This window comes from Aggregatilinea sp. (assembly GCF_036822615.1).
Classification (GTDB): domain Bacteria; phylum Chloroflexota; class Anaerolineae; order Aggregatilineales; family Aggregatilineaceae; genus Aggregatilinea.
Map to the genome: position 1 here is coordinate 1 of NZ_DAISHJ010000008.1, position 108,322 is coordinate 108,322.

General features: G+C 59.8%; 80 protein-coding genes and 1 riboswitch. Of the genes, 55 read left to right on the plus strand and 25 right to left on the minus strand.

The window, feature by feature from the left end; genetic code table 11:
- Window positions 1-425 precede the first annotated feature (425 nt).
- Window positions 426-2,186 carry an SUMF1/EgtB/PvdO family nonheme iron enzyme gene (locus tag V7116_RS04400; protein WP_324390670.1) on the plus strand — a complete coding sequence of 587 codons (1,761 nt, stop codon included), beginning with the start codon at window positions 426-428 and terminating at the stop codon, window positions 2,184-2,186.
- Between the two features lie 60 nt (window positions 2,187-2,246).
- On the opposite strand, the gene V7116_RS04405 is transcribed toward V7116_RS04400, so the two are convergent.
- From V7116_RS04405 to V7116_RS04425, 5 genes are all read right to left on the minus strand, one after another.
- Window positions 2,247-3,740, minus strand: coding sequence for an SH3 domain-containing protein (locus V7116_RS04405; RefSeq protein WP_324390671.1), 1,494 nt, complete (start codon window positions 3,738-3,740; stop codon window positions 2,247-2,249).
- A 324-nt stretch (window positions 3,741-4,064) separates the two neighbouring features.
- On the minus strand, window positions 4,065-4,478 hold the full coding sequence (locus V7116_RS04410) for a DUF302 domain-containing protein (RefSeq protein ID WP_324390672.1): 414 nt from the start codon (window positions 4,476-4,478) through the stop codon (window positions 4,065-4,067).
- The gene (locus V7116_RS04415) at window positions 4,478-5,896 is read right to left on the minus strand and encodes an MBL fold metallo-hydrolase (RefSeq protein WP_324390673.1); all 1,419 of its coding nucleotides are present in this window, start codon (window positions 5,894-5,896) and stop codon (window positions 4,478-4,480) included. Before V7116_RS04415 ends, V7116_RS04410 begins: the two co-directional genes overlap by 1 nt.
- Before the next feature lie 12 nt (window positions 5,897-5,908).
- On the minus strand, window positions 5,909-6,646 hold the full coding sequence (locus V7116_RS04420; RefSeq protein ID WP_324390674.1) for a sulfite exporter TauE/SafE family protein: 738 nt from the start codon (window positions 6,644-6,646) through the stop codon (window positions 5,909-5,911).
- On the minus strand, window positions 6,646-6,999 hold the full coding sequence (locus V7116_RS04425) for a rhodanese-like domain-containing protein (RefSeq protein ID WP_324390675.1): 354 nt from the start codon (window positions 6,997-6,999) through the stop codon (window positions 6,646-6,648). The genes V7116_RS04420 and V7116_RS04425 overlap by 1 nt, the downstream gene beginning before the upstream one ends.
- Before the next feature lie 114 nt (window positions 7,000-7,113).
- Between V7116_RS04425 and V7116_RS04430 the strand changes: the two genes are divergently transcribed.
- Complete coding sequence (locus V7116_RS04430) at window positions 7,114-8,073, plus strand: LysR family transcriptional regulator (RefSeq protein ID WP_324390676.1); 960 nt, start codon at window positions 7,114-7,116, stop codon at window positions 8,071-8,073.
- A 188-nt stretch (window positions 8,074-8,261) separates the two neighbouring features.
- On the opposite strand, the gene V7116_RS04435 is transcribed toward V7116_RS04430, so the two are convergent.
- Together V7116_RS04435 and V7116_RS04440 are read right to left on the minus strand one after the other, a co-directional pair.
- Entirely contained in the window at window positions 8,262-9,068 is an 807-nt protein-coding gene (locus V7116_RS04435; RefSeq protein WP_324390677.1) for a carbohydrate ABC transporter permease, read from the minus strand.
- Window positions 9,068-9,940 carry a carbohydrate ABC transporter permease gene (locus V7116_RS04440; RefSeq protein WP_324390678.1) on the minus strand — a complete coding sequence of 291 codons (873 nt, stop codon included), beginning with the start codon at window positions 9,938-9,940 and terminating at the stop codon, window positions 9,068-9,070. Before V7116_RS04440 ends, V7116_RS04435 begins: the two co-directional genes overlap by 1 nt.
- Window positions 9,941-10,399: 459 nt before the next feature.
- Here V7116_RS04440 and V7116_RS04445 point away from each other — a divergent pair, with 459 nt between their 5' ends.
- From V7116_RS04445 to V7116_RS04500, 12 genes are all read left to right on the plus strand, one after another.
- Window positions 10,400-11,059 carry a response regulator transcription factor gene (locus tag V7116_RS04445; protein WP_324390679.1) on the plus strand — a complete coding sequence of 220 codons (660 nt, stop codon included), beginning with the start codon at window positions 10,400-10,402 and terminating at the stop codon, window positions 11,057-11,059.
- 336 nt (window positions 11,060-11,395) lie between these two features.
- Window positions 11,396-12,433, plus strand: a complete 1,038-nt coding sequence (locus tag V7116_RS04450; RefSeq protein WP_324390680.1) for a molybdopterin-dependent oxidoreductase — start codon at window positions 11,396-11,398, stop codon at window positions 12,431-12,433.
- 51 nt (window positions 12,434-12,484) lie between these two features.
- Window positions 12,485-14,032, plus strand: a complete 1,548-nt coding sequence (locus V7116_RS04455; RefSeq protein ID WP_324390681.1) for a molybdopterin-dependent oxidoreductase — start codon at window positions 12,485-12,487, stop codon at window positions 14,030-14,032.
- Window positions 14,033-14,034: 2 nt separating this feature from the next.
- Window positions 14,035-14,658, plus strand: coding sequence for a DMSO/selenate family reductase complex B subunit (locus V7116_RS04460; protein WP_324390682.1), 624 nt, complete (start codon window positions 14,035-14,037; stop codon window positions 14,656-14,658).
- 2 nt (window positions 14,659-14,660) lie between these two features.
- The gene (locus tag V7116_RS04465) at window positions 14,661-15,578 is read left to right on the plus strand and encodes a dimethyl sulfoxide reductase anchor subunit family protein (protein ID WP_324390683.1); all 918 of its coding nucleotides are present in this window, start codon (window positions 14,661-14,663) and stop codon (window positions 15,576-15,578) included.
- Window positions 15,579-15,817: 239 nt separating this feature from the next.
- Window positions 15,818-16,417, plus strand: coding sequence for a cytochrome c3 family protein (locus tag V7116_RS04470; RefSeq protein ID WP_324390684.1), 600 nt, complete (start codon window positions 15,818-15,820; stop codon window positions 16,415-16,417).
- A 36-nt stretch (window positions 16,418-16,453) separates the two neighbouring features.
- On the plus strand, window positions 16,454-17,143 hold the full coding sequence (locus tag V7116_RS04475; protein ID WP_324390685.1) for a TorD/DmsD family molecular chaperone: 690 nt from the start codon (window positions 16,454-16,456) through the stop codon (window positions 17,141-17,143).
- 333 nt (window positions 17,144-17,476) lie between these two features.
- On the plus strand, window positions 17,477-18,841 hold the full coding sequence (locus V7116_RS04480) for an SWIM zinc finger family protein (RefSeq protein WP_324390686.1): 1,365 nt from the start codon (window positions 17,477-17,479) through the stop codon (window positions 18,839-18,841).
- A 2-nt stretch (window positions 18,842-18,843) separates the two neighbouring features.
- Window positions 18,844-20,367 (plus strand): DUF5691 domain-containing protein, encoded by a 1,524-nt coding sequence (locus V7116_RS04485; RefSeq protein WP_324390687.1) that lies wholly within the window; start codon window positions 18,844-18,846, stop codon window positions 20,365-20,367.
- Window positions 20,368-20,386: 19 nt separating this feature from the next.
- Window positions 20,387-21,469, plus strand: coding sequence for an ATP-binding protein (locus tag V7116_RS04490; RefSeq protein WP_324390688.1), 1,083 nt, complete (start codon window positions 20,387-20,389; stop codon window positions 21,467-21,469).
- Window positions 21,470-23,680, plus strand: coding sequence for a DUF5682 family protein (locus tag V7116_RS04495; protein WP_324390689.1), 2,211 nt, complete (start codon window positions 21,470-21,472; stop codon window positions 23,678-23,680).
- The gene (locus V7116_RS04500) at window positions 23,677-24,852 is read left to right on the plus strand and encodes a VWA domain-containing protein (RefSeq protein ID WP_324390690.1); all 1,176 of its coding nucleotides are present in this window, start codon (window positions 23,677-23,679) and stop codon (window positions 24,850-24,852) included. The genes V7116_RS04495 and V7116_RS04500 overlap by 4 nt, the downstream gene beginning before the upstream one ends.
- A 143-nt stretch (window positions 24,853-24,995) precedes the next feature.
- On the opposite strand, the gene V7116_RS04505 is transcribed toward V7116_RS04500, so the two are convergent.
- The 5 genes from V7116_RS04505 to V7116_RS04525 all read right to left on the minus strand — a co-directional run bounded on the left by V7116_RS04505 (window position 24,996) and on the right by V7116_RS04525 (window position 32,101).
- Window positions 24,996-25,928: a dimethyl sulfoxide reductase anchor subunit family protein gene (locus V7116_RS04505; protein ID WP_324390691.1), complete on the minus strand. Its 933-nt coding sequence runs from the start codon at window positions 25,926-25,928 to the stop codon at window positions 24,996-24,998.
- 2 nt (window positions 25,929-25,930) lie between these two features.
- Window positions 25,931-26,548, minus strand: coding sequence for a DMSO/selenate family reductase complex B subunit (locus V7116_RS04510; protein WP_324390692.1), 618 nt, complete (start codon window positions 26,546-26,548; stop codon window positions 25,931-25,933).
- Window positions 26,549-26,559: 11 nt separating this feature from the next.
- Window positions 26,560-28,950: a DMSO/selenate family reductase complex A subunit gene (locus V7116_RS04515; RefSeq protein WP_324390693.1), complete on the minus strand. Its 2,391-nt coding sequence runs from the start codon at window positions 28,948-28,950 to the stop codon at window positions 26,560-26,562.
- 730 nt (window positions 28,951-29,680) lie between these two features.
- Window positions 29,681-30,721 (minus strand): aldo/keto reductase, encoded by a 1,041-nt coding sequence (locus V7116_RS04520; protein WP_324390694.1) that lies wholly within the window; start codon window positions 30,719-30,721, stop codon window positions 29,681-29,683.
- 123 nt (window positions 30,722-30,844) lie between these two features.
- Entirely contained in the window at window positions 30,845-32,101 is a 1,257-nt protein-coding gene (locus tag V7116_RS04525) for an MGH1-like glycoside hydrolase domain-containing protein (protein WP_324390695.1), read from the minus strand.
- A 272-nt stretch (window positions 32,102-32,373) separates the two neighbouring features.
- Here V7116_RS04525 and V7116_RS04530 point away from each other — a divergent pair, with 272 nt between their 5' ends.
- The 11 genes from V7116_RS04530 to V7116_RS04580 all read left to right on the plus strand — a co-directional run bounded on the left by V7116_RS04530 (window position 32,374) and on the right by V7116_RS04580 (window position 49,685).
- Window positions 32,374-33,363: a LacI family DNA-binding transcriptional regulator gene (locus V7116_RS04530; RefSeq protein ID WP_324390696.1), complete on the plus strand. Its 990-nt coding sequence runs from the start codon at window positions 32,374-32,376 to the stop codon at window positions 33,361-33,363.
- Between the two features lie 48 nt (window positions 33,364-33,411).
- Complete coding sequence (locus V7116_RS04535; RefSeq protein WP_324390697.1) at window positions 33,412-35,391, plus strand: aceric acid hydrolase; 1,980 nt, start codon at window positions 33,412-33,414, stop codon at window positions 35,389-35,391.
- Window positions 35,388-36,047 carry an aspartate/glutamate racemase family protein gene (locus V7116_RS04540; RefSeq protein ID WP_324390698.1) on the plus strand — a complete coding sequence of 220 codons (660 nt, stop codon included), beginning with the start codon at window positions 35,388-35,390 and terminating at the stop codon, window positions 36,045-36,047. Before V7116_RS04535 ends, V7116_RS04540 begins: the two co-directional genes overlap by 4 nt.
- A 202-nt stretch (window positions 36,048-36,249) precedes the next feature.
- A complete protein-coding gene (locus V7116_RS04545) occupies window positions 36,250-37,686 on the plus strand; it encodes an ABC transporter substrate-binding protein (protein ID WP_324390699.1) in 1,437 nt (478 codons plus the stop codon).
- 189 nt (window positions 37,687-37,875) lie between these two features.
- Complete coding sequence (locus V7116_RS04550; protein ID WP_324390700.1) at window positions 37,876-38,796, plus strand: carbohydrate ABC transporter permease; 921 nt, start codon at window positions 37,876-37,878, stop codon at window positions 38,794-38,796.
- A gap of 19 nt (window positions 38,797-38,815) precedes the next feature.
- The gene (locus tag V7116_RS04555) at window positions 38,816-39,859 is read left to right on the plus strand and encodes a carbohydrate ABC transporter permease (RefSeq protein ID WP_324390701.1); all 1,044 of its coding nucleotides are present in this window, start codon (window positions 38,816-38,818) and stop codon (window positions 39,857-39,859) included.
- Between the two features lie 205 nt (window positions 39,860-40,064).
- Window positions 40,065-42,812, plus strand: a complete 2,748-nt coding sequence (locus V7116_RS04560; protein WP_324390702.1) for a glycoside hydrolase family 78 protein — start codon at window positions 40,065-40,067, stop codon at window positions 42,810-42,812.
- Window positions 42,813-42,826: 14 nt separating this feature from the next.
- On the plus strand, window positions 42,827-44,758 hold the full coding sequence (locus V7116_RS04565) for a beta-galactosidase (RefSeq protein WP_324390703.1): 1,932 nt from the start codon (window positions 42,827-42,829) through the stop codon (window positions 44,756-44,758).
- Window positions 44,759-44,775: 17 nt separating this feature from the next.
- Window positions 44,776-47,046: a DUF5703 domain-containing protein gene (locus V7116_RS04570; protein WP_324390704.1), complete on the plus strand. Its 2,271-nt coding sequence runs from the start codon at window positions 44,776-44,778 to the stop codon at window positions 47,044-47,046.
- A complete protein-coding gene (locus V7116_RS04575) occupies window positions 47,047-48,297 on the plus strand; it encodes a ribulose-bisphosphate carboxylase large subunit family protein (RefSeq protein ID WP_324390705.1) in 1,251 nt (416 codons plus the stop codon).
- Window positions 48,297-49,685: a four-carbon acid sugar kinase family protein gene (locus V7116_RS04580; protein ID WP_324390706.1), complete on the plus strand. Its 1,389-nt coding sequence runs from the start codon at window positions 48,297-48,299 to the stop codon at window positions 49,683-49,685. The genes V7116_RS04575 and V7116_RS04580 overlap by 1 nt, the downstream gene beginning before the upstream one ends.
- Window positions 49,686-49,762: 77 nt before the next feature.
- On the opposite strand, the gene V7116_RS04585 is transcribed toward V7116_RS04580, so the two are convergent.
- The gene (locus V7116_RS04585; RefSeq protein WP_324390707.1) at window positions 49,763-51,271 is read right to left on the minus strand and encodes a hypothetical protein; all 1,509 of its coding nucleotides are present in this window, start codon (window positions 51,269-51,271) and stop codon (window positions 49,763-49,765) included.
- Window positions 51,272-52,504: 1,233 nt separating this feature from the next.
- Between V7116_RS04585 and V7116_RS04590 the strand changes: the two genes are divergently transcribed.
- Both V7116_RS04590 and V7116_RS04595 read left to right on the plus strand, forming a co-directional pair.
- Complete coding sequence (locus tag V7116_RS04590; RefSeq protein WP_324390708.1) at window positions 52,505-53,278, plus strand: ABC transporter ATP-binding protein; 774 nt, start codon at window positions 52,505-52,507, stop codon at window positions 53,276-53,278.
- Complete coding sequence (locus tag V7116_RS04595; RefSeq protein ID WP_324390709.1) at window positions 53,275-56,259, plus strand: ABC transporter permease; 2,985 nt, start codon at window positions 53,275-53,277, stop codon at window positions 56,257-56,259. The genes V7116_RS04590 and V7116_RS04595 overlap by 4 nt, the downstream gene beginning before the upstream one ends.
- Window positions 56,260-56,374: 115 nt before the next feature.
- Here the strand turns inward: V7116_RS04595 and V7116_RS04600 are convergent, their stop codons facing one another.
- Entirely contained in the window at window positions 56,375-57,382 is a 1,008-nt protein-coding gene (locus V7116_RS04600; RefSeq protein WP_324390710.1) for a LacI family DNA-binding transcriptional regulator, read from the minus strand.
- Between the two features lie 340 nt (window positions 57,383-57,722).
- On the opposite strand from V7116_RS04600, the gene V7116_RS04605 reads away from it, so the two are divergent.
- The 4 genes from V7116_RS04605 (at window position 57,723) to V7116_RS04620 (ending at window position 62,509) form a co-directional block, all read left to right on the plus strand.
- Entirely contained in the window at window positions 57,723-58,979 is a 1,257-nt protein-coding gene (locus tag V7116_RS04605) for an ABC transporter substrate-binding protein (protein WP_324390711.1), read from the plus strand.
- Window positions 58,980-59,111: 132 nt separating this feature from the next.
- The gene (locus V7116_RS04610) at window positions 59,112-60,035 is read left to right on the plus strand and encodes a carbohydrate ABC transporter permease (RefSeq protein WP_442891765.1); all 924 of its coding nucleotides are present in this window, start codon (window positions 59,112-59,114) and stop codon (window positions 60,033-60,035) included.
- Entirely contained in the window at window positions 60,035-60,895 is an 861-nt protein-coding gene (locus tag V7116_RS04615) for a carbohydrate ABC transporter permease (protein WP_324390713.1), read from the plus strand. Before V7116_RS04610 ends, V7116_RS04615 begins: the two co-directional genes overlap by 1 nt.
- A 108-nt stretch (window positions 60,896-61,003) precedes the next feature.
- Window positions 61,004-62,509, plus strand: a complete 1,506-nt coding sequence (locus V7116_RS04620) for a DUF5060 domain-containing protein (protein ID WP_324390714.1) — start codon at window positions 61,004-61,006, stop codon at window positions 62,507-62,509.
- A 417-nt stretch (window positions 62,510-62,926) separates the two neighbouring features.
- On the opposite strand, the gene V7116_RS04625 is transcribed toward V7116_RS04620, so the two are convergent.
- From V7116_RS04625 to V7116_RS04650, 6 genes are all read right to left on the minus strand, one after another.
- The gene (locus V7116_RS04625; protein ID WP_324390715.1) at window positions 62,927-63,943 is read right to left on the minus strand and encodes an FAD:protein FMN transferase; all 1,017 of its coding nucleotides are present in this window, start codon (window positions 63,941-63,943) and stop codon (window positions 62,927-62,929) included.
- An 11-nt stretch (window positions 63,944-63,954) separates the two neighbouring features.
- Window positions 63,955-64,182, minus strand: a complete 228-nt coding sequence (locus V7116_RS04630) for a hypothetical protein (RefSeq protein WP_324390716.1) — start codon at window positions 64,180-64,182, stop codon at window positions 63,955-63,957.
- Complete coding sequence (locus tag V7116_RS04635; protein WP_324390717.1) at window positions 64,146-65,354, minus strand: FMN-binding protein; 1,209 nt, start codon at window positions 65,352-65,354, stop codon at window positions 64,146-64,148. The genes V7116_RS04630 and V7116_RS04635 overlap by 37 nt, the downstream gene beginning before the upstream one ends.
- A 6-nt stretch (window positions 65,355-65,360) precedes the next feature.
- The gene (locus tag V7116_RS04640; RefSeq protein ID WP_324390718.1) at window positions 65,361-66,701 is read right to left on the minus strand and encodes a tetratricopeptide repeat protein; all 1,341 of its coding nucleotides are present in this window, start codon (window positions 66,699-66,701) and stop codon (window positions 65,361-65,363) included.
- Window positions 66,702-66,792: 91 nt separating this feature from the next.
- Window positions 66,793-67,101, minus strand: coding sequence for a hypothetical protein (locus tag V7116_RS04645; protein ID WP_324390719.1), 309 nt, complete (start codon window positions 67,099-67,101; stop codon window positions 66,793-66,795).
- A gap of 4 nt (window positions 67,102-67,105) precedes the next feature.
- Window positions 67,106-68,644, minus strand: a complete 1,539-nt coding sequence (locus tag V7116_RS04650) for a reductive dehalogenase (RefSeq protein ID WP_324390720.1) — start codon at window positions 68,642-68,644, stop codon at window positions 67,106-67,108.
- A gap of 161 nt (window positions 68,645-68,805) precedes the next feature.
- A riboswitch (cobalamin riboswitch) is annotated at window positions 68,806-68,874 on the minus strand.
- 195 nt (window positions 68,875-69,069) lie between these two features.
- On the opposite strand from V7116_RS04650, the gene V7116_RS04655 reads away from it, so the two are divergent.
- The 6 genes from V7116_RS04655 (at window position 69,070) to V7116_RS04680 (ending at window position 76,751) form a co-directional block, all read left to right on the plus strand.
- A complete protein-coding gene (locus tag V7116_RS04655; protein WP_324390721.1) occupies window positions 69,070-70,713 on the plus strand; it encodes a histidine kinase in 1,644 nt (547 codons plus the stop codon).
- Window positions 70,706-71,365 (plus strand): response regulator transcription factor, encoded by a 660-nt coding sequence (locus tag V7116_RS04660; protein ID WP_324390722.1) that lies wholly within the window; start codon window positions 70,706-70,708, stop codon window positions 71,363-71,365. The genes V7116_RS04655 and V7116_RS04660 overlap by 8 nt, the downstream gene beginning before the upstream one ends.
- 316 nt (window positions 71,366-71,681) lie before the next feature.
- Complete coding sequence (locus V7116_RS04665; RefSeq protein WP_324390723.1) at window positions 71,682-74,312, plus strand: LuxR C-terminal-related transcriptional regulator; 2,631 nt, start codon at window positions 71,682-71,684, stop codon at window positions 74,310-74,312.
- Window positions 74,313-74,440: 128 nt separating this feature from the next.
- Entirely contained in the window at window positions 74,441-75,676 is a 1,236-nt protein-coding gene (locus V7116_RS04670; protein ID WP_324390724.1) for an alpha/beta hydrolase family protein, read from the plus strand.
- Between the two features lie 21 nt (window positions 75,677-75,697).
- Complete coding sequence (locus tag V7116_RS04675) at window positions 75,698-75,928, plus strand: hypothetical protein (RefSeq protein WP_324390725.1); 231 nt, start codon at window positions 75,698-75,700, stop codon at window positions 75,926-75,928.
- A 64-nt stretch (window positions 75,929-75,992) separates the two neighbouring features.
- Window positions 75,993-76,751 (plus strand): DUF4386 domain-containing protein, encoded by a 759-nt coding sequence (locus V7116_RS04680; protein WP_324390726.1) that lies wholly within the window; start codon window positions 75,993-75,995, stop codon window positions 76,749-76,751.
- 596 nt (window positions 76,752-77,347) lie between these two features.
- On the opposite strand, the gene V7116_RS04685 is transcribed toward V7116_RS04680, so the two are convergent.
- Window positions 77,348-78,373, minus strand: a complete 1,026-nt coding sequence (locus V7116_RS04685; protein WP_324390727.1) for a LacI family DNA-binding transcriptional regulator — start codon at window positions 78,371-78,373, stop codon at window positions 77,348-77,350.
- A 293-nt stretch (window positions 78,374-78,666) separates the two neighbouring features.
- Between V7116_RS04685 and V7116_RS04690 the strand changes: the two genes are divergently transcribed.
- From V7116_RS04690 to V7116_RS04720, 7 genes are all read left to right on the plus strand, one after another.
- Entirely contained in the window at window positions 78,667-80,613 is a 1,947-nt protein-coding gene (locus V7116_RS04690) for an ABC transporter substrate-binding protein (RefSeq protein ID WP_324390728.1), read from the plus strand.
- 154 nt (window positions 80,614-80,767) lie between these two features.
- The gene (locus V7116_RS04695) at window positions 80,768-81,781 is read left to right on the plus strand and encodes an ABC transporter permease (protein WP_324390729.1); all 1,014 of its coding nucleotides are present in this window, start codon (window positions 80,768-80,770) and stop codon (window positions 81,779-81,781) included.
- A gap of 10 nt (window positions 81,782-81,791) precedes the next feature.
- On the plus strand, window positions 81,792-82,649 hold the full coding sequence (locus V7116_RS04700; protein ID WP_324390730.1) for an ABC transporter permease: 858 nt from the start codon (window positions 81,792-81,794) through the stop codon (window positions 82,647-82,649).
- Window positions 82,650-82,653: 4 nt separating this feature from the next.
- Complete coding sequence (locus V7116_RS04705; protein ID WP_324390731.1) at window positions 82,654-83,646, plus strand: ABC transporter ATP-binding protein; 993 nt, start codon at window positions 82,654-82,656, stop codon at window positions 83,644-83,646.
- A complete protein-coding gene (locus tag V7116_RS04710; RefSeq protein ID WP_324390732.1) occupies window positions 83,643-84,680 on the plus strand; it encodes an ABC transporter ATP-binding protein in 1,038 nt (345 codons plus the stop codon). Before V7116_RS04705 ends, V7116_RS04710 begins: the two co-directional genes overlap by 4 nt.
- Before the next feature lie 114 nt (window positions 84,681-84,794).
- The gene (gene arfA / locus V7116_RS04715; protein WP_324390733.1) at window positions 84,795-86,285 is read left to right on the plus strand and encodes an arabinosylfuranosidase ArfA; all 1,491 of its coding nucleotides are present in this window, start codon (window positions 84,795-84,797) and stop codon (window positions 86,283-86,285) included.
- Between the two features lie 369 nt (window positions 86,286-86,654).
- On the plus strand, window positions 86,655-88,127 hold the full coding sequence (locus tag V7116_RS04720; protein WP_349258430.1) for an alpha-N-arabinofuranosidase: 1,473 nt from the start codon (window positions 86,655-86,657) through the stop codon (window positions 88,125-88,127).
- 22 nt (window positions 88,128-88,149) lie between these two features.
- On the opposite strand, the gene V7116_RS04725 is transcribed toward V7116_RS04720, so the two are convergent.
- Complete coding sequence (locus tag V7116_RS04725) at window positions 88,150-90,117, minus strand: YjhG/YagF family D-xylonate dehydratase (RefSeq protein WP_324390748.1); 1,968 nt, start codon at window positions 90,115-90,117, stop codon at window positions 88,150-88,152.
- A complete protein-coding gene (locus V7116_RS04730) occupies window positions 90,117-91,007 on the minus strand; it encodes a fumarylacetoacetate hydrolase family protein (RefSeq protein ID WP_324390735.1) in 891 nt (296 codons plus the stop codon). The genes V7116_RS04725 and V7116_RS04730 overlap by 1 nt, the downstream gene beginning before the upstream one ends.
- 141 nt (window positions 91,008-91,148) lie before the next feature.
- Here V7116_RS04730 and V7116_RS04735 point away from each other — a divergent pair, with 141 nt between their 5' ends.
- The 6 genes from V7116_RS04735 (at window position 91,149) to gtfA (ending at window position 99,400) form a co-directional block, all read left to right on the plus strand.
- Window positions 91,149-92,741, plus strand: a complete 1,593-nt coding sequence (locus V7116_RS04735) for an aldehyde dehydrogenase (NADP(+)) (RefSeq protein WP_324390736.1) — start codon at window positions 91,149-91,151, stop codon at window positions 92,739-92,741.
- Window positions 92,742-93,211: 470 nt separating this feature from the next.
- Window positions 93,212-94,219 (plus strand): LacI family DNA-binding transcriptional regulator, encoded by a 1,008-nt coding sequence (locus V7116_RS04740; protein WP_324390737.1) that lies wholly within the window; start codon window positions 93,212-93,214, stop codon window positions 94,217-94,219.
- 451 nt (window positions 94,220-94,670) lie between these two features.
- The gene (locus V7116_RS04745; protein ID WP_324390738.1) at window positions 94,671-96,014 is read left to right on the plus strand and encodes an ABC transporter substrate-binding protein; all 1,344 of its coding nucleotides are present in this window, start codon (window positions 94,671-94,673) and stop codon (window positions 96,012-96,014) included.
- Between the two features lie 55 nt (window positions 96,015-96,069).
- The gene (locus tag V7116_RS04750; RefSeq protein ID WP_324390739.1) at window positions 96,070-97,002 is read left to right on the plus strand and encodes a carbohydrate ABC transporter permease; all 933 of its coding nucleotides are present in this window, start codon (window positions 96,070-96,072) and stop codon (window positions 97,000-97,002) included.
- On the plus strand, window positions 97,002-97,826 hold the full coding sequence (locus tag V7116_RS04755; RefSeq protein WP_324390740.1) for a carbohydrate ABC transporter permease: 825 nt from the start codon (window positions 97,002-97,004) through the stop codon (window positions 97,824-97,826). The genes V7116_RS04750 and V7116_RS04755 overlap by 1 nt, the downstream gene beginning before the upstream one ends.
- Window positions 97,827-97,912: 86 nt before the next feature.
- Window positions 97,913-99,400: a sucrose phosphorylase gene (gene gtfA / locus V7116_RS04760; protein ID WP_324390741.1), complete on the plus strand. Its 1,488-nt coding sequence runs from the start codon at window positions 97,913-97,915 to the stop codon at window positions 99,398-99,400.
- Window positions 99,401-99,831: 431 nt separating this feature from the next.
- On the opposite strand, the gene V7116_RS04765 is transcribed toward gtfA, so the two are convergent.
- The gene (locus V7116_RS04765) at window positions 99,832-101,940 is read right to left on the minus strand and encodes an alpha-galactosidase (protein WP_324390742.1); all 2,109 of its coding nucleotides are present in this window, start codon (window positions 101,938-101,940) and stop codon (window positions 99,832-99,834) included.
- Window positions 101,941-102,030: 90 nt separating this feature from the next.
- Between V7116_RS04765 and V7116_RS04770 the strand changes: the two genes are divergently transcribed.
- From V7116_RS04770 to V7116_RS04785, 4 genes are all read left to right on the plus strand, one after another.
- A complete protein-coding gene (locus V7116_RS04770; RefSeq protein ID WP_324390749.1) occupies window positions 102,031-103,086 on the plus strand; it encodes a LacI family DNA-binding transcriptional regulator in 1,056 nt (351 codons plus the stop codon).
- A gap of 60 nt (window positions 103,087-103,146) precedes the next feature.
- The gene (locus V7116_RS04775; RefSeq protein WP_324390743.1) at window positions 103,147-104,097 is read left to right on the plus strand and encodes a carbohydrate ABC transporter permease; all 951 of its coding nucleotides are present in this window, start codon (window positions 103,147-103,149) and stop codon (window positions 104,095-104,097) included.
- 17 nt (window positions 104,098-104,114) lie between these two features.
- Window positions 104,115-105,050: a carbohydrate ABC transporter permease gene (locus V7116_RS04780; protein ID WP_324390744.1), complete on the plus strand. Its 936-nt coding sequence runs from the start codon at window positions 104,115-104,117 to the stop codon at window positions 105,048-105,050.
- Window positions 105,051-105,162: 112 nt separating this feature from the next.
- Window positions 105,163-106,449, plus strand: coding sequence for an ABC transporter substrate-binding protein (locus V7116_RS04785; protein WP_324390745.1), 1,287 nt, complete (start codon window positions 105,163-105,165; stop codon window positions 106,447-106,449).
- A 193-nt stretch (window positions 106,450-106,642) separates the two neighbouring features.
- On the opposite strand, the gene V7116_RS04790 is transcribed toward V7116_RS04785, so the two are convergent.
- Entirely contained in the window at window positions 106,643-107,014 is a 372-nt protein-coding gene (locus V7116_RS04790; RefSeq protein ID WP_324390746.1) for a hypothetical protein, read from the minus strand.
- Window positions 107,015-107,341: 327 nt separating this feature from the next.
- Between V7116_RS04790 and V7116_RS04795 the strand changes: the two genes are divergently transcribed.
- Entirely contained in the window at window positions 107,342-108,139 is a 798-nt protein-coding gene (locus V7116_RS04795; RefSeq protein ID WP_324390747.1) for an alpha/beta hydrolase family protein, read from the plus strand.
- Window positions 108,140-108,322 lie beyond the last annotated feature (183 nt).

A 108,322-nucleotide genomic window follows, 5' to 3' on the forward strand; every position in this document is an offset into this window, starting at 1 on the left:
GCGCGTTTCGTTGGCTATCTCTTCCCTCAGCAGAATCTAGTGTCGCCCCCTCAGCACGAAAGCGGAGGGAAGGGGAAGCCACCCACGCAACAGAGTTGCGCGGCGACCTCCAGAGAAAAACGAGCGGTTGCAACCCCGCCCCTACGGATCTCGGGGTAATGGGTGCGAAAGGAACCAATCTTCTCGCTCGAAAAGTGCATAACACGCTCCAGGCGTTGTTTGGGGCGTGTGGGGCGGGTTCTTGCGCGGAGTTGACATAAGACCGCATAAAATTATAGAGTAATAAAAAACAAAACAATAGAATAAATGCGGTGCGAATTGCCTTGCACCGCATTTCACCCGGCGCGATTTCGCGGATCTCCCGACCGCCCACAAACAACCGTCCTACGGATGCTGAGTGCCATGTCTGTGCAGGGGGTGATGGCATGACTGATGTGTTTATCAGCTATTCCCGAGCGGATAGTGAATTCGTTCTGTGGCTGAATAACACCTTGAAGCGGCGGGGACATGATACCTGGGTGGACTGGCAGGATATTCCCCGTGGAGACGAGTGGCTGAACGAAATTTACGACGGGATCGACAATGCCGACACCTTCATTTCCGTCATCAGCCACCACTCGCTGACTTCGCAAATCTGTAACGACGAGATCGCGTACGCGCTGTCCCGAAACAAACGGGTCATGCCGCTTATCTTGGAGCGCATCGAAGGTACCGTCTTCAACGAAGTCGCCGGGCGGTGGATTACCGTGCCGTGGGAACAGCGCGCTCGCTCAAACTGGGAGGAAATCCGCAGCCTGAACTGGCTGTTTTTCACCGAGTCCGAGAAATATGACCAGGAGATCGGTGCGCTCATCGAGGCGCTGGAGACCGATCAGGCGCACGTCAAAGCGCACACGCGTTACCTGACGCGGGCACTGGAATGGGACCGCGCGGGGCGCAAGCCGAGTATGCTGCTGAACGGCGACGAACTCACGGCTGCCGAGCAATGGCTGAAGGATACGGTCGCGGAGAAGCGCGTACCGCCAGCCGATTCGCTGCACCGCATCTACATCGAGGAAAGCCGCGCCGAAGAAACCCGCCAGCAGGAACGTGCAGCGGCTCAGGAACGCCGCACACACCGGCTGCGGGTCGCGGCTGGGACCCTGGCGGTGGTCGTGGTGATCGCGTTCGGGGCGACCGTGCTGGCGCTGGCAAGCGCCGCAGAATCGCGCAGCGCGAGCAATGCGGCCCAAACGCAGATCGGCATCGCGCATGACGAGCGCGCCCAGTCCGAGGCGCTGCGCGTGACTGCCGAAGCCCAGGCGACGCGGTTCGCGTTCGAGCAGGAACACGCCCAGTTGATGTTACAGCGGTTTGGGATCGTGCCGACGCTGGCGACGACGCTGGAACCTGCGGCGCTCGTTGCTCGCGCGACCGCCGAGGCGAATCCAACCCCGCAGCCGAGCGTCGTGCAGCGCATCAAAGGCGCGGACATGGTGCAGGTGCCGCCCGGTTGTTTCAACATGGGGAGCGTCATCGACAGCGCAGCGCCCGTTCACCAGATCTGTTTTGACGAGCCGTATTGGATCGACCGTCTGGAAGTCACGCGCCGCCAGTACGAGGTCTGCGTGCTAGCCGGGGCGTGCAGCGACGTCGAGGCCAACGTCTATTCGACCGGGAACAACGATCCGGTTAACAACGTGGTGTGGACGCAGGCGCTTGCGTACTGCCAGTGGCGCGGCGCGCGGCTGCCGACCGAACCGGAGTGGGAATACGCCGCGCGCGGCCCGGACAGCCGGGTTTATCCGTGGGGCGACACGTTCAATCCGGATTACCTCGTGTATATCGGCAACTCGAATTTCAAAACCGCGCCGGTGGGAACCCGCCCGCCGGAGAGTGCGTCGTGGGTCGGCGCGATGGATATGGCGGGCAACGTGTGGGAGTGGGTCAGCACGGCTTACTCATCCGAGGATTTCACGACCATCTACCGCTATCCCTATACACCCGACGACGGGCGCGAAGACCTGACCCGTACCGATGTGCGCCGGGTTACACGCGGCGGATCGTTCAATGACGACGAGAACAACCCGCGCAGCGCGCAGCGGGCGTGGCTGCATCCCACCGATATGACGTCCGGGCACCTGCTGGTCGGCTTTCGCTGCGCCGCATCGGAATCCGAGCTGGCGACGCCCGCCGCAGCGGGATGAAAAAGCCGGGTCCATCAGTGGCCCCGGCTGCGGATTTTGCTGTGTCGTGATGGTTGGGTTCTACTGCACCCAGAAATACTGGCTGCCCTGATTTTCCATGATCCACTCGCCTCCGGCGGACCACCACACGCCGTTATCGGCACATTCGACGCCCCCGAAGAAGACGAGGTAGTCACCCGGCTCGCGCGAGCTGTCTACCCGTGCGTTGAGGGACGGCCCGGTGTAGATGAACTGCGTGCCAACCCCGTTGGTGACGTAGGCGCGCCCGCCGCCGGTGTCCGGATTCAGCCGAATGGGTGACGCGCCGGGGCAGGTCCACTGACGAAGATAGGCCTGGGCACTGGCTTCGTCGTAGCTGCCGCCCCAGATGATTTCATGCATGAGCGGCGCGCCATAGCGCATGGGGATGCGATACCAGTAGTAGCCCGTATCGGGATGGGTGACCGTGATGCCGTCGTAGGATAAGAAACTGCCCATTTGCCCGATGATGTCGATCGTGCCCACCGCACGGCGCAGGTTGTTCGTGTCCAGCTCATCGATCTCGTTCAGCCAGGTCAACTGCGACAGCGGGAGCGTAAAGAGGCCCTGCTGGTCCGCGCGCGCTTCGAACCATTCCGGATAGTCGCCAAAGGCCGATCCGCTCAGGATGAAGCGCTCGTTCGACTGCAACCCCGCGACGAGCATCTGGCCGCCGTTGGCGAGCGTGAACATCACGTACGGGTGATCGGGCAGGCGGACGTTGACGTCGATGGCGAAGCCCGGCACTTCCAGCCGCCACGTGCCGGACGCGATGAATGCCTGAAGGGGAAGCTGGATCTGGGTGAGGTAGACGCTGCCCTCGTCGTACAACTGGGATACGACCGGATCCAGGCGCTGCCCGTTGGGGGCGACGGCGACGCCGTTATTTCCGTACTGCGCGTTTCCCGCAAAACATATTGCAGGGGTGTCGACTTCGAGCACGTGGGTGAATGGACGGTAGTCCGCCGTGCCGCCGTTGTTGATGTCGTTTTCGGAGAAGGCGAGTCGCCCGCTGACGCCGTTGTCGTTGTAGCCGCCTTCACAGGCGTAAAAGTAGTTGCCACCGCCGGGCTGCCCGTCGAGCGTTTCCAGCGGCGGGTTGGGGTTGGCATCGCCGGATGTGTCGAAATTCCCCTGGCTGCCCTGATTATCCTGGCTGTCCTGGGGCTGCGAAACCTCATCGGGATCGACGGGGCCGGATAAAAAGTATTCATCCGGGTTCCCTTCGGCCACCCACCCGGTGATGCTTTCGGCGGTCACCTGCCACCACGTATACTCGTCAACGCAGCGCGGCCCTTCCAGAATGGCGGCGACGGTTCCCGGTTCGAGCGGATCGCGCAGACGGTCGGCAGAGGTGCTGGGTGCTTCGCGGATGTTGAGGGCCGGGCTGACCACCAGCGCGGTGTCGCCAACCGCCAGCCGGGAGTCGAAATCGCCGCAGACTTGCGCGGGAGGGTGTGCGTGAGCAACTACGGAACCGCTGAGAACGAAGATGGCGGGAAGGAGTAGGGCGTGGAGTATGGTGTCCCGGTTCATCGCAGTGTTCCTCGAATTCTCTCGGGATGTTAGGTTCAGTCTAATAGAAAACGTAATGCGAGTCAACCCGAACATGGCCGTGATGCAGCCGCGAGCAGCGTTGTGTTCGGGCAAAATTGGCCGGGAAAATCGTGGGTGGAACCGGGAATCCGGCAGCGTGATTGGAGCCGGATTTTGCGCGGCGGCGGACTGTATATTGGGCGTGAGGATCTTGCGGTGTTGGAGGGCGGCGCAAAACAAAAGTGGGCAGTCTTAAAACTGCCCACGCGTAAGGGTATTTTTCGAGCAATGCCGCCAGCCAGCCAGAGCGGGCATCGCTGTGACTTACGATACGCTCTCGTTTTCCTGCAACCGCATGGCAACGCGTTCCAGACGTTCGCGCGCTTCCTCCGCGATCGGCTCCAGCGCCGGGCTGTGGAGGACGCCCAACATCGCCATCGGATCGATCAGGGACACCTCGACGATGCCATCTTCGCCTTCGGCCACCGTGACGTTACAGGGCAGGAGCAGCCCGGATTCGGGCGCAATGGTGAGCGCCCGGTGCGCGAGGTTCGGATTACAGGCCCCAAGGATGGCATAGCGCCGGAAATCGACGCCCAGCTTCTTCTTGAGCGTATCCTGAACGTCGATGCGCGTCAGCACCCCGAAGCCTTCCGGCTTCAGCGCCGCTTCGACCGCTTCCAACGCCTGATCGTAGCCGGTATTGAGCCGGATCGTTCTGCCGATTGTTTCGACCATTACTGCACTCCTCGGGATGCGGCCACCGGCTGTTCCAGCGGGAGACCGTTTTGCATCCAGTACATCGTTCCACCAATGACATTGTAAATCGTCTTGAAGCCTTTTTGCCCCAGGAGCGCGGCAGCGGATTGGCTGCGGCTCCCGGTGGCGCAAACGACGGCAACGGGCTGGTCCGGATCAAGCTCGCCAATGCGCCGGGGCAAGTCACCGAGCGGAATCAGCCGGGCGGTGGGGATGTGCCCCTGGGCGTGCTCCCAGGCTTCACGCACGTCGATCACCACGGGCCGCTCATCGTCGGGGAGCTGGATCAGATCGTAAAGTTCCTGCGGCTCGACGTCGCGCACGTCGCCGCTGGTGACCGGAAGGCCCAGCGCTTCCCACGTGTCCAGGCTGTCGGACAGGTACCCGATCACGTTTTCGTAGCCAACGCGCGCCAGACTGTACACGACGGATTGGTAGCTGGCCGGATCGGACAGCAGCAGGATCAGGGGCGCGTCGGGAGGCAGCACAAAGCCGACCCGGTTGCTGAGCTGCTGGTCGGCTTCCAGGTGGGCCGACCCGGGGATGTGCTTGGCGACGTAGTCCGCCTTCGAGCGCGTATCGAGCAGCGCCGCACCTTTTCGGAAGTAGGGGATGGACTCCTGGACCGTCAGCGGCGCCGGTTTTACGTCGCCCAGGGCGCGTGGCCCCTGGCGGTTGATGGTTTTGATCCGCTTGTGGTTGCCCGGCTGTTCCGGCAGATCTTCCGTCGCAAAGGTGATGAAGGCGGCTTTGCTGCGCGGCTGCAAGGCCGGATTGCTGTGACGCTCGAAGCCGAGCGAGGTGACACGAACCGAGCCGATGGAGCGACCGCAGAGCGAGCCTGCTCCGTGGCCGGGATAGATAATCAGGCTGTCGTCGTGCGTCAGGATTTCGTTGTTCAGGCTGTCGTGCATGTGCCCGGCCAGGTCGCGGGCCGCTTCGACGCCGACGAGATCGGGCCGCCCGACGTCGCCTACGAAAAGCGTGTCGCCCGTCAGCGCGAACCACGGCTGTTCGACGCGAGTGGTATCGGACACCAGCAAGGTGATGCTTTCGGGCGTGTGGCCGGGGGTATGGCGGACCTGAAGCTGCACGTTGCCCAGGCGGATCACGTCTTCGTGGCGCACCGGTTCGTGGGGGAACTGGGCCGCACCGGCCTCGTGCAAATAGATGGCCGCGCCGGTTCTGCGAGCCAGCTCCGTGTTGCCGGAGACGTGATCGGCATGGAGGTGCGTCTCGATGATGTGGGTGATCTTCAGCCCGTGCGCTGCCGCTTCATCGACGTACTTTTGCACGTCGCGATCCGGATCGATGACGGCGGCTACACCGGCTGCTTCACAGCCCACCAGATAGGACGCACAGCCCAATCCTTCGACGAAAAATTGCTGGAGATACATCTCTTTGCTCCCTTACAGTACCTGTGGCAGATTGTCGTAGAGCAGCACGACGGCCAACATGAGGATGAACACCACGAATGCCTGTCGAAGCTGGCTGGCGGGCAGCCGTTTGCCCACTTGCGCGCCGCTGAATGCCCCGGCAAAACCGGACAGCGTGAACAACAGAATCAGTTGAACGTCCAGCGCCTCTCGGGTTAGATGCCCCAGAAAGCCGGATAGACTGTTCACGGCAATAATGACCAGAGACGTGGCGACCGCCTGCGGCATCGGCAGACCAACCAGGATCACCAGGGCGGGGACGATCAAAAAGCCACCGCCGACGCCCAAAAAGCCGGTGAGCAGCCCGACGCCCGCACCGCTGAGCACGATCACCCACCACTGGCGTGTCACCTGTTCCGTGTTTTCGGCCCAGGGGCGGAAGGCCATCAGCGCGGCGACGCCGAGCATGAGCAGCGCAAACAGAACCATCAGCATGGCGGGGGAGACCCGTTCGGAAAGCCCCGCCGCCAGATAGGACACCACGATGCCCGCGCCGCCGAACACCAGCGCGACGCGCCAGTTCAGTTGTGAGCGGTGGAAAAAAGCGCCGAGCGTGCTGTTGGCTCCCACCACGGCCAGCGACGTGGCGACGGCTGTTTGCGGCGTCTGGCCGATGATGTAGACGAGCACCGGCACCGTTACGATTGAGCCTCCACCACCCAGCAGACTGAGCAAAAACCCGATGGTGAAACCCAAACCTAAAATGAGCATCAGGGCGTGTTTCCCTTTTTGGTGGAGAGTCCGGCGCGCGTCCAGGAGATCATGCCGCCCTTCAGGTTGAGGCTGTTGTAACCCGCCTGGGCCAACATACGGTTTGCCATGCGGCTGCGCGAGCCGGAACGGCAGACACAGATGATCTCCCGATCTTTCGGCAGTTCGTGCAGGCGCTGCCCAAGCTGGTTGAGCGGAATCAACACTGCGCCCGGGATATGCCCGGAACGGTATTCGTCCTGCTGGCGTACATCGAGCAGCACCGGGGGATTTTTGCCGTCCAGCTTGCTCTTGGCTTCAGCGGCATCGAGATTGGTGTCTGTCGAGGCGAACAACTGCTTGATGAGATTCATGACCGCGCTCCCTGTGCGTTGGAGGTCCGTCCAGATCATGACAGGGATATGGTTTCCGTGGGAGAGTGGTTTGCTTATAATGAGATATAAGCCGGAGCTTATATCGGGAAAACCATGATCAGCCTCTACAAGCTAGAAGTCTTCAATATGGTGGTCCAGGCGGGCAGCTTCAGCGCCGCGGCGGAGCGGCTGTTCCTGAGCCAGCCCGCCGTCAGCCAACACGTTCAGGCGCTGGAATCGAGCCTGGGCGTGCAGCTCTTCGAGCGGGGACCGCGCGGGGTGCGGCTCACCGCGTCGGGCGAGATTCTGTACGATTACACGCGCTGCATTCTTTCGCTGTTGAGCGAAGCCGAGAGCGCGGTGACCAACGTCAGCCAGTTGAACAGCGGCCAGATCCGCATCGGGGCCACGCCGGGGGTCGGCAGCTATGTGCTGCCGGGGTGGATTCAAGCGTTCCGAATGCGCTATCCGAAGCTGACGGTATCGCTGCTGACGGATGTGACGGCGCGGGTGGTCGCGGCGCTGCTCAATCACACGCTGGATGCCGGATTCATCGAAGGCGAACTCACCGATGTGCCGGAACTGGAGCAGGTCGTGCTGCAAACCGTCAGCCAATGGGTCGTGGTCAGCCCCGATCATGCCTGGGCGGCAAGAGATGCCGTTTCGCTGGACGCGCTGCGTGGAGAGCCGTTTGTCATGCGGACACCCGAGAGCCAAACCAGCCTCTGGCTCCTGCAAACGTTGAAGAATTTCGACGTCGTGCCGCACATCGTGGCCGAGTTTGATAATCCGGAAGCGATCAAACAAGCGGTCATCGCGGGGATGGGAATCTCGATTCTGCCGGAGTATGTCTTCCAGCACGAGCGAGAGGCCGGGCGGCTGCATGCGCTGGCGCTTCAGGACGTCCCCTTGCAGCGGGACCTGAAACTGGTGTGGAATGCGCGGTATCCGCTGACGCCCGTTGCTCGCGCATTTTTGACGGGACAGTTTCCGCACCTGCTCCCGAAGCTGCAGGGGCTGAACGACGACGGCGGGCCAACCACGCTAAACAAATGCCAGAACGATCCCTTCTAGAGCGGGGCGTGCACTTTGTAGCCCTCCATCCCCTGGCCTCTTCCCCCACACAAGCGGAAGGAAGGGAAATCACCCCACGCAACCCTGTTGCGCGGGATCCCCGAGGGAAAAACGGGCGGAGCAAGCCCCACCCCTACGGATCGCGGGGTAATGAGCGCGTGAGAGACCGGCGCTCTCTGTAACGCGCACTAGTCCTGCGGATCGTCGATGTTGAGGCTGAACCACTCCAGCGAGCGATGGGCCGCCGTGACAAACAGGCCCACCGGGATCAGCGAGATGACCAGCACGGCGGCGACTTTGGGCCAGTCGAATTCGCGGTCCAGCGTAAAAAAATCGCGCATCATGACGGGGATCGTTTTGATCTCGGTGCTGGTGAGCATCAGCGGCAGAAAAAACTGATTCCAGCTCAACACGAACACAATCACCCCGGTTGCGATCACGCCGGGAGCGACCAGCGGCAGCACGACCCTCAGCAGCAGCCCGGCAAAGTTCGCTCCGTCCAAGAGCGCAGCCTCCTCATAGTCAACGGGTAGGTGCGCGATGTAGCCGTAGAGGATGAAAGCCGCCAGCGGCGCAAACAGCGCCGACTCCGCCAGCAGGACGCCCCGCAGCGTATCGTGCAGGTGCAGGTGCAGCAGCGTGATATCGAGAGGAATGGCGTAGGAGATCACGGGGATGCTGGACAAGATCAGGAAGCTGTTCACGACGAGCTGCTTGCGCCGAAACGCCGAGCGCGCGAGGCTGTAGGCGGCCATTAACGCCGTGGCGACGGTCGTCCCCGTCACCGCCAACGACAGCCATACGCTCGTGAATAGTTCGCGCCAGAAGAAGGTCTGCTCGGATTTGATCTGCGCGTAGTTTTCCAGGCTGAGGTCGAGCCGCCATGCAGGCGGCGACTCGGTGTTGGTGTGCTGGATGCCGACCGACGTGAGGGCAGTCCAGATCACGGGCAGGACAAACCCGATCACCACGAGTGCAATAAATATCCGGCGCATCACATGCCCACTTCTTTGTGCCTCAGCAGCAAAAGGTAGATCAGCCCGACCAGCAGCACCCCCGCCGTGATGAACCATCCCGCCGTGGACGCGAGAGGCCAGTTTCTGGCATGGATGGCTTTGTAGTAGCTGTATAAGCCGGGGGTCATCGTTTTGGTGCCCGGACCACCCCGCGACAGCAGCAGGAGCCCTTCGGACATGCCGAGCGTGCTGCCGGTGAGCAGCAGCAGAACGGTGAGCAGCAGCACCCGCAAGCGCGGAATCACCACATAACGAAGCTGGGCCAACAGGGAAAGCCCGTCCAGCCGGGCGTTGTCCCACTGGCTCTGGGGAATGGCTAACAGGCCGGGCAGGATCAGAAAGGCCGCAAACGACGACTGCCGCCACACCTCCGCAATGCAGACTGCCCAGAATGCCAGCCGGAGCGATGCGAGCGGCGAGGGAAAGGTTGGCAGGCCCACCAGCGCGGGAAAGAGATTAAACAGGCCAAACCGCGTGTTGAACATGTAGTGCCACATGACGCCGCTGGCAATCGGGCTGATCAACCAGGGCGTCAGGAGCAGCGAGCGCACCACGGTACGCCCGCGAAAATCCCGGCGCAGGCTGAAGGCAGTCGCCAGCCCGAAGACCATTTGAGCGGGCACGATGGTCACCGTGAACAGCACGATGTTGACGAGCGACTGCCGGAAGGTCGAATCGGACAGCAGGCGGGTGTAGCTGCGGAGCGCGATAAAACGCGTGTTGGGGCGAAATGGACTGTAGTTGGTGAAGCTGGCAAAGAAGCCGAACAGCGTGGGCCAGATCAGAAACGGCACGACAAGGAGCAAAAATGGGGCCAACAACAAAAGCTGTTGGCGGCGCGTCAATCGCATTGGAATTTACCTCACCGTCTACCTCGCCTCTGTGTTTACACGATCGTGAGCCGGACGAAAGCACTTCGCTGTTTTTTCAGGCAGTCCTATCACGAGTATAGCGTCAGGGCCGGGCGGATGGATAGCGCCGGGCTGCGTCTCACGTTTGCCGGAATGGGCGTCACGGTAGAGAATATCGACCATGCCGGGGTTCAACCCGGGTCCGGCGGGCAGCGATGCGGCGCGGCAAACACACTTTTCGTCGCAAATTTACGGATCGTGGTGATGGCAGCAGCACGGGAAGCTAACCGCTGGGCGGCGCGCCATTCAACCGGCGGCGCTATGAAACCGTCTACGCGCACTTGCTTTATGGAGTAGTATCAACGACGATTGGCGGTACATTTACAGGCCTGACGTCGCCCAAAGCAGGGTGATACTTACTTTCTATTGCGCAGGACCAAAAGATTAACGGAGTTTGCTATGGGGTCGCCGATTCGGATCGTCCTCGTCGATGATCACATCCTCGTTCGCAGCGCGCTGCGACTCTTGCTGGAGAAAGAAGCGGATATTGAAGTGATCGGTGAAGCCGGGGACGCGGACGGCGCGGTGCGACTGGCGGTCGGACTGTGCCCCGACGTCGCGCTCATGGATATCTCGCTGGGCGAGTCGAACGGGGTGGATGCCACGCGCCGGATCGTACAGCAGTGCCCCGACATTCGGATTATTGCGCTCACGATGCACCCGGAAGACATGTACCTGATGCGGTTTCTGGAAGCGGGAGGGGTGGGGTATGTCCGTAAATCGGCGCTCGACCGCGACCTGATTTCCGCCATTCACGCGGCCCTGCGCGGCGATATTTTCCTCAAGCAAGAGGGCATTCAGGTGATGGCGCGCAGCCACTGCGCGTCCCGGCTCCAGCTTGACGAGCAGAGTCCCGGCCCGGATGTGCTTTCCCTGCGCGAGCGACAGGTGATCGAACTGGTTGCGAAAGGCTACACCTGCCGGGAAATCGGCGTGCAGTTGTCTCTATCCCCCCGGACAGTCGAAACTTATCGTGAACGGATCATGGAAAAGCTCAACCTCGAACACCGCTCCGAACTCGTCGAATACGCCCTGCGTCACCAGCTATTGCGTCCGTAGCTGTCCGTAATTTTCCCCACGGCTTGTGGTATTTTTCACGAGATAAGTCACGGGCTGAGCATGACAGACAGCCCGATGCTTGTTTCATACAATGAAATCAACGGTGTTGTATCCGGTCTGATTGCGCGCTCCACGAGCCTGGAGGGGGGATGCAAGCAGGCTCGTATGCGGAACAACAAGCGACTGTCCGGTTCTGTGCCGACACCGTGCCTGTGAAGGAGAACGCCGCAAAAGATTATTTCCCGCTTTCGTTCCAGTACGACATGCTCGTCAGTGCTGAACGTCGTCGAAATTCCGTTTTATGCACCCAAAGGTTTCAACGGGGGACGTACGCGTATGAGTCACGAAGACATTTTTTGTGAGGTATTGCAGGATAATCCTTTATCCCGGCGGAGCTTCTTGAAGTTAAGCGCCGTGATGGGTGGCGCGGTGTCCATTGACCACGGATTCGCCTATGGGCTGAAGCCTGTCGCTGAAAGCAGCGGGAAGGCGCTGGCCGAGGCGGGTGGCGAGTGGATTACGGCGCCATGCTGGCATAACTGCTCGTGTGGAAATTCGCGCTGCCTGATCCAGGCCTATGTGGTGGATGGCGTGCCGATCCGCATCCGGTCGGACGAAGTGGAAGAAGACAGCTACGACGTGCCGCAGCGCCGCGCCTGCCCGCGTGGCCGCGCGCAGATCGGCAACATTCTGGCGTCGAACCGGCTGAAGTACCCGATGGTGCGCAAGCACTGGGAGCCGGGTGGCGGCAATAAGGAACTGCGCGGCCAGGATGAATGGGTCCGGCTGTCGTGGGACGAGGCCCTGGACATCGCCGCGACTGAAATCAAGCGCATCTACGACACCTATGGCCCCAAGTCGGTTTTCGGCGCGACGTGGGGCTACGAAAACGGCGAAATTTTGTGGGATCCGGTGCCGCGCGTGTTCAACGCGCTGGGCGGCCACGTCAGCCACTACGGCACGGTCTCCTTCGGATCGTGGCCGTTCCCTGAGGCGTTCATGACCGGCGGCATGCTGGACTGCAACGACCGCTTCGCGCTGCGCCACGCCAAGCAGATCGTCCTGATCGGCTGCAACTGGGCGGCCAACAAGGGCGGCAACACCTCCTACTTCATCAAGCAGGCAAAAGACAGCGGCGCGCACGTGATCGTGGTCGATCCGTGGCTGAACCGCACCGCACAGGGTCTGGCCGACGAGTGGATTCCGATCCGCCCCGCGACCGACACGGCGTTTTTGCTGGGCGCTGCCTATCACATGATCGTGAACGATCTGCAGGACCAGGATTTCCTCGATACATACTGCTCCGGTTTCGATGCCGAGCACATGCCGGAAGGCGCACCCGCCAAGGATAACTTCCGCGACTACGTGCTGTGAACCTATGACGACCAGCCCAAGACGCCAGAATGGGCCTCGTCGATCTGCGGCGTGCATCCTGACGTCATTCGGAACTTCGCCAACCAGCTTGCGTCGATCAAGCCCACCAGCATCTATGCCGGGCAGAGCACCACGAAATTCCCGGCTGGCGAACAGTTTGCCCAGGTGTTTTTCACCGTGGGCTGGATGACCGGCAACGTCGGCAAGCCCGGCGCGAACGTGTCATGGATCGGGCCGGAGCCGAACTTCACGGCTCCGCTGGTGACGGCGGGGAAGTACGGTGACACGGTTCCGGTCAACCCCGTTTACCCGGACATGATCGTTTTCTGCGCGGACATCAACACTCAGCGCGACTGGGATTGCCTGGAATACAGCGAAGCCTGGCAGTCGATCGTGGACGGCGAGTATGGCCGTGACGTATGGCCCGGCGGCAAGCGCCCGATCGATATCAGGATGATCTACCACGGCCACGGCCACTTCCTGAATTCCATGCCGAACGCCAAGGCGGGCATCGAAGCGCACCGCAAGGTCGATTTTGTGATGGCTTCGTGCCTCAACTACAACACCAACGCGCACTATGCCGACCTCGTGTTCCCGATCAGCACGCTGTGGGAACGCCACGGGCAGGTGTTCACCGACAACCGCGAGCACGTGCTGTGGTGGCAGCAGGTGATGGAACCGCTCTTTGAATCGCGCGCCGACATTGACGTCGCGTACGGTCTGGCCGAACGGCTGGGCCTGGACCCGGACGAAATTTACGGCAACTCGTGGGAGCAAAAAGCTTACAATACCCTGGCCGGGACGCAGGTCATAAAGCGAGACGGCTCCGGTTATGAGCCGCTGGTGACCATCACGGCCCAGGATATCAAAGACATGGGCGTCGAGGGTGAGCCGCAGAAGGGCCGCATCACGATCGAAGAATTCCGCGAGAAGGGCATCTATAAAGTTCCGCGCGAGGCAGACGACGCCCTGATGCACATCGCACATGCCGCGTTCATCGCGGACCCCGAGGCGAATCCGGTGGCGACTTCGACCGGTAAGTTCGAGATCTACTGCCCGACGCTGGCGGCGATGGTCAACCAGTACGGATTCTCCACGATCTACCCCATCGGCAAGTACCAGGAAGCGGAGCCGGATCAGGGGTATCACGCCCGCACGGAAGAATATCCGCTGATTCTGTTCACGCCGCACTCGCTGCGCCGCGCGCATACCAACCTGGACAACGTTCCGGCGCTGCGGGAAGCCTTCCCGCAGGAATGCTTCATGAGTGTCGTGGACGCGGAAGCGCGCGGCCTCAAGACGGACGACGTGGTGCTGATGTCCAGCCCGCACGGCAAGGTGATCCGGCGCGTCAAGGTGCTGCCGGGCATGGTCCCTGGCGCGGTTGCGCTGGAGGACGGCGCCTGGATCGATATCGATAACGAGACGGGCATCGACCGGAGCGGCAACCCCAACATCCTTCAGGCCCCGCGAGCTTCCGGCCAGGGCGTGCAATGCTGGACCGGCACGCTCCTTCAGGTCGAAAAATACGATGGCGATCTCGTCGCCGACTACAAGCGGCCTGCTCGTGAGATTCGGTTTGCAAAGGATAGTGACTAGACATGAGCAGACAACTGGGTTTCTATTTCAACGCCGATATCTGCATCGGCTGCAAGGCCTGCCAGATCGCCTGCAAAGACAAGAATCACCTGCCGATGGGCGTGCTGTGGCGCCGCGTCGTGAACTATGGCGGCGGCTCGTGGGTGCAGTCGGGCGACATCATGATTCCGCAGAATGTCTTCGGCTATTTCCTGTCGATTTCCTGCAACCACTGTGAAGACGCTCCGTGCCTTCACAACTGCCCGACCGGCGCGATCAGCAAAAACGAGGACGGCATCGTCCTGATCGACGACGACGTGTGCATCGGCTGCCGCTACTGCTCCTGGGTGTGCCCGTACGGCGCACCGCAGTTCAATGAAGACGACGGCGTGATGACGAAGTGCAATTTCTGCTATGACCTGCAGGCGGAAGGCAAGAATCCGGCGTGCGTCGATGCGTGCCCGCTGCGCGCCATCGAGTTCGGTGAGATCGAGGAGCTGCGCGCCAAGCATGGCGATGTCGTCGAGATCGAACCGCTGCCCAAACGGGAGATCACGTCGCCCGCGCTGGTGATCCATCCTCACCGTCATGCCCAGGCCACGGGGCAGGGGACCGGCCATATCCTAGACATGGAAGGCGAGATCTAACGATGCATACCGAAACGTGGGCTTTGGTCACCTTCACAATTTTGGCTCAAACATCGGTCGGTTCGTTCATCGCCCTCGGTGTGGCGCACTACTTCGCCGTCCGTAAGTCCGGCATCGAACAGGCTGACAAGCTCAGCGACCGGGCGCTACTTCCCATTGGCGGGCTGCTCGTGCTGGGCATGATCGCGTCGCTGCTGCACCTCGGCCAGCCGATGTACGCGTACCGCGCGATCCTCAACTTCGGCAATTCGTGGTTGAGCCGGGAGATCGGTTTTGGCGTGATGTTCGCTGCGACCGGGGCGGCGTTTGCGTTTTTGCAATGGCGTAAGCTGAGTACAGCTAACGTGCGGAACGCCGTCGCGGTGCTGGCTGCGTTCGTGGGCTGCGCGCTGGTGTTCAGCATGTCGCAGGTGTACATGACCGCCGAGGCGCAGGAAGGCTGGACCACGGTGGCGACCCCGATCTCGTTCTTTGCGACGACGGTGCTGCTGGGGACGCTGGCGTTGGCCGTCGCGTTCATGATCAACTACTGGATCATCCAGCGGCGCGAAGGGCCCGAGTGCCAGGCACAGCAGTGCGATCTGCTGCGCGGCGCGATCAAGTGGCTCGCCGTCACGGCGATCGTGGTGCTGGGCGTCGAGCTGGTGGTGTCGTCGCTGCAATCGGCGTACGTGGTGTCCATCGAGGATCACGCCAACCTGGACTTCCTCGGTGAGTACGGCGTGCTGTTCGGCGTCCGGCTCGCGCTGGCTTTCGTCGGCGCGGGGATCTTCGGGCTGTTCATGTACCAGGCGTCACAGCGCCCCGGACGTGAAAAGCTCATGGCCGCGTTTGCCTTCAGCGCCTTCGCGTTCATCCTGGTGGCAGAGGTTTTGGGGCGCGTGCTGTTTTATGCGACCGAGATCCATATTGGGTTGTAGGATCTGCCAAACTTAGTACCCCGGACAAAGAGGGAGTGGTATTCTATTCCCTCTTTGTCCTGTAATGGCTCCTTTACGACGCATAAGTGGATCGCATGAACTCTCTTTTCGTACGGTTGAAGTGGATCGTCCTGTCCGGTTGTTTTTGTAGTCTTGGAATGCTGGCCGCCTGTTCGGGCCAGGATTCTGCCACAGTCGCGCCAACGCCAACGGCCACGCCGTCCGTTCTGGTGGACACAATGAGCACGAAGTTTTCGAACGGCGTTCACGCGGGCGATTTGCTGTGTGAAGACTGCCACCAGACGAGCAGTGACACGGCGGATGCCCTGTCCTGGGCGGTGACGGGGAACGATGAAGGTGGCGAGGCACAGACGGCGTCGGATCTGTGTCTGGAATGCCACGAAGACATCGACGACACACGGCTGGTGTCTGATTCCGACCATCTCGCGCATCCTGAATTTGAATGCGCTGCCTGCCACGATACGCATTCCGGGCGGGCAAGCTGCACCCAGTCGGGCTGCCACACATCGATTCAAAGCACGGTTTACACGACCGTTGCGACCCCTGTCGGCCATACCGGGCAGGGTGATCCGAACGCATTCATGTGCGGCGGAGCGGAATGCCACGCCTCCGCGACGCAGGTGGGGGGCGCCCCCATCTATCACCAATCCGTGCACCATCAGGTTGCCTGCTATACCTGTCACGATGCGTCGGGGATGGATATCGTGGTGGACGACGCGGGGCAGTTGGTCACGTCGCTGCCCGGCCAGGAAGATGCGCTGGTCGTACCGCATCGCCTGCAGCGAGAGGTACAATGTACGAATTGTCACAGCCGTTAGGGCTGCCGGTCAGGCTGGTGGGATTATGAGGATGCTATGGAAGCGCAAAAATTGCTTGAGCAGTTATCGACCGAGGTGTTTTTCTTTAACTTGATGGGCAAGCTGCTCCAGACGCCGCCGGGCAAGGCGACTCTGGCATGGTTCCAAATGCTGGCGGACGAAGATATTTTTGACGACGTGCTGTTTGGCGGCACGCAGCCGGATATTGTCGAAGGCGCGGCGAAGATCGATGCGTGGCTCAAATCCACCCTCGCAGCCGATCCCCCGGCGGCCATCGAGCGCCTGAATATCGACTATGGCCGCTTGTTTGTCGGCCCCGGCGAGCCGGTCTCGCCCCCGTGGGAATCGTTCTACTTCAACGTCCAGGGACTGTTGTTCCAGGCCCAGACGATGCAGGTCCGTGAGTGGTTCCGCCGCTTCAACCTGGAATCTGAGAAGATCCATAACGAGCCGGACGATCACATCGGTTTGGAGTTTTCGTTCATGGGTTATCTGGCGGCACTGGCCGTGGCCGCGCTGGAGCGGAACGATCTCGGCGACGCGCAGGCGCTTATCCAGGCTCAGCGGGATTTCTTCGTAGAGCACCCCTCGCAATGGATGGATATCTGGTGCGATCAGGTGCTTCAGCGCGCGCAAACAGAGTTTTACATGGGCGTGGCGCTGCTGGTGCGGGGCGCTGTAAAAGAACTGGCGGCGATCCATCAAATTACCGAGTCCACGATGTGAACCGTCCCGCATGTGGGCGGCTCGTGTTGAAATGACTTGAACGGAAGCCCGGCCTGCTGCCATGGTCGGGCTTCCTGATTCTATTTCAGGCGTTTTTTTACCTCAAGCCTTCCGCTTTCACCCTATCCGTGCAAAAACAGTCCGCAAGAAAGTGGAGCGGCTCCTTCGTGTGAGCCGCCGACGCGCTCCCAGAAACGTCCAAGATTCGCTTCGGCATATAATTGAGTCCTCGCGCCAACCGGCGTCCAATGCCTGCTGGCCCGTAGAGGAGAAATACTTATAATAGGGCAGAAGAACATAAGTTCTGGCTGCGCTGGTGGATGGACACGACACATGGCATCACTTTTAGAGGGGTGGAACACCGAGAAAGTTATGGCAATGGCGCCTAACCCGGATGCGGCCAGGCGTGGTAAGGCGTTGGCCGTTCCCGGCAAGTGGCTGTCGTTGGGGCGCGATGGCGCTTCCGCCTGGGGAGCGTTCAAGGGGAGCGGAAAGACACCGTATCAGGTCAAGCTCGATCTGCGGCGGCTGCACCACGGCAGCGAGGGATGGGGGTGCACGTGCCCCAGCCACAAACAGCCGTGTAAACACTGTTTGGGGCTGCTGTTCATCGTCGTCGAGCACCCCGATGCCTTGCCCGTTGGCGACGCTCCCGCCCACGTACGGGAGTGGCTGGATAAAGCCGCGCAACGCGCCCGTAAGCAGGTGGCGAAAAAACAAAGTGACGCGGAAAAGGCTGCCGATCCGGCGCAGCGAGAAAAGACGCTGCGCGACCGGAAACAGAAGATCGCTGCGGGACTTGAGGAACTCGAACTCTGGCTCACGAACATCATCCGGCATGGACTGGGCGATCCGCAGATCGGGCAGTACGAGTTTTGGGACGCCAAAGCCGCGCGGATGGTCGATGCGCAGGCCCCCGGAATCGCACAGTGGCTGCGGGATATGGCGGGCATCCCGCTGCGCGAGGAGCAGTGGGTCGAGCCGCTGCTGGATCAACTGGGGCGGCTGTACCTGCTGATCGAGGGATTCAAACGCTTCGACACGCTGCCGGAAGACGCCCAGGCCGATATGCGCATGGTGTTGGGATGGCCGCTGCGGCGCGAGGACGTCCCGGCGGGCGAGAGCGTCTCCGACAGGTGGCTGGTGCTAGGGCGTCACGAAGCCGTGCTGGAGAAAAAGCTGCGCACGCAGCGGCTGTGGCTGCGCGGCCAGAACAGCAGGCGAAATGCGTTGATCTTGGAGTTCGCTTATCGCGATCTCCCTTTCGACTCCTATCTGTGGCCGGGCAGGGTGATCGAGGCGGAACTCGTGTTTTTCCCCAGCCGCTGCCCCCAGCGTGCCTTCATTCAGGCGCAGCGCGGGGATGTGCAGCCCGGCCAACCCACAACCGGGGAAACGATTCAGCAGGGCATCGAGGCGTACAGCCGGGCGTTGGCGCGCAATCCGTGGCTGCTCTATTTTCCGCTGCTGCTCGACCGCGTCGTGCCCACGCGCCACGCAGGGAACTGGGTTCTGCGAGAACCCGGGGGCGCTTACCTGCCGGTTGCGCGGAAGTTCCCGCATAAGTGGTCTTTGCTGGCGCTGGGAGGCGGGCATCCGATTCAAGTCGCCGGGGAATGGGACGGGTACGAATTTCTGCCGACGGGCGCGGTGCTGGCGGGCCGCTTTGTCGATTTTAACCTCGTGGGGAAAGTGTGACGATGACGCTGCCACCGGACATGATTTCATCCGCCGCGTTGGGCACCGATCAGGGTGTCTTCAGGCTCCCACGGTTTGATGGGGCGTTTGGCGACCTGCTCGCGCAGATCGACGGCGCGAACCTGGAGGCGCAGCTTTTGATCGCGGCAGCGGCCTTGAAACTGCGCGCGCAGGCGGGGTGGGTTCCGCCCCACGCGACCCGTCCGCTGCCGGAGCCGTGCGCGCCGGATGAAATCCGGCCCTGCGGGCGGCAGGCGCTGGGTCACCTGATGGTGATGCTGGACGGGCATTACCGGGAGGTGCTGCCCGAATGGCTGCGCGAGCTGGCGCGCCAGAAGAAACACATCCCGGAAGAGGCACTGCCCCTGGCGCTGGAAGCCGGGCATAAATCCGAGCCGCTGCGCGATCTGCTCCGCCCGGTGATCGGCCAGCGTGGGCACTGGCTGGCGGCGGAAGCCACGACCCGCCAATGGGACTGGCTTGAGCCGCGCCATGCCGAGCGTACCTGGGAGCGCGGCTCGCCGGAGGCGCGTCTGGCGCTGCTCAAGCTGCTACGAAAGTGCGACCCGGCCCGCGCGCGGGATCTGTTGGCCGGGTCCTGGCAGAGCCAAAACGCCTTCGAACGCGTTTCGTTTCTCCAAACCTTCGAAGACGGCCTGTCGATGGAGGACGAACCGTTTTTAGAGGCCGCACTGGACGATCGCGCCGACCGCATCCGGGCGGCGGCGATTCGCCCCTTAGCCGCGCTGCCGGAGTCACGGTTCAACCAGCGGATGCGGGCGCGGGCGCTGCCGCTCCTGGTCCGAAGCCGCTCCGGGCTGCGACGCAGGCCGGTTATGGACGTGTTACCGTGCCCGGCGTATGACCCGGCGATGGAGCGGGACGGCATCGGGCGGGAGCCGCCGGACGGCGATCTGCCCGCGCCGCTGTGGTGGTCTCAAACGGCGCTGCGCTGGACCGCGCCGTCGTTCTGGTGCGCGCAGTGGCAGATCGGCCTGGAAGAACTGATCGAGGCCGCGCAGAACAGCGACGCCCGGTTTTCGCTGGTGAGTGTGCTGGCTGACGCGGCGGAGCACACGGGCGAGTCTGAGGCGCTGTTTTTGCTGCTGAACGCGGATCCCACACTGGCCGCGCAGTTTGCAGCGTCGCGCCACCTGACGCCGGCGCAGCGCGAACGGCTGGCCGTCATGCTGCTGAACACGCACCGTGAAGGGTTTCGCCGGGGGCATCCGGCTGAAACGATGCTGAAGACGCTCGATCGAAGCTGGGGCCGCGAACTCAGCGAGGCATTTCTGGACAGCCTGAGCCGGTATCTTCAGCGAGAACGTATCCGGGCCGACTCCGCTATGCGCTTCATGCTGTTGGAGTATGCGCGGGTGATGTCGCTGGATATGAAAGAACGCTATTTACAGGCGCTGGATGTCAAGACGAGCGCTGAACAGGTCTGGGAAGCAATCGTGGACGAGATCGGGCTGCTGTTCGATTTCCGCCGGGAGATGCTCGCCGCGATCGATGAGGATGACTGACCAAAGAGAGGACAGAGGCATGGAAGAAATTCTGCGCCAACACGCCGAACAGGAATTTGCCGAAGAACTGCAGGCGCTGCGAGAGGCGGACGATCGCCTGCGCCCGCCGAACTGGCAGCTTTCGCCCTGGGGTGTTGCAACGTACATCCTGGGCGGAAAACTGAAGAACAAGTTCGAAGTTTCGCCTAAATACTTCGGCGACCGCCGCCTGATCGAGATCGCCATCGCCACCCTGGCGACCGATCGCGCGCTGCTGCTGGTCGGCGTGCCCGGCACGGCGAAAACCTGGGTCTCCGAGCACCTGGCGGCGGCTGTTTCGGGCGATTCGATGCTGCTCATTCAGGGCACGGCAGGCACGCCCGAAGAGGCGATCCGCTACGGCTGGAATTACGCGCGGCTGCTGGCCGAGGGTCCGTCGATGGACGCGCTGGTCCCCAGCCCACTGATGGTGGCGATGCGCGCGGGCAAGATTGCGCGCGTCGAGGAACTGACCCGCATCCCCTCGGACGTGCAGGATACGCTGATCACCATCCTGTCGGAAAAGGTGCTGCCGATCCCCGAGCTAAACGCCGAAACCCAGGCGCGCAAAGGGTTCAACATCATCGCCACGGCGAACACCCGCGACCGGGGCGTAAACGAGCTGTCGAGCGCGCTCCGGCGGCGCTTCAACACGGTGACGCTGCCGCTGCCGAAGGACATCGACGAGGAAGTGCGGATCGTGCAGGAGCGCGTCAGGCACATCGGGCAGGCGTTGGAACTGCCCGCCGAGCTGACCGCGATGGAGGAGATCCGCCGCATCGTGACCGTTTTTCGCGAGCTTCGCAGCGGGGTGACGGACGATGGACAGACGCGCGTCAAGTCGCCTAGCGGCACGCTGAGCACGGCGGAGGCGATCTCGGTCGTGACCAACGGCATGGCGCTGGCGGCGCATTTTGGGAATGGCCGCGTCGGGGCGGCGGATGTCGCCGCCGGGATGGTGGGAGCCATCGTGAAAGATCCGGTGCAGGATCGCACCGTGTGGCTGGAATATCTCGAAACGGTCGCCAGGGAGCGGGATGGGTGGAAGGACCTGTACCGCGCCTGCCGGGAGGTTTCCGGCTAAATGGCGGACGTGCACGTTTTCGGCATCCGGCATCACGGGCCAGGATCGGCGCGCAGCCTGTTGAACGCGCTGGAGCGGCTCGAACCGGATGCGATCCTGATCGAAGGCCCGCCAGACGCGGATGACATCCTGCCGCTGGCGGCTTATGCCGGGATGCGCCCGCCGGTCGCGCTGCTGGTCTACGCCGTAGACGATCCGAAGCAGGCCGCGTTTTTCCCGTTCGCGGTGTTTTCCCCGGAATGGCAGGCGCTGCGCTACGGGTTGGCGCGGGGCGTGCCGGTGCGCTTCATGGATCTGCCGCAGGCTTACCAGATCATGCTGAGGTGGGCGGAAGACGGCCCCGGCGAGCCAGCCGACGCGCCGCCGCTGCGCGACGATCCGCTCGGCGCGCTGGCGGAAGCTGCCGGGTTTCAGGACGGGGAACGGTGGTGGGAGCAGATGGTCGAGCAGCGGCACGACAGCCGCGACGTGTTCGACGCCGTGCTGGAGATCATGACCACGCTGCGCGAGTCACCCCAACAGCCGGAAACACCGCTCACCCTGCTGCGCGAAGCGCACATGCGCGAAAGCATCCGCGCTGCGTCTCGGAGCGGCGCGGAGCGGATCGCGGTGGTGTGCGGCGCATGGCACGCCCCGGCGTTAGCCACTCTGCCGCCCGCCAAAGAGGACAAGGCGCTGCTGACGAAGCTCAAAAAAACCAAAGTCGCCGCGACCTGGGTCCCCTGGACGCACGGGCGGCTCTTGCTGGCGTCGGGGTATGGCGCGGGCGTGTGGTCGCCGGGCTGGTACCAGCACCTGTGGGAAACGCAAGACGACGTGGTCACGGGCTGGCTGGTGGAAGTCGCGCATCTGCTGCGCAGCGAGCAGCTAGACGCTTCCCCGGCGCAGGTGATCGACGCAGTGCGGCTGACCGAGACGCTGGCCGCGCTGCGCGGGCGTCCGGCGGCGGGACTGGACGAGCTGAACGAAGCGGCGCTGGCGGTGTTTTGCTTCGGCAGCGATCTGCCGATGCGCCTCATTCACGATCGCCTGATCGTCGGCGAAGCGATGGGGGACGTTCCCGATGAAAACCCGATGGTTCCGCTTCAACGGGATTTGCAGCAGGAACAGAAGCGACTGCGCATGGCCGTCGAGAGCGGGGCCAGCCTGTTGGACCTGGACTTGCGCAAGCCGCTTCACATGGACCGCAGCCACTTGTTGAACCGGCTGCGATTGCTCGGCGTGCCGTGGGGCGTCAAACAGGACGTGACTGGCAAGGGCGGAACGTTTCACGAGGTCTGGCAGGTGCAGTGGCAACCGGAACTGACCATTGCGCTGGTCGAACAAAGCGGGTGGGGCAATACGGTTGTGGACGCGGCGGCGGCGTACACCCGCCATGAGGCGGACCATGCACACGATCTCCCAGCGCTGACCCGTCTCGTTCATGACGTGCTGCTGGCCGATCTCCCGGATGCGGTCGCGCACGTGGTGCGCCGCCTGCAAGAAAAGGCCGCGCTGACGAGTGAGGTCAACCTGCTGATGGCGAGCCTTCCGGCTCTGGCGGACGTGCTGATGTATGGCAGCGTTCGCAAGACGGACGCGGGTATGGTCGGCGCGGTGGTGGATGGCATCGTGACGCGCACCTGCATCAACCTGCCCGGCGCGTCTTCCGCGCTGGATGATGACGCAGCGGACGAACTCTTTGGATTGACGATCCGGTTCAACAGCGCGATCCGCCTGCTCGACAACCCCGCGCACTGGCAGACGTGGATCGGCGTGCTGAACAAGCTAGTCGATCAGCGCGGCGCGCACGGGCTGATGCGCGGGCGGAGCTGCCGCATCCTGCTCGATGCGGACGAGCTGACGATGGCCGAGGCAATGCGCCAGATGCGGCTGGCGGTCAGCACCGTCGAAGATCCGGCGCAGGCGGCGGCCTGGATTACGGGCTTTCTGTACGGGAGCGGCGTGATCCTGCTGCACGACGCCACGCTGCTCGGCGTACTCGACGACTGGATCGCCTCGCTGGCGGACGAGGATTTCGTGGCGCTGCTGCCGCTGCTGCGGCGGACCTTCTCGACCTTTTCCGAGCCGGAGCGCAAACAGATCGGCAGGCTCGTCAAACGCGGACCGTCTGCGACCCCGGCGGAGGCTGATGCCGTGACGATCGATCAGGAACGGGCCGACGCCATTCTGCCTATCCTCGCTGAGTTGTTAGGACTTGAGTATCCATGAACCGGATTTCTGAAGACGAACGGCTGCGCCGCTGGCGTTTGATCCTGGGGGGCGGGAACTGCGATGGCATAGGCGTCAGGCTGTCCCACGCCGATGGCAAACGCGATCAGGCGCTTGGGGAACTCTATGGCGGGGCCAGCGGCAAAACCCGGCGCGGGGGAACTGAAGCGTCGATGCCGAACGTCAGCCGCTGGTTGGGGGATGTGCGCGAGTATTTCCCTGATTCGGTGGTGGAGATCATGCAGAAAGACGCGATCGAGCGCGTGGGTTTGCAGCGGCTGCTGGCCGAACCGGAATTTCTGGAACTGGTCGAGCCGGACGTGCATCTGGTGGCGACTCTGATCGCGCTGAACCGCGTCATCCCCTCGGGCACGCGCGAAACGGCGCGGGCGCTCGTGCGCAAAGTCGTGGACGACCTGCTGCAGAAACTCACGAATCCGATGCGCCAGGCCGTGAGCGGGGCGCTCAACCGCGCCGCGCGGAACCGCCGCCCGCGCCATCACGAGATCGACTGGAACCGGACTATCCGGGCCAACCTCAAACATTACCAGTCCGAGTACCGGACGATCATCCCCGAAACGCTGATCGGTTACGGGCGCAAGCGCCAGTTGGCGCAGCGCGACGTGATTGTGTGCATCGACCAGAGCGGCTCGATGGCGACCTCGGTCGTTTATGCCAGCATTTTCGGGGCGGTCATGGCGTCGATACCCGCGCTGAAGACGCATCTCGTGGTATTCGACACGGCGGTCGTCGATCTGACCGCCGAGCTTCACGATCCGGTTGACCTGCTGTTTGGCACGCAGCTCGGCGGCGGCACGGACATCAATCAGGCGCTCGGCTACTGCCAGCAGCTCGTAGCGCGCCCGCAGGAAACGATCTTGATCCTGATCAGCGACCTTTACGAAGGCGGAAACCGGGAAGATATGCTCAAGCATGCCCGCCAACTGAAGGAAGCGGGCGTGCAGTTCATCACGCTGCTGGCGCTGAACGATCGCGGCGCGCCCAGTTACGATCGTTCCATCGCGGCGGAGTTTGCCGGACTGGACATCGCCTCGTTTGCCTGCACGCCCGATCTGTTTCCTGACCTGATGGCGGCGGCGATCAACCGGCAGGATCTGGCGGCGTGGGCGGCCCAACACGAGATCAACCTACCGCGCGCCAAAGACGATTAGCCAGCCGCGATAGAGTAGCCCGGGACGGCGTACCGTTCCATGATGTTGACATCGCCAACGTATGCCCATCGGGAGACACAATGCGACCCCTGGTGAGATAAACCAGGGGCCGCGTCGTCATAAAAGGAGGCGGATCGATCCGGTTAGCCGAGGCCGGACGTTACCTGAGAAGCATAGAACAGGTAGCGCCCGAGCAATTCGGAGAGCAGCACCAGTGCGAACGCGGCGTAGGCCAGATTGATCATCAGGCGTTCCCGGCCCGGATTGCTCGCCGTGCGATAAAGGAACCCGCCAAGCAGGACTGCGCCTAAAAAGACCAGCGCCAGCCGGATGCCCAGAATCACGCTGTGATCGTTGATGATGATATCGGCGCTCTGGCGTGTGGTGACCGACTCGTTGGCGAGATAGCCCATGTACAGCGGCATAATCACAAAGGTCACGCCGACCAGCACAATCGAAGCGACGGCGAGACCGCGCAGCGCATAGCGCAGCAGCTCGCACTGGACGCCTTCCGCTTCGCAGCCGGATTCGTTCTTACGCTGCATATAGGTGTAGTTGGCGGCGTAGGCAGTGCCTACGGCCATCGCGCCCAGCAGAAACGTCGTCGTGAAGAACGAGAGCACCGTCGAGATCGTGTTCCAGGCGGGGACCGTGCGGATCATGTAGACCTGCGACATGCTGATCACCAGCGCCACACCAATCAGCGCCGCGACCCAGGCAATCGCGTTGCGAAGCGAAGCTGTGCCCAGTTTGCGCCACTGCATCACCGCGAACACTGCGCCCGCGCCGATGAACAGCACGTTGCACAGGATCTCGCGGCTGAGCCACGACGAATCGAGGTTCCCGATGGCGCGCCACGCATTGATCGGGTTGCCCAAGTGCAGCAGCGATGCGATCGTGCCCAACACCAGCACCGGCCCGATGGCCAGCAGCGCGCGATCGCTCATACGATCGGCTTCTTGAAGCCCCGATTTCCGCGCAACGAAGAAGTGAATCACGCCCAAAATGATGAAAGAACCAACTGACATTTGGGCGCAGATCGTAAAGGTTACGAGTGCCCAATCACGCACTTCCATGGTTACATTTCCTCCGCGTTGCCAATGCTGATACCCTCTGCGGCAGCAACCATGGCCCCAGGATGGGGCGTGATCACGACGGCAGGCTGGGTTAGCGACGGATCGGGCATGGGGTAGATGTTGTTGACCGTCCCGTATTTGGCCTGCAGTTCGCTCAGCTCACCAAAGTCAAGCGCGCGCATGGGGCAGGCCGCGACGCAGGCCGGGGGCAGTCCTTCGTCAATGTAGTTGTAGCAGAAATCGCACTTGCTCATCTTGCCCTTGTCGTCCACGTACTGCGGGGCGTCGTAGGGGCACGCCCACTGGCAGTAACGGCAGCCGATGCACTTGTCCTGGTCGATCAGGACGATGCCATCGTCGCGCTTGTGCATCGCGCCGGTCGGGCAGACTTTGAGGCAAATGCCGTCTTCGCAGTGGTTGCAGGACATGGACAGGTGATAGGTGACGATGTTCTGCACCCACGTCGCGCCCTGTTTGATCCAGTTGCCGCCGTTCAGCTCGACCACGCGCCGCCAAAGGACACCCACTTCGAGATCGTTATCGTCTTTGCACGCGATCTGGCAGGCCTTGCAGCCGGTGCAAACGCTCTGGTCATAATAGAAGGCTAGTTGTTTTGCCATTTTCGTTCTCCTTAAGCCTTCTCTACTTCAACGAGATTCGTATGCTGAGACGTCCCCTTGGCGAAGGGCGTCGGGTGGTGCGAGGTCAGCACGTTGATGCAGCCCGCGTGATCCACGCCCTTGTCGTCCGGGTCGTACCATGCGCCCTGCGGCAGATCGAGCACGCCCGGTATGATGCGCCGGGTGACGCGCACCGGGATCTTGACCTCGCCGCGATCGTTAAAGATGCGCACGGTGTCGCCGTCTTTGATCCCACGTGCGTCCGCGTCGATGGGGTTCATGAATAGGCGCTGGGGCATCGATTCCGCCAGCCAGTCAACGTTGTGATAGGTCGAATGGGAGCGCCGGTGGTAGTGGTGCCCTTGAAGCTGGAGCGGATACTTCGCCAAAAGCTCAGGCTCGGCGTCGGGTCCTTCCCATTCAGGGACATAGGCCGCCACCCCTGGAATCTCTTCGGGGTTGTTGGCGTCCCACTTCGCCTGACAGAAGATCTCGACTTTGCCCGACGCCGTCGGCAGTGGATTCGCTTCGGGATCAGCGCGGAAGTCCGCCAGACCAATTGTCGGCTCATCGTAATATATTACGTGGAGGCCGTTGGCCTTGAAGGTATCGAAGTCGAAGGTGGGGTCCATGTCCTTGACGCCCGCCGTCCACTCTCGAATCCAATCCTCGTGCGACTCTTTGCCGTCACGATACTGGTCACCCAGGCCGAGCTTGTCGGCGATCATCGCGCAGATTTCGTAGTCCGGCATGGCCTCGAACAGCGGCTCGATGGCCTTGTTCATGTAGTAAATCGTGTCGCCCATCATCCAGTTGGTGGTCATGCTCTCGGTTTCCATCCATGTGGTCGCCGGGAGTATGATGTCCGCGAACTTGGCGGAGGGCGTCAGGAACTGGTCCTGCACGACGATGAACTCGACCAGACTCTCGTCTGCGAGAATTTCTCTGGTGCGATTGATGTCACCGTGCTGGTTGATCAGTGCGTTGCCGCCGTTGCTGTAGATGAACTTGATGTTATAGGGCAGAGTCTCCTGGCCGTCGGGCAGCCCGATGACGCCGTCCGCCGCGCCCATCTCTGTCCCGCGCACGATGGCGTCGGTCCAGGTGAAGGTCGAGATGGAGGTCGAGACGGGATTCGCCACGCCGGGGAACGATCCGGTCGGGATATACCGTGCGGATGCGGCCCCCGTGCCGCACGAGCCGCCCGGAATGCCGATGCTGCCGATCATCGCCGCGAGGGTGATTCCGGCATGCACGAATTCTTCGCCATAGGCGCGGCGTTGGCCGCCCCAGCCCTGGTAGATCGCGGTGGGCTTGGTCAGTGCGATCTCGCGCGCCAGCCGCACGATGCGCTCGCGCGAGACGCCGGTGATCGCTTCGGCCCATTCGGGCGTCTTGGGCGTGTCGTCCTTGTCGCCCATGACGTAGCTCTTGTACGAGTTCCCGGATGGGATGCCTTCGGGCATGTGTTTTTCATCGAAGCCGCTGGTGTACTTGTCGAGGAAGTCCTGATCTTGCAGGTCCTCGCTGATCATGACATAGGCCAGGGCCGCGATGAGCGCGGGGTCCGTGCCGGGGCGGATCGGAATCCACTCATCGGCCCAGACCGCGGTCATGCTCTGGCGCGGGTCGATCACGATCACCTTCGTGCCTGACTTCTTGGCTTCCTTGAGGAAGTACATCGTGTTCGTGCCAGCAACCATCTCCATCGGGTTGAAGCCGAACAAGACCATCAGGCGAGAGTTCTTCCAGTCGTCGCGGGAATTCGCTGTGACGAAACTACCCAGCACGCGCGGCAGCATGAATTCCCAGCAAGCCGCGCTGTATGAGCCGTACTCGTTCAGCGTGCCGCCGAACAGATTCAGCAGACGCTGTGACGTGCCCGATCCCTGCATGCCATCTGCGCCGGACGCGTAGTGGTTGATGAACGCCTCAGGGCCGTACTCATCCTTGATGCGCTGCATCGCTTCCGCGACGGTGGTGGTGGCTTCATCCCAGGAGATACGCTCGAACTTGCCTTCGCCGCGCTTGCCCACGCGCTTCATCGGGTATTTGAGCCGGTCTGCGTGATAGACACGGTGGCGGTAGGAGCGCCCGCGCTGGCAGGCTCGAAGCTGGGGATCTTCGATCGTATCCGGGCGGTCGTCGGTCGTCAGGCGTGTAATCACGCCGTCCTTGACATGCACCAGGATGCGACAGCGCCCGCCGCAGTTGTGGGCGCAGCTTGTAGGAATAATAGTTTCTGCCTCCGCCGCGCTGGCTGTGGAAGCCATGCGGCTGGCCGTCACACCGCCGGTTGCGAGCGCCGCTACGCCACCCAGTGCCGCGTTCCACTTCAGGAAGCTGCGCCGGGTAAGGTTGGCGTTCTCCTCGGCTTTAGATAAAAAGCCTTGGTCCACCATATCTAACCTCCAGGAACGAAAAAAGCATTTTGGGATGTGGAGTGCTGTTAATGTGGAATGGCGTTGAGAGGATGATGGTGAGCGTCCCACTACTCTCAGCATAGTCCTGTCGTCAGGTTGAGTCATCACCCGGTAGAAGTATTTTTGTGAAGAACAACACAAGTTCGGCGCGGCGTCTCGGTACTCCTTGGATCACGCAAGGGGCGAGCAACGTGGTATGAAGGGGCTTAGGGACGCTGATCGCTTGCTGGTGGCGCGGTGCGTGCCGGGAACGCTGGGCCAACGAGAAATCACCGGAAGAAAGCTGAGGACCTGCACCTATACAAAAGCTCAGAGCGGGGCTGTGGTTAAATCAGGATGACGAGGTGGGATCTTCTGGCCCGTTCTCAGCAAATGTTTCTAGAGCGTGTTATGCGCTTGTAGCCCCCCATTCATTGGCCCCTTTCCCCACGCAACCCTGTTGCGCGGGGACCCCGGAAAAAACGGGCGGAGCAAGCCCCGCCCCTACGGATCCTGGGATAATAAACGCGTGAGAAACCCGTTTTCTCCCTCGAAAAGTGCATAACAGCCTCTAGAAGTTCATGCGCAACCAATTGGTGTGGTTTCCCGCAGGCTGCGTGTTACCGGGCTGTCGCGTGAGGGAAAATCGGCCACCGCCCCATTTTTCAGGACGACGATAGCCCTGGCTTTTGACCAGGGCTGATTTTTGCGGGGGCTACACGTGCAGGGGCTATTTATTGTACAGCTTGGTGGGCAGCGGATTACGTTTGGCGAAATTGCGCTGGTGCCAGTAGGGATAAATGGTGTCGGTTTCGGTCACCGCATCCAGGCGTGCGACCTGTTCTGCGCTCAAGGCCCACCCGGCGGCACCCAGATTATCGAGCAGCTGCTTTTCGGTGCGCGCGCCGATGATGACGCTGGCGACCGTGGGACGCTGGAGCAGCCAGTTCAGCGATACCTGGGCGACGGATTTGCCGGTTTCCGCGCTGATGGCGTCCAGGACATCGATCACCCCGTAAAACCAATCGTCAGGAATAGCGGGACCTTCGGCGGCCCCTTGTGCGACGCGGGTTCCCTCCGGCATGGGCTGCTCGCGGCGGAACTTGCCACTGAGCCGCCCCTGCGACAGCGGTCCCCAGACCAGCGTGCTGACGTTTTGATCGAGCGCCAGCGGCATGAGTTCCCACTCGTATTCGCGCCGGAGCAGCGAGTAATGGGCCTGATGGGCCATATAACGTGCCCAGCCATACTTTTCGGAAATGGCGAGCGATTTCATCAAGTGCCAGCCGGAAAAATTGGAGCAGGCGATGTAGCGCACTTTGCCGCTCTGGACCAGCGTATCCAGCGCGCGCAGCGTTTCCTCGACGGCGGTCAGCGCGTCGAATCCGTGCATGGTATAGATATCGATGTAGTCCGTGTTGAGGCGGCGCAGGCTGGCTTCACACGAGCGAATGATATGGTGCCGCGAGGAGCCTATATCATTGGGGTTATCGCCCATCGGGAAGGTGGTTTTGGTGGAAATGAGCAGCTTGTCCCGCTGCCCCTCGATCGCCTTGCCCAGGATTTCTTCAGATTGGCCGCGCGAATACACATCCGCCGTGTCGAACAGGTTGACGCCTGCATCCAGGCAGATACCGATGAGGCGCTTGGCCTGCTCTACATCGGTATTTCCCCATTTGCCGAAGAAGACGTGGTCACCGCCGAACGTCCCGGTCCCAAAACTGAGCACGGGGACACTAAAGCCCGAACTGCCAAGAATTCTGTATTCCATGATTATGTTCCCTTGTTAGAAAGCGTTGGCTGCAATGGTATTGTACTAAGAGACAGCTCCAGATGCCCCAATCGTGACCGGATTGGGGCGAGTGTTCCGTCACTGTGCGGTTGCCGGACGGTTCTAAAACTCGGCAACCACGTCTCGATCTTCGAGCCACGCGATCATGTTCAGAACCAGATAATTCCAGTTCTGAAAGCCCCGGTTCAGGATCGGCTCACCGTTCTCGGGCTGGTAATATTCGTGGAGCGCGCCAAAACGCTCAAGGTCGCGCCCGAAGAGCGCGATCGTTTTTTCGGCCAGGGAACGCGCGTCGGACGTGAAGCCGTACTTGACCAGCCCACGGAAGGTCATGTAGTTGACGATGCCCCAGACCGGCCCCAACCACGATGACGGGTTGCCCGACGCTCTGATTGAATACATCTTTTCCATTTTTGACAGCGACCGCACCCCAAACGGCGCATTAAAGGTTTTTTCGTTCCGGTAGTGTTCATGGACGATGCGCTCGGCCTGTTCGGGCGTTGCGATCCCCGCCCAGAGGGCCATGAAGCCGGTCCACACCCCGATCCGTTGAATCAACGTGTTCCAATGGCGCGGATAGCCGGAGTGGAGCCATGCCGTGTGGTCGACGGGCAGCAGATTCAGATCCACGTTGTAGAAATATCCGTCGCGCTCGTCCCAGCAGTGCTCTTGAACGGCAGCTTTGAGGGATTCCGCATCCTGGCGCAAATTCAAGCCCACTTCATCGAGCTGAAGCTCGTCGCATAGGTAGGCGGCGGCTTCAAGCTCGCGCAGCATGAGGCAGTTCAGGAAAAGGGAGCCTGAGCTTTTGGCCGGGCGGTAGAAGGTGCAGGGATCGTTGTCAACGCCGATCATCCTGTCGGTTTGCCAGTAGAACAGCCCTGATTCGTGGCGGTGGTGGCTGGCATAATTGTTCAGGAAGGTGAGGAGGAAATACATCTTTCCCCGCAGCCACTCGGCGTCACCGCACTGCTGCGTGATGAAGGCCGCATGTTGGGCCAGCACCGGCTTGTGCATGTTTTCTTCGAAGATTCGAGCGGGACGATCTACTTCCAAACCGCGCTCGATCAAGATCGGAACCCAGCCGTCCATGCCGCCGTAGCTCAGAAAATTGAGCACGCAGCCCTGCTCGTATTTCAGGACGTGGGCCGCGGCGTCCGGATTTTCGCTTTCCAGCAGAATCTGCCGCAGCGCGACGTCGGACAACCAGGAATCCCAGTCCCAGAGGACGTCGCTGTACTGGTCGCTGCCGGGGACAAGAAACGGGTAGGGCATGTTGCCTCCGGCTTCACGAAACATACCGGAGTAGTCGCCCTGAATGTGCTGGCGCAGCTGCTGACTGTAGGTTGTTAAGTCCATTTCATCACCCTGGAGATTATAAAAACCGGCGCGCTAATTCAGGTCTGGTGTCGGTCCCGGCGGCAAACGGTGCGTCGAGATCGTCGGGTCGGGCCGTGGTGGGTTGGTTATGGTCGGTGACTTAAAGTCTTCGATAGTTGGGCCATTTTCCTCCTGAAGCGTCCAGAAAAATGCCGGGTTTACTTTTTATCTCTTTTACCCTATACTCAATATGAACGTTCATATTCTTGATGCGATTGTAGACTGTTATGGCTAAAAAGCAAAGAGTTACGATGCATGACGTGGCCCAAAAGGCGAACGTCTCCATCAATACAGTTTCCTTAGCCCTGCAAGACAGCGATCTTGTTCAGCCCCGCACCAAGGCCCGGGTTCTCAGCGTTGCGAAGGAACTGGGATACCGGCCCAACGTGATGGCGCAGAACTTAAGACGCGGCGTCGTGCATACGATCGGCATCATGATCCCGGACGTCCAGAACGCGCACTTCTGGGACATCGTCGATGGCGCGCACGACGAGGCCTACCAAAACAACTACGGTATGGTCCTGACGCATACCAGCCTCAACCAGGAACGCGAAAGCGAATTTTTACGCGGGCTGATCGAACGCCGCTACGATGGCGTCATTCTGGCCCAAACCTACTCCGAGCAGTCTCCCATCGAGTTACGCACACTCATTCAGCGCGGCGGGGCCGTCGTGACCCTGGGGCGGACCTGGGAAGGCGCCGACCGCGTCGAATATTTCCGAGAAGATACGGCCCAGGTTCTTCTGGAATACCTCTACGAGCTTGGGCACCGCCGTATCGGGTTTGTGATGGGCGTGGCGCGGAAGGAACTGGCGCAGGAGCGGCTTGTTGCGTACCAGCACTTCATCGAGAAACACGATCTGATCTCGATGCTCGAATACTGCGGACCCAGCGTGGACGAGAGCGCCGAGGCAACGACCCGCCTGCTGCAGTACCAGCCCCGCCCAACCGCCATTATTTCGGTCAACGATCAATTGGCAACGGGGATTTACCGGAGTCTCGGGCTGCACGGGCTGCGAATCCCTGAGGACGTCTCGGTCGCAGGGTTCGACAACACGTCGGTTGCCAAGAGCCTGTACCCGTCGTTGACCTCCGTCGACGTGGGGGGACCGGATATTGGCCGGATTTCCGTGCAGCTTTTGCTGCAGCGGCTCGCTGACCCCAAGCGGCCCCAGCAGATCGTTCAGGTTCCGGCGCGACTCGTGCCACGCGAATCGACCGCCGCGCCGCGCGTGGAGTAATGGTAGTCCGGTTGGGATGGCTCAACGACGCTTTGAGGAGTAAAGATTTTGGACAGTGCCGTTTTAGCAAGCCCTTATCGTGAACTTTATGGTGTTCCGGCTGCGGCTGTCCGCCTGACGCACGGTTTTTGGGCGGAGCGGTTCGAGGTCTGCCGCACGGTGATGGTTCCCCACATGTGGGAGCTGCTCCGCGATCCGGACATCAGCCACGCGTATACGAACTTCCTGGTCGCGGTTGGCGATGAAGCGGGAGAGCATCAAGGTCCCAAGTGGCACGATGGTGATTTCTACAAGTGGCTGGAAGCCGCCGCGCACATCTACAGCGTCACGCACGACGAGGCGCTCGACCGGTTGATGGATGAAATCATCGACGTGATCCGGCGCTCGCAGCGGGAAGACGGCTACATCCACACGCCGGTGATCATCGAAGAGCGCCAGGGGGAGAATGCCAAAGCGTTCCGCGAACGCCTGCATTTCGAGACCTACAATATGGGTCACCTCATGACGACGGCGTGCGTGCATTACCGGGCTACCGGCAAAGAAACGCTGATGGACGTGGCGCGCGCGGCGGCTGACTATCTCTACAACTTCTACAAAACGGCCACGGTGGAGCTGGCGCGCAACGCGATTTGCCCCTCGCATTACATGGGCGTCGTGGATATGTACCGCCAGACGGGCGAACCCCGCTACCTGGAACTGGCCCGCAACCTCGTTGAGATTCGGGATCTGGTGACCGGCGGCGGTGACGACAACCAGGATCGGCTGCCGTTCCGCGAGCAGGATCATGCGGTCGGACATGCGGTCCGGGCCAACTACCTCTACGCTGGCGTGGCCGACATTTATATGGAGACCGGCGATCCCACCCTGCTTTCCACGCTGGAAACGCTGTGGAAGAACGTGACGTCGAGCAAGATGTACATCACGGGCGGGTGCGGCGCGCTGTACGACGGAGCGTCGCCGGATGGCGCAGAGGATCAGAACTCGATTACGCGCGTTCACCAAGCGTATGGCCGCGAGTACCAACTGCCAAACGTCACGGCCCATAACGAGACGTGCGCCAACCTGGGCAATCTTTTCTGGAACTGGCGCATGTTCTCGATCACGGGCGCGGCGCGGTTCGTGGATGTCGCGGAGACCGTGCTCTATAACAGCGCGCTGGTTTCGATCAGCCTGGACGGGAAACGATACTTCTACACGAACGCCCTGCGCCAGATCGATGGCGTCCCGTTCGAGCTGCGCTGGGGACGCTCGCGCGAGCCGTACATCAGCTGCTTCTGCTGCCCGCCGAATATCGTACGCACGATCGCTCAGGTCGGGTCGTACCTTTACAGCGTGTCCGACGAGGGCATCTGGGCGAACCTCTACGCGAGCAGCACCGCCTCGATCGCGCTGAACGATGCGACTGAAGTTCACATCACGCAGCAGACCGACTATCCCTGGGACGGCCAGATTTCGATGACGATCGATGTGCCGGGCGAGACGTCGTTCGCGCTGATGCTGCGGATCCCCGGGTGGTGCGCGAAAGCGACGCTCAGCGTAAACGGCGTGCCCGTCGAGAACGATCTGCCCGCGGGAGACTATGCCAGGGTGGAGCGGGTGTGGTCAGCCGGGGACAAGGTCGAACTCACGCTGGACATGCCGGTGCAGTTCATCGAGTCGCACCCGTTGGTGGAAGAAACACGCAACCACCTCGCGGTTCAGCGGGGTCCGATCGTCTACTGCCTGGAGTCCGTGGACTTGCCGGACGATGTCTCTCTCGCCCAGGTGGCGATCTCCCGCACGACGACCTTTACGCCCGACCAGGACGCATCCTTTGACGGCATTACGGATGAAATGCGCGTCTTGCGGGGCACCGTGCAGGTGATCGACAGCACGCCGTGGAACGGGCAGTTGTATCGCCCGGCCTCGCGGCCCGGCATCCGAGACATCGAGGCCCAGCTCGTACCGTATTATGCCTGGGATAACCGGGGTAAATCTGAAATGAGCGTCTGGCTTCCAGAATTGTATGGCCCGGAGCGTATCTCATGAAAACAGTCGTTGCAGTGTATACGGGGCAGGGATTATCGGGACCGTTGAAGTCGGTTTTTACCGAGATTCTGCCCGACTGCCGTTTGATCAACATCATCGACGACAGCCTGATCGCGGACGTGGTTCAGAGCGGGAGTGTCACGGCGGCGGTCACCCGACGCCTGCTGCGGTACTTCGAAACCGCGGAGGAGATGGGCGCGGACGCGATCCTGAACACGTGCTCCTCGGTGGGGGAAGTGGTCGCGCTGGGGTGCCGGGTCGTGGATATCCCGATCGTGCGTATCGATGAACCGATGGCGATTACTGCCGTCGAACAGTACGACCGGATAGGCGTGATCGCCACGCTGCCGTCCACGCTGCAGCCCACGTCGCGGCTGCTGAAGGCACAGGCCGCCCGGTTGGGTCGCAGCGTCAGCATCGTGGATGGACTCGCGGACGGCGCTTACGATGCGCTTGTAAACGGATCCCCCGAGCAGCACGATCAACGGATTCTGGATACGGCCATGCGTCTGAAGGCGCAGGTGGACGTGTTCGTACTGGCGCAAGGATCGATGGCGCGCATGGAACGCGATCTTGCCGACGCCACCGGGCTGCCGGTGCTGTCCAGCATTCGTTTGGGGATCGGCGCATTGAAGCAGGTGCTGTCCGATGTGTAAGTGTGGGGTGAATTTCACTGTGCTGACCGACACCTCGCACTCTTTTTTTAAGTACTAATATGAACGTTCATAATTTCTCAAATGGAAAACCATCTTGAGATCAAGCGAAAGGAAATGCTATCAAAAACACATCTATCACGTCTCTGGCACGAATCGTTCGGCAGTCTTGCGTTGAGCAAATAATTCAATAAGAGGTGCAAGGATGAAGAAACTTTCACGGCGTGACATGTTGAAGCTGATGGGGGCGGGTGCAGGCAGTGCCGCGTTGGCCTCTACCGGGATTCCGTTTGATACGAAGCTGGTTGGCGTCGTCAAAGCTCAGGACACCGTGACGCTGGACGTGATCGCCCGCCAGCCCGAATACCTGAACCTGCAGCGGCAGATCTGGGACATCTTCGAGCGGGAAAATCCCGGCATCAAGATCAACCTGTTTGCAGTCAATGAAAATGAATATGCCGCGCTGCAGGCGAGAATCGCGGGCGGGTACATCCCCCACATCGCGACCACGCCCACGACCACGACCGATGCGCCCGTCGAAGCCTATTCGCTGTACTACAACCTGAGCGAACTGAGCGACGAAGACTTCCCCTGGTGGGACCGGTGGACGTTCGACATCAAGAACGCCTTTACCGACATCTACGGCGTGCCGGGGCCGCGCTCGCTGGAAATTATGGCGCCGTGGACCTGCACCTGGCACTGGCATCAGGACCTGATGGAAGAAGCGGGCCTGGATCCTCGCAGCGTCACCACCTGGGAAGAATTCCAGGCGCTGATCGAACAGGGCACCGAGTGGGCCAAGTCGCGGTCGGACGTCGATCACTTCCTGGATCTGGGCTGGCATCCGCTGGTTGCGCTGGTGTGGACCAATGCCTGGGCCCTGGCCTTCCCGGAAGGCCAGCAAGAGAATCAGAACGCCTGCTGGCGGGGCGAGAAGAAGTTCAACGATGAGGATTCCCCGTGGCGCCCTGTGTTCCAGTGGCTGAAGGACTCGTACGACAAGGGGATCCTGCCCGAAAGCTGGTGGACGCGCGAATGGGAAGCCGACTTCGAAGCGAGCTACATCGCCAAGAAGTCCGTCATGGTGTTCCACGGTCCGTGGCTGTGGGACAAGGCCCTGGCGGCGGATCCCACCATCACCCAGCTTGGACTCCCGGCGACGCCGCCCGCGGCGGGTCAGGATACGTGGGTGCAGTACCTCGCTGCGATCGACACCTTCCGCTGGTACGCCCTCATCGACGGCGTGCAGGATCTGCCGGAGTGGCCGCAGGTCAAGAAGGCGTGGGCGTGGTGGCACAGCCCCGCAGTGGTCAAGATGCGGGCGGAAGGCATCGGCTCGCCGGTGGTTTATACGCTGGACGAGCCGCTCGAACTCGAAGGCGCGGCGCAGTGGGAAGGCGTTCGGAAAGATATCGACATCCCCGGCGGCGTGTTCGAAAACACGAAGTTCGTCGATCCCGCGAACTGGGCCGAAACGCAGGCGGGGGCGTACATCATCCCCGGCTCGACCAATACCTGGGATCATAACGGCAATGCGTCGGCTATCTTTGGCGAGCTGATGGAAGGTAAGAAAAGCGTCCAGGACGTGCTGGACTGGGCGCAGGCCAACTTCGAGGCAAGCTACAAGTTCCCGGAAGCGTAACTTTGCCGCAGGGGCGTACATGAGGCGTGTCGGAATGCTTTTGTAACGGTACGGGTGATCCCGCTGGCTTCAGGTGTGTCGGTACGTTTGGAGTGGTTCCCACGTCGTTAGAAGATGAGCACAACCCTAACGGCGTGGGAACCCGGCTGCAAGATGCATTGGCCCGATTAGATTATTGCGAGCATTGCCATGATAAACATAGAAAAACGCCTGGGAGGGCGGCGCGCAACACGCCGCATCATGATCGATTGGGTCTTTATCCTGCCCCAGTTGATTCTGTTTTTCACCCTCACGATTCTCCCCTTCTTCATGGGGCTGCCCACCGTATTCACCGACAAGCTGAGTTTTGTCGATGCGAATCCGGAATACGTGGGCCTGGACAACTTCACGAAGGTGGTTACCGAACCAGGCATCAAAGACGAAGTGTTCCCCGCGCTGGTGCGAACGGTCCGTTTTACGACCCTCAACTACGCTATGGTCTACATCTTCGGGTTGAGTCTGGCGTTGTTGATGTACGAGGTGGGCTTCAATGGGGGCTTCTTCACCATCATTTATCTCCCCATGATGCTTTCCGGACTGGCGATAGGGTTCATTGCGACGATGCTGTTTTCCCAATCGACGGGAACCATGAATCTCCTGTTGATGCACCTGGGCGTGATCGACAAACCCATCGATATCAAGTCGGCCTCGGGGATATCGTTCATTTTGCCGCTGCTCTCCGGCTGGCGGTATGCCGGTTTCAACATGGCGATATTCTTGTCGGGGCTGCTGACGATTCCACCCGAAACGATCGAGGCCGCAATCGTCGATGGCGCATCGTATACGCAGCGGCTTATTTATGTCTATTTCCCCCAGATGATCCCTTCCTTCATTATCGCCACGATTTTCTGCCTGATCGGTTCATTCAACATCTTTGACGAACTGGTGGCATTGGGCGGTTTGTATGGAAACAAAGAAGCTTCGTTCCTCTCGATCATCTTCTTCACCTACGGTTTCCAGCGGGGACGATTGGCCGTAGGGCTGACCCTGGCGCTTGAGATCGGTATCCCCTTATTCATTATGGGGCTGCTGCTTCAGCTGCTTCAGCGACGTCTTCAGTACCGCTCCTAAACAGGAATGGGATACGGCTATGAAACGCGCCACAAAAATCCTTATCATAGTGTTCTTCGTTGCCTATACCCTGATCACGCTGTTCCCCATTTACACCCTGTTCATCAGGACCTTCGTGGGGACGAAACATTCCACGGATCTGTGGCTTTGGCCGCCGCCGTTGGAAGAAGCCAGTATGGACTACCAGTGGGGAAACCTGTCCGTGTTCTACAACCTGAACGTGGACAAGGTCAAAAAGGATCTGGGCATTCCAGAGGATGCGTATATTCAGGCACGCTGGACGCTGTCGAGGATTGCCACTGAGTACGACATCCCTGAACAGAAGATCAAGGATTATTTCACGCCCTATTCGGTCTACAGCGGCTGGATCATCCTGTTTAGCGACGCCCAGTTCTGGCCCGCGCTGTTCAGGACGGTTGTGATCGCAGCCTTCAGCTTGATCGGGTTGAACCTGCTGTCCATCTTCACCGGGTTCGGGCTGGCGGGGCTGCGGCGGAAGGATCAAATCGTCGTATTCAATCTCTACCTGCTCAGCGCCGTTATTCCACTCATGATGATCCTGCTGCCCCAGTACATGATCGTGCAGGAGGTGCTGAAGTGGATTCCCGGGTACGAAGTGTCGGGATCGATGACGCGCAGAATCAGCCAGATTGTGGTCATCGTCCTGCTGCATATCAAGGGCGGCGCGCTGGGCACCATGGTCTACACCAGTTACATCTCCAGCATCCCCAAGGAATTGGAAGATGCCGCTGAGATCGACGGCGCGACCACGTTTGAATACTTCCGGTATATCGTGCTGCCACTTCTGAAGATCCCCATGGCTACCTTGACGGTCATGATTTTGCCCAGCCTGTGGAATGACTTCATGGGGCCATACATCTATCTGGATAAGAACAATACCACCTTGCTCCCGCTGATCCAGAGTTACACCGGCACCTACACCACCAACTATCAGGTGACGTATACCGGGATTTTCGTATCCATCGTCCCGCTGGTCTTGATTTACATCATGTTCCGCAAGTGGTTCATTCGCGGGGCGATGTCGGGGGCGGTCAAAGGTTAGACGGAACGCTGCTAAGGATGCTTTGCCCGTGAGTATAGTGGGCTGGGGGGATGGCGACGTGTGTCTCCGGCTAAACGGTGATCGACTGCTTCTATTACTTTCGGGGATTCCAGCGGCAAAAATGCATTGGCGCGGGCGTTAGCTCGCTGCCAGGGAAAACAAACTCAACCGGACTCTTAGACCCTGGAAAACCAAGGTAAATCAAATGACCGTAGTCACCAATCTGGTTTGCGAATACCGCACTAATCCCCTGGGCATCGACGTCATCGTGCCCCGGCTCGGCTGGCAGATGCAAAGTGACCGGCGCGGGGCGCGCCAAACCGCCTACCGTATTCTGGCCGCCAGCGATCCGCAGCGGCTGAACGGCGGCGATGCCGACGTGTGGGATAGTGGCAAGGTCGAAACCGATCAATCCGTCCATATTGCTTATGCGGGTCCACGTCTGCAGTCACGCCAGCGCGTTTACTGGCAGGTGACCGTGTGGGATGAAACCGGCGACGCCAGCCACAGCGATCCGGCGTGGTTCGAGATGGGCTTGCTCGACCGCAGCGAGTGGAAAGGGGAGTGGATTGGCGCCGCGCTGACCGGTGGTCCGCGCAGCACCATTCCAGCGCCCTTTCTGCGCCGGTCGTTCCAGATCGATGGGGCGGTCAAAACGGCGCGCCTGTATGTGACCGCGCTGGGCCTGCACGAGTGCTCGATCAACGGGCATTCCGTGAGCGAGGATGTCTTTACCCCCGGCTGGACCGATTATGATAACCGGGTGGAGTATCAGGTTTATGACGTCACACCCTGGTTGAGCGAGGGAGAAAACGTGATCGGAGCGGTGCTGGGCGATGGCTGGGCCGTGGGGCACATTGCCTTCCATCACCGGCAGCTCTATTTCGACCAACCCCACCTGCTCGCCCAACTAGAGATTGTCATGGCCGATGGCCGGGCGATCACCATCGTCACGGATGGGGCCTGGAAACACCAGTTTGGGCCGCTGCTGGAAAATGACATCATCATGGGCGAGGCGTACGACGCGCGCCTGGAACTGCCCGGCTGGGATGCGCCACACTTCGACGACTGCGAGTGGCTGGACGTCAAACGCTTCGAGGATCCGGGCATTGCGCTGGTGGCGACGAAGGCTCCGCCTGTGCGGCGCATCAGCGAACTGGCGCCGGTCAGCGATCCGGTGGATTGGAGCAACGTCACCACGACCTGTTACGTTTTCGATCTCGGCCAAAACATGGTGGGGCGCGTGCGCTTCAAGGGTCACGCTCCGGCGGGCACGACCGTCACTCTGCGTTTTGCCGAGGTCCTCAACCCCGATGGGACGCTTTACACCGACAACCTGCGTACGGCGCGGGTGACGGATTATTACACGTTCAAAGGCGAGGGCGAAGAGGTATGGGAGCCGAAATTCACCTTTCACGGTTTCCGGTATGTCGAGGTGACGGGCTATCCCGGCCCGGTGAGCCGCGACACGATCAGCGGGGTGGTGCTGCATTCCGACTTGAAGCCGACGGGGTATTTCGAGTGTTCGGATCCGCTGCTTAACCAGTTGCAGAGCAATATCGTGTGGAGCCAAAAGGGGAACTTTTTGGATGTTCCCACCGACTGCCCGCAGCGCGACGAGCGGCTCGGCTGGGTGGGAGATACCCAGGTTTTTGCACGGACCGCCGCCTTCAATATGGAAGTGTCGAATTTTCTGGCACGGTGGATGGAAGAAGTCGTCTACGCGCAGGGCGAAAAAGGCAACGTGCCGCCGGTCGTGCCGCAGGTCGAACTCGAATTCACCGAGGACGGCGGCCCCGCCTGGGCGGATGCGGTGGTGATCGTGCCGTGGACGATGTACCTGTGTTACGGCGATCGGCGCATCCTCGAAGAGAATTATCCGGCTATGGTCAGGTTCATGCAGTTCATCCTGGACACCAGCCCCGGGTACATCCGCTGCGCGCCCGAACTGGAGGGCTGGCCCGGCATCGGGGACTGGCTCTCGATCAACGCCAACACCCCGCGCGATCTGATCGGCACCGCGTACTGGGCCTACGACGCGCAGCTGATGGCGCAGATTGCCGCGGTGCTGGGCAAGCGCGAGGATGCGGAGCGTTACCGCGATCTCTTCGATGAGGTGAAGCGCACGTTCAACAACCGCTTTTTGCACGGTGACGGGGTTTATGTTGCGGTCGATCAACCGTCTGAAATCCGGGCGCGGATGGAGCGCGCAGACGCGATTTCGCGCGGGAGGCTGCAAACGGTCGATTACGGACCGGTGACCTCTCAGGTTTTTAACGCCGAGCTTTTCACGCCGACGCAAACCGCCTATGTCCTGGCCCTGTCGTTCGACCTGCTGCCGGAGGATCTGCGCCCGGCGGCGGCTGCCGAACTGGTGGCCGACATCGAACGGCGCGAGATGCACCTTTCCACCGGCTTCGTGGGCGCGCCCTATCTGGCCCATGCGTTGAGTAGCAACGGGCAGCTTGACACGGCGTATGCGCTCCTGTTTCAAAAGAGCTGGCCTTCGTGGCTCTATTCGGTGACTCAGGGCGCGACGACGGTCTGGGAACGGTGGGATGGTTGGACCGAGGAAAACGGGTTCCAGGATCCGGCTATGAACTCGTTCAACCACTACTCTTACGGTTCGATCGGAGACTGGTTCTACCGCGTGGTAGCGGGCATCGAGCTTGATCCGGCGCAGCCCGGTTACAAACACAGCATCCTGCGCCCGCAGCCGGGCGGCGGCTTGAGCTACGCGACCGGGAAGTTCAAGTCCCTTTACGGCGAGCTGGTGTCCCAGTGGACGCTCCATGAGGGCGTCTTTGAATGGCGCGTGGTGATTCCCGCGAACACGACTGCGACGGTGTATTTGCCGGTGAAGGAAACGAGCATGATCACACTTGATGGGCGCGAGGTCAGCGGGCGGGTTCACGATCTTGAGGCGGGCGAATACTTGTTTTTGGCGAGATAACAGGGAGCAGAAAAATGCTTTACGGCGTCCAATACTATCCCGAACACTGGCCTAAAGCGCGGTGGGCGGTCGATGCACGGATGATGCGGGAAGCGGGCATCAACGTGGTGCGCATGGGCGAGTTTGCCTGGAGTGTGATCGAACCGCAGGAGGGCAAGCTCGATTTCTCCCTGATGGACGAGGCCGTGGCGCTGCTCGACGCGCACGGGATCAAAACGATCATGTGCACGCCGTCGCGCACGCCGCCGCCGTGGGCATTTGACCGCTATCCCGGCGTGCGAAACGTCGATGAAAACGGGCGTCTGGTCAACTATGGGTTTCGCTATACGGTGGGGCTGAGTCACAGCGAATTCATCCAACTGTCCCAGCGTATCGACCGTGCCGTGATCGAGCACTTTGCCGGAAACGATGCCATCATCGGCTGGCAGGTGGACAACGAGATCGGCATGAACAATGACTGCTACTGCGAACGCTGCCGCCGCCGGTTCCACCACTACCTGGAAGAAAAGTACGGCACGCTCGACGCGCTGCACGAAGCCTGGGGATCGCATTTCTGGTCGTTTACGTTTACGACCTGGGACGAAGTGCCGCTGCCTTCCTACAGCCCCCAGCTTGCGCTGGAATACCGGCGTTTTCTCTCCAGCCTCAATGTGGACTTCACGCGTTGGCGCAGCGAATTAATCCACGCGCTGGACCCGGGTAAGTTCGTGGCCGCGAACTTCCAGTCTTTCAGCGTCCGGCACACCGATTACAAGCAGCTCGCCAAGGTGATCGATCTCAATGGGATGAATGATTACCCCGCTCGCTCGCCAGAGCTGATCCTGGATTTTTACCGGGGCGAGCGCGGCACCTTCCTGCCGCTCGAACAGTTTACCCGGCTGCTGGAGATCGATACGGGGCCGGGGTGGATGCGCCTGTGGGCCTACATGGCGATCGCGCACGGGGCCTGCGGAGTGAATTTCTTCCGGTGGCGGTGCTGCCGCTGGGGCGCGGAACAACTGCGTGATGGGATCCTCCCCCACGACGGGCAGCCTGCGCGCCGGTATGATGAACTGGCCCGGATGGGCGCGGAGATCGCCCGCATCGGGGAACGGATCGACCGGACCCGGCCCCGCGCCGACGTCGCGGTGTTGATGAGCTACGAATCGCGTTGGGCGATCGATGCCGGAACGCTGGGCAACCGGGAATGGGATCCCGCCGAGGATGTCATTGCCGTGCATAACGTGCTGCGCGATCAGAACGTCCCGACCGATGCGCTCGATCCGCGTGATGACCTGTCCGCCTACCGCCTGGTATTCGCGCCGCGCCTGTACAGCATGGATCGGCGGATTGGCGAAAACCTGCGCGCGTTTGTGGAGAACGGCGGCACGCTGTGCCTGACGGCTCCCAGCGGGGTGGTCGACGAGTTCAACGTGAATTTCGACACGCCGCGCCCGGGTCCGCTGGCGGACGCTGCCGGGATCCGCGTGAGCGATCTTTCCCCGCTGCACGAGCCGGTACCGCTGCACAGCGCCGCCATTCCCGGGCTGGACGGGGGCGACGCGTCGGTGCTTGCCGACGAGATTCATCCCGTCACGGCGACCGTGCTGGCGACCTATGCGGGCGGCTGGCGCGAGGGACTGCCTGCGATCACGGCTAACCGCTTTGGCAAGGGGCAGGTTGTGTATGTGGGCGCCTCTTTGCGCGGAGACTCGTTGATCGCATTGATCACGCATTTGCGCGGTGAGGCGGGCGCGGCGGGCCTGTGCGAGACGCCGGACGGGCTGCACGTCTACCAGCGCGTGGGGGCAGGGGAGCGGCTGTGGTTTGCGCTCAACTACACTGACGAGCCGCTGGCGTTTACGCTGCCCGGCACGTGGGAAGATATCTTGCATGGCGACACGTGCGCTGGCGAGGTCCAGGTTGCGCCGCTCGATCTGCGCATACTCGCACAGGAAGGGGCGTGATCCGGTGGAGCGCTTCGATGGCTCGGCCTGAGGGGGTGCGGCACTACAATCCGGTTTGGGAGAGTCAAAGCCTGAATTCTTCCGAGTCGATGCCGTGCGGCGGGGGCGATATCGGCCTGAACGTCTGGGCGGAAAACGGCGACATCCTGTTTTACATCGCGCGCAGCGGGACGTTCGACGAAAACAACTCGATGCCCAAGCTGGGGCGGGTTCGCGTCCGGTGTTCCCCGAATGCGTTTGAGGGCGGGACGTTCAGGCAGGAACTGACGCTTGAAACGGGCGGCATCACCCTCAGCGGACAGCATGGCCCCCTGGTTACGGACGTTCGGATCTGGGTGGACGTGTTTTCGCCGGTGATTCATGTCGAGGTGGAAAGCAACCAGGGCATCCGCCTTGAGGTGGGGTACGAAAACTGGCGGTTTGAAGACCGGCTGCTGCAGGAAAACGAAAGTTTCGGCAATTCCTATAAGTGGGCCCCGCCGGAGGGGTTAACGACCAAAAAGGACGAGATTGGCTTTCAGGGGAACGCCGTGCTGTTCTACCATCGAAACTGCGGCGAGACCGTGTTCGACGTGTCGGTGCGGCAGCAAGGCTTGGAGCCGGTCAAGGATCGGTTGTTCGATCCGCTGAAGGATCTGACCTTTGGGGGCACACTGATTGGGGATGATTTTGTCCCGGCGGGCACGGCGGCAGGCGTCTATCTTTCGTCGGCGTACAAAAGCTGGAAGCTCGAGAGCAGGGTTCCGGGCAAAGAGCACGCATTTGCCATCTACCTGCACACCGGGCAGTACCGGGATCAGAGGGATTGGACCGCGGCGCTGGATGCGCTGATTGCAGACTATACCGCGAAAAAAACAACGGTACGCAGCGACACGATCCGGTGGTGGCGGGCCTACTGGGCGCGCAGCTTTATCTGCATCGCTCCCGACGGCAAACACGAAGACCTGCCCCAGTGGCAGGTCGGGCGGAATTACCAGCTTTTCCGGTATATGCTGGGCTGTAATGCGTATGGCCGTTATCCGACCAAGTTCAACGGCGGCCTGTTCACCTACGATCCCCAGTTCGTAAACCCCGAGCGCCCCTTCAACGCGGACTTCAGAAACTGGAGCGGCGGCACCTTCACGGCCCAAAACCAGCGGCTGGTTTATTTCCCCCTGTTCAAATCGGGCGATGGCGATCTGCTGAAACCCCAGCTTGATTTTTACAACCGGATTTTGGGGAACGCCGAGCTGAGGAGCCGGGTGTATTGGGGGCATGGCGGGGCCTGTTTTACCGAACAGATCGAAAACTTCGGGCTGCCCAACTGCAGCGAATATGGCTGGAACCGGCCCGAAGACCACGATCCCGGCCTGATGTACAACGCATGGCTCGAATACCTGTGGGATACGTCGCTCGAATTCTGCCAGATGGCGCTGCTGCTCCACCAGTACACCGGGGCGGATATCTCAGACTATATCCCGCTCATTGAAAGCTGCTTGACCTTCTTCGACGAGCACTACCGCTCTCTGGCGCAGCGGCGCGGCACAAAACTGCTGGACGAAGACGGGCACCTGATCTTGTACCCCGGCTCGGCGGGCGAAACGTACAAGATGGCGTATAACTCGACTTCCACGATTGCCGCGCTGAAAACGGTGGCTGAGGGGCTGCTGGAACTGCCGGATCCCATGTTGAGCGGCGAGCAGCGCGAAAAGTGGGCGAAATTTCTGCGGCGGATCCCGCCTATCAGCTTCCGCGAATGCGGCGGACACACCGCGATCGCCCCGGCAAAACTGTGGGAGCGCGTCAACAACGTCGAGTCGATACAGCTTTATCCGGTGTACCCGTGGCGCATGTATGGCGTCGGCAAGCCGGATCTGGATGTGGCGCTCAACACCTATCACTACGATCCCTATGTTCGACAGTTCGCCGGGCACGCCAGTTGGAAGCAGGACAATATTTTCGCCGCCTGCCTGGGCCTGACGGAAGACGCGGCGCGCCTGTCGATCCTGAAGCTTCAAGATTCGGGGCGGCGTTTCCCGGCGTTCTGGGGGCCCGGTTTTGACTGGGTGCCGGATCATAACTGGGGCGGGTCGGGCATGATCGGACTGCAGGAGATGCTGCTGCAAACCACGGGCGATACCATTCACCTGTTCCCCGCGTGGCCGACGGATTGGGACGTTCACTTCAAGCTGCACGCGCCCCAAAATACGTGGGTGGAAGCCGAACTAGCCGGCGGGAAAGTCACGATCATTGACGTGCAGCCTGAATCGCGCAGAAAAGACATTGACGTGCTGATCGGTGGAAACTAAATGGAACGGCTCAAAGCGACTTACCTCATCGAAACACCGCACAACGTGGAAAAGGCCGCCGCAGTGCTGGCAGGCGAGCAGTCAAGCGGGACGTTCGTGGCAGTGCCGGGCGAAACGGACGAGTTGAAAGCGCGATTCGCGGCGCGCGTGGAACAGATCGAAAGACTGGACGAGGTGCCGGAACCCAGCCTGCCCGGCGAGCGTGTCGGCAACAGCGCCTTTACGCGGGCCAGAGTGACTGTGTCGTGGTCGATCGAAAATTTCGGCTTCAACGTCCCGGCTCTGATGTCAACCATTCAGGGCAATCTGTATGAGCTGCGACAGTTTACCGGGCTGAAGCTGGACGATTTCGAGCTGCCGGAGTCATATGCCGACCACTTCAAGGGGCCTGCCTTCGGGCTGGCAGGAACCAAAAAACTGGCGGGGGTCGAGGCCGGGCGTCCCATGATCGGCACTATCATCAAGCCCAGCGTCGGCCTGACGCCGGAATACACCGCCGATCTGGTCAAAACGCTGGCCGAAACCGGGATCGACTTCGTCAAAGACGATGAGCTGATGACCTCGACCGCCAATTCTCCCTTTGCCGTCCGGGTCGAAAAAATCATGGCGGTCATCAACGACTTCGCCCAGAAGACGGGCAAAAAAGTCATGTATGCCTTCAACATCACCGGCGACCTGGACACGATGAAAGCCAACTATGAGACGGTGCTCAACGCGGGCGGGATGTGCGCGATGGTCAGCATCAACAGCGTGGGGTGGACGGGCGTCAAATCCATCTGCGACTGGGGCGCGCTGTCCATCCACGGGCACCGGAACGGCTGGGGCATGTTGAACCGGCATCCCCTGTTGGGGATCAATTTTCCCGCTTACAGCAAGCTGTGGAGGCTGGCGGGGGTCGATCAACTGCACGTGAACGGCATCAAAAACAAGTTCTGGGAATCCGACGATTCCGTGGTGCGCTCGATCAAAGCCTGTCTGACGCCGTTTTTGAACAATGATGCGATTCTGCCCGTTGTGTCGTCGGGGCAGTGGGGCGGGCAGGCCTTTGAGACGTACGCAAGAACACAGACTACGGAACTGTTGTACATGGCGGGCGGCGGCATCATGGCCCATCCGTCCGGCCCTGAAGGCGGGGTCAGGGCGCTGCGGCAGGCCTGGACGGGAGCCGTGGACGGGTACACGCTCGAAGAAACGGCAGCCATGTATCAGGAATTTGGCGAATCGGTGGAGAAGTTCGGTAAAGGCGGCTAATGGCTGGCGAACAGTCCCTATCACTCGCTTTTTACGGCGACGATTTCACCGGGTCTACGGATGCGTTGGAATTCCTGAGCCGCGCTGGCATCAGGACCGTCCTGTTTCTGGACGATCCGATCCCGGAAAAAATCGAGCGTTTTGGGCGGCTCGATGCGGTCGGCGTCGCGGGCATGACGCGCGCCATGGTCCCGGATGACATGGCCGACACGCTCAGCCGGGCGTTTGCGGTGTTGGGCGAGCTGAAGCCCCGGCACGTCCATTACAAGGTCTGCTCCACGTTCGATTCGTCGCCGGAGATTGGAAACATCGGCACCGCGATCGAAACCGGCGTCCGGATTTTTCAGAACGAGTTTACGCCCGTGCTGGTGGCTGCGCCTCACCTGGGGCGCTACTCGGCGTTTGGCAACCTGTACGCGCGGATGGGAATCGGCAGCCAGGGCGCTATCTACCGGCTGGACCGGCATCCCTCGATGCGGGCGCACCCCATCACGCCCGCATCGGAGAGTGATTTGCGGCTGCACCTCTCGCAGCAGATCCAGGTTCCCATGGGGTTGATCGATCTGGTCGATATTGCGAAACCGTCTAGCGAAATCGCTGCCAAGCTCGATGCGGAAATCGCTGCCGGAAAAAAGATCATCTTTTTCGACGTGATGTACGAAGATCAGATGGCCGCCATTGGGGAAGTCCTGGATCAAAAGGCAGGCCAGAAATCCCCGTTGTTTTCGGTCGGGTCATCCGGCATCGAAAAAGCCCTGGGCGATTATTGGGCACACCAGGGGGCATTCAGCCCCCGCCGCGAGTGGGAGCCTGTCGCGGAATGTTCGCCCATGCTGGTGCTGTCGGGGAGCGTTTCGCCTATCACCGCCGCGCAGATCGAGTGGGCGGTCGCGCATGGGTTTGATGAAATCGAAGTGGCCGCGCAGATTTTAGAGGGCGAGGCCCTGGACGGCTTCGTCGCTGAATATCAAGAGGCCATTGTGTCGAGCCTGCGGAGGGGCCGCAGCGTGATCGTGCATACGTCCAAAGGCCCCGACGACGCGCGAATCGCTCAGACGCGATCGATTTGCGCCGACAGGGGCTGGGATGAGCACACGCTGAGAGCACAAACCGCCCGGATTTTCGGCCAGGTGTTGGGACAAGCCGCGCGAGGCGCACTGGAGCAGGTTCCGGTCGAGCGGCTTGTGATTGCAGGCGGCGACACGTCGAGCTTCGTGGCGCGGCGGCTGGGTATCGAGGCGGTCGAGATGATCGCGCCTCTCTTTTCGGGAGCGCCTTTGTGCCGCGCCTTTGCGCCCGGCTCGCCCGTCGATGGGATCGAAGTCAATCTCAAGGGCGGTCAGGTGGGCGACGACCATTATTTTGGCGTGCTACAGAAAGGAAAGTAGCCACGCCAAGCGCCTTGGAGAACCGGCCAATCCACACCTGAAAGCCAGCAGCGAGCCACGGCCCGATCTGACGCCTGTTACGATCCGGCCTGGGGCGGGCTGATGGTCAAAAAAAGCACCTGTATCCCACCGGTCGTAGACGCCAAAACCACGAGTTCACCATCGTCATTCATGTAGAAATCGATGGGTATATCGTTTGTCCATTGATTGGCCGCTTCCGTTTCTGAGGAAAGGCCAAGCGCACCCCACGAGAAGATGCCAAGCAGTTGACCATCCGCATCAAGATGCAGAATTGCGGGATGGGCAATCGGCAGAAACGATCCCGGGTACACTCCCACCACCATCGTGCCATCTGGTAGAAACCTAAAACCGGACACATTTCCGATCGTGACTTTGTTGAGGGCGATGTTGTCCTTTATCAAATTACCTGCTGTGTCGAAAACGCGTATCCCATTATTTCCAGAATCGAGAAAGTACAGCAGCCCATCTGGCCCGATTTCAAGAGCGCCTCGCCCTTGAGGAATCACATATTCACCCTGACCAACCAGGAATTGATACTGGAATTCGCCCTCGGAAGACCATACTTGAATCCATGTTTCGGTTTCTTCGAGGCCGATGCCCGGGTTATTCTGACTTTGAGTGGTCATCGTATACAGTAGATAGACCTTGCCGTCCGCATCCGCAGCGATCTGACGCAGATCGTCTGGCAGTTCATCAGAACGTATTTCGCCCAGCCGTGTGCCATCAGGCATCAGGTTGAGGAGATAGTCGATGGGGCCGTCAGAATTTTCGGCTTTGCGCACCGGCACCCAGATGCTTCCATCGGGCGCTGGATACAGGGTGCGCACGTCGTAACACTCGTCCTGTTCGGCGGTGCTGATGATGCTGCCTTCCAGAGACACTTCAACGATTTGACCACATGGTCCCCAGCCAAGAATGTGCGAGTCGAACAGCGCCGCGGGATGAATGGACTTGGATAACAGGGTTTCCGAAACATCAATACTGGTGCGGACCGATGCCGTTTCCAGCGCTACTTCATCACCTACCTTCAAAGAGGAACCCATTTCAACCAGGGCGTTTTGTAGATCGGTCATTTGCCCGATCGAACTCGTTGCGAACAACAGGATATATCGTTCAATTCCGCGCTGCTCATCCGGGTATGGAACGACCAAGTTCAGTGCGAATTCGCCAGTTTCCGGATTCTCTGCTTGATAGAGCAGCTCTTCCCGCTGGTCTGCCATGTCAATAGAAGTGGGTTCACTGATGGGCTGTGCCCAGTTGGGCAGCACACAGCCGACGAGTTCATCCGCGGCTGCCCGGCGAGAGTCCGGTAGTTCAAAGGTATCGCACAAAAAATAGATCATGATGTCCGGCAGGATCGCGACATAACTCTCTTCCTGCAGGTTGATGAACGCTGCGCCATTCGATGTCTCTTGCACTGCCCACCCATCAGGATAGTTCACGCTGATAGGTACATCTTGCAGCAGAAAAACGTGGGTGTTTTCTTGCGTATCTTGCGCATGGGAGATGTGCGAATAAAACAGCGGAAGTGTCAACAACAAACTCAACACAACTCTGCGCAGCATGTGTTTTCCCTGGCGTGTGTTCGGTATGTGAAGAGAGACAACAGGTTGATGGAGCCGCATCTAACGTTCTCCGTTGAGGTGATAGATAGAAACGAAAAGCTTTCCGGTTTCGGCGCGCCCGGATTTTCGATCTACGAGCAGGAATGCGCGCAGGAGAAAGAAGTATCGTTTCATAATTCGGGCTTTCAAGCGTGCGATTTTCCTTATTATAGAATAGGTTTCGATCTTGTAGATCGCTGTCGCTACATTATATGTCAATTAAGGGCTGATCGTCGGATAACTCGCGCTAAAATGGAATTAAACATGATGTGACAATTGGAGCGCTGCGTATTCAGCGATCACAAGCGGTCGTGTTATGTGATTCACGATAACACGAAGGAGCAGCAGAGCTTTGCGTTGGATGCTGCAGCTGCATCACCGCGTCTCGCTGCGATTGAGGTTTGCTTATAACCCTGTAGATCGCGGGTTCAATGCGGTCGCATCGGCGGTGACTACGAAAAGCCGGTTGGGGTGGGAGATCTGAAGGAAAAACAGAAGTTCGCTCGTGCGATGCTGCCCGGGAAGAATAGCGATCCCGGTTGGCATCCGGCTGAGTTTTTGTCAGCGTGGGTAAGTCCGCCCGGTCTGGTATTGGCCGCGTCAGCGATGGAAGCCCCTTAAAGGCCGCACGGTCCCTGCCTCGATATCAAGCTCAAACACGCCCGCATCCCCCGCTCACCGGAACATTATTTGTATTGGTGCTCCATCCGAGGCCGAACCCTTCGACCTGGGAAAGATGGGAAGGCTGTCGCGGCCCAGAGCATATTTCTTATGCGAAAAAAGGCTTATACTAAGAGAAAAATGATGCTTTGAAGGTTTAAGCGAGAAATCCTTATTGCCTCCCATCACACCAAGTGATTTCTCCTCTGAGCCGAGAGACCAGGGACCAGACTTCAGGCGCAGCATCGCCGCCGCCACGACCTGCCATCCACAGCCGACCCGGCTGCGGGCCAGTCCAGAGAAGCGAGGCCAAATGAACACACCGGATACAGGAAGGCGTCCCTGGCTTAAGCGCTTCCCTCCTGGCCTGCAAAACGACATCCTGGTTAAAGCGCCTCGCTATGGCAAGGGCCATGCTGGCTTTGATGGAGGCACTCATTCTGCGCGCCGGGCGCGAGGTTATCCCACTTTTGTGAACAAGATCTGCATGTTCGACTGAACGCGCTGCACTGTGCCCAAAACAGGGGGGAAAACGTGGCGACAGAGAATGGTTATATCGTTCAGACGTTCGACCTGACCAAAGACCTGCAAATGGGTCAGGTTACCATTCAGGCGCTGCGCGGAGTGACGCTCAACGTGCAGCGCGGCGAGGTGCTGAGCATCATCGGTCCCTCTGGGAGCGGCAAATCGACACTATTGGGTCTCGTCGGTGGGCTGGACAGTCCCACGGCGGGCCGCATCCTGCTCGATGGGCAGGACATCACCGCGCTTGGCGAGCGCGAACTTACTCGTATTCGCAACGAGAAGATCGGCTTCGTGTTCCAGTTCTTCAACCTGATCCCGACGCTCACCGCCGAAGAGAACGTCGCGCTGCCGATCCTGGTCGCGCGCCACCGCCCGGATCACCCGTCGAGGCGCGCCCGAGATCTGCTCACCCTGCTGGAAGTGGGCGACCGCCTGCATCACCGTCCCAGCCAGCTTTCGGGCGGGCAGCAGCAGCGGGTCGCCATTGCCCGCGCGCTTGCGAATAATCCGCCGCTGCTCATGTGTGACGAGCCAACCGGCAACCTGGACACGGTGTCGGGCGCGCTGGTCATGCAGGCGCTGCATGACGTCAACGAAGAAATGGGCACCACCATCATCATCGTCACGCATGATATGGACGTCGCCTCCCAGGCGCACCGCGTGATCGCCCTGGTGGACGGCCAGATCGCGGACGAGTACGATCCGCGTTCCAGCGCCCAGCGCGCGGGGCTGGAAATTCTGCGCCAGGGACGCCACCTGGACAGCGGGAGCACAAGCTCATGATCGGGCGACTGTGGTTTTATGTCCGGCATTCTCTGAACGACTTGCGTGTCAACCGCCAGCGTTCGTTTTTTGCCATGCTGTGCATCGCTGCCGGTGTGGGAGCGATCGTCAGCCTGCAAACCCTGGGCGTGATGATCAACAAGACTTTGACGGGCAGCTTGCAGGAGAGCAATCGCGGCGACCTGCGTCTGGTGCCCAACGACGATTGGGGCAGCGTGATCATCGAACAAGAAGACTCGATGGAAAGCACGGTCTTCACGGCGGACGGCGTCGAGCGCGTCCGGCGGTGGTTCGACGAACACTATCCCGGCGCGGTGATCACGTATCGCCAGTCGCTCAGCGGGTTGGGGGCGGGGTGGAGCGCCTACGACCTCGATCGGGACACGAGCAAAGCGCTCATCATCGGCTTGATCGTGGACGCGCAGGTGTATCCGGTGTACGGCCAGGTGCGGTCGCTGGACGGCGGCACGCTGGACCAGTTGCTGCAGGGACCGGGCGACATCGTGCTGTCCCAAAACCTGGCCGAACCGTTGGAAGCCGAGATTGGCGACGAGATCCGCATCGCGGGGGCCAGCGGCTCGTTCATCCTGCGCGGCATTGTGCCCACCGATGCCGAAGCGGGATTCCGCAATTCCGCGACAGGCTTTTTGGCCGGGATGTTTGGCTTCTACTATCTGGATCACAGCGCGACGACACAGTTCGCGCAGACGCAGCCGGGCCTGAGCGGCGAGCTTTACGTCCGGCTGGCCGATCCGGATCAGGTGGACGTGGTGCAGCGCCAGTTTCAGCGGGCGTTCTGGGCGGTCAGCGTCGCCAGCACGTCCGATCTCAACGAGCAAAACAGCGCCATCTCCGGGGCATTGGACAATCTGGTGGTGACCATGGGGCTGGTTTCCGTGCTGATCGGGGGCATCGGCATCATCAACACCATGCTGGTGATCGTCAGCCGCCGCACGACGGAAGTTGCCGTGCTCAAGACGCTGGGCCTTCAGCCCGACGAGATCACCATCCTGTTCATGATGGAAGCGCTGATCATGGGCGTGCTCGGCAGTCTGCTCGGTATCGCGCTCGGCTGGGGGCTGGCCCTGGTTACCAAAGGCTTTGCCGAAACGTTCCTGGGGCAGTCGCTGGCATTCGAGGTGGCGTTCAGGCCCGCGTTCAACGGCTTCGTGATCGGCGTGATCATCACGGTCGTGTTCGGATTCCTGCCGACGCTCGCCGCCGGGCAGATCCGGCCCGCGCTCGTGCTGCGTCCCGGCGACACGGTGCTGCCAAAGGCGGGGCGGGTGAGTGCGTTTGTGGCGCTCATCGCGCTCGTCATGGCGCTCAGCCTCGTGGCGCAGGGCCTCATGGGTGATCTTCTGGATGGGATCACCTATCTGCATACCATCACCACAGCGATCGGCGCGGTATGTGGTGCGCTGATCGCGCTTTCGCTCGTGATGACCGACTACCTGTCGATGCGCGGGCGGCGGCGAGGGCGGCATTGGCTGACACATTTCCTGGGCTGGATCGCCATGCTGGCGGTTCTCCCGGCGGGCGGCGCAGTGTTTGGCAACCTCGTGCCCGCGATCCTCCTGGTGACCCTCACCGGCGTATTCGTGACCTACCTGTACATCATCTTCTGGGTGATCGTCTGGGCCGCAGGCGGCGGTACGTTGTCAGAGATTCGCGCCGGGCTGCTGCTGTTCGTGATTCCGCTGTTCTGGCCTCTGATTCCGCTGCTGTTGGTGATCGCGATCCCCGTGTGGCTGCTGGGCCGGTTGATCCAGCGTTTCGCGTTCGTGGACCTCAAGATCGCCATGCGTGGGATGCTGGCGACCAAAGGGCGCGGAGCATCGACCCTGCTGGCGCTGGTGATCGGCATCTTCACCCTGAGCGTGATCACGATGCTGGTGGACAGCATCACGAATGCGTTCGAGGACCTGCTCGAAGAACTCAGCGGCGGTAACGCGATCGTCTTCGCGGCCACCGGCAGCACTGAGATGATCGACACGCTGCGCACGACACTCGACGGGCAAAGCGAGAATTTGAACGGCTACGCGATTGTCGCGGCATACAACGGCAGGCTCATGAGTTACTACGATGCCAGTGCAGGTCGTGAGATCCGCTTGCAGCCGTGGGTGGCCGAGTTCCTTAACCCGATCAGCGGGCGCGACATCAATGCCAATCTGCCTGACGCCAAGTTCGAGGCGGGCCGCAATCTGGACCCCGCGATCGATAACCAACCGGATGCGGAAGGCCGGTGGCCTGTCGTCGTTCAGCAGTATGACCCGGAAACCGGGGGCGGCCCCGGCCCGGAATTTGGTGTGGGTGATGTTATCACAGTGCGACCCGAATCCGGCAGCGAGCCGCTCGCCTTCGAGGTGGTGGGCGTCATCTCGCAGTCGGGCATCTCGATGGAAGGCGCACAGATCTATGCGCCGCTGGCCGCCTTCGGGGGCTACCAGCCGAACGAGGTGACCGCCGTGCTGGACATCCGCGAATCCGAACTGCGTTCGGTGCGACGCGCGCTGGCCGAGGTTCCCGGCGTGTTTATGATCGAGACGCGCTTCGTGAACGATCTGGTGAACCGCATCGTCGACCAGTTCACGTCGTTCCCGATCCTGGTCGCGGCGCTGTCGCTGTTCGTGGGCGGCTTCGTGATCGCCAACTCGGTCGCACTGTCTACGATGGAGCGCCGCCGCGAAATCGCCGTGATGAAGGCCGTGGGATGGCAGCGCGAGCGCGTGCTGGGCATGCTGCTGCTGGAACACGGGCTGTTGGGCTTCATCGGAGGGCTGATCGGCGTGGGGATCAGTTTTGTGATCCTGCTGCTGGTGCTTTACCAGATGTTCCGGGGTGACCTGGGGAACAAGATTCCCTATGGCATCGCGTTCGCCCTGATGGGGCTGTGCATTCTCATTTCCCTGGTAGCCGCCATTGCTTCGGTCTGGACCGCTTCGGGCGAAAAGCCGCTCAATACGCTGCGGTACGAATAACGACCGGCGCGGTACGACGCCGGGGGTGCAGCTCCGGCCATAACGCAAGGGCGCGAGGGTGGTCAGCCAGGGCTAACCAGGGCAGGGCGCGGTCGCTGGCCGCTGCCACGCGGCGCTATGTCGCGCGGCAGGTGCTCTGGCGTACGATCAGTTTGGGCGTCAGGACGCGTTGGTAGCGCGGTGTTTTGGGCTGCTCGATCAACGCCACCAAATATTCGACCACCAGTTCACCCATGGTGTGGAAGTCCTGGAACACGGTCGTCAACGGCGGCGCATAGAACGGCGTGTGCTCCACGTTGTCGAAACCGACAATGGAGATGTCCTTGGGAACCGCAAGCCCGCGCTCGCGGAGTGCGTGCAGAGCGCCCATCGCCATTTCGTCATTGCCAATGAACACCCCGGTAAACGGCTCGCCGTGGTCGAGCAAACGCATCATCGCATCGTAACCGCTGGCAACGCGGAACGTCCCCGTTTCTGAGGGGCCGGGCTGCAGGCTGTGGTTTCTTAACGTCGCCAGCCAGCCTTCGTGGCGCAGATTCGCGTCGAGCACGTCGTGCGGCCCGCGAATCTCAGCGATGCGGGTATGTCCCAGCTCGATCAGGTGCTCGACGGCCAGTTGTGCCCCAAACCGCTGATCGCACACGACGGACGGCACGCGCGCGCCGACGGCAGTCGCAACCTGCACGAACGGGATGCCGTGGCACATCTCGGTCAGGACTTCATCGCTGACATTCAGCTCCGGCATGGACGGAATCAAGATCAGCCCGTCAACCGACCGCGCCGCCGCATTATCGAGCGCTGGCGCAAAATCGGCAGCCGTCACTGCCGAGAACATGACGTGATAGCCCCGCTGCCGCGCCGCCGCGCTCACGACCTCTTTGAACGGGCCGCTGTAATAAATGTCCATGGTGATCACTTCCAGCAGATTCGAGCGCTGGGAAGCAAGGGTTTGCGCGGCGCGGTTAGGGGAATACCCGAGATCGGCCATCACGTGCAGGATTTGTTCGCGCGTCGCGTCCGAAACACCGGGACGGTTGTTGACCACACGCGAAACACTCTGGGCGGAAACGCCAGCGACACGCGCAACATCACGAACGGTAGGGCGTCTGGTTGGTTGGGGCATAAGTCGTCGCTCGAATACTTACGGACGAAACTCCACAATGATAGTATACGTTATCGGTAACTGAAAAGACAATCTCGCCACGGCCTGCTGTTGGAGTGAATCCGCCGATGGCAGGTTTTTGTTTCGCTCAAAACTATGATTGACTCAGTTATGCTTCGATCGTATCATACAGTTACCGGTAACGTTATGGATGGCCGATCTGGCGGAAATGCGAGGCTGCGTGGCGCTGTGTGAGCACCGGACAGCGTGTGCCGGACAGCCTGCAAGATCAGCCGGAGCGGAGCGCCATCAAAAAACCGGGTAGTACGGCATGTTGAATATATATTCTAAGGAGTGCACGATGTCTAAGAAGTTTCGTTTTTTGGGCAGTATTCTGATCCTCGCAGCTCTTCTTTCAGGTGCTCTCGCATCTTCCTTCGCACAAGACGAAACTGAAATCGTTTGGTGGCAGCTTCAGCACAACGATCTTCAGGCAGAGGCGTTTGCGCAGATCATCGCTGATTTTGAAGCCGCAAATCCCGGCGTGAAGATCACGATGGAAACCCGCGACATCGATCCGCAAAAAGAAGCGCTGCGCGTGGCGGCTGGCACCGATGCCTTCCCTGATATCTACTTCATGTGGTCAGGGCTTGGGCTGGGTGGCGAATTCGTTGACGCCGGAATGAGCGCGCCGCTGGACGATTATTATGCGAGCTATGGTTGGGACGAACTTCTGTCGCCGCCGGCTGTTGCCGCCGCGCAGCAATATGGCGACCACTATCATGGCGTGATGTCCGAAATTCACGGACAGGTCGTCTATTATCGCAAGGACCTTTTCGAAGCCGCCGATATCACCGAAGAACCCACGACCTACGAAGAATTGATCGCTGCGAACGAGAAGCTGGTTGCGATTGGCGTCGCTCCCATTCAGTTCGGCGGCACAGTCAACTGGCACCTGATGCGTCTGCTCGACAACCTGCTCGAAACCACCTGCGGCGTAGAAACGCACGACGCGCTGAAGGCCCTGAAAGTCAGTTGGGCAGAAACCCCCTGCGTCACGGACGCCTTCAATGAACTGGCGCTGTGGTCCGATAAATACATCGTGGAAGGCTTCGAGGGCCTCGATAACTCCGAATCCACCCAGTTGATGTATGCGGGCATCGCGGCCATGGCCCTGGAAGGCGACTGGATGAATGCGGCGTTGATCGCCGATGGTCAAGATCTGGATAACTACGGCATCTTCCTCTTCCCGACCGGAACGGGCCGCCTCTATTCCTTTGCGCAGGGCAACTACATTGGCGCGAACAGCGAGAACAAAGACGTTGCCGCTGCGTTCCTCGATTATTTCTCCTCGACCGACGTGCAGCAGCAGTATCTGGGCGTGTTTGGCTCCATCTCGGTCAATCAGGAAGTGGTCACCCCGGAAGACGCGCCTGACCTCGACAAAGAATGGTCGACCATCTTCGCCGACGCGACCGGATCTTTCCAGAACGCTGACCAGGCTTTCCCGCTCGAAATCACGACCGAATACTGGCGCATTATGAACCTCGTATCGATCGGCGATCTTGATCCGAACAACGCCGGGGCAGAGTTCCAGAAATTCATCGACAACCTCTAGGAAGCGTCGCCAGGGTGTCGCCGTGGGTTCCGCATGAGTTTCTGGCGACATCTCAATAATAAAAATCCGGGCTGGGGTTTCGACCTCAGCCCGGGTGTTTGGAGTCGAAAAATGACCGAATCGCGTACCAGGATGTTACAAGGCGCACGGCACACGAATAAACGCTTTGGGCCGTCCTCTTACACAAGGCTGGCCGAAGCCCTCCCGTTTTTGCTGCCCGCCCTCATCATCTTCGGCACTTTCACACTGTACCCGCTGGTGGACACTATCCGGCTGAGTTTTATGGAGTGGAATGGGTTCTCGGGCAGCCCTGTCACCTTCGTCGGCTTTGACAATTACGACTACGTCTTTACCAAGGATCCCGTGTTCTGGACAGCCGCCAAGAACAGCATCATCTGGGTGATGCTTTCGCTGCTGATCCCGACGACAGGCGGGCTGCTGCTGGCGCTTCTGCTCAACCAACCGGTCCCCGGCAGAAACATCTTCAGGACGATCTACTATCTTCCCGCCGTGCTCGCGCCGATTGCCGTCGCTACGATGTGGCGGTGGATGTACAACCCCTATTTCGGCGTGGTCAACTATCTTCTGAAGACCCTGGGCCTGGAAAGCCTGAAACAGCCGTGGTTAAGTGACCCCGATATTGCGATCTTTTCCGTGTTCGCAGCCTCGGCATGGGTCGTCACCGGCTTGAACATGGTGCTGTTCCTGGCCGGGCTGCAGAACGTTCCGCCAGAGCTGAAAGAGGCGGCAAGGGTCGATGGGGCGGGGCAGCTCAACGTGTTTCGCCACGTGACCATTCCCAGCCTGAGACCCACGCTCATTATCGTTATCGCGTTTACGATCATCAATTCGCTTAAGGTCTTCGACCTCATCGTCGGTATGACCAACGGTGCGCCCGCGCAATCCACGCAGGTATTGGCCTTGTGGTCGTATACGCAATCATTTGGCAACCACGCTTTCGGCATTGGCAATGCCATCGGGACGGTGCTGCTCGGGCTGACCCTGATCATCGTTATCCCCTATCTGGTGTGGTCACTCAGGGAGACGGGTGAATAATGGCAACGACGACGATGAGGCTCAGAAAAAAAGCGCCCGCATTCCTGACGGCCAGTTTTTGGACGAGCGCCCGGCTGGTGATTGCGCTGATCTGGGCGGTGCCGTTCATCTTCATGATTTTCACCTCGCTGAAGTACCAGCCCGATATTTTCAGCACGCCCGCCTTCGCGCCACCGCCCAAATTCGCCTGGGAAAATTATACGGACGCGATCGAGCGCGGCGATCTGACGACCAGTATCACCAACAGCCTGGTTATTGCCGTATTCAAAGTGCCGCTTGGTCTGTTGATTTCGTCAATGGCGGCCTTTGCCATCGCCAGACTCCGCGTGCCGTACGCCAAGCTCATTCTGGGCCTGTTCGTGCTGGGCACCATGGTGCCGATTCAGGTTGCGCTTGCGCCGCTGTTTCGGATTATTCTCAGCCTGGGGCTGCTGAATACCAGGGTGGGGGTGATTCTGCCCTACATTGCGTTTGGTATTCCGTATCAGGTGTTCATGCTGTACGGATTCTTCGTCGCCATTCCGCGCGATCTTGATGAGGCTGCCCGAATTGACGGCGCATCGAATCTGCAAATCTTCCTGCGGATCGTGCTGCCTCTGGCAAAGCCCGCCCTGGCCGCGCTCTTCGTACTGGACTTTGTGGCGACATGGAACGAGTTTGCCATCGCGCTGGTCATTTTACAGCGCCAGTCTACCTGGACGGTGCCGCTGGCACTGCAGAGCTTCAACACTCAATATACCAGCATGTATGGCCCGCTGAATGCCGCGATCATTATCACGATCTTACCCGTGCTGGCAGTCTACTTGTTGTTCCAGCGATACTTTGTCGAAGGAATTTTCACCGGTGCGATCAAAGGCTGAGGCGGATTTTGGCCACGTGGCGCAGGCGATCCATGCACGCGCACCCCTGGCAGGAACACGAAGTAACGTTGCATATGGACGATCATCATAACAAGGAAAGAGAAGACCGTGGCCTTCCCAACCACCGTTGAACAATGGGGCATCTTTGAGCTTGAACTTAACGGCCCGCATCATGGCAATCCGTTTCTCAGTGTGAGTTTTGGGGCGGAATTCCGGCAGGGCGACCGTCGCATTTCGGTCAACGGATTTTACGACGGCGATGGCTGCTACCGGGTGCGGTTTATGCCGGATGCAGCCGGTGAATGGCAGTATACGACGTACAGCAGCGCCCCTGAGCTGGCGGACTATAGCGGGACATTCACCAGCACTACCCCCGGCGAGCGCAATCACGGCGTCGTGCGCGTGCGCGATACATACCATTTTGCGTACGACGACGGTACACCCTACTACCCCTTCGGCACGACCTGTTATGCCTGGACACATCAGGGAGAGGCGCTGGAGCAGCAAACGCTGGAATCGCTGCGGCAGGCATCGTTCAACAAAGTGCGCATGTGCGTGTTTCCGAAGCACTATCCCTACAACGAAAACGAGCCTGTTTATTACCCGTTCGAGCGCGATGCGGCAGGCGAGCACGATTTTACGCGCTTCAGCCCGGCCTTCTTTCGCCATCTGGAACAGCGCATCAGCGATCTGCTTGAGCTGGGCATCGAAGCGGACGTCATCATCTTCCACCCCTACGATCGCTGGGGCTATGCCGGTATGGACGAGGAAAGTGATTACCGCTACCTGCGCTATCTGATCGCGCGGCTGGCCGCTTACCGCAATGTCTGGTGGTCGCTGGCGAACGAATACGATTTTCTGCTGCAAAAGAAGCCCATCGAGCGCTGGGACCGCTTCTTCGAGATCTTGCGCACCGAAGATCCGGTTCAGCATCTGCGCTCGATTCACAACGGCGACATCAATATGAATTACGACCACACCAAGCCGGGTGTGACACACGTCAGCATCCAGAACTGGGACGCGAAGCGTGTGCGTGAATGGCGCGCCACTTATACCAAGCCGGTGATCAATGACGAGCTGGAATACGAGGGCAACATCCCGTTTCCGTGGGGCAACATCACCGCCCAGGAAGTTGTGCACCGCTTCTGGATCATGGTTTCGAACGGCGGTTATGCGGGGCACGGCGAAACCTACGAACACCCCGAGGATCTGCTGTGGTGGGCCAAAGGTGGCACGCTGCGCGGGGAAAGCTGGCAGCGGATTGCGTTCCTACGCCAAATCGTCGAAGAAGCTCCGGCGGGCGGCCTCAACCCGATCCAGAATGGGTGGATCTGGACGCGTGTCTCCGGCGGCATGAACGGCGACTACCGCCTGATCTACCTGGGCGAGCACCAGCCTTTGGTGTGGGAATACGGGCTGCCGGAAGGAACCGATTTTGCAGTGGATATCATCGACACCTGGAATATGACCATCACGCCCAGCACGCTTCGCCCCACACGGCCTTATCCGAATATGGGCCCGTTTCCTATGAAACGCCCAACGCATGAAGTCGTACTGCCCGGCAAGCCCTATCTGGCGATTCGCATCCGGCCATCAGGTGGTACACCCGCTTAGAGGGATAGTGCGACTCTGCCCGAGACCCTGACGAATGCGCGCAGCGAGATAAGCTGCGCGTTTTTGCTGCGGGGTCAAAAACCGGTCCAAAGGGAAATGGGAGGTGGAGGAAAGTTTGAGCCGTCTGGCTGCTCTTTCGCCCGCTGTGCTTGTTGAGCTGGCTGGGATGAACGGTACACTCTGGCTAAACGACAGTGGATGCGCGCGCTGCCCGCTCGGGGAGAATTCGATTATTCAGCCACGATGCGCCCCTGCTGGCACCAGAATTCGAAACGACGTGTCGCCGTTGATGCCCAACCACAACACGACATCGACGAGCCCGGTTAACACTGGCGCTTCGAGCAGGGGCGGAGAAGCGGATAATTCATCCGCTGCCTGATCCGGCAGCCTTCGCAGCAAGTCGATGCGTCGCCCGGCTCAAGCCGTGACAAATCCCTCCGATTTCCAGACCTGCGCGTCTTTCCCCACCAGATAACCTTCGCTGCCAGGGAAGCGCTTCAGAGTCGCCAGCCCCTCGTCTGGCCCCAGGACCATCATTGCGGTTGCCAGCGCATCCGCCAGGACGCAGCGATCCGCGATCACGGTCGCACTGGCGAGCGTTGGCGCGGAAAGCCCTGTTCTGGGATCGAGGATATGGTGCAGCGAAAAATCGGAGGTGTAGGGCTGCATATAATCCCCGGACGTCGCCACGGCTTTGTTCACGATCTCGATCGCGCCGAGAGAAGGCGCGCCATCCGCGCGCGGCGCCTCGATGCCGATCCGCCACGGACGAGCCTGCTTCTCCCCCGCGCCGACGAGATCGCCGCCCGCCTCGACCAGCACGTCCGTAAACCCGTGTGCACGCAGCACCTGCACGCCCTCATCCACGATGTAGCCCTTGGCGATGCCGTCCAGTGTGATCGCCATGCCGGGCCGCTCGAACACGACGCGGCTGCCGTCGAGCGTCAGCCCGGCACAGCCCACGCACGCCCGCGCCGCCTCGACGGTTTCGGCATCCGGCAGCGGACCACCGCCTGCCAGCGCCGCCTGATACAGATCCGTCAGCGGCTTGATCGTCACATCGAATGCGCCGCCCGTCCGCGCCGCGATTTGCTGCGCATCGGTCAGGACGCGTGTCAGGTGTTCGCTCGCCCCGTCCAGCGATCCCGTGCGATTCAACCGCGAAAGCTGGCTGTCCGCGCGGTAGTGGCTCAAGATCGCCTCAAGCGCCTGCATGTGATCCAGGCTCGCGCTGACTGCGGCCCGCCCAGCCCGCGCATCCCGAGTAATCAGCGTCAGGTTGATCAGCGTGCCCATTAGCAGACGCGTTTCGGAGACCGCTTCTGCCGAATCGGGCCGGTCCCAGCCCAGCTTGTACGCGGTCGCGCCGCCGATGCCTGCCGCCGCCACAATCCGCAGGAACGCCCGGCGGCTAAATGTGCGTTTCGGAGTCATATGCGCCATGCTTACGCATCTCCCGCCATGTCGCTGTGATTGTAGTAGGTCGGGACGGGGCGCGGCGTCGCCGTAATCGTTGGCACATACGCGGCGTTACCCTCTCCCGCATCCGTATCCAGCGTATCCGCCACGTTCATCGCCATCTGTACGATCAGCAGACTCATCGTGACCACGGCAAAGGCCACGATCAGCAGCTCGATCAGGCGGTCCTTTTTCGTGGGTTGATCTTTTCCCATAGCTCTTTCACCCATTGACGAATAACGCGAATGAGTTCCACCACCGAATCGATCGGGCACAGGTAGTGGCACCACGGACGCTTGACGAACAGCGCGATCACGAGCACCAGCCCCAGCACCACGAATTGCAGCGTACTGCCTACGAAGCTGAACAACGTCCCGAAGATTTCGAAGCTCGCCAGCCCCGGATTGCGGTAGAAAACGCCCAGCAGGATCGCGGCCAGCGCCAGCAGCCGCTTGGCCCAGGTCAGCCAATCGCGGTGACGGCGCAGCGGGTACACCTTCGCGCCGCCGATGAAGCCCAGGCATTCCTGCGCCGCGCCAAACGGGCAAAACCATTCGCAGTACGGGTTCTTATTATCGACCGTGAACACGAACCCGCCAAGCAGCAGATACCAGTACAGGTTTGTCTGCCACTGCGGCCAATAGCCTAAAATGAGCTTGGCGAAGTAGGCCAGCGTCAGCGGGGCGTTGTAGAGGAAGCCCAGCACAATCATGCCCACCAGCATCGATCCCCACCGCGCCTGTTTTTTGTACTTAAATTTACGCTGGTGGCCGAAGAATCCGACGGCGAACAGCGCCAGGACCGTGATCTCAGGCACGCCAAACGTGATCGATGGCGAGTTCTGCGCCGGGACTTCCAGCCCCAGGTGCGTCGCCGCCAGACGACTGCCGTCCAGTGCGGCCTCGGCCAGCCCGCGCGACGTGTACGTTGCGCCGGTCACACCATCCACGTCCTCGCCCAGCTCGAACGGTGCCCGGTACGATTTGCCGGACAGCTGATCGATGAAACCGGCATCCTCGACGCGCTTGAACCACGCGGGCGTCTCTTTGCTGCTGACCACGCTCAGCCCGGTGATCTGTCCTTCCAGGTCCACCGCGACGGCCAGCTCGACCGGTCCGCCATATCCGTTCGCCGTGCCGATCGCCACGTAGCCCAGCCGCTCCGATTCACCGGCTCCGGCCCAGGCCGCGTAAACGCCGTTCTCCACGCGCGTAAAGTGATCCGCAGCGGGCAGCGCCTCCCGCACCGAGCCCATCAAGTCCCGTTCGGCCCGCGCCGCGCCGATCACCCATACGACCGCGATCAGGCTCAATGTCACCAGCGCCAGAATCCGCTCAATCTTGCGCTTATTCGGGCGCGGCTTCGTCCCATTCCCAGATGACGCCATGCTCACCTATCCCAGCACCTTGAGTTCGTCCAGCAGCGCCTGGGCGCGCGCTTTGCCCGGCTCGTCCTGGCTGCGTCCATAAACGTCGATGGCCCGCGTACAGCATCCCTCGGCCAGATCGACCTCGTTCAGATCCAGGTACGTCAGCGCCAGCATACACAACTGCTCGCCTTCCAGCCCGGCCAAATCGGACCGCCGCGCCAGATCCAGCGCCTTGTTGTGATAGCGCAGCGCATCGGCAGACTTTCCTTGTTCGGCATAGACGACGCCGATGCGCCCCACCAGATACGCTTCGTCTTTGGCCCGCTGAAGCTGGCGAGCGGCGTTTAGCGCCTGCCGGTACGCGTCCAATGCCGCGTCGAACTGCCCGGCTACCCGGTACGACTCGCCCAGGCTGATCAGCAGATCCAGCGTTTTGTCCGCGTCGGGAATCGACCGGGCCAGGGCCACGGCATCCTTCAATGTGTCGTGCGCCAATGCCGCGTTCTCCAGCCGGAAAGCAGCCAGCGCCCGCGCTTCCAACAGCGCAAAAGCCGCCTTATGGTCGCCCTGCTGCCGGGCCAGCGTGATACCGCGCTCGCTGTGCTCGATGACACGCTCCGCGTCACCGAAGCTGGCGTAACACTCGACCAATCCGCGCAGCGCGATCAATTCGATCCCCGGCAGATCCCGCTCGCCCTTGAGGGACAGCGCCTGTTTGAACGGCTCCATCGCCTCGGCATACCGGTCCTGCCACTTGAGGACCGTGCCCAGGTTGACCAGATGCTCCGCTTCCGCCGGGACGTCGCCTAATTCATGCGCGAGCGCGCCCGCCCGCTGAATGTACGCCGCGGCGTCGTCCAGCGCTGCCGACGCGGTGCTGGCGTTCCCCATGACGGCGGCAACGCTCATCTGACGCCGCCGATCGCCCAGATCCTCGGCGAGCCGCCGCGCGTGGCTGAGCTTTTGCAGCGCGATCACCGGCTCGCCGGACTGCACCAGAATCTGCGCCTCGGTGAGCAGCGCATCGCACTTGATGCCCGTATCCTTCAGCTCGTCCGCGAGTCGCGTGATCCGGGTCACCGCCTCGTACGCCGTGTGATAGCGCTTGATATCCTGATAGGCCATCGCCTGCGCGCTCAGGACCTGCACCTGCACCGTCCGGTCGTCCAGGTCTGCGGCCAGCGCCAGCGCTTCGTCGAATACCGTTATTCCCGCCTCGTAGTCTTCCGTTTCGAACTGCGCCAGGGCCAGATTCGTCAGCGCGAGGACGATCGCATGCCGGTCATCGTTCTGGCGCGCAGCCTGAACCCGCTCCTGCCACACGCGCAGGCGGGCCTGTACCATCTCCTGTTGCTCTGTGCTCATTGTCATCTCTGTTGGCAGCATAGCGCGCAGCAGGGCACGGGGAACGAGCCGGTCAGTCCCTCCCCGTGCCGCTGCGTCAATCGAGCCGGAATTAAGCTTCCGACTTCTTTACGGACTTTGATCCAACACCCATCAGACGCCACAGGCCGACGCCCAAAATCAGGCAAATGACCAGCCCAAACAGCATGATCTTCAGCCCGGCGCTGGCTTCGTTTTCGCCCGCCAGCGTGCCGTAGGTGTACAGGCTCATGCAAACCATGCCGTACCAGATCAGCGCCAACAGGCCCTTCCACCACGTCAGCACCCAGCCACGATCCTCAGCGAAGGCCTTGAACGCAAAGCCGATCAGCACGAGGATCACGCCCATCAACATCCAGAAGACGTCACCACCAAAAAACATAGCTTTAGCCTCTTTCGTGCGGATTGTTAATGTCGATATTCAGGTAGCGGCTGGAATGCAGCCAGCTCGGTTCCTCGCGGAAGCTGGCGAAGGTGCCATCCGGCTGGCGGCGATAGTCGATCGCCTCCGGGTAATCGAAGAAGGTCTTCTGCATGAACAGCAGGCTGCTGCTAACCAGCCCGGTGGGGTCGCGGGGTTCAACCGTGCGCGCGAGATCGTGCAGCCAGTTGTCCTTGCGGCTGAAGGGGCAGGTCGCCACACATAGGCGGCAGCCCATCGGGCCAAGCGACTCGCGCCAGAAGTTGTAGCACGCGCCGTTGTTGATGTACCAGTGCTCGTAGCCGCGCAGCACCATGCCGTCGTAATCATCCGCCATGGAGATCGCGCCGGACGGGCAGGATTCTGCGCAGAGCTTGCACTTCTTGCAGAATTCTTCCACGCCGAAGTGAATAGGCCGGTCGATCGCCATCGGCAGGTTGGTGGTCACGATCGCCATACGGCAGTTGCCGCCCAGTTCCGGCGTGATGCAGTACCCGGTGCGGCCCACTTCGCCCAGGCCCGCTTCGATCGCGTGCGGGGGTACGAGCAGGTCATAGTTGGCGAAGGGCGAGTGCGTCCGCGCCGGATAGCCCAGGTACTTGAGGCAGTTTTCGAGGCGCAGCGCCGCCGTCGAGGAACGGTCATAGCCTTCGTAGCTGGTCGAGCCTTGCGGGCTGGACATGACCGTGTCCCATTCCATCGGCACGCCCACCACGATCGCGTATTCCCAGTGCGCGGGCATCTCCGAAAAATCGTAATCTTCGGGGCAACCGCGCCACCCTTCCGTATAGATCCAGTCGGGATTGGTCTTGGTAATGGCGACCAGCGTTGCGCCGTAGCGGTGCGCGATCTCTTTGATGAACTCGGCGGCCAGCTCCGGCGATTTGAACGGCACGGAATCGCCGATCATGTCGCTGGCTTCCGGCTCGGCCTTATAGACGCCCGGCTTCTGGAAGTCCGAAATTTCGGGCGGCGCGGCGGGTTTGGGCAGGAAGACGCGGTGCGTCTCGAACCCGGCGGAATAGGCTTCGGCCAGCAGGTAGTAGTTACCGTACTTCTGCCGGTCTTCCATGTTCGTGGGGATGGTCTGGCTGACCGTCTTATAGTCCCACGCCACGCGCTCTGGGAACTCTTCGTAAAAATCGACCAGCTTTTGCGGCAGTTCCAGCTCGCCCACGGGATCGTCCGGCGTCCAGTCGGGATGCGCGTCGTACGCGGCCTGGAAGGTCGCAATACGCCCGAACACGTAGTCCGTGGTCAGGCTGGGGCGGCGTACTTCGCTTACCGCCGCATGGGCCGGGCCATCGAACTCGAACGGCGCACGATCGAAGAATTGAGTAGCGGGGTTGAACGACTCCCAGCCGGTGTACGACTCGGAGCTTGACCCCGCATTAACACCCGCCGCAACCAGGCCGCCAGCTTGCGCGGCGACGCCTGCAAGCCCGGCAACTTTCAAAAAGCTGCGGCGAGAAAGGCCAAAAGATGTTTTTTGTTCTGCACTCATCAATTATGCCTCCGCGCAAAAACGAATTGATCTCATCAACAAAGATGAGGCCTTGCCCTGTTTGATGTTTCGTCGTGCCGGGGGCCGCCGGGTACAAAAAAAGCGCGCCGGTCACTGTATCGTGACGGCGCGCTTTAACGCGAGCGCAAACCTTAAAGATAGGGTTCCTGGCTTCCCAAACAATATTGGGTTTCAGTTGCGCGACAGCGCCGGATTTACACCGGCTTCCCCCATAAAGTTGATAGGGCCATTATAGGAACTCCGACTCATGGCGGCATTGGCCCAAAGTTCAATCTTGTATTGGACTAAAGTCCAATCCCTAATTCCGCCAACTGTGGATAATCACTGGTTAGAAACATCTGCCCTATAAGGGCTATAATCCCGCTCTTATCGAACGTCAATAGATTAAATTACAGCCATAAGCCATGACATCCCTGCACAAATCCAACCGCATTTTCACCGAACCGCTCATCAAGCGCCTGTCCGTCCAGTTCCTGATTCTGGGCATTCTTCCCATCGTGGTGCTGACGATTCTCCCGACGGTCTACCTGCTGACGCATGGCATCGCACCGCTCAGCGAAACGCTCCTGGTGATGGGGCTGGCCCAGGGACTCGTGTTCCTGCTGGTCGTGTTCACCGGCGCGCTGATTACGTTTCAGCGGCTCGCCATTCCCGTTCAGGAACTGATCAAGGGCGCTGAGGCTATCGCCGGGGGCAACCTGAGCTACCGCGTCCCCATGCGCCGGACCGACCGCGAGATGATCCGGCTCATGGAGCGGTTCAACGCGATGGCGGACGCGGTCGAAACCATGCGGAACGACATCGAACAGCAGCGGCAGGCGCTTCAGTCCGCGCTGACCGAACGCGAGCGCGAGTTCGAGGTCATCCTGAACGTTGCCCACCAGATCAACCGCCAATCGAACGTCACCCATTCGACCCAGCGCGCGCTGGCTATCGCGCAGGCGAACCTGGGGACCGATTTTATTTCCCTGCTGCTGCTCGATGACCAGAAGCAGATCTCATCGGTGGTATCCACCTGCATCGACTGCGAATCGCTCACCACGTGCCAGGAGCACTGCGAGGTGCGCAAACTGCTTCACCGGGCCTTACACCGGATGCAGCCCACGTTGCTCCGCCAGGTGACCGAAACGCAGAACTGCGTCCGCGTCTGGGATACGCATACCCTCGAACCGGGAATGGACGCTTCCGTGATCGAAGCGCTGGACGATCTCAACGTCCACAAGATGCACATCCGGCCCCTGATCGCCCAGGACCGTGTGCTCGGCATCCTGGTCATGATGCGGCACATGGTGCAGCAGATTCCAACGCGCAACTCGACGCTGATGGAAACGCTGGCCGAGATCGTCACGATCATCCTCGAAAACCGCCAGCTTCAGAACAAAGCGCGCAAGCTGACGATTATGGAAGAGCGTCACCGGCTGGCGAGTGAGCTTCACGATTCCGTGACGCAGTCGCTGTTCACGCTGAGCCTGACGGCGCGCGGGCTGAAATCGGCATTGGGTACGGCGGGCGCGCTGTCTACAGAGAACCAGCAGGCGCTGGACGTCCTGGTCGAGCAGACCAAGATCGTGCAGGCGGAGATGCGCACGCTGATCAACGAGCTGCGCCCCATCGACCTGGAAGCGGGCAGCTTCGAGGACGCGCTGCGCCAGCACATCCAAAGCCTGCGCTGCTCGACCAACACCGAAGTTCAATTCACGACACACGGCAGCCTCGATACGCTGCCCAAGCCCATTCAGCGCAACCTCAACCGCATCGTGCAGGAAGCGCTCAGCAACATCGCGCGCCACGCCAACGCAAAACATGCCGCCCTCGATCTGGTGATCAGCGACGATCTGGTGACGCTCACCATCCGAGACGATGGCAGCGGCTTCGATCCACGCGCTACCTCGCTTCAGCAGTCCACCTCGCTGGGCCTGATCAGCATGCGCGAGCGGGCCGAACTGCTCGGCGGCACGCTGCTGGTGCGTTCGCAGCCCGGCATCGAGACCCTCATCACCGCGCGCATCCCGATCTGTCAGCATGTGGAGGAAAACGTCAGTGCTTGAGTCGCGCGTTCGTGTCGTTCTGGTCGATGATCACCAGATGGTTCGCCAGGGGCTGATCTTTTTCCTCTCCACGCAGCCCGGAATCGAAGTAGCCGGGCAGGCTGCGTCGGGGGAAGAAGCGCTGGCGCTCGTTGAGGAACTGCGCCCCGATGTCGTGCTGATGGACATCGTGCTGCCGGGGCTTGGCGGCATTGAGGCGCTGCGCCAGATCACCGAAACGTACCCCGGCATCAACGTGATCGTCTTGAGCAGTTTCATCGATGACACGAAGCTCAAGCAGGCGATTCAGGCGGGCGCAGCAGGCTACTTGATGAAGGATGTCGATCCCGAAGAGCTTGCGGAAGCGATCCACGCGACCCAGCGCGGCGAGATGTACCTGCACCCGAAAGCGGCGCGGCGGCTGGCCGAGATGATGCGTCCCGGTCCGGACGAACAACAAGAGCCGTCCCCGGAAGTGCTCACCGAGCGCGAGCTTCAGGTGTTGGAGCTGGTCACGCGCGGCCTCAGCAACCAGGAAATCGCGACGGAGTTAAACATCACGCTCAAAACGGTGAAGGCGCACGTCAGCAGCATCCTGCAAAAGTTGGGGCTGGAAAACCGCGTCCAGGCGACGCTCTATGCGCTCCGGCACCAAATCGTCGAGCTTGACTGAGTGGTACGGCTGCGTGTTTTGGGTCGGGCAGTCGGCGTAGCGGTGCGCGATGAAAGTCATCGTGAAGCCTAAGAAAACCACCTGATTTTCCTCGATGATGCATCATGCTCGACGTGAACTAAGCAAACCCTGGCTTCGTGATAGTATGCTGCCTTGGGGCGTATCATGCGCGGATGAGCGACAACTCAATCGGTCGATGCTGCTGCTATTCCTCCTTTAACTGGCAGTGAAGAATTATGGTTCCTATAATTGGGCTATGTCTGTACCAATTCTGGGCACCAAATTATACGTTCCTCCGCCTCGTGCTGACGCCGTTTTGCGCGCGCATCTCATCGAACGGCTGAACGAGAACCTGTGCCACGGCCCTGGTTTTGAGCACAAACTGACGCTTGTTTCCGCGCCGACCGGCTTTGGCAAAACGACTCTGGTCAGTGAATGGATTGCCGGATGCGAGCGGCCTGCCGCCTGGCTGTCGTTGGATAAAGAGGACAGCGATCCCACACGTTTTCTGACGTACCTGATCGCAGCCCTACAGACAAGGGCGCCACAAGTCGGTGAGGCAGTATTGGGCGCGCTTCAATCCCCCCAGCCGCCGCCGCCCGACGTGATTCTGACACCCCTGCTCAACGATATGGCTACCGTGCCAGATAGTCTCGTGCTGGTTCTGGATGACTATCACGTCATTGATTCTCGACAGGTGGACGACGCGCTCGCGTTTCTCGTCGATCATCTTCCGCCCCAGACGCATCTGGTCATCATCACCCGCGAGGATCCGCCGCTCCCCCTCGCTCGAATGCGTGCGCGTGGTCACTTGATCGAGATTCGTGCCGATGATTTGCGTTTCACACCGGATGAAACGGTGGAATTCCTCAACCGCGTGATGGGCCTGACGCTTTCACCGGCGGACGTGGCGGCCCTGGAGGCCCGCACCGAAGGCTGGATCGCCGGGCTGCAGTTGGCTGCGCTGGCCCTGCAAGGGACACTTTCGATGCAGGGACGTGAGGATACCGCCGCCTTCATTCAATCGTTCACCGGCAGCCATCGTTACGTGATGGACTATCTGGTTGAGGAAGTGCTGCGCAAACAGCCCGACCATGTGCAGATGTTTTTGCTGCGCACCTCGATTCTCGACCGTCTGTGCGGCCCTTTGTGTGATGCGGTGCTGCTCGATGAGCCTGATGCGGGCCAGACTACCCTGGAATATCTTGAACGAGCGAACCTGTTCCTGGTTCCGTTGGATAACGAACGGCGCTGGTATCGCTATCACCACCTCTTCGCGGAGCTGCTGCGGCAGCAGTGGCGTCAGAATGCCGATTCACCGTCGGGGAGTGCGGCGATCGACGCTGCTGAATATCACATCCGCGCGAGTGCGTGGTACGAGGAAAACGGGTTTGAGCTTGACGCGTTTCACCATGCAGCGGCGGCGCATGATACCGGACGTGCCCGCCGGTTGATCGAAGACAGCGGCGTCCCGCTGTACTTTCGCGGCGCAGCCCGCCCGATCCGCGACTGGTTAGCCGCGCTGCCGACCGAGGTGCTGGATGCCAACCCCTCGCTGTGGGTGATGTACGGCTGGGTATCGATGGCAACCTTCGAGAACGCACAGGCCGAACCCAAACTCCAGGCGGCTGAAGCTGCGATGCAGCAGCTTGAAGCGGATGGGAGCGGAGCGGATCGCGCGCGCGATCTGGCAGGACGTATCGCCGCGCTTCGCGCCATGCTGGCCGCGAATCAGTACCAGACCGATACGATCATCGCGCAGTCGCAGCGCGCGCTCGATCTGCTGGACCCGGACAACCTGTATATGCGCACGGTCGTGACGCGATCACTGGCGATCGCGTACCAGTTCCGGGGCGAGCGCGCCGCCGCCAGGAAGGCGTACGTAGAAGCCATCGCTATGAGCGAGGCGTCAGGCAATCTCTTCGTCAACATTCTGTCAACGGCGGGATTGGCCATTGTGCAGTCGTCGGACCTTGAGCTTTACGAGGCCGTGGAAACCTACCAACGTGCGCTTGACCTGATCGGTGATCCGAACCAGCCGACGGCCTGCTCGCCGTATTTGGGATTGGCACACATCAGCTACGAATGGAACGATCTGGATCGCGCATGGCAGTATGGGGAGCAAGGCGTGCGGCTGGCACGGCAGATTGATGTTATCGACGTTTCGGCGTCGGGCGAGCTGTTTCTGGCTCAGCTAACGCTGGCCCAGGGCGACGTGGAACAGGCAGCCGCCATGCTGTCGGCGCTTGAACGCGTCGTGCACCAACGCCGTTTTGTCCGGCAGATCCCGGCAGTTGCTGCGGCGCAGGTGAGGGTCATGCTGTGCCAGGGCGATGTAAGCGGCGCGGCGGTGCTGGCGCAGGCGCACGATTTACCGCTCAGTCAGGCGCGGGTGCATCTGGCGGAAGGAACACCGGATCGGGCTTTGCGCGTGCTCGACCCCTACCGGCAGCAGATGGAAACACGGCAGTGGCCCAACGAAGTGCTCAATGCGCTGATGCTGCAGGCCCTGGCTTACCGCGCGCTTGGCGAATCCGACCGGGCGCTGCGCGATCTGAGCGACGCGCTGGCGTTGGCCGCGCCGGGTGGCTTGATTCGCACGTTCGTCGATGAAGGGTCGCAGATGGCGCTGCTGCTGTCCGAAGCCGCGCGGCAGGGCATTATGCCGGGATATATCGGGCAACTGCTGGCCGCGTTTGAGGACGAGGCGCAGCAACGCAGCAGCGCTTTGCCGCTCGCGGATCAGTCCCTGGTTGACTCCTTGAGCCAGCGCGAGTTAGAAGTCCTCCAGCTTATTGCGGATGGCCTCTCGAATCAGGAGATTGCCAACCGGCTGTTCCTCGCCCTGGACACGGTCAAAGGGCATAACCGCCGCATCTTTGGCAAGCTGCACGTTCAGCGGCGTACCGAAGCGGTGGCCCGCGCGCACGAACTGGGGCTGCTGTAGGCTCTCGTTTTTAACTTTTCTCCCTCAAGTTTCCAAAACAACACCCCCAACAACACCAAAGTGTCTATACGATAACACCGTTGGAACGGTAGGCTGATCCCATCGCATTCGAACGAAGGGATAAGCACATGTCACGCAGCCACAAAACACTGTATGCATCGATTCTCGTTGTCTTACTGCTGTTATTTGCAGCGGCGCAGGATAGGGCGGATGGGCAGGCTACCATGCAAACGGACACACCCACCTATGGCGTGCGCGGCGAAGCTCCGGTCGGCACCCGCGAATTTGTGATCGAGGGTGACGCGCCTCTGGATGTCACCGTCTGGTATCCGGCGCTGAACGCGGACGGCACCGAAGAATCCAACGCCTACCCGTACCTGACGAATCCGGACACGTCGATGGGGATGGAGCCGACCGTCACCGGACGCGCTATCAGCGACGCGCCATACGATCTCGACGCCGGTCCCTATCCGCTGGTCGTCCTGTCGCATGGTTTCTCACTGGGGCGCACCGGCTATGCGTGGTTGGCAGAGCACCTCGCCTCCTATGGTTTTGTGGTGGTCGCGCCGCAGCACTATGAACTGGTCGATGAGACCGGGAGCACCTTCTGGCGCGGTTCAATCACCCGCCCGCAGGAGATCGGCGTCGTGCTGGATTACGTCGAGGACCAATCGTCGCCGGATGGCGTTTTCGCCAGCCTCATTGATACCCACCGGATCGCCGTGATCGGCCATTCCTACGGCGGGTATACCGCCCTGGCTATGGCTGGCGCGCGCATCGACATCGACGGCATGGAAGCGCTGTGTACGGCAGCGGCAGAGTCGGACGATCCGAATGTGTGGCTGTGCGGCATGGTGACGCCTTACGTGGCCGATATGGCCGAGCTGGCGGGCTTCGATGCAATGCCGGAAGGCCTGTGGCCGTCGTGGGGTGACGATCGGGTGAAGGCCGTCGTGTCGATGGCGGGCGACGCCTACTTCTTCAACCAGCCCGGCCTGTCGGAAATCACGATCCCCGTCATGGCGCTGGGCGGCACCGCCGATACGGGCACGCCGTTTGAGTGGGGCGCACAGCCGACCTACGAATACGTTTCCAGTTCCACGAAAGCCCGGGTGGCCTTCGAAGACGCGGAACACATGATCTTCGGCGCGACGTGCGAAGCGCTGCCGTTTTTCACCGAAATCGGCTTCGAGGACTACTGCTCCGATCCCGTTTGGGATGTCAACCGCGCGCACGATCTGGCTAATCACTTCGTCACGGCCTTTCTGCTGGCAGAACTGACTCAGGATAGCGCTGCCGCTGCCGCCCTTGCGCCGGATTCCGTCGACTTCCCCGGCGTGACATACGACGCACAGGGGTTTTAGGGCACGTTCGGAACCCGAAGCATGTTGTACGAAATCAGGATCAAGGGACATCTAAATCCAGAATGGGCGGACTGGTTTGGAGACGCAACCGTCAGCCTGGAAGCCAACGGTGAGACGCTCTTGACCTGCACGCTGGTTGATCAAGCCTCATTGTATGGACTGCTGCACAAAGTGCGCGACCTGGGCATCCCGTTGATTTCGGTCCTGCGTATCGATCAGGACCAGGAGGATGTACCGGATGACAGGCAGTAAATCAACATTCGAGGCGGTACACGTTGCCAATCGAGCGTACTCACGCTCAAACAAGGAGACTACCATGAACATTGACACCAACGCTTCTCCGCGCAAGATCGCCCGCATTGCCGGCATGCTGTATCTGGTGATCATCATAACGGGGCTGTTCGCCGAAATGGTCGTGCGCTCCAACCTGATCGTTGCCGGAGACGCCGCCGCTACTGCCAAAAACATCGTGGACTCGGAGAGTCTGTTCCGCCTGGGCTTTGTCAGTGACCTCGCCATGATCATGGCGGACGTGGCGATTGCACTGCTGTTTTACATGCTGCTGAAGCCGGTCAGCAACGTGTTGGCGCTGATGGCCGCGTTCTTCCGGCTGGCGCAGGCCGCCGCGCTGGGAATCAACCTGCTGAACATGTTCTTTGCGCTGCAACTACTGGGTGGCGCGGGCTACCTCGGTGTGCTGAACGCGGACCAATCGAACGCCCTGGCGCTGATGTTCCTGGAGGGGCACGCTGCGGGCTACCGCCTGGGGTTGGTGTTCTTCGGCTTCAGCATCCTCATCCTCGGCGTTTTACTGGTCAAGTCGGATCGTTTTCCCCGGCTGTTGGGCTATGGGATGTTCGTGGCGTCGTTCATCTATATCGCAGACAGCGCAGCGTATTTCATGCTGACCGATTACGCCGCCGTTGAAGGCCTGTTCGACGTGCTGCTCTCCGGCCCGGTCGTTCTTGCGGAGCTGTCGCTCTGCATGTGGCTGCTGTGGAAGGGCGTCAGGGTTCCGTCGCAAGATACCCGCACGCTGGCTTCTGCTCCACAGATCGAGCACATCGGGGCGTAGGCGGAATTCGAGGGCAAAAACGGAAAAAGCGGTAAATGAGGAGAAAATCTCGCGGCGCGAACAGTCTATGTTCGCGCCGCTGAGTTCGCGCTATTCGTTGGTCCGCAGCAGCTTTGCCCCGGCCCAGATCAACCCGAGCGCCGCGGCAATTTGCGACACGCCAGACACGACCGTCTTGAGCCGTTCGTGCAGCGGTCTTTTAAGCTGAAGTTGGTTACATCGAACATGCAAATCTCAGTACAGCGGACTGTCTCACCAGCAGACCACATCGTAGTCACTCAGGGCCAGCCGGGGAAACTGTTTTTGCGCCAACCCTTACGCCGCCGGGTATAAGGGTGGTTGGGGGATTCACGGCCTGCTTCCATCTGAAGGCAGTGGGGTGGTTTACCGGCGGGCTACTTTCAGAAGGCTTGAACTTTGGCGCGAGGAAGGTTAATCCTCTCCTGAAACAACGCTTATTTCCCCTCAAATTGATGAAAAAGGACAGTTCCCATGATCTGGCGTCAATTTTGGAACGCAGACAGGCAACCGGTCACATGTGGTCTTCGGTAGGTCGATACTATCATCCTATATCATCATTTGTGCGTCTCAGGGTTTTAGCGACTTCGTTCTGTCGCTCCGCACGAATTGCGCACAATGAGTTCGCTGTAGACCACACTCTTGAACGAGATTGTGTTCTCGCCCACGATGATGCGATTGAGTTTCTGCATAGCCAGCATGCCAATTTCGTATTTTGGAATATGAACAGTTGTGAGTGGGGGGCGCGTAAACTGGCTTTCCCCTGTGTTGTCAATGCTCCCAATCGCAATGTCACCCGGGATATGCAAACCCGCTTCTCGAATTGCCTCCATTGCGCCGATAGCGGTTTTATCGCTTATAGCAATAACTGCTGTTGGGCGGTGGTCCGACGCCAGAATCTCCCGCATCTGAACATATCCCTTGACCGGATGGCCGGACAACGGTTCTGGCATCCACTCCGGAGGGAAAAGCAAGTGTTCTTCGGCCATCGCAGCCATACACCCGCGCAGGCGATCCACCAGACTGCTGTATTTGGACGGACCCTTCAGAATCGCGATATCGCGGTGCCCCAGCTTCAGGATATGCCGCGTGATCTGGTAACCTGCCATGAAGTTATCGCCAAGCACACACGGAAGGTTTCGGTCAGCGATATAACTCTCTACCAATACGACCGGCATATCCAGTGCTTCTAGTTGTAGCACGGCCTGGGCGGGCAGGTCGCCATCATTGGCCACGACCACTCCACTGACGTCATGGATCAATCCGTTGAAATCAAAGCCCCGCTTGTTCCGATCAAAAACCGAGAGGACCACGCGCATATTCAAGTTTTCGGCTTCCGATTGGACCCCTCGAATGACATCGCCATAAAACACATCGCTGATTGCCGGAATTGATGACTGTTCGATCAACAGTCCCACCGTTTCCAGCTTTGCGCTGCCGTTAGACTTGCGAGGTTTGTAGTTCAGTTCGTTGATGGCTGACCAGACTTTTTCTGCGGTCTGGGGTGAGATCCCCGGTCTGTTATGAATGACCATCCATACGGCGGTTACCGACACATCGGCTGCCGAGGCGATATCACGCATGGTTGCTTTAGATTTGCTCATTAGTTGTTCCAGTTGTTGTGCTTTTGTTTATTAAACAAGATTGAATTTCATCTTACAATAGATTGACGAATATGACCAGAGGGATGCTGTAAAACCCTTTGACAAGCCCTTTAGATCACCTTACAATGGAGTATGAAGTGTTGTTTATAGACATATACTTTCAAAACAAGTGTTACGGACCGGGTATTTGCTAAACAATGTTTGCATTTGTTTAGTGAATATTTGTGTGGAGCATTGCCGATCACCTCTCCATTAACCCCTTATTGCCCTAATTTTAGATTTGGAGGAAAAGGATGAACAAGTATACGTTATCGAGACGGCAGTTTCTAAAGCAGGCTGCCGCCGTCACCGCAGCAACTGCCCTTCCCGCCCAAGTGCTGGGGGCTCCCGCAACCGTTCTGGCCGCTCCCCGCAGACAGGAAGTTGCGCCCGGCGTGCCCAGGGAGGAGTGCCTGATTCTGGAGAACCCATCAGGGACCGTGCTTCCCGCCGATGACTTCAATCGCTGGCGGAGCGGCTACAGCGCCGTTTGGGTAAGCGGTCTCCAGCAATTGGCCCTGGATGCGCTGTGGTACATCGACCCGGATGCGGGCGTCGATGGCGTATGGGACAATGCCCTGGCAGCCGAGAAGCCGATCTACAATGAAGACTTCACCCAGATGACTGTCAAGCTGCGTGAGGGCATCTATTGGAGCGACGGCGTTGAGTTTACAGCGGACGACCTGTACTTTACCGTCGATCTCCTGAAGAACACGCCCGGAATGCAGAATCAGGGCCTGTTCGAGAGCAGCATCGACCACATGGAGCAGCCCGACAGAAATACTGTTATCTTCTATCTGACTGCCCCCAACTCTCGTTTCCACTCGGCCTTCACGGTGCGTTGGGGTGCCTTGTACATGCTGCCCAAGCACATCTGGGAATCGGTCGAGGACCCGGTGGCATTTACGTTCAATCCTCCGATCAGCCTGGGGGCCTACGTGCTCAAGGACTTCGATCCGAACGGCAAGTGGTTCCTGTGGGAGCGCCGTGAAGACTGGCAGCGGACCTCGCTCGCTCGCCTGGGCGACGTGTCCGTGAAGTACGCCATGTATATCGATCCGGGTCCAAGCGACAAGCGCGTGATTGCGCAGATGTCGCAGGAACTGGACGTGATCCACGACATCACGCCCGAAGGCCGTATTACCCTTGCCAAGGAAAATCCAACCTCGGTTGGCTGGTTCCCGTCGTTCCCCTGGGCGCACCCAGATCCCACGCTGCCGGCTGTCATCTACAACAACGAAAAACCCGGCCTGGATAAGAAGGAAGTCCGCTGGGCGTTGACTCTGGCGATTGATATCGTCCAGGTTGCTCTGGCTTCCTACCGGGGCGCGGCAACCATCTCGGCCATTCACGTCCCACCGACGGGGATGTATCCAGAGTATTATCATGCGCCGCTCGAACCCTGGTTGAACGACTTTACCATCAAGGTGGGCGGAGAGGACTACAAGCCTTACGATCCGACCATCGCTCAACAAATCGCCGATGTGGCTCGCGAGAGCCTGGGCGACCTCGTGCCGACCGATCCCGAGATCATCAAGCAGTACATTGGGGCCGGTTGGTGGAAACACGATCTCGATGCTGCCGAACAGCTCATGCTGGATGCCGGTATGCAGAAGAAAGACGGCAAGTGGGCCTTGCCCGATGGCTCGGAGTTCAAAGTGCCGCTGATGAGCATGAATGAAACTAATCCGACCATGAACCGGGCGGCGGCGATGGTTGCCGAGAACTGGGCTGCATTCGGCATCGATACCACCCTCGACGCGCAGGCGAACCCCTGGCCGATCATGACCGCGGGCGAGTACAGCGCCAATCTTGCCTGGACGATCGAGACCTGGGGTGGTCATCCCGACCTGTTCTTCTTCCTCCAGTACTGGCACTCAAGACTGTACGTCCCAAGCGGGCAGGATGCCGCCGGCAGTAACAGCATGCGCTGGAAGAACCCCGAACTCGACCGGATCATTGAAGAAATTGAGACGATTTCTTTCGACGACCCGAAGGGTATCGAGCTGGGGCAGGAGTTCTGCAAGCTCGCCGTCCAGGAGATGCCGATCACTCCGCTCATGGCGTACAACGTCTTCACGACCATGGACACCACGTACTTCACCGGATATCCCTCTATCGATGATCCCTATACGGATCCGGTGCCGAACTGGGGCAATACCAAGTACATGTTCGTCAAGATCAAGCCCAAGGCGATGTAAGCTCGGCGGAGAAGAATGCGCTGAGCATTGAGTTGGTGCCAAGGAATACGAGGCGATAATCAAGGCAGCCTGCAGTACCAACGTATTACTCCTCCACTGCGGTTGGCTTCACTGGCGGTCGCGGTGGAGGTTTTTTCTTAAAGGAAATAGTTCAATGCGCAAATTTGTCCTTCGGTATTTGATTCCACGAATTATTCAGTACCTAACCATCATTTTTGTCGGGATCACGGTGACTTTCATCATTCCCAGACTCGCTCCTACCGACCCGGTACAAGCGCAGGTCTCCATGATGATAGCGAGAGGAAGCGCCCTCGACCCGGCATCTATCGAATCGATGCGCTCGGCTCTGACGGATCTTTACGGGCTGTCGGGCAGTCCGATCGAGCAGTACTTCACGTTTTGGGGTCGCCTGTTCCGAGGCGATCTCGGCCCTTCGCTCGGTAACTTCCCGACCCCGGTCTCCAAGATGATCGGTCAGGCTTTACCGTACACGCTCAGGTTGTTGATCCCCGCGGTGATCATTTCGTTCTTGTTTGGAAACTTATTCGGGGCCCTGTCCAGCTACTATCCTCACAATATCGGGTTGAACGTGATCGAAGTGCTGGGCCAGGCGGTCCGATCCATTCCATACTACATCGTGGCTATCGTCCTGCTGGTCGTGTTCGCGTACTTCATCCCGATCTTTCCATTCAGCGGCGCTTACCCGATCGGAACACGCCCCGATTGGTCCTCCCTTGATTTTCTTTGGGCCTACTTTAAGCATGGCGTGCTTCCGGCGGCCACGCTCGTGTTGGTTGGGTTTGGGGGGTGGTTTGTCGGCATGAAATCCCTCACCTCCAACATCATCTCAGAAGACTACGTGGTATATGCCGAAACCGCCGGGCTGAAAAAGAACAAGATCCTCGTCCAATACATCATGCGCACCGCCATGCTGCCGCAGCTCACTGCGCTGGCGATGTCGCTTGGAACGGTTTTCAGTGGCGCTCTCATCATGGAGGTGGTTTTCGGTTACCCCGGAATTGGAAGTCTGGCCATCGTGGCGGTGTACAGGAACGATTATTCCATGATCATGGGCATCACGATCTATTCGATCATTGGGGTTGCGACCGCCGTTTTCATCATGGACTTACTCTACCCACTCTTCGACCCTCGGGTGCGCTACCAATAGGAGACGAACGATGCTTAAAGTGCTGCGAGATCTCCTCAGGTATGATGGCCGCTTCCGTCTTGCTATTATTCTTCTGGGCGCTGTGGTGGGGATGATAGTTCTGTCGTACGACTCTCCTTACGATCCGGGCAAGACCTTTGTCGTGCCGTGGGATCTGCCTCCGTCACGGGATCACATTTTCGGCACGACCTCACGCGGCCAGGACCTGTTCTGGTGGTTGACTTTTGCCATACGCAATTCCCTTTTCGTGGGGGTGGTGACCGCGATTATCTCGCGCGTGATATCCGTCCTGGTCGGTTTGACCGCCGGATACCGGGGTGGGTGGCTCGACAAAGTGCTGATGGCGATCAGCGATACCTTTGTAGTGCTGCCCCTGCTTCCCATCCTGATCTTGCTGAGCTTCTTGCTGCGCGACAGCATGAATCTGCTTACCCTGGCTATTATCCTGGGGCTTTTCGGATGGTCGTTTGACGCTCGCCTGATTCGCTCGCAGGTGCTGAGCTTGAGAGAGCGTTCGTTCACGCGCACCGCCGTTTACTCAGGGACCAGCAGCTTTCGGATCACGATCCACGAACACCTTCCCTTCGTGCTGCCGATCGTGTTTGCCACTACCCTCAACAACATCCTGTGGTCCATTGGCATGGAAGTGACCTTGAGCATTCTTGGGCTTTCAGATTTGACCACGCCGACCCTTGGAACCGCGCTCTACTGGGCCAACCAGCACGGGGCATTGGTGGCGGGACTGTGGTGGTGGATCACCGCACCGGCTATGGCAACGGTTGTCCTCTTTCTCGGTCTGTACCTGCTTTTCACGAGCATCAATGAGTTCATCGATCCGCGGACCCGTCTGCGCTTGATTGGAGGATAACCGCGTGACCTTGTTAAGTGTACAAAACCTCCGTGCCTATTACCGGACCGAGGCTTATGGTATTTCCCGGACTGTGCGGGCCGTCGATGGGGTTTCTTTTGACCTCTTTCCAAATGAGATTTACGGCGTCGCGGGCGAGTCGAGCTGTGGCAAAACCACCCTGATCAAAGTGATCTCAGGGAACATCAAACCCCCGTTAAAGGCCTTTGAGGGGAGCGTGAACTACAACTTCGGTGACTATGAAGTTGATATGTTGAAAATATCGCAGGCGGAACTGCGCGAGAACGTGCGGTGGAAGCAAATTTCGTACGTCATGCAAGGCTCGATGAGCGTCCTCAATCCGGTGCGCAAAGTGATCAAGACTTTTCAGGATATCGTGGATACCCACGAGCCCATCACAGACAAAAATAAATTCCTTGAAGAAACGCGCGCGCACATCAACCAGTTGGGACTGCCGTCCGATGTGCTTAACGCCTATCCGCACCAACTATCCGGTGGCATGCGCCAGCGGGTGGCAATCGCCCTGGCGACCGTGTTCAAACCTGCTCTGATTATCGCGGATGAACCCACTACTGCCCTGGACGTTGTCGTGCAGCGCGGCGTCTTGCAAATGATCAAGGACATTCAGGCCCTGAGTAACAACACGGTTCTCCTGGTAACGCACGATATGGCAGTGCATGCCAACGTGGCTGACCGGGTGATGATCATGTATGCGGGGCGGATTGTCGAAGAAGCGCCAACGGAGAGCATCTTCAATGCGCCGCTCCATCCGTATACCCAGCACCTGACCAGCTCTCTGGCCGTGATCGGCGAAAAATCGACCAGAGCGAGTCTGAAGGGAACACCGCCCAACCTTGCCGATCCCCCAAGCGGCTGCCGGTTTCACCCCCGCTGCCCTTACGTGAAGGATGTGTGCCGGACCGTCGTGCCCGATCTGATCACGATCAAGGATCGGCATCGCGTGGCCTGCCATCTTGTTGAGGCGGAATCGCTATGAGCGCAAACGAAAAACTCCTGGATGTCCAGCACGTGACGGTCGAATTCCACATCGGGGGATTGTTGGGCGGAACCCTTCTCACGGCAGTTAATGACATCTCGTTCTCCCTGGACCGGGATAAGCCGGAAATCTATACCCTCGCCGGTGAAAGCGGGAGCGGCAAAACGACGCTCTCGCGCTTGCTGCTTCGTGACCTTGTACCCACGAGGGGTAAAGTGCTGTTCGAAGGCCGCGACGTGACCACTATCCGCAAACGATCCGAGTTCATTGAGTTCATGAAGAAGGTCCAACCGGTTTTCCAGAACCCGTTCGAGACCTTCAGCCCCTTGCGGCGAGTGGATGCCTATCTGTTCGACACGGTCAAGAACTTTGGGATGGCGTCGAACCGCCACGATGCGGCCCGGGTTGTGGACGAGGCGCTTCACAATGTGGGGTTGTCGCTGGATGAAGTGAAGCAGCGCTATCCACATGAACTTTCCGGTGGGCAGATCCAACGTGTATCGGTGGCGCGGGCGCTGATCTCAAAGCCCCGGCTGATTCTGGCCGACGAACCCGTGTCGATGGTCGATGCATCGCTGCGCATGGAGATCGTGAACCTGTTCCAAAAGCTGCGCGATGAACAACAGGTGAGCGTGATTTACATCACGCACGATCTGGCAACCGCCTACTATATCAGCGACCGGATCGGAATCATGCTGCGCGGATATGTCGTCGAATCGGGGCCGGTTGAAGATGTTCTGGAACGGCCTGCACATCCGTATACGCAACTGCTAAAGGAATCGGTTCCCGAGCCTGCTCCCAATAAACGCGAGTCCTGGGCGAAGCATATTGAGCTTGGGGCGACCGAAGTCAAGGAGTATGGACGAATCGGGTGCAAGTTTGCGGGCCGCTGCCCCAAGGTAATGGATATCTGCCGCGAGGCTGATCCGCCGGACGTGCAGGTAGGACAGCAGACCGTGAAATGCTACCTGTATTCGGAACAAACCGAGAAAACCGGCGCCGGAGCACCCTCTGAAACGCAATCTGGCGGGTGATAAGCAGTACCAGCGACTATCCTGCTCGTTATTCCGTTCCTGCCGCCGCGTCAGGGATCATAGTCGCACACCAATTCTTTGCAGAATATTCTTTTTCTACGAGGTACCTTGACCATGGCACAAGCGACCATATACATCGATACGAACCGAATCGTCAGCGCCATTTCGCCCTTGCTTTTCAGCGGGTTCGCGGAGCATATGGGGCGGTGCATCTATGAGGGCATCTACGATCCGGCTTCACCTCATGCCGACGAACACGGACTGCGGCGGGATGTGCTTGCCGCGCTGCGCGACCTCAATCTGCGCGCTATTCGCTATCCCGGCGGTAATTTCCTCAGTGGATACCGTTGGGAAGACGGTATTGGCCCCAAAGACCAGCGTCCATGCCGTCGTGACCTCGCCTGGCAGTCCATCGAAACCAATCAATTTGGTACGGACGAGTTCATGCATTTTTGCCGTGAACTCAATGCCCAACCGATGTTGAGCGTCAACATGGGCACCGGCTCCATTCAAGATGCGGCCAACCTTGTCGAATACTGTAATGGACCGGCTGGAACGGCCTATGCAGATCTGCGCGCCCGTAACGGGCATGCCGATCCTTATGGTGTGAAATACTGGTGTGTTGGCAACGAGATGGATGGCCCCTGGCAAATAGGACATCTGGAAGCCGAAGAATACGGCAGGAAAGCGCTGGAAGCCGCCAAAATGATGCGCTGGCACGATCCTTCCATCGAGACCGTTTTGTGCGGGTCCTCCAATCCATCGATGCCGACCTACCCGGAATGGGATCGCACGGCGCTAGAGATCGCGTGGGAACACGTTGACTATCACTCGATGCACTACTATGCGGAGAATGAACACAACGACACGGCCAGCTATTTAGCGCTGAGTGCGAACTTTGAGGATTTTGTGGATACGCTGGCGGGCGTTCTACGGTATGTCAAAGCCAAGAAACGCTCGAAGCATGATGTGTATCTGTCGTGGGATGAGTGGAATGTCTGGTACAAGGATCGCAGCGGCCAGGGGAACTGGACTGAAGCGCCACATCTTAGCGAAGAAGTCTATAACCTGGAAGATGCGCTCGTCGTGGCGCAGTGGATGAACGTGTTTCTGCGCAAGTCCGATGTGCTGAAGATTGCGTGTCTCGCGCAAATTGTCAACGTGATTTCGCCCATCACCACGACCCGGGATGGGATCCTCAAACACCCCACCTTTTACCCGATCATGCTTTTCAGCCGGATGGCGTCGGGTAATGCACTGGACGTTGCAGTCAAAGCTCCGCTGTATGCGACGCGCGAGTTCGGTGATATGCCGATCCTGGATGTGGCGTCATCTCATAACGTAGAAACCGGAACCAACGCGGTTTTTATCGTCAACCGGAACCAGAGCGATTACGTGACCGTTGATCTGTGCTGGCAGGCGCTCACGCCGACCCGTGTGACGTCGGCCTACCAGATCGCCGGGACAGATCCCAAGGCCGTTAACAGCTTCGATGATCCCGAAAACGTCGTGGCACACCCGATTAAGGTTCAGAATGTTACCGATGGCTCGGTGACCTTGCAGCTCCCGCCTCTTTCGTTCACGGCGATCGAAGTGGCGTTCTGACGGGCAGCTCGTCGTCGAACATGTAGGCAAGGACCGGTGTTTTAGACTGCGCCAAGATATTTGTTACCCCACCCCTGCGCCCCTTCCATCAGGGAGGGGCGCGGGTCTCTCATCTTCACACATCGCATGCTGCACCGTAGGCGGGGTAATTGTTTCTGCAAGGTAAAAGACGGCTCGCCAGCGGACTGAGTTGACAAACACATGCGGAACCTTAGACTGTGGGCGTTTGTCATGGCCGAACCGCACAATCAGGCTGTGCACCATCTGACATGGCGTGTCACAGTGTCCACCGGCGACCGCTCTGGCATAATGCGGGACTGTCTGACAGTTTCCAACAGGGACCTCAACTTTATAAAAGGGGTTGAAATTATGAACCGACTCACGATTTACGCCGATGGGAATGGCCCGACGATCAATCGTCACATTTATGGACATTTCGCGGAACACCTGGGCCGCTGCTTCTACGATGGCATATGGGTAGGGGAAGGGCCCGCGATTCCGAATACACGCGGCATTCGTGATGATATTGTGGCGGCGCTGCGTCGCTTGAATATCCCCAACTTACGGTGGCCGGGCGGGTGTTTCGCCGATGACTATCATTGGCGCGACGGCATCGGCCCGCGCGCCGGGCGTTCGGGCCGGGTGAACACGCATTGGGGAAATGTAGTCGAGACGAATCACTTTGGCACGCACGAGTTCATGGATTTATGCGACCAACTGGGCTGCGAACCCTACATTTGCGGCAACGTGGGCAGCGGCACCGTGCAAGAAATGCGCGACTGGTTGGAGTATATGACCTTTGCCGGGGACAGCACCCTGGCGAACGAGCGCCGCCAAAACGGGCACGACGATCCCTGGCCGCTGACTTACTGGGGAGTCGGCAACGAGAACTGGGGATGTGGCGGCAACATGCGCGCCGAATTTTACGCGGATGTGTACCGGCGCTATGCGACCTACTGCCGCCACTTCGATGGCGGCACGTTGTACCGGATCGCGGGAGGCTCCTACGGCACCAATTATCATTGGACCGATGTGCTTATGCGAGAAGCGGCGTCTTATATGGAGGGGCTTTCGCTGCATCACTACAGCATCATCGAATGGAGCAACAAGGGATCCGCCACCGATTTTGATGAGTCCGGGTGGTTCACCGTCTTGAAAAAGGCGCTTTGCATGGACACGGTGATTGGCCAGCACAGCGCGATCATGGATCGTTACGATCCTGAGCGGCGCGTGGGCCTGATCGTTGACGAGTGGGGCACCTGGCATGACGCCGAACCCGGCACTGATCCGGCATTTCTGTACCAGCAGAACACGCTGCGCGATGCGCTGGTTGCCGCTTTGACCCTGCACATTTTCCACAATCACTGCGAGCGTGTTCATATGGCAAACATCGCGCAGACGGTGAATGTGCTCCAGGCGATGGTGTTGACCCAAGGCCAGCAGATGATCCTTACGCCGACTTATCACGTCTTTGAGATGTTCAAAGGACATCAGGACGCGACCCGGCTGCCGATTTTGCTGGATACTGCGGATTATGTGGTTGGCGACGCCGCAATTCCGCAGATCAGCGCATCAGCCTCGCGGAATGCCGCAGGTGAGATGCTGGTGACGCTGTGTAACACGAGTCCGAACCGGGCGGCTGAACTGATCTGCAACTTGTACGGAACAGATGCCGTTACTGTCGCCGGACGAGCGCTCACCGCCGAATCGATGAATACCCGCAACACCTTCGAGTCGCCGGAGGCCATCCAACCCAAGCCGTTCGAGCAGTTTTCGATGGGTGATGGCAGGCTGACGATCGAGCTTCCGGCCATGTCGGTGGTCGCTTTGACGTTAACGTGAACGTGCAGCGCCGGGGCCGCCGCTACACCGCCAAGCCCGCCTCAATGACTGCCACAATGCGATCCACATCATAGACGCAGCCATTCCAGACACCGCCGCCCACCTGCTGGAGGGCAGCCCACAGACGCGAATCGTCGGGCAACTTCGCATGCGCATGCAGATTCGGATGCGGAGATCGCTGGCTCAGCAGGCGGGCAGCTTCCGGCGGAGCCAGCTCACGCCCATCCGCCGCAATCAGATCGATGTGCCCTTCGAGGGTGTTGCGGTCGATCACGATATCAATTTCGTCACCGTCGCGCAGTTTGCCAATCGGACCACCCGCCAATGCTTCGGGGCCGACGTGCCCGATACATGCGCCCGTCGAGACGCCGCTGAAGCGTCCATCGGTGATGACCGGCACGTGTTTTCCCCAGGGGATGTACTTGAGCGCGGAAGTGAGCTGATACGTCTCTTCCATGCCGGTTCCCAGGGGGCCAATGCCAATCAAGACGATGATGTGGCCGGGTTCTACGGGCGCGCCGGTCGTGCCTTTCACGGCGTCGACGGCATCCTTTTCGCTCGTGAAGATCCGCACGGTCCCGCGTTTGCGATAGACATTGTCCGGGCCGATCACATCGGGGTTGATGGCGGTTGCCTTGACGACGGATCCCTGGGGCGCAATGTTGCCCGTTGGGAAAATCATGGTGCTGCTCAGTCCGTTGGTACGCGCCTGATCGGCGCTCATGATCACGTGATCGGGATCGACCCGTGCTTCGTTTGCCAGCCGCTCACGGCAAAGTTGCCTGCGCGGGCTTTGCGCCCACCAGTCCAGGTTGCCGCCGAGCGTCTGGCCGGAAACCGTAAGGGCGTCGAGATGCAGCAGCCCCATGGCGCGGAGATGAAGCATTACTTCGGGCACTGCTCCCGCGAAGAAGAGCTGCACCGTTGGGTGGTTGCGAGGACCGTTCGGGAGGACATCCACCAGTCGTGGCACGCTGTGGTTGACGGCCTGCCAGTCCGCGACGGTGGGCAGACGCAGGCCCGCCGCGTGCGCGATGGCGGGCAGATGCAGCAGTAGATTCGTGCTGCCGCCGACTGCCGCGTGAACGAGCATGGCATTTTCCAGCGCATGCTGCGTCAGAATGTCGCGCAGGCGGATGCCGCCAGCCTTCAGGTGGAGCAGCGCCAGCGCGGAACGATGCGCTACATCCAGCCAGACGGGTTCGCCTGATGGCGCCAGCGCACTGTGCGGCAGGGCCATTCCCAACGCTTCGGCGATGACCTGAGACGTGGCCGCGGTGCCCAGGAACTGGCAGCCCCCGCCCGAAGATCCGCAGGCCCGGCATCCCATTTCGGCGGCGTAGTCCAGTGTGATCAGTCCGTGTGCAAAACGCGCGCCAATCGTCTGGATGATGGCGGTGTCTTCGGCTTCAGGGTCGGGAAGCGTCACGCCGCCGGGGACCACGATCCCCGGCAGATCAGCCGTACCGGCGAGCGCCATCAGGATCGCGGGGAGTCCTTTGTCGCAGGTTCCGATGCCTATTACACCCTCGCGCGTGGGCAGCGACCGGATAAGCCGGCGCATCGTTATGGCCGCGTCGTTGCGGTAGGGCAGGCTGTCGAACATTCCCTCCGTGCCCTGGCTGCGCCCGTCGCACGGATCCGAGCAGTAGACGGCGAAGGGGATACTATCGTGGTCGCGCAGCGTGGCGGCGACTTGCTCGACCAGCAGCGGAATTTCCCAGTGCCCGGTATGGTAGCCCAGTGCCAGCGGCGAGCCGTCTTCGGCGCGTAAGCCCCCCTGCGTGCTGACGATGCAGTAATGATCGCGGCCAACTTCCTCCGGATGCCAGCCCATCGCCACATTCTGCGTCATGCCAAACAGGTTGCCGCTCGGTTCCTCGCGCAGTGCGTCGGCAGTCAGGGGCAGGCGTCCTTGCGGACCCTCGCCGAACAACCGCGTCTCCTGCACAGTGGTTTCGCTGCCCAGAATGTCGTTTGGGGTGGTCATCACACAATTTTCACCGTGTTGATCAGCGTATCCACGCCATCAATGGCGACGCGCACCGTGTCACCGGCGTGCAGCGTAAAATCATTGGGGGGCACGATGCCCGTTCCGGTCAGCAGGACGACGCCGTGTGGAAACGTCAGGCTGTGTCCGAGATAGGCGAGAAGGTCGCGCGCGCGCCGCTGAATGTTTCGCGTAGCGGTCTCACCGGAAAAAAATACGTCGCCGCCGCGCTGGATTTCCAGGCGAATCGAAACATCTGGAAAATCCGTGACAGACTGGAGCCGAATACCGTGCCCCAGGGCACACGCGGCAGTATAGATTTTGGCCTGAGGTAAATAGAGCGGATTTTCACCTTCTATGTCGCGGCTGCTCATGTCGTTGCCAGCGGTGATCCCCACGATCTCCAGGGCCGGATTCATCACCAGGGCCAGTTCCGGTTCCGGCACGTTCCACGACGCGTCGGACCGGATGCCGACCTCGCCGTACTGGCCTACGACCCACTCGCCCCTGGCCTTGAAGAACAACTCCGGGCGCTCTGCGCCGTACACGCGCAGGTAGACGTCGCCGCCATCGTCGGCTTCCTCCTGTCGGGCCTCGCGGCTGCGGGCGTAGGTGACGCCTGCGGCCCATACATCCTGAACATCCACCGGCGCGAGCCAATGGGGAGCGTCAGGGGATGGCGCGTGGTCGAAGATCGCGGCGGGGTAGGTGTTGGCTGCCGACTCTGCGAAGGTTGCCAGAGCGTCCAAAGCGGACTGCGGATTGCCAACCGACGATTGCAGCCACGCACTGATTGTTGGGACCTGCTGGCTTATATCGTACACGGTGTCCGCGTGATGCACGCCGATTTTTATGCCGCTGCCTGGAACAAAGACACGCACAAGCCACATTGTGTTTGCTCACTTTTAGGTTCACACGTTACGATAGGTGATTGTAGCCGATCAAACAGTCAGAACAAATTAGTTCAACAAAGTACAAGCGATCGGTAACGAGAGCGTCGTCGATAGACGACCTGGCTTCGAGGGTGTGAGATGATTTCGGGACAAAATCTAATCGCGGGCCAGTGGTCCGCCCAGGGAAATGAAGTGTTCGCCAGCATCAATCCTCGCACGAAAGCCGAGAGCACCGTTCGGTTCTTCAACGCAACGGACGGCGAGATCGATCTGGCAGTACGCCAGGCAGCCAGGGCCTTCAAAACGATGCGCCTGACCACTGCCGCCGCACGCGCTGCATTTCTTGAGTCCGCTGCCGACGAGATCGAAAAACTGGGTCCGGCGTTAATCGAGATGGCCGATGCTGAGACCGGCCTGGGGCAGCCCCGGCTGGAAGGCGAGCGGGCCCGGACCACACACCAACTGCGTCTTTTCGCTAATCTGCTGCGCGAGGGCGCTTTTGTCGAAGCCATCATCGATACGGCGATGCCAAACCGAACGCCCGCGCCGCGTCCCGATATCCGGCGCATGTTGATTCCATTGGGGCCGGTGGCGGCGTTTGGGGCGAGCAACTTTCCGCTGGCCTTCAGCGTTGGCGGCGGTGATACGGCCTCGGCGTTTGCCGCCGGATGCCCGGTTATCGTGAAGGCGCACCCGGGCCATCCTGGGACCTCCGAGCTTGTCGCGCGGGCTATCCTGTCGGCGGGGGAGAAGCATGGATTGCCGCCAGGATTTTTCTCGATGATTCAGGGGGATTCGGTGCGCGTTGGGCAGACGCTGGTCAAGCATCCGCAGCTTGAAGCGGTGGGATTCACGGGGTCGCTGCGCGGGGGGCGCGCGCTGTTCGATACTGCCGCAAGGCGTCCGCGCCCGATCCCGGTCTTTGCCGAAATGGGCAGCCTCAACCCGATGGTGATCTCGCCCAGGGCGCTCGCAGTGCGGGGTGAAGACATCGCCGCCGGGCTGGTGAACTCGGTCACGCTGGGGTGCGGCCAATTCTGCACCAAGCCGGGTCTGGTATTCGTCGTGGACGATGCCGTAAGTCAGGCGTTCATCACCCGCGTGGCTGAACTGATGGATCAACGGCAGCCCGGTGTGCTGCTCAATCAGGCGGTCCTGGCTCACCTATCGGCGGATGTCGAGCGCACCCGCGCTACGGGACACGTATCGGAGCGGACCGCGACCGACGCTGTCGTTCTGGAAGGCTATAGTTTTCCAAATACCATATTCCAGACGACCGCAGAGCAGTTCATTCGTGATGAATCGCTGCAAAACGAACACTTCGGCCCGGTGACCCTGTTCGTGATGTGTCCCACGCCCGACGCGTTATTCGAGGCTGTGGACTCGCTGGACGGCACCTTGACCGCGACCGTCCATTCCGAAGCGGAAGAAACAGGTTTAACCGGGGAATTGTTCTCGCGGCTGCGCGAAAAATCCGGACGCCTGATCTGGAACAGTTTTCCAACCGGGGTCGAGGTGGTGCACGCGATGCAGCACGGCGGCCCTTACCCCGCCACCACCGCGCCGCAGACGACATCGGTGGGGATGACGGCCATCAAGCGCTTCATGCGTCCGATCGCGTTTCAGGATCTCCCTGATGATCTCTTGCCGGATGCGCTCCAGAATGCCAATCCGCTCAATATCTGGCGCATCGTCGATAATCAGTTCACCCGCGACCCGATCCGCCCGTAACAGGACCCGGCGTCACCCCCTCCGGTGTTGGCCGCCCGGGTCAGTCACCGGATAAAGGGCGGGGGAATTCAGAGAGGCGAAAAAGGCTCCCGACCTTGGCGTCTACGCGCTTTGGTGGAGTCAACCTGCCACACGCAAAACCAGACCATCCCCTTCTCGTTCTCAGGATAGATCGAACACGGCAGTTTATCAGCAGGCTCGGGCTCTTTCTCGCCCCAAATGCGGGGTCGCGTGATTATTCTGCCGAGACATGGGCTTGAGGAATTTCGAGAGCTCGCCGCCACACCCCAGACACATGACGCTTGATGTCCCTCGCGGACAGGCTTCGGAGAAGTAAGGGAACTGGAATTACTGCGCTTCCGTCGGAGATGACCGATTCGGCGCGCCCGGACCCTTGCCAACGATGGCATAAATTGCTATCATGTGACTGCCAACGATAGCAATTTACGTCCCACAAAGGCTTTTGGCCGATGGCAACCATCAAAGAAGTGGCTCAGCGCGCCGACGTTTCGATACGAACAGTCTCTCGCGTACTTAACGATCACCCGCACGTAGCCACGGCTACCCGGGAGCGCGTGCTGAAGGTCATCGAGGAACTGGATTTTCGGCCCAATGCGGCTGCCCGGTATATGCGTACCGGACAGTCCCGACTGATCGGGTTTCTCACAGACGAGGTTGCCCAGAACGCTTTCAACTACGACTTGATTATTGGTGCACAGCAGGCCGCCTGGGAACATGAAAAACTCCTGTTTCTTCTGAACACGGGCAACGATCCGCAGGTTGAGGCGCAGGCCATAAACATCATGCGCGATCATCAAGTGGAAGGCATCGTCTACGCGACGATGTACCATCGTGAGATCAAACGCTCCCAGTTCCCCGAAGACATTCCCGCAATCCTGGTCAACTGCTTCGCGGACGACCGGTCATTGCCATCGATTGTGCCGGACGAAATTAGAGGAGGGCGCCTGGCGACTGAAACGCTGCTTGCAGCGGGCCACCGGCGCATCGGGTTCGTCAATGTTGCGGCGAAAGAACCCGCACCGCTTGGCCGGTTAGAGGGCTACCGGCAAGCGCTGGCGAATGCCGGCATTCCCTTCGACCCGGCGCTGGTGCGCTTCATCGAAGAGCCGTTTGAGGGACTCGCAACCAGCACGTATGACTGCGTGCTGTCTCTTCTGCAGATGCACAACCCGCCGACGGGCATCTTCTGTTTTAACGACATGATGGCCTTGGGCGCTTACGATGCCATCCGCAAATCGAACTTGCGAATTCCAGAAGACGTCGCAATCGTTGGCTTTGACAATGTCGAAATTCTTGCCGCTCAAATCCATCCACCGCTGACGACGATCGAACTTCCCAACTTCGAGATGGGTCAGCTTGCCATTCAGATGTTACTGGGGGAGATGGATATCACTCAAGATGGGCAGCCCGTCCAGCATATGATCGAGTGTCCACTTATCGCACGGCAGTCCGTGTAACTATGAAACCCTTCGCTGGCTTTTCTGATGTGCTTGTGCTTCAAAGGGGCGATCGTCTCGGTAGGAGCGTCGGTACAGGGACCCCAGAAAGTCGCCCCTGACTTTGGCCGCAAAGATCAGTTTTTGCAGGCTCGTACCCATGCTATCCACTGGCCATGCTCTAGTGCCCATTTGTGATATGGAATTTCTGGTGAGAAAACGCGTGTCAAAGGAGGCGATATGAATGAATAGCCAAAAAGAAAGGGAGTAACTGCGCTGGCAGGCGCGCTACCCCCACAATAGTGCCGAAATGTCCCATCAGGCAGCTATTTGGACGTATTATATCGAAAAACTGTTCCAGACCGATGCGATCCAGATAGGCCTTTGTTTCCCGGCATTATCGTCTTTTTGGCAAACGCAGATATTCCGTTTCCGGCCAATTCTTGTGATTCCCTTCCTATGGAGGATGATAATGTTTAAGAAACACAATCTCTTTTCTATCGCTACCCTGCTGGCAGTTCTTCTCATTGTTGCGCAGATGCCTTTTGCTGCTGCGCAAGCGCCGAAGTCCGCTCTGGCCCAGTCCGATCAACCCAGCTGTGGGACTGAACCGGTCACGCTCAACGCCTACTTCGAGACGGGGTTCGACATTCCTTTCAAGCTCGCTGAAGAATTCACCAACCAGTACCCGAATGTGACCTGGGACATCAAGCAGGACCAGTTCACGAATCTGATCAACTCGACGCCTCGGCTGCTCGCCGGTGACAACCCGCCGGACCTTATCCGCCTGCCCACGATGGTCTCGTTCGCGGAGCAGGGGCTGCTCAAGAATCTGGACGACTACGCTGCGGCTTTTGGCTGGGACGAGTGGCCTGTACCCCAGCTCAATCAGAATCGCGTCGCTGAAGATGGTACGCGCGGCTCCGGGTCGCTCTATGCGATGGGCTTGAACTACAGCCTGACCGGTATTTTCTATAACAAAGAGCTGGCGACCCAGATCGGTATGACCGAGCCGCCCGCGACTCTCGCGGAGCTCGACGAGCTGCTCGCCGCAGCGAAGGACGCCGGGCTGCTGCCGATCATGCAGTGGGGCAGCGCCAAGAGCGGCATGGGCCTTGCCTTCCCGCTGCAGGCACTCATGGCATCCGTTGGCCCGGTCGAGCCGATCAATGACTGGATTTTCCAGAAGCCCGGTGCCACGATCGACACCGAATCGAATCTGGTCGCCGCCGAGCATCTCCAGCAGTGGATCGAGAACGGCTACTTCCCGTCTGATATCAATGCGATCGAGTACACCGATGCCAATGCCCGTTTCGGCCAGGGCGAGGGTGTATTCATTTTCAACGGGGACTGGCAGAATGCCGGGTACGATACGGATATGCCGGGCAACATCGGATTTTTCCTGATGCCGCCCGCCGAAGAAGGTGGTTCGCCTGCCGCCATGTCCGCGCCGCTGACATACGGCATCGCTGCCAACGCCGTGAACGCGGACTGTGCTGCGTTCTTCCTGAACTGGGTCGCTACGGACGACGCGGCGCGCCAGATCAATGTGGAAATCGGCGGGTCCAACCCGGGCGGCCCGTCGGGGCTTGAGATGCCCGCTGTGACCGAAGGTTCGGTCACGAATGAAACGTTGGCTGCCGGTGTGGTCGTCGGTGAAGCTGGTACGTCGATGGACTTCATTGCCAACTCGACCAGCGCTATCTTTGCGCAGGGCTGGACGCCCGAACTCCAGAAGATGGTCGGCGGCAGGCAAGATGCTGCCGGACTCCTCGAGGCCGTTCAAGCGGAATACGAGTTGGAACTCTCCGAGTAGCAACAGTGAGACGGGCGCAGGAGTACTCCTGCGCCCGTCAGATCGATGGTGACAGATGATTACATCAAACAAACGACTCGCATCTCTCACGGCTTCTCGGCGAATTTTACTCAACAAAGCATCTCAGCGAGAGATCATCATCGGCTGGTTGTTTGCCTTGCCTGCGCTGCTGATGTATGCGATGTTCGTGCTGCTGCCCTTTTTAATGAGCATCCGGTACTCGTTTTATCGCTGGAACGGCATCGGCCCTATGACCTGGGCCGGACTCGATAACTACCGGACCATTCTGGAGGTTCCCAGCCTGTTGGGGACCATCTCCAATGCGTTCCGGCTGGTCGTGTACTTCAGTTTTATCCCTGTGGCGCTTGGACTTATCGTTGCAAGCATCATGCAGCGCGTGGCCCCCGGGCGGCTTGGCGCTCTGGCCCGGACCATTCTGTTTCTGCCCCAAGTTATCCCGCTAGTTGCTGCCGGAATCATCTGGGGATGGCTGCTGGCCCTGCCGGGCCTGATCAACCAGGTTCTAAAATTTGTCGGCCTCGGCGCTTATACCCGGGCCTGGCTTGGCGACTTCGACTGGGCGCTCCCGTCCGTCGGCCTCATTGGCGTCTGGGTTTTGCTGGGATTCTGCACCGTCCTGCTGTGGACCGGCATGACGAGGCTCGATCCTGCCCTCTATGAGTCCGCGCGGATCGACGGCGCGAGCTGGTTCACGGAATTCGTCAAGATCACGGTTCCGCTGCTCAGGCACGAGATCGGGGTGTGCCTCACGGTCACGATGATCGCCGCCCTGGCCGCGTTCGATATCGTCTATGTTTCGACGGCAGGCGGACCCGGTAATTCTACGGCGGTTCCCGGTATCCAGATTTACATCCTTGCCTTCACCCAGCAGCGGATCGGGCTGGCATCTGCACTGGCTGTTATGCTCATGGCGTTGGTTCTGATTGTCGTGATTCCTATCCAGCGTCTGAGCCGGGAGATCACGTAATGACAATCGCTCGTGGTGAACTTTGGGGAGGGCGGACGCTGCTTATTGTGCTGATGGCGATCACGATTCTGCCCTTCATCAGCATCTTCATGACCGCGCTGCATCCGTCAGGATCAGTCCCCGGTGGGCTTGACTGGCCTGCGACTCCGCAGTGGGGGAATTTTGCCGAGGCGTTCAGAGTCGCAGAGATGTCCACGCTGCTCGCCTCAAGCGCGTTTATCGTCCTTGCCGTCGTGCCCATATCGCTTGCGATTTCGACGATGGCCGGTTTTGCCATCGGCCACCTGCGCATACCCGGTTCGCGCTTTCTCTTGTTCCTGTTCGTCTTCGGACTAACCCTGCCTTTCGGGGGGATCATCGTTCCGCTCTACTATCTTGAGCGCGACATGGGAATCTACAATACCCGGCTGGCGATCGTGCTGCCGCTGATCGGCCTCTACATGCCGTTCGCTGTATTCTGGATGCGCGCGCACTTCGTCAATATGCCGACCGAGATCTCGGAGGCGGCGCGCGTCGATGGCGCAAGTTTATGGAGCCTCTTCTGGCGCATTCACCTTCCGCTCGCGCGCGCACCGATGCTGTCGCTCGGCATTCTGATGTCGGTCTGGACGTGGAACCAGTTTCTCATCGCGCTCGTACTGGTCGAGGACCCAACACAGCGAACGATGGCCGGCGCGTTGGGCGCATTCCAGGGCCACTACGCGACTGACGTTCCGCTGCTCTGCGCCGGTACTATCCTGATTGTCCTGCCGACCCTCGTGCTCTTTATTCTGTTCCAGCGCCAGATGATCACGGCGCTGCTCCAGGGTTCGGTTAAGGGATGAATGGGAGCTTTGACAGCTTCTGCCGCGGCGCAGTATTTTATGAGAACTCCTAGGCGAGTCGAACCAATCTTTTCTGGCAGAACACTATGAAAAATCAAGTGCACTTGATCGCATACCCGAATCGCCTGGGCGGTTCTACGGTGGGGGATCTCGATAAGGTTCTGGCAGGACCGTTCGCGGGCCTGTTTGCTGGCGTGCATATCCTGCCTTTTTTCCTGCCCGTCGATGGGGCGGACGCGGGTTTTGATCCCATCGATCATGGTACGGTTGATCCGCAGGTAGGAAGCTGGCAGGATATTCAGGCGCTGGGAGAACGGATCGACATTACTGCCGATCTGATCGTGAATCACATCTCCGCCCAATCCCCACAGTTCAAAGACTTTCTTGAACGGGGGGATGCCTCGCCGTACCGGGAGATATTTCTGACGTACCGTGACGTGTTCCCGCAGGGTGCAACGGAACAAGATCTGGCTACAGTCTACCGGCCACGCCCCGGCCTGCCGTTCACCAAGCTCCAGGTCGAAGGAACGCCTCGTTTGCTGTGGACGACGTTTACCAGCGAGCAGGTGGACATCAACGTCAATTCTGGGGCGGGGTGGAATTACCTGCACTCGATCATGGACGTCTTTGCGGCGCACGGCGTGCGGACAATTCGCCTGGATGCGGTGGGCTATGCCTGCAAAAAGCAGGGCACAAGCTGCTTCATGATCCCGGAGACGTACCAGTTCATCCGGCGGCTTTCTGGTGAAGCGAAGGCCAGGGGAATGGAAGTGCTGGTGGAAATCCACTCGCACTACCAGAGCCAGATCGCCATCGCAAAGCAGGTGGATCGCGTATACGACTTCGCCCTACCGCCCCTGGTATTGCACGCCATCTACCGGGGCACCTCCCGGTATTTGAAGCGCTGGCTCGACGTCAGCCCGCGAAACGCCGTCACGGTGCTGGATACCCACGATGGCATCGGCGTGATCGATGTCGGCGCGGGGATCGTGGATGGTAACCACGTCGATGGAATTCTCCCTGAGAATGAAATCAACGAACTGGTGAACACCATTCACCAGCGCAGCCACGGGGACAGCCTGAAGGCGACCGGTGCATCGGCCAGTAATCTGGACCTGTATCAAGTCAACTGCACGTTTTATGATGCGCTGGGACGACAGGACGGCGAATACTTGTTGGCGCGCGCACTCCAGTTCTTCGCGCCAGGAATCCCGCAGGTGTACTACGTCGGCATGCTGGCAGGGCGCAACGACATTGCGCTGTTGGAGAAAACGGGCGTCGGGCGTGACATCAACCGGCATGCATTTTCTGAGGAGGAGATTCTTCGGCAAATGCAGCAGCCCGTGGTGAAGGGCTTATGCCGTTTGATCCGCTTGCGAAACACCCATCCGGCGTTTGATGGTGAATTCCGCATCCTGGATGCTGCCTCCGATTCAGCATTACGCCTTTACTGGTCGGCAGGGCCGGATTGGGCGGAACTCGATGTGGACTTCGAAACCCGAACATTCCGGATCGCATATTCGGACGGGGAGGGAAGCCGGACATTGGATTCCAGTACGGTCATGGAATCATAAATTCCACGAGCGCTTCATGCCAGTTCCCGTGTGCGGTTTTAAACTGCTGGCAGGCAGCAGGGTGCTGCGCTGATCTATGCGCGGCTCACGCAGGCGACGGTTGGTTGCCAGACTCGTTCTGCCTGCCGAGTTGAGTCTGTTACGTGGATGGCGTGGTACAGCGGGAGACGCCATAGATCGCGGGTTCAACAGGGTCGCATCCACGATGACTACAGAAAGTCGATTTGGAACGGGGATTTTGAAGGAAGAACAGAAACCCGCACTGGTTACGTAGCCAGTGCGGGTTTGACGGGCGCGACTAGATCCGCATTCTTGTAGTTCAACTGCGGTTCTCAATGGCTTTGCGGCCTCGCGCGCTAACACTCTTAGTGGTCTAATCCTAACGCACAACCAGGATCAGACTTTGTGGGGCAAGTCATAAGCTGCCCACACTAGTTTTCGCCCCAAATCCGGCATACGGTGCTGCTGAAATTGGAGAGACGGACCTGTACGCCGGTCTTCATCCAGGCTGCACCGGAACGAGCACCAGGGTATCCTTCAATCGTATAGAGACGATCCGGCGTAAGTCCCCGGGGATACAAAATAAGAGGCGTCGCCGGGTCCAATCGATGGAGCAAAAACGCGAACAATACGCCGGACATTTGATCCTTGCTCACATACTGTACCCCGGTGAAATCGTCCGCAGCGAGTGGGCCGAGCCGGTACATGTCGCCCTGTTGAACGATCGGGCGAATTTCCTTATAGAGCGCGATCCACTTTTTTGCCTCGGCGATCTCTTTTTCACCCCACCGGCGTAAGTCGGCCCCAATGCCCAACACGCCGCACATGCTGACATGAAAACGAAAATCGAGCGGCAGAAATTCTTCGCCCATGTCTGTCACCCAGGCCTCCATCGTGGATGCAGGAAACACGTGCGAAAAACCCGATTGAATAGCCAGGCGCGCGGTTGGGATCGTGTTGTCGCTCACCCAGATTTGATCGGCAAAACGTAGAATGCCCAGGTCGGCGCGCCCGCCGCCGCCAGAGCAGCTTTGCCAGACAACGCGAGGGTGACGCTGGCGCAGCGTTCCCCAGACACGATACACCCCCTGGACGTAACGCACCCAAAGCTCGCGCGGCTCGCCCGGAGCATCCGGCCAACCGGGTTCGCTGACGTTCCGGTTCATGTCCCACTTGATGAACGTAATGTTATTTTCGGCCAGCAGCCTGTCGATTTTCTCGATGATATAGTCCTGCACGTCCGGCTTTGCCATGTTCAGGATCAACTGGTGGCGGCCTTCGGTGCGCGGGCGTGTCGGAAAGTGGATCACCCAGTCGGGATGCTGGCGGTAAAGCTCACTGTCTGGATTGACCATCTCCGGTTCGATCCAGAGTCCGAAGTCCATGCCCAGTCGGTTAACCCGGTCGATCAGCGGGCCAAGACCGTTGGGAAACTTTTTCGCATCTGGCCACCAGTCACCCAAACCGGCATAGTCGTCTTTACGCCCGTGAAACCAGCCATCGTCCATCACAAACAGTTCGATCCCCATCTCGGCAGCGGTTTCGGCAAACTGCGCCTGAGAGGATTCATCCACATCAAAGAGCGTCGTTTCCCACGAATTGAACAAGACCTTGTGCGGAGCGCCGCCATGGGGCACAACCGTTTCCCGTATAAAATCGTGCAGGTGACGGCTTGCCGCCCCAAAACCCTGCTCCGTATATCCGGCAATGCTGCTGGGCGTCGTGAAGGTCTGCCCTGGCTCCAGCGACCAGCGGAAGTCCCAATCGTTGAGGCCGATATTTACGCGGGTTGAGGAAAAGTCGGTAACTTCAGCGGCTATTTTCCAGTTGCCACTCCACCCCAACACGCCGAACCACACCTCGCCGCGGTCCTCGTCGGCGGTTCCCCGATCAATGCCAAACCAGGGATTATGGTGGTGGCTGGTGGTGATGCGGCGGCTTTCCAGCACTTTTACGCCTTCCACCAGCGGCTCCCGGCGCAGTTGGAACTCGTTAGCCCATCGCCCGTTGAGGTGACTTAAGTAGTAGTGTTCCCCGATAGGTAAATGCCACTGCGCGGACCAGACGCGCTCCAGAGTGACCGGAGTATCGCCCTTGTTTTCGATCTCCACCCAACGCTCGATCAGATCGAACGCTTCCCACACGCGGTAATGCAGGGTTACGCTCAGGGGGTAAACCGCGTCGCACAGGTAGATTTTAAGTTCGCAGTCGGAGGCTTCGGCGCGCTCAAATTGAAGCCAGACGTCGCGCACGCCATCCGCAAATGCGACCTTCAGGCAGGGTTCCGTATATTCGGTTCCTGCGCCGGTGGAATATTCCTGCGGCACACGGTTACCCAGGCCGTCAAATGGAATATCCTGCAAAACATACGACCCGACAACCAGCTCTTCGCCGATCAAGTCCCCCGGATAATCGTCAGGGTAGGGCAGCTTTGCTCCCCAGTAGCGGTGAGCCAGCAACCCTGTGGTGTGCAGACCCAAGACATATGCAGTTTGATGTGTTTCAAGAATCCAAAGGCCCTCATGGGCGTAGATTGGCATACCCAAGTCTCCTTATTCCAGGGTACTTGACAAACCCAGGCTCCCTCAATATACTTTACTTATACGTATAAGTAAAGTGACTTGAGTAAAATGGCCCGGAAAAAAGTTACCAGCAAAGATGTCGCCAAGGCCGCTGGCGTCTCGCAAGCAACAGTGTCCTACGTTTTAAATAATGTCGACCGGGCGAACATCAGCGAAAAAACGCGGCTGCACGTTCAGCAGATCGCCCGCGACCTGGGGTATACGCCTAACGTGGTGGCCCGATCTCTTGTTCAGGGACGCAGCATCAATATTGGAATGGCGCTGTTCCATCCTCACGAGCAAATTTTCATCGACTCCTGGCTTCCAAACATCCTGACCGGTTTCGGCTCGGTCATTCAACAGTACGGATTTCGGCTGCTCGTCGAGCGCGTAAACGACAAGCAACAGTACGAGTCGATCATTAACCTGCTGCATGGCCATGAGGTTGCGGGGATGGTGGTGCAGTCTACCCTGGGCAGTGAGTTCATTTCCACGGAGCTGATTAACCAGGGGATCCCGGTCGTTATCTTTGGCAGCCTGTCGGAACACATCCATTATTCGGTCAGTTCAGACAACCTAACCGGTGTACGAACCCTGATCAATCATTTGATCGGGCTGGGACACCAGCGAATCGCTTGTATCAGCTACGCACCCGAAGGGACGGTTGAACATGCGTCGGATCGTCTGACGACCTATTACGAAACCCTGGCGGCGGCAGGTATTTCACCGGATCCATCCCTGGTGCGTTTTGGTGCGTTTGATCCCTTCACGGGTTACGAAGCTATGCGCGATCTTCTGCGGTGCAAGCCACGGCCAACGGCGGTCTTTGGGATGAACGACACCATGGCAATCGCCGCGATGGCTGCCATCCAGGAAGCCGGGCTGCGCGTACCTGAAGATATCGCAGTAGTCGGATTTGACGACGATCGGTTTGCGGCCTTCACCACACCGTCCCTCACAACCATTCACGAATCGCAGCGCGAAATCGGTCATCACGCCGGAGAAATGTTGATCGACCTTCTCAATGACGTCAAACCTGCCGTTCCTAACCTGATCCTGCCTACCCAGCTTGTTGTCCGTAAGTCCTGTGGAGCGCATCTGACCCAGCAAGATCTCGTGCCCTGACCTGACTTACTGCAACTAGATCCGGTCTTTTTTTAAGCTTTGAAAAGGACTTCATTTTTCATGTCCGGCAGTAAAGCGCGCAGTCAACCAAAAAGCTTCATTCTACCTGAACTACTGAACCGGCTCAGTAACAATGAGGCTCTGATCGGCTATCTGTTCATCCTGCCCAGCCTGATCGGGTTTACCATCTTCTTCGCCTATCCCGCTATCCGCGCTGTTTACATCAGTTTTTTGGACTGGAATCTGCTCACAGACGCCAAATACGTCGGCCTGGATAATTATCGGACCCTGTTCAGCGACAAGCGGTTTTCAGACTCGCTCCAGGTGACGGTGCTTTACGTCTTGTGGAACATCCCGCTGCAAACGGCGTTGGCGATCTTCATGGCCGTAATGCTAGAGCGGTTCAGCACCACCGTGTCCTCTATCATTCGCGGCATTATGATCCTGCCCTGGCTGATGCCGAACGTCGTTGTCGCGCTGTTGTGGCTGTGGATTCTCGATCCTTCGATCGGCCTGATGAATGAATTTCTGAAAGTCGTGGGGATCGGGAAACAGCCCTTCATGGGGTCGCCCAGCGAAGCAATCCAATCCATCGCAGGGATCAACATCTGGCGGCACGTCGGCTATACGTCCATCCTCATCTTCGCCGGATTAAAAACGATCCCCAAGTCGCTCTACGAAGCTGCCGCGATTGACGGCGCGGGCGAGCTGACGCAGTTCCGCAAAATCACCATGCCGCTGCTCCGCCCCGTGCTGGTGTTCGTCCTGGTGACGTCGGTCGTCGGTTCTTTCCAGGTCTTTGACACCGTTGCGGTGACCACCGAAGGCGGCCCCGCCGGTTCGACGCGAGTCATCATCTACTACATTTACCAACAGGTCTTCGAGCGTCAAATCAAGATGGGACTGGCGACGGCAGCCTCAGTGGTGTTGTTCTCCATTCTGATCACCGTCACGATCGTCCAGATGCGCCTGCTGCGCGCCGGTGAATCGGACCTGGCGGACTACCAGTAGATCGGGGAGAAGCTGACATGACTACCTCTCGGCAAGCGGCGAGCATCCAGTTGCCCAACCTGATGCGAGTGCACAGGGGAAGAATCCTGCCTTACCTGGCGCTGTTGATCTTGTTGTTTATCACGTTGTTCCCGTTTTGGTGGGTGCTCCGCACCGCGCTAACCAGTCCCGCGTCGGTGTTCAGCCATACGTCCAGCCTCATGCCGGTCAACCCGACGACGCAGAATTTCGAGCGTGTTCTGGGGCTGATCGACACGAAAGATTTGATCGGTGAGGGCGTCGTAACCTCCTACATGTCCACCGCCACACTTGATTTCTGGGTGTTCCTGCGGAACTCGTTCATCGTGTCGGGTACGATCACACTGGGGCAAACGTTCTTTAGCTCGTTGGCGGCCTATGCGTTTGCGCGGATCAAGTTCCCGTTGAGAGACAAGATATTTTTCATCTATCTGACCGGCCTCATGATCCCAAGTATCGTGATGTTCATTCCGAACTTCGTGTTCATCCGCCAGCTAGGGTGGATCGGCACGTACCAGGGCATCATAGCGCCCACGTTTTTGATGACGCCATTCGCCGTGTTCTTCATGCGCCAGTTCTTCCTGGGATTGAACAAAGACCTGGAAGAAGCCGCCACGATTGACGGCGCATCCAGGTTGGGCCTCTTCTGGCGCATCGCGCTGCCGCTGGTCAAAGGCCCGATCCTGACGCTGGCAATTCTGACCTTTATCGGAAGCTGGAATGAATATCTCTGGCCGTTGTTGGTGGGACGTGACGAGGATGTGCGCGTGCTGACCGTCGCGTTGGGTATTTTCCGTGAGCAAACACCCCAAGGCTCGCCCGATTGGGCCGGGCTAATGGCCGGGACGGCGGTTTCGATTGTGCCCGCCATCGTTATTTTCGTGTTCTTCGGTCGCAAGGTCGTGGACTCCATCCAGTTCTCAGGTTTTAAATAAATCGTTCGATCTCAGCTTGCCGAGCTGAACCATCCTATCAAGTTACGATATATAAAGGAGCACTACTATGAAAGTTCCACGCACCGCAGTTCTGATTATTCTAGTACTCGCAATGGCAGTACCGATTATGGGCCCGGTCCAGGCTCGTCAAGATGTGACCATCAGTTACTGGCTCTGGGATAACAACCAGCTCCCGGCCTATACGGAATGCGCGGACCAGTTTATGGAAAGCAATCCCGGCATTACCGTTGAGATCGAACAACTCGGTTGGGGCGATTACTGGTCGTCCATTCAGTCCGGCTTCATCACGGGTGATGCGCCGGATGTCTTCACGAACCACCTTGCGAAGTACCCTGAGTTCGTCGCGCTGGAACAGCTCGTCGATATTCAGCCCCTGGTCGAACGCGATGGCGTTCCCACCGATATCTACTATCCTGGTCTGGCCGATCTTTGGGTCAAGGATGGCGCACGTTACGGTCTGCCGAAGGACTGGGACACGGTTGCCGTCGTCTACAACGCCGACATGCTCGAAGCGGCGGGAATCGATCCTGCCACCATGGATGAGTGGACCTGGAACCCAGAAGATGGGGGCACTTTCGAGCAAATCGTTGCTCAGTTGACGCTGGACGCCAATGGCAACAATGGCCTCAGCCCGGACTTCGACAAAGAGAATGTCGTTCAGTACGGCTTTGCCGACGACTGGCCCACCGCTGCCGGTTACGGCCAGACCTCGTACAGCGTGTTCACCGCTTCGACCGGCTGGGCCTACAATAACGGCCTGTGGGGCAACGAATACTACTACGACGATCCCCGCTTCGCCCAGACGATCCAGTGGATCGCTGATCTGTGGCTGAAGAAGGGCTTCGTTCCTCCGTACGAGGATGTGTCGGGGTTGGGTTACTTTGCGCTGTTCCAGTCGGGCAAGGTAGCGATGACCACGGATGGTTCGTGGATGATCGGCAGCTACCTGGGCAGCGAATTCCCGGTCGGTTTTGGCCGTCTGCCTATCGGCCCTGAAGGGCGCAAGAGTATGTTCAACGGTCTGGCCGACTCCATCTGGGTTGGCAGCGAGCACCAGGAAGAGGCGTGGCAGTGGGTGAAGTACCTCTCATCGGCAGACTGCCAGAACATCGTGGGACAGTCCGGTGTGGTCTTCCCCGCCATCCCTGAAGCCGCTGATCTCTCGCTCCAGGTACGTGCAGACGCGGGTATTGATGTAAGCGCCTTCACCCTGCAGGCAGCGGAAGAGGGCGGAACCTTCTTGTTCCCCATTACCGACTTTGGTGGCGAGATTACCGTCATCATGCAAGAGGCGATGGATCGGATCGCTCTCGGAGAAGTTGACGCTGAGACGGCACTCAAAGAGGCTAACGAAGAGGTCAACGCCCTCTTCGAGTAATTTTAGCATACTGCTCGGCAAGCTCTAGAAATGCGACATTTGCGCCGCTTTAGGATCAGGCGGCGCAAATGTTTTTTTAACTCGGTTTTACAGCCGGTGGATCGGGTCACAGGTAAACTGATTATCGACGATGCGCCAGTTATTGACCGGGCTGGCATCCTGGAGCGTATCCGGCAAGAGACAATCAGGGGGCTTAAAATGCGATCGGATGCATGAAGCGCTTGATCACTGCCATCCCCATCGCGGTCGTCTGCGGCTCGCCGCTGCTCTCGTCGATATTCATCAGCGGCAGGAATATCTGCCCAAGTTGGTTAGGGGCGCATTTCGGTAGCTCGCAGAAGACCGTTTCGCGGTGCTCGCTAATTGCGCCTTCCATCAAGTGCACGCCAACGGCATTGCGGCAGTTAAGGGTGTTACAGCAGCCGAGATCACTACTGGTCCGATTTGACGTGGTTTCCTCAAGGGCAACCATATCCTCAGTAAGCCCGGGATCTCGTCGCTGACGGTGAGGCGCGTTGTAGAGGCGTATGCGCCCCCAACCTTGGGATTCCGCATTGCGCCGCATGACTTGCGGCGCACCTATGCCAAACTGGCGCACAAAGGGATCAACCGGATTGTTCGGTCCGCATTGGGCATGTTCCTCTTATAGCGACTGCGCAAACATGGTTTGATAAAGTGAGTTTCCAGGATCGTCCTGGGTGCGAAGCCCTGCGTGACGGCGATAATGGCACAGAATTTCATATTGACCCTTGCTCTGAAGTCGCATACGCTGGAATGGGATCGAATACCCATCTTGGCATGCTCTACACAAGGAGAGAAGACAGTGAACCGCATTGCACGATTGCTCTTGCTGGTCGTCCTGCTATTTGGAGGGATGGTAGGAGGCGCTTCTGTGTCGGCTCAAGGCGATGGCGGATACGACGAATACGTTGTAACCCTTGAGAACGACATCGTGGCGACGGTGGTCGAGCCTGCGGCTGACGGCCCCGTGCCGGCGGTCCTGATGCTGCACGGCTTCGGCAGTTTCCGCGATGAAGTCGGCAATATGTACCAGCGGCTTGCCGCCGAACTCGGGCAGCGCGGGATTGCGTCCATCCGGATCGACTTCCGGGGGTGGGGCGAAAGCGGCGGTGGCATGGAGAACAGCACGCTGACCGGAATGGTCGAGGATGCAGCCACTGCCTACGATTACCTGCTGACCCAGCCGTTTGTCGATAGCGCGCACCTCGGCGTTCTGGGCTTCAGCCTGGGCGGGCGGGTCGCTATCGTCACAGCGGCGGAGCACCCCGACGGGTATCAGTCGATGGCGCTATGGTCCACGGGCGGCAATATCAGCCCTGACTTTCTGGGGCAGGAGGCGCTCGATACCGCGCAGGCGGAAGGGCAGGTAACTGTCGATCTGGGTTTCCGTGAAGTGACGCTCGGGGCGGACTTCTTCGAGAGCATGACGGCTTATGACGTGGAGGAGGAGTTCGTTAAATACGCCAACGCCTTCCTCGTCATTGCAGGCACGGAGGACGAGTCTCACGATTACCTGAACTGGTATCTGGAGAACGCCCAGGGCGAACTGCGGGCTGCGTATGGAGTCGAGGGCGCTGACCACATCTACGGCGTACTGGGTGATGACCAGACATACGCCGATTCTGTCATCACGACAACCGCCGACTGGTTTGTGATGACACTGAAGTAGCAACCGGCTGCGAAATAATAAAAAGGCCGCTCGGATATTCCGGCGGCCTTTTTTTGTCGCCGTGCACAGGTGCTCAAAGGACGTTCAGACGCGCTGTACGGCCTGCCGCGGGGCCGAAAGGTTTGGGTTCTAAGAGGCCATTTGAAAATTAAGCAGTGAGACATTTGAGCAAGGTATGGATCG

Coding starts and splice junctions, on each gene's coding strand:
- V7116_RS04780 (WP_324390744.1), top strand. CDS start 104,115: ATGACTACCTCTCGGCAAGCGGCGAGCATCCAGTTGCCCAACCTGATG.
- V7116_RS04785 (WP_324390745.1), top strand. CDS start 105,163: ATGGCAGTACCGATTATGGGCCCGGTCCAGGCTCGTCAAGATGTGACC.
- V7116_RS04690 (WP_324390728.1), top strand. CDS start 78,667: ATGAACAAGTATACGTTATCGAGACGGCAGTTTCTAAAGCAGGCTGCC.
- V7116_RS04610 (WP_442891765.1), top strand. CDS start 59,112: ATGTTACAAGGCGCACGGCACACGAATAAACGCTTTGGGCCGTCCTCT.
- V7116_RS04755 (WP_324390740.1), top strand. CDS start 97,002: ATGACAATCGCTCGTGGTGAACTTTGGGGAGGGCGGACGCTGCTTATT.
- V7116_RS04600 (WP_324390710.1), bottom strand. CDS start 57,382: ATGCCCCAACCAACCAGACGCCCTACCGTTCGTGATGTTGCGCGTGTC.
- V7116_RS04675 (WP_324390725.1), top strand. CDS start 75,698: ATGTTGTACGAAATCAGGATCAAGGGACATCTAAATCCAGAATGGGCG.
- V7116_RS04720 (WP_349258430.1), top strand. CDS start 86,655: ATGAACCGACTCACGATTTACGCCGATGGGAATGGCCCGACGATCAAT.
- V7116_RS04605 (WP_324390711.1), top strand. CDS start 57,723: ATGTCTAAGAAGTTTCGTTTTTTGGGCAGTATTCTGATCCTCGCAGCT.
- V7116_RS04550 (WP_324390700.1), top strand. CDS start 37,876: ATGATAAACATAGAAAAACGCCTGGGAGGGCGGCGCGCAACACGCCGC.
- V7116_RS04450 (WP_324390680.1), top strand. CDS start 11,396: ATGAGTCACGAAGACATTTTTTGTGAGGTATTGCAGGATAATCCTTTA.
- V7116_RS04775 (WP_324390743.1), top strand. CDS start 103,147: ATGTCCGGCAGTAAAGCGCGCAGTCAACCAAAAAGCTTCATTCTACCT.
- V7116_RS04490 (WP_324390688.1), top strand. CDS start 20,387: ATGGAAGAAATTCTGCGCCAACACGCCGAACAGGAATTTGCCGAAGAA.
- V7116_RS04500 (WP_324390690.1), top strand. CDS start 23,677: ATGAACCGGATTTCTGAAGACGAACGGCTGCGCCGCTGGCGTTTGATC.
- V7116_RS04750 (WP_324390739.1), top strand. CDS start 96,070: ATGATTACATCAAACAAACGACTCGCATCTCTCACGGCTTCTCGGCGA.
- V7116_RS04635 (WP_324390717.1), bottom strand. CDS start 65,354: ATGGCGTCATCTGGGAATGGGACGAAGCCGCGCCCGAATAAGCGCAAG.
- V7116_RS04480 (WP_324390686.1), top strand. CDS start 17,477: ATGGCATCACTTTTAGAGGGGTGGAACACCGAGAAAGTTATGGCAATG.
- V7116_RS04695 (WP_324390729.1), top strand. CDS start 80,768: ATGCGCAAATTTGTCCTTCGGTATTTGATTCCACGAATTATTCAGTAC.
- V7116_RS04740 (WP_324390737.1), top strand. CDS start 93,212: ATGGCAACCATCAAAGAAGTGGCTCAGCGCGCCGACGTTTCGATACGA.
- V7116_RS04515 (WP_324390693.1), bottom strand. CDS start 28,950: ATGGTGGACCAAGGCTTTTTATCTAAAGCCGAGGAGAACGCCAACCTT.
- V7116_RS04790 (WP_324390746.1), bottom strand. CDS start 107,014: ATGCGGCGCAATGCGGAATCCCAAGGTTGGGGGCGCATACGCCTCTAC.
- V7116_RS04440 (WP_324390678.1), bottom strand. CDS start 9,940: ATGCGATTGACGCGCCGCCAACAGCTTTTGTTGTTGGCCCCATTTTTG.
- V7116_RS04405 (WP_324390671.1), bottom strand. CDS start 3,740: ATGAACCGGGACACCATACTCCACGCCCTACTCCTTCCCGCCATCTTC.
- V7116_RS04680 (WP_324390726.1), top strand. CDS start 75,993: ATGAACATTGACACCAACGCTTCTCCGCGCAAGATCGCCCGCATTGCC.
- V7116_RS04495 (WP_324390689.1), top strand. CDS start 21,470: ATGGCGGACGTGCACGTTTTCGGCATCCGGCATCACGGGCCAGGATCG.
- V7116_RS04670 (WP_324390724.1), top strand. CDS start 74,441: ATGTCACGCAGCCACAAAACACTGTATGCATCGATTCTCGTTGTCTTA.
- V7116_RS04470 (WP_324390684.1), top strand. CDS start 15,818: ATGAGCACGAAGTTTTCGAACGGCGTTCACGCGGGCGATTTGCTGTGT.
- V7116_RS04570 (WP_324390704.1), top strand. CDS start 44,776: ATGGCTCGGCCTGAGGGGGTGCGGCACTACAATCCGGTTTGGGAGAGT.
- V7116_RS04400 (WP_324390670.1), top strand. CDS start 426: ATGACTGATGTGTTTATCAGCTATTCCCGAGCGGATAGTGAATTCGTT.
- V7116_RS04700 (WP_324390730.1), top strand. CDS start 81,792: ATGCTTAAAGTGCTGCGAGATCTCCTCAGGTATGATGGCCGCTTCCGT.
- V7116_RS04735 (WP_324390736.1), top strand. CDS start 91,149: ATGATTTCGGGACAAAATCTAATCGCGGGCCAGTGGTCCGCCCAGGGA.
- V7116_RS04505 (WP_324390691.1), bottom strand. CDS start 25,928: ATGGAAGTGCGTGATTGGGCACTCGTAACCTTTACGATCTGCGCCCAA.
- V7116_RS04525 (WP_324390695.1), bottom strand. CDS start 32,101: ATGGACTTAACAACCTACAGTCAGCAGCTGCGCCAGCACATTCAGGGC.
- V7116_RS04765 (WP_324390742.1), bottom strand. CDS start 101,940: ATGCCAATCTACGCCCATGAGGGCCTTTGGATTCTTGAAACACATCAA.
- V7116_RS04595 (WP_324390709.1), top strand. CDS start 53,275: ATGATCGGGCGACTGTGGTTTTATGTCCGGCATTCTCTGAACGACTTG.
- V7116_RS04770 (WP_324390749.1), top strand. CDS start 102,031: ATGGCCCGGAAAAAAGTTACCAGCAAAGATGTCGCCAAGGCCGCTGGC.
- arfA (WP_324390733.1), top strand. CDS start 84,795: ATGGCACAAGCGACCATATACATCGATACGAACCGAATCGTCAGCGCC.
- V7116_RS04560 (WP_324390702.1), top strand. CDS start 40,065: ATGACCGTAGTCACCAATCTGGTTTGCGAATACCGCACTAATCCCCTG.
- V7116_RS04725 (WP_324390748.1), bottom strand. CDS start 90,117: ATGACCACCCCAAACGACATTCTGGGCAGCGAAACCACTGTGCAGGAG.
- V7116_RS04615 (WP_324390713.1), top strand. CDS start 60,035: ATGGCAACGACGACGATGAGGCTCAGAAAAAAAGCGCCCGCATTCCTG.
- V7116_RS04430 (WP_324390676.1), top strand. CDS start 7,114: ATGATCAGCCTCTACAAGCTAGAAGTCTTCAATATGGTGGTCCAGGCG.
- V7116_RS04460 (WP_324390682.1), top strand. CDS start 14,035: ATGAGCAGACAACTGGGTTTCTATTTCAACGCCGATATCTGCATCGGC.
- V7116_RS04710 (WP_324390732.1), top strand. CDS start 83,643: ATGAGCGCAAACGAAAAACTCCTGGATGTCCAGCACGTGACGGTCGAA.
- V7116_RS04445 (WP_324390679.1), top strand. CDS start 10,400: ATGGGGTCGCCGATTCGGATCGTCCTCGTCGATGATCACATCCTCGTT.
- V7116_RS04630 (WP_324390716.1), bottom strand. CDS start 64,182: ATGGGAAAAGATCAACCCACGAAAAAGGACCGCCTGATCGAGCTGCTG.
- V7116_RS04585 (WP_324390707.1), bottom strand. CDS start 51,271: ATGCTGCGCAGAGTTGTGTTGAGTTTGTTGTTGACACTTCCGCTGTTT.
- V7116_RS04425 (WP_324390675.1), bottom strand. CDS start 6,999: ATGAATCTCATCAAGCAGTTGTTCGCCTCGACAGACACCAATCTCGAT.
- V7116_RS04685 (WP_324390727.1), bottom strand. CDS start 78,373: ATGAGCAAATCTAAAGCAACCATGCGTGATATCGCCTCGGCAGCCGAT.
- V7116_RS04575 (WP_324390705.1), top strand. CDS start 47,047: ATGGAACGGCTCAAAGCGACTTACCTCATCGAAACACCGCACAACGTG.
- V7116_RS04520 (WP_324390694.1), bottom strand. CDS start 30,721: ATGGAATACAGAATTCTTGGCAGTTCGGGCTTTAGTGTCCCCGTGCTC.
- V7116_RS04565 (WP_324390703.1), top strand. CDS start 42,827: ATGCTTTACGGCGTCCAATACTATCCCGAACACTGGCCTAAAGCGCGG.
- gtfA (WP_324390741.1), top strand. CDS start 97,913: ATGAAAAATCAAGTGCACTTGATCGCATACCCGAATCGCCTGGGCGGT.
- V7116_RS04410 (WP_324390672.1), bottom strand. CDS start 4,478: ATGGTCGAAACAATCGGCAGAACGATCCGGCTCAATACCGGCTACGAT.
- V7116_RS04530 (WP_324390696.1), top strand. CDS start 32,374: ATGCATGACGTGGCCCAAAAGGCGAACGTCTCCATCAATACAGTTTCC.
- V7116_RS04730 (WP_324390735.1), bottom strand. CDS start 91,007: ATGTGGCTTGTGCGTGTCTTTGTTCCAGGCAGCGGCATAAAAATCGGC.
- V7116_RS04420 (WP_324390674.1), bottom strand. CDS start 6,646: ATGCTCATTTTAGGTTTGGGTTTCACCATCGGGTTTTTGCTCAGTCTG.
- V7116_RS04625 (WP_324390715.1), bottom strand. CDS start 63,943: ATGACTCCGAAACGCACATTTAGCCGCCGGGCGTTCCTGCGGATTGTG.
- V7116_RS04510 (WP_324390692.1), bottom strand. CDS start 26,548: ATGGCAAAACAACTAGCCTTCTATTATGACCAGAGCGTTTGCACCGGC.
- V7116_RS04540 (WP_324390698.1), top strand. CDS start 35,388: ATGAAAACAGTCGTTGCAGTGTATACGGGGCAGGGATTATCGGGACCG.
- V7116_RS04485 (WP_324390687.1), top strand. CDS start 18,844: ATGACGCTGCCACCGGACATGATTTCATCCGCCGCGTTGGGCACCGAT.
- V7116_RS04545 (WP_324390699.1), top strand. CDS start 36,250: ATGAAGAAACTTTCACGGCGTGACATGTTGAAGCTGATGGGGGCGGGT.
- V7116_RS04555 (WP_324390701.1), top strand. CDS start 38,816: ATGAAACGCGCCACAAAAATCCTTATCATAGTGTTCTTCGTTGCCTAT.
- V7116_RS04435 (WP_324390677.1), bottom strand. CDS start 9,068: ATGCGCCGGATATTTATTGCACTCGTGGTGATCGGGTTTGTCCTGCCC.
- V7116_RS04640 (WP_324390718.1), bottom strand. CDS start 66,701: ATGAGCACAGAGCAACAGGAGATGGTACAGGCCCGCCTGCGCGTGTGG.
- V7116_RS04655 (WP_324390721.1), top strand. CDS start 69,070: ATGACATCCCTGCACAAATCCAACCGCATTTTCACCGAACCGCTCATC.
- V7116_RS04475 (WP_324390685.1), top strand. CDS start 16,454: ATGGAAGCGCAAAAATTGCTTGAGCAGTTATCGACCGAGGTGTTTTTC.
- V7116_RS04415 (WP_324390673.1), bottom strand. CDS start 5,896: ATGTATCTCCAGCAATTTTTCGTCGAAGGATTGGGCTGTGCGTCCTAT.
- V7116_RS04465 (WP_324390683.1), top strand. CDS start 14,661: ATGCATACCGAAACGTGGGCTTTGGTCACCTTCACAATTTTGGCTCAA.
- V7116_RS04650 (WP_324390720.1), bottom strand. CDS start 68,644: ATGAGTGCAGAACAAAAAACATCTTTTGGCCTTTCTCGCCGCAGCTTT.
- V7116_RS04745 (WP_324390738.1), top strand. CDS start 94,671: ATGTTTAAGAAACACAATCTCTTTTCTATCGCTACCCTGCTGGCAGTT.
- V7116_RS04580 (WP_324390706.1), top strand. CDS start 48,297: ATGGCTGGCGAACAGTCCCTATCACTCGCTTTTTACGGCGACGATTTC.
- V7116_RS04645 (WP_324390719.1), bottom strand. CDS start 67,101: ATGTTTTTTGGTGGTGACGTCTTCTGGATGTTGATGGGCGTGATCCTC.